This window comes from Chitinophaga caseinilytica, assembly GCF_038396765.1.
GTDB classification, from domain to species: Bacteria; Bacteroidota; Bacteroidia; order Chitinophagales; family Chitinophagaceae; genus Chitinophaga; species Chitinophaga caseinilytica.
Map to the genome: position 1 here is coordinate 1667060 of NZ_CP150096.1, position 115343 is coordinate 1782402.

General features: G+C 54.7%; 98 protein-coding genes, 1 tRNA gene and 1 pseudogene (2 of these 100 running past the window's edge). 55 read left to right on the forward strand and 45 right to left on the reverse strand.

The genetic code is table 11. The annotated features are described in order from the left end of the window. The 4 genes in view from WJU22_RS07150 to WJU22_RS07165 are tightly spaced (at most 5 nt apart) and all read left to right on the forward strand, a layout consistent with a single transcriptional unit that may run on beyond the window. Positions 1 to 2264, forward strand: partial view of a DUF1553 domain-containing protein gene (locus WJU22_RS07150; RefSeq protein WP_341842559.1) — the 3' portion only. Its footprint begins 436 nt before the window's first position; the window shows 2264 of its 2700 coding nt (coding positions 437-2700); the start codon falls outside the window, past its left edge; it ends in the stop codon at positions 2262 to 2264. 5 nt (positions 2265 to 2269) lie between these two features. Next, on the forward strand, positions 2270 to 3757 hold the full coding sequence (locus WJU22_RS07155; RefSeq protein WP_341842560.1) for a DUF1501 domain-containing protein: 1488 nt from the start codon (positions 2270 to 2272) through the stop codon (positions 3755 to 3757). Between the two features lie 5 nt (positions 3758 to 3762). Next, entirely contained in the window at positions 3763 to 4692 is a 930-nt protein-coding gene (locus tag WJU22_RS07160; RefSeq protein WP_341842561.1) for a sugar phosphate isomerase/epimerase family protein, read from the forward strand. Beyond that, on the forward strand, positions 4689 to 6098 hold the full coding sequence (locus WJU22_RS07165; RefSeq protein ID WP_341842562.1) for a c-type cytochrome domain-containing protein: 1410 nt from the start codon (positions 4689 to 4691) through the stop codon (positions 6096 to 6098). The genes WJU22_RS07160 and WJU22_RS07165 overlap by 4 nt, the downstream gene beginning before the upstream one ends. Here WJU22_RS07165 and WJU22_RS07170 read toward each other — a convergent pair whose 3' ends face one another. Further along, positions 6099 to 6998: a helix-turn-helix transcriptional regulator gene (locus tag WJU22_RS07170; protein WP_341842563.1), complete on the reverse strand. Its 900-nt coding sequence runs from the start codon at positions 6996 to 6998 to the stop codon at positions 6099 to 6101. Between the two features lie 36 nt (positions 6999 to 7034). Next, a complete protein-coding gene (locus WJU22_RS07175; RefSeq protein ID WP_341842564.1) occupies positions 7035 to 7994 on the reverse strand; it encodes a YheT family hydrolase in 960 nt (319 codons plus the stop codon). A 95-nt stretch (positions 7995 to 8089) separates the two neighbouring features. On the opposite strand from WJU22_RS07175, the gene WJU22_RS07180 reads away from it, so the two are divergent. Further along, positions 8090 to 8812: a DUF2490 domain-containing protein gene (locus WJU22_RS07180; RefSeq protein ID WP_341842565.1), complete on the forward strand. Its 723-nt coding sequence runs from the start codon at positions 8090 to 8092 to the stop codon at positions 8810 to 8812. An 84-nt stretch (positions 8813 to 8896) separates the two neighbouring features. Here the strand turns inward: WJU22_RS07180 and WJU22_RS07185 are convergent, their stop codons facing one another. Genes WJU22_RS07185 through WJU22_RS07195 form a run of 3 tightly spaced genes read right to left on the reverse strand, consistent with a single transcriptional unit; the run spans position 8897 to position 11380 of the window. Continuing rightward, a complete protein-coding gene (locus tag WJU22_RS07185) occupies positions 8897 to 10126 on the reverse strand; it encodes an MFS transporter (protein ID WP_341842566.1) in 1230 nt (409 codons plus the stop codon). A 42-nt stretch (positions 10127 to 10168) separates the two neighbouring features. Further along, entirely contained in the window at positions 10169 to 10840 is a 672-nt protein-coding gene (locus WJU22_RS07190; protein WP_341842567.1) for a FadR/GntR family transcriptional regulator, read from the reverse strand. 54 nt (positions 10841 to 10894) lie between these two features. Further along, positions 10895 to 11380 carry a hypothetical protein gene (locus WJU22_RS07195; RefSeq protein WP_341842568.1) on the reverse strand — a complete coding sequence of 162 codons (486 nt, stop codon included), beginning with the start codon at positions 11378 to 11380 and terminating at the stop codon, positions 10895 to 10897. A 110-nt stretch (positions 11381 to 11490) separates the two neighbouring features. Between WJU22_RS07195 and WJU22_RS07200 the strand changes: the two genes are divergently transcribed. The 9 genes from WJU22_RS07200 to WJU22_RS07240 all read left to right on the forward strand — a co-directional run bounded on the left by WJU22_RS07200 (position 11491) and on the right by WJU22_RS07240 (position 17736). Beyond that, complete coding sequence (locus tag WJU22_RS07200; RefSeq protein ID WP_126245653.1) at positions 11491 to 11760, forward strand: hypothetical protein; 270 nt, start codon at positions 11491 to 11493, stop codon at positions 11758 to 11760. Between the two features lie 238 nt (positions 11761 to 11998). Beyond that, on the forward strand, positions 11999 to 12586 hold the full coding sequence (locus WJU22_RS07205; protein ID WP_341843758.1) for an ion transporter: 588 nt from the start codon (positions 11999 to 12001) through the stop codon (positions 12584 to 12586). 213 nt (positions 12587 to 12799) lie between these two features. Beyond that, positions 12800 to 13240 carry a nuclear transport factor 2 family protein gene (locus tag WJU22_RS07210; RefSeq protein WP_341842569.1) on the forward strand — a complete coding sequence of 147 codons (441 nt, stop codon included), beginning with the start codon at positions 12800 to 12802 and terminating at the stop codon, positions 13238 to 13240. 97 nt (positions 13241 to 13337) lie between these two features. Further along, complete coding sequence (locus WJU22_RS07215; protein WP_341842570.1) at positions 13338 to 13508, forward strand: hypothetical protein; 171 nt, start codon at positions 13338 to 13340, stop codon at positions 13506 to 13508. 12 nt (positions 13509 to 13520) lie between these two features. Beyond that, positions 13521 to 13721 (forward strand): KTSC domain-containing protein, encoded by a 201-nt coding sequence (locus tag WJU22_RS07220; protein ID WP_341842571.1) that lies wholly within the window; start codon positions 13521 to 13523, stop codon positions 13719 to 13721. A 100-nt stretch (positions 13722 to 13821) separates the two neighbouring features. Beyond that, positions 13822 to 15120: an MFS transporter gene (locus tag WJU22_RS07225; protein ID WP_341842572.1), complete on the forward strand. Its 1299-nt coding sequence runs from the start codon at positions 13822 to 13824 to the stop codon at positions 15118 to 15120. Beyond that, entirely contained in the window at positions 15117 to 15626 is a 510-nt protein-coding gene (locus tag WJU22_RS07230; RefSeq protein ID WP_341842573.1) for a DinB family protein, read from the forward strand. The genes WJU22_RS07225 and WJU22_RS07230 overlap by 4 nt, the downstream gene beginning before the upstream one ends. A gap of 9 nt (positions 15627 to 15635) precedes the next feature. Further along, positions 15636 to 16184 carry a dihydrofolate reductase family protein gene (locus WJU22_RS07235; RefSeq protein WP_341842574.1) on the forward strand — a complete coding sequence of 183 codons (549 nt, stop codon included), beginning with the start codon at positions 15636 to 15638 and terminating at the stop codon, positions 16182 to 16184. Between the two features lie 577 nt (positions 16185 to 16761). Then, entirely contained in the window at positions 16762 to 17736 is a 975-nt protein-coding gene (locus tag WJU22_RS07240) for a terpene synthase family protein (protein WP_341842575.1), read from the forward strand. Positions 17737 to 17761: 25 nt separating this feature from the next. Here WJU22_RS07240 and WJU22_RS07245 read toward each other — a convergent pair whose 3' ends face one another. Both WJU22_RS07245 and WJU22_RS07250 read right to left on the reverse strand, forming a co-directional pair. Next, on the reverse strand, positions 17762 to 19354 hold the full coding sequence (locus WJU22_RS07245; protein ID WP_341842576.1) for a hybrid sensor histidine kinase/response regulator: 1593 nt from the start codon (positions 19352 to 19354) through the stop codon (positions 17762 to 17764). Between the two features lie 283 nt (positions 19355 to 19637). Continuing rightward, entirely contained in the window at positions 19638 to 20900 is a 1263-nt protein-coding gene (locus WJU22_RS07250) for an acetyl-CoA C-acetyltransferase (protein ID WP_341842577.1), read from the reverse strand. 318 nt (positions 20901 to 21218) lie between these two features. Here WJU22_RS07250 and WJU22_RS07255 point away from each other — a divergent pair, with 318 nt between their 5' ends. From WJU22_RS07255 to WJU22_RS07265, 3 genes are read left to right on the forward strand one after another with little or no spacing between them, the layout of a single operon-like run. Next, positions 21219 to 24407, forward strand: a complete 3189-nt coding sequence (locus WJU22_RS07255; protein ID WP_341842578.1) for a SusC/RagA family TonB-linked outer membrane protein — start codon at positions 21219 to 21221, stop codon at positions 24405 to 24407. 21 nt (positions 24408 to 24428) lie between these two features. Then, positions 24429 to 25889, forward strand: a complete 1461-nt coding sequence (locus WJU22_RS07260) for a SusD/RagB family nutrient-binding outer membrane lipoprotein (RefSeq protein WP_341842579.1) — start codon at positions 24429 to 24431, stop codon at positions 25887 to 25889. An 11-nt stretch (positions 25890 to 25900) separates the two neighbouring features. After that, positions 25901 to 27469 carry a calcineurin-like phosphoesterase family protein gene (locus tag WJU22_RS07265; protein ID WP_341842580.1) on the forward strand — a complete coding sequence of 523 codons (1569 nt, stop codon included), beginning with the start codon at positions 25901 to 25903 and terminating at the stop codon, positions 27467 to 27469. A gap of 58 nt (positions 27470 to 27527) precedes the next feature. On the opposite strand, the gene WJU22_RS07270 is transcribed toward WJU22_RS07265, so the two are convergent. After that, on the reverse strand, positions 27528 to 28241 hold the full coding sequence (locus tag WJU22_RS07270; RefSeq protein WP_341842581.1) for a DNA alkylation repair protein: 714 nt from the start codon (positions 28239 to 28241) through the stop codon (positions 27528 to 27530). Between the two features lie 136 nt (positions 28242 to 28377). On the opposite strand from WJU22_RS07270, the gene WJU22_RS07275 reads away from it, so the two are divergent. Together WJU22_RS07275 and WJU22_RS07280 are read left to right on the forward strand one after the other, a co-directional pair. Beyond that, positions 28378 to 29223, forward strand: a complete 846-nt coding sequence (locus WJU22_RS07275) for an SRPBCC domain-containing protein (protein ID WP_341842582.1) — start codon at positions 28378 to 28380, stop codon at positions 29221 to 29223. Positions 29224 to 29259: 36 nt separating this feature from the next. After that, the gene (locus WJU22_RS07280) at positions 29260 to 29754 is read left to right on the forward strand and encodes a thioredoxin family protein (RefSeq protein ID WP_341842583.1); all 495 of its coding nucleotides are present in this window, start codon (positions 29260 to 29262) and stop codon (positions 29752 to 29754) included. Here the strand turns inward: WJU22_RS07280 and WJU22_RS07285 are convergent. Together WJU22_RS07285 and WJU22_RS07290 are read right to left on the reverse strand one after the other, a co-directional pair. Next, a complete protein-coding gene (locus tag WJU22_RS07285; protein ID WP_341842584.1) occupies positions 29742 to 30227 on the reverse strand; it encodes a hypothetical protein in 486 nt (161 codons plus the stop codon). The genes WJU22_RS07280 and WJU22_RS07285 overlap by 13 nt on opposite strands. Positions 30228 to 30280: 53 nt before the next feature. After that, positions 30281 to 30859, reverse strand: a complete 579-nt coding sequence (locus WJU22_RS07290; RefSeq protein ID WP_341842585.1) for a Crp/Fnr family transcriptional regulator — start codon at positions 30857 to 30859, stop codon at positions 30281 to 30283. 135 nt (positions 30860 to 30994) lie between these two features. Between WJU22_RS07290 and WJU22_RS07295 the strand changes: the two genes are divergently transcribed. Both WJU22_RS07295 and WJU22_RS07300 read left to right on the forward strand, forming a co-directional pair. Continuing rightward, a complete protein-coding gene (locus WJU22_RS07295) occupies positions 30995 to 32182 on the forward strand; it encodes a multiheme c-type cytochrome (protein ID WP_341842586.1) in 1188 nt (395 codons plus the stop codon). A 107-nt stretch (positions 32183 to 32289) separates the two neighbouring features. Beyond that, positions 32290 to 33576 (forward strand): S41 family peptidase, encoded by a 1287-nt coding sequence (locus tag WJU22_RS07300; RefSeq protein ID WP_341842587.1) that lies wholly within the window; start codon positions 32290 to 32292, stop codon positions 33574 to 33576. 6 nt (positions 33577 to 33582) lie between these two features. On the opposite strand, the gene WJU22_RS07305 is transcribed toward WJU22_RS07300, so the two are convergent. Both WJU22_RS07305 and WJU22_RS07310 read right to left on the reverse strand, forming a co-directional pair. Further along, positions 33583 to 36990 carry a COR domain-containing protein gene (locus tag WJU22_RS07305; protein WP_341842588.1) on the reverse strand — a complete coding sequence of 1136 codons (3408 nt, stop codon included), beginning with the start codon at positions 36988 to 36990 and terminating at the stop codon, positions 33583 to 33585. Positions 36991 to 37106: 116 nt separating this feature from the next. Beyond that, the gene (locus WJU22_RS07310) at positions 37107 to 38399 is read right to left on the reverse strand and encodes a hypothetical protein (RefSeq protein WP_341842589.1); all 1293 of its coding nucleotides are present in this window, start codon (positions 38397 to 38399) and stop codon (positions 37107 to 37109) included. 258 nt (positions 38400 to 38657) lie between these two features. Between WJU22_RS07310 and WJU22_RS07315 the strand changes: the two genes are divergently transcribed. Continuing rightward, positions 38658 to 39860, forward strand: coding sequence for a TlpA disulfide reductase family protein (locus tag WJU22_RS07315; RefSeq protein WP_341842590.1), 1203 nt, complete (start codon positions 38658 to 38660; stop codon positions 39858 to 39860). A 78-nt stretch (positions 39861 to 39938) separates the two neighbouring features. Here WJU22_RS07315 and WJU22_RS07320 read toward each other — a convergent pair whose 3' ends face one another. The 11 genes from WJU22_RS07320 to WJU22_RS07370 form a co-directional block, all read right to left on the reverse strand. Next, the gene (locus tag WJU22_RS07320) at positions 39939 to 40544 is read right to left on the reverse strand and encodes a hypothetical protein (RefSeq protein WP_341842591.1); all 606 of its coding nucleotides are present in this window, start codon (positions 40542 to 40544) and stop codon (positions 39939 to 39941) included. Positions 40545 to 40840: 296 nt separating this feature from the next. After that, positions 40841 to 40912 (reverse strand) — tRNA-Arg (locus WJU22_RS07325). 63 nt (positions 40913 to 40975) lie between these two features. After that, positions 40976 to 42664: a long-chain fatty acid--CoA ligase gene (locus WJU22_RS07330; RefSeq protein ID WP_341843759.1), complete on the reverse strand. Its 1689-nt coding sequence runs from the start codon at positions 42662 to 42664 to the stop codon at positions 40976 to 40978. 106 nt (positions 42665 to 42770) lie between these two features. Further along, positions 42771 to 43058 (reverse strand): 2TM domain-containing protein, encoded by a 288-nt coding sequence (locus tag WJU22_RS07335; protein WP_341842592.1) that lies wholly within the window; start codon positions 43056 to 43058, stop codon positions 42771 to 42773. 78 nt (positions 43059 to 43136) lie between these two features. Beyond that, positions 43137 to 43799: a YceI family protein gene (locus tag WJU22_RS07340; RefSeq protein WP_341842593.1), complete on the reverse strand. Its 663-nt coding sequence runs from the start codon at positions 43797 to 43799 to the stop codon at positions 43137 to 43139. A gap of 18 nt (positions 43800 to 43817) precedes the next feature. Next, the gene (paaN, locus tag WJU22_RS07345) at positions 43818 to 45479 is read right to left on the reverse strand and encodes a phenylacetic acid degradation protein PaaN (protein ID WP_341842594.1); all 1662 of its coding nucleotides are present in this window, start codon (positions 45477 to 45479) and stop codon (positions 43818 to 43820) included. A 57-nt stretch (positions 45480 to 45536) separates the two neighbouring features. Then, the gene (locus WJU22_RS07350) at positions 45537 to 46610 is read right to left on the reverse strand and encodes a tetratricopeptide repeat protein (protein WP_341842595.1); all 1074 of its coding nucleotides are present in this window, start codon (positions 46608 to 46610) and stop codon (positions 45537 to 45539) included. 84 nt (positions 46611 to 46694) lie between these two features. After that, a complete protein-coding gene (locus WJU22_RS07355; protein ID WP_341842596.1) occupies positions 46695 to 47930 on the reverse strand; it encodes a DUF1015 domain-containing protein in 1236 nt (411 codons plus the stop codon). Positions 47931 to 48056: 126 nt separating this feature from the next. Further along, positions 48057 to 49163, reverse strand: a complete 1107-nt coding sequence (serC, locus tag WJU22_RS07360) for a 3-phosphoserine/phosphohydroxythreonine transaminase (protein ID WP_341842597.1) — start codon at positions 49161 to 49163, stop codon at positions 48057 to 48059. Positions 49164 to 49550: 387 nt separating this feature from the next. Further along, a complete protein-coding gene (locus tag WJU22_RS07365; RefSeq protein ID WP_341842598.1) occupies positions 49551 to 50531 on the reverse strand; it encodes a zinc dependent phospholipase C family protein in 981 nt (326 codons plus the stop codon). A gap of 120 nt (positions 50532 to 50651) precedes the next feature. Next, complete coding sequence (locus tag WJU22_RS07370; RefSeq protein WP_341842599.1) at positions 50652 to 51281, reverse strand: DUF502 domain-containing protein; 630 nt, start codon at positions 51279 to 51281, stop codon at positions 50652 to 50654. Between the two features lie 188 nt (positions 51282 to 51469). Between WJU22_RS07370 and WJU22_RS07375 the strand changes: the two genes are divergently transcribed. From WJU22_RS07375 to WJU22_RS07405, 7 genes and pseudogenes are all read left to right on the forward strand, one after another. Then, entirely contained in the window at positions 51470 to 52084 is a 615-nt protein-coding gene (locus tag WJU22_RS07375) for a TetR/AcrR family transcriptional regulator (protein WP_341842600.1), read from the forward strand. 14 nt (positions 52085 to 52098) lie between these two features. Beyond that, positions 52099 to 53463 carry a TolC family protein gene (locus WJU22_RS07380; RefSeq protein ID WP_341842601.1) on the forward strand — a complete coding sequence of 455 codons (1365 nt, stop codon included), beginning with the start codon at positions 52099 to 52101 and terminating at the stop codon, positions 53461 to 53463. A 33-nt stretch (positions 53464 to 53496) separates the two neighbouring features. After that, positions 53497 to 54606, forward strand: coding sequence for an efflux RND transporter periplasmic adaptor subunit (locus WJU22_RS07385; protein WP_341842602.1), 1110 nt, complete (start codon positions 53497 to 53499; stop codon positions 54604 to 54606). 25 nt (positions 54607 to 54631) lie between these two features. Continuing rightward, positions 54632 to 58180, forward strand: a complete 3549-nt coding sequence (locus WJU22_RS07390; protein WP_341842603.1) for an efflux RND transporter permease subunit — start codon at positions 54632 to 54634, stop codon at positions 58178 to 58180. 128 nt (positions 58181 to 58308) lie between these two features. Next, positions 58309 to 59406 (forward strand): SGNH/GDSL hydrolase family protein, encoded by a 1098-nt coding sequence (locus WJU22_RS07395; protein ID WP_341842604.1) that lies wholly within the window; start codon positions 58309 to 58311, stop codon positions 59404 to 59406. Between the two features lie 42 nt (positions 59407 to 59448). Next, entirely contained in the window at positions 59449 to 60234 is a 786-nt protein-coding gene (locus tag WJU22_RS07400; RefSeq protein ID WP_423736681.1) for a TIGR00266 family protein, read from the forward strand. 723 nt (positions 60235 to 60957) lie between these two features. Beyond that, positions 60958 to 62243, forward strand: a pseudogene (locus tag WJU22_RS07405) (2'-5' RNA ligase family protein). 411 nt (positions 62244 to 62654) lie between these two features. Here WJU22_RS07405 and WJU22_RS07410 read toward each other — a convergent pair. The 4 genes from WJU22_RS07410 to WJU22_RS07425 all read right to left on the reverse strand — a co-directional run bounded on the left by WJU22_RS07410 (position 62655) and on the right by WJU22_RS07425 (position 65566). Next, positions 62655 to 63635 carry a FecR family protein gene (locus WJU22_RS07410; RefSeq protein WP_341842605.1) on the reverse strand — a complete coding sequence of 327 codons (981 nt, stop codon included), beginning with the start codon at positions 63633 to 63635 and terminating at the stop codon, positions 62655 to 62657. Positions 63636 to 63698: 63 nt separating this feature from the next. Next, positions 63699 to 64214, reverse strand: coding sequence for an RNA polymerase sigma-70 factor (locus WJU22_RS07415; protein ID WP_341842606.1), 516 nt, complete (start codon positions 64212 to 64214; stop codon positions 63699 to 63701). A 120-nt stretch (positions 64215 to 64334) separates the two neighbouring features. Continuing rightward, the gene (locus tag WJU22_RS07420; protein WP_341842607.1) at positions 64335 to 65093 is read right to left on the reverse strand and encodes a head GIN domain-containing protein; all 759 of its coding nucleotides are present in this window, start codon (positions 65091 to 65093) and stop codon (positions 64335 to 64337) included. 155 nt (positions 65094 to 65248) lie between these two features. Continuing rightward, positions 65249 to 65566 carry a carboxypeptidase-like regulatory domain-containing protein gene (locus WJU22_RS07425; RefSeq protein ID WP_341842608.1) on the reverse strand — a complete coding sequence of 106 codons (318 nt, stop codon included), beginning with the start codon at positions 65564 to 65566 and terminating at the stop codon, positions 65249 to 65251. A gap of 539 nt (positions 65567 to 66105) precedes the next feature. On the opposite strand from WJU22_RS07425, the gene WJU22_RS07430 reads away from it, so the two are divergent. After that, a complete protein-coding gene (locus tag WJU22_RS07430) occupies positions 66106 to 67953 on the forward strand; it encodes a 2-oxoacid:acceptor oxidoreductase subunit alpha (protein WP_341842609.1) in 1848 nt (615 codons plus the stop codon). Positions 67954 to 68042: 89 nt separating this feature from the next. Next, complete coding sequence (locus tag WJU22_RS07435) at positions 68043 to 68636, forward strand: DUF6134 family protein (protein WP_341842610.1); 594 nt, start codon at positions 68043 to 68045, stop codon at positions 68634 to 68636. Positions 68637 to 68731: 95 nt separating this feature from the next. Here the strand turns inward: WJU22_RS07435 and WJU22_RS07440 are convergent, their stop codons facing one another. The 7 genes from WJU22_RS07440 to gldA form a co-directional block, all read right to left on the reverse strand. After that, positions 68732 to 69922 (reverse strand): Gfo/Idh/MocA family oxidoreductase, encoded by a 1191-nt coding sequence (locus tag WJU22_RS07440; RefSeq protein ID WP_341842611.1) that lies wholly within the window; start codon positions 69920 to 69922, stop codon positions 68732 to 68734. 26 nt (positions 69923 to 69948) lie between these two features. Beyond that, on the reverse strand, positions 69949 to 71136 hold the full coding sequence (locus tag WJU22_RS07445; RefSeq protein WP_341842612.1) for a nucleoside permease: 1188 nt from the start codon (positions 71134 to 71136) through the stop codon (positions 69949 to 69951). Between the two features lie 71 nt (positions 71137 to 71207). Then, on the reverse strand, positions 71208 to 71852 hold the full coding sequence (gene nth, locus WJU22_RS07450) for an endonuclease III (RefSeq protein ID WP_341842613.1): 645 nt from the start codon (positions 71850 to 71852) through the stop codon (positions 71208 to 71210). Between the two features lie 19 nt (positions 71853 to 71871). Continuing rightward, on the reverse strand, positions 71872 to 72015 hold the full coding sequence (locus tag WJU22_RS07455; RefSeq protein WP_341842614.1) for a hypothetical protein: 144 nt from the start codon (positions 72013 to 72015) through the stop codon (positions 71872 to 71874). 237 nt (positions 72016 to 72252) lie between these two features. Further along, positions 72253 to 72579, reverse strand: a complete 327-nt coding sequence (locus WJU22_RS07460; RefSeq protein ID WP_341842615.1) for an FtsB family cell division protein — start codon at positions 72577 to 72579, stop codon at positions 72253 to 72255. A 91-nt stretch (positions 72580 to 72670) separates the two neighbouring features. Then, positions 72671 to 73963 carry a phosphopyruvate hydratase gene (eno, locus tag WJU22_RS07465; RefSeq protein WP_126245602.1) on the reverse strand — a complete coding sequence of 431 codons (1293 nt, stop codon included), beginning with the start codon at positions 73961 to 73963 and terminating at the stop codon, positions 72671 to 72673. 52 nt (positions 73964 to 74015) lie between these two features. Beyond that, on the reverse strand, positions 74016 to 74918 hold the full coding sequence (gldA, locus tag WJU22_RS07470) for a gliding motility-associated ABC transporter ATP-binding subunit GldA (protein ID WP_341842616.1): 903 nt from the start codon (positions 74916 to 74918) through the stop codon (positions 74016 to 74018). Positions 74919 to 75248: 330 nt separating this feature from the next. On the opposite strand from gldA, the gene WJU22_RS07475 reads away from it, so the two are divergent. The 5 genes from WJU22_RS07475 to WJU22_RS07495 all read left to right on the forward strand — a co-directional run bounded on the left by WJU22_RS07475 (position 75249) and on the right by WJU22_RS07495 (position 80389). Next, positions 75249 to 75911, forward strand: a complete 663-nt coding sequence (locus WJU22_RS07475; RefSeq protein ID WP_341842617.1) for a hypothetical protein — start codon at positions 75249 to 75251, stop codon at positions 75909 to 75911. Positions 75912 to 75925: 14 nt separating this feature from the next. Further along, the gene (locus tag WJU22_RS07480; protein WP_341842618.1) at positions 75926 to 76912 is read left to right on the forward strand and encodes a hypothetical protein; all 987 of its coding nucleotides are present in this window, start codon (positions 75926 to 75928) and stop codon (positions 76910 to 76912) included. 62 nt (positions 76913 to 76974) lie between these two features. Beyond that, complete coding sequence (locus WJU22_RS07485; RefSeq protein WP_341842619.1) at positions 76975 to 78741, forward strand: OmpA family protein; 1767 nt, start codon at positions 76975 to 76977, stop codon at positions 78739 to 78741. 62 nt (positions 78742 to 78803) lie between these two features. Next, the gene (locus WJU22_RS07490) at positions 78804 to 79586 is read left to right on the forward strand and encodes an ABC transporter permease (protein ID WP_341842620.1); all 783 of its coding nucleotides are present in this window, start codon (positions 78804 to 78806) and stop codon (positions 79584 to 79586) included. Continuing rightward, positions 79586 to 80389, forward strand: a complete 804-nt coding sequence (locus WJU22_RS07495) for an ABC transporter ATP-binding protein (RefSeq protein ID WP_341842621.1) — start codon at positions 79586 to 79588, stop codon at positions 80387 to 80389. Before WJU22_RS07490 ends, WJU22_RS07495 begins: the two co-directional genes overlap by 1 nt. Before the next feature lie 70 nt (positions 80390 to 80459). Here WJU22_RS07495 and WJU22_RS07500 read toward each other — a convergent pair whose 3' ends face one another. Next, positions 80460 to 80867 carry a DUF4332 domain-containing protein gene (locus WJU22_RS07500; protein WP_341842622.1) on the reverse strand — a complete coding sequence of 136 codons (408 nt, stop codon included), beginning with the start codon at positions 80865 to 80867 and terminating at the stop codon, positions 80460 to 80462. A 127-nt stretch (positions 80868 to 80994) separates the two neighbouring features. Between WJU22_RS07500 and WJU22_RS07505 the strand changes: the two genes are divergently transcribed. Together WJU22_RS07505 and bcp are read left to right on the forward strand one after the other, a co-directional pair. Next, positions 80995 to 82692, forward strand: a complete 1698-nt coding sequence (locus WJU22_RS07505; protein WP_341842623.1) for a M23 family metallopeptidase — start codon at positions 80995 to 80997, stop codon at positions 82690 to 82692. Positions 82693 to 82699: 7 nt separating this feature from the next. Continuing rightward, positions 82700 to 84058 carry a thioredoxin-dependent thiol peroxidase gene (gene bcp, locus WJU22_RS07510; RefSeq protein WP_341842624.1) on the forward strand — a complete coding sequence of 453 codons (1359 nt, stop codon included), beginning with the start codon at positions 82700 to 82702 and terminating at the stop codon, positions 84056 to 84058. 285 nt (positions 84059 to 84343) lie between these two features. Here the strand turns inward: bcp and WJU22_RS07515 are convergent, their stop codons facing one another. Beyond that, positions 84344 to 85897, reverse strand: a complete 1554-nt coding sequence (locus tag WJU22_RS07515) for an SUMF1/EgtB/PvdO family nonheme iron enzyme (RefSeq protein WP_341842625.1) — start codon at positions 85895 to 85897, stop codon at positions 84344 to 84346. 148 nt (positions 85898 to 86045) lie between these two features. On the opposite strand from WJU22_RS07515, the gene porU reads away from it, so the two are divergent. From porU to WJU22_RS07550, 7 genes are all read left to right on the forward strand, one after another. After that, a complete protein-coding gene (gene porU, locus WJU22_RS07520; protein WP_341842626.1) occupies positions 86046 to 89192 on the forward strand; it encodes a type IX secretion system sortase PorU in 3147 nt (1048 codons plus the stop codon). Between the two features lie 473 nt (positions 89193 to 89665). After that, on the forward strand, positions 89666 to 90721 hold the full coding sequence (gene porV, locus WJU22_RS07525; RefSeq protein ID WP_341842627.1) for a type IX secretion system outer membrane channel protein PorV: 1056 nt from the start codon (positions 89666 to 89668) through the stop codon (positions 90719 to 90721). Between the two features lie 93 nt (positions 90722 to 90814). Next, entirely contained in the window at positions 90815 to 91297 is a 483-nt protein-coding gene (ispF, locus tag WJU22_RS07530) for a 2-C-methyl-D-erythritol 2,4-cyclodiphosphate synthase (protein ID WP_341842628.1), read from the forward strand. A gap of 31 nt (positions 91298 to 91328) precedes the next feature. Next, a complete protein-coding gene (dut, locus tag WJU22_RS07535) occupies positions 91329 to 91772 on the forward strand; it encodes a dUTP diphosphatase (protein ID WP_341842629.1) in 444 nt (147 codons plus the stop codon). A 2-nt stretch (positions 91773 to 91774) separates the two neighbouring features. Next, the gene (locus WJU22_RS07540) at positions 91775 to 93517 is read left to right on the forward strand and encodes a tetratricopeptide repeat protein (protein WP_341842630.1); all 1743 of its coding nucleotides are present in this window, start codon (positions 91775 to 91777) and stop codon (positions 93515 to 93517) included. A gap of 33 nt (positions 93518 to 93550) precedes the next feature. Next, complete coding sequence (locus tag WJU22_RS07545) at positions 93551 to 94384, forward strand: DUF4292 domain-containing protein (protein ID WP_341842631.1); 834 nt, start codon at positions 93551 to 93553, stop codon at positions 94382 to 94384. Between the two features lie 63 nt (positions 94385 to 94447). Beyond that, positions 94448 to 95878: a murein hydrolase activator EnvC family protein gene (locus WJU22_RS07550; RefSeq protein WP_341842632.1), complete on the forward strand. Its 1431-nt coding sequence runs from the start codon at positions 94448 to 94450 to the stop codon at positions 95876 to 95878. A gap of 72 nt (positions 95879 to 95950) precedes the next feature. On the opposite strand, the gene bshA is transcribed toward WJU22_RS07550, so the two are convergent. Further along, complete coding sequence (bshA, locus tag WJU22_RS07555; protein WP_341842633.1) at positions 95951 to 97090, reverse strand: N-acetyl-alpha-D-glucosaminyl L-malate synthase BshA; 1140 nt, start codon at positions 97088 to 97090, stop codon at positions 95951 to 95953. Positions 97091 to 97169: 79 nt separating this feature from the next. Between bshA and WJU22_RS07560 the strand changes: the two genes are divergently transcribed. From WJU22_RS07560 to WJU22_RS07575, 4 genes are all read left to right on the forward strand, one after another. Then, entirely contained in the window at positions 97170 to 98543 is a 1374-nt protein-coding gene (locus WJU22_RS07560) for a M20/M25/M40 family metallo-hydrolase (protein WP_341842634.1), read from the forward strand. A gap of 7 nt (positions 98544 to 98550) precedes the next feature. Continuing rightward, the gene (locus WJU22_RS07565; RefSeq protein ID WP_341842635.1) at positions 98551 to 98949 is read left to right on the forward strand and encodes a hypothetical protein; all 399 of its coding nucleotides are present in this window, start codon (positions 98551 to 98553) and stop codon (positions 98947 to 98949) included. 176 nt (positions 98950 to 99125) lie between these two features. Then, positions 99126 to 99656, forward strand: coding sequence for a hypothetical protein (locus tag WJU22_RS07570; RefSeq protein WP_341842636.1), 531 nt, complete (start codon positions 99126 to 99128; stop codon positions 99654 to 99656). Next, positions 99637 to 100032, forward strand: coding sequence for a hypothetical protein (locus WJU22_RS07575; protein ID WP_341842637.1), 396 nt, complete (start codon positions 99637 to 99639; stop codon positions 100030 to 100032). The genes WJU22_RS07570 and WJU22_RS07575 overlap by 20 nt, the downstream gene beginning before the upstream one ends. Positions 100033 to 100056: 24 nt before the next feature. Here WJU22_RS07575 and WJU22_RS07580 read toward each other — a convergent pair whose 3' ends face one another. Further along, entirely contained in the window at positions 100057 to 100767 is a 711-nt protein-coding gene (locus WJU22_RS07580; RefSeq protein ID WP_341842638.1) for an SAM-dependent methyltransferase, read from the reverse strand. A 379-nt stretch (positions 100768 to 101146) separates the two neighbouring features. Beyond that, positions 101147 to 101980 carry an EI24 domain-containing protein gene (locus WJU22_RS07585; protein ID WP_341842639.1) on the reverse strand — a complete coding sequence of 278 codons (834 nt, stop codon included), beginning with the start codon at positions 101978 to 101980 and terminating at the stop codon, positions 101147 to 101149. Positions 101981 to 102017: 37 nt separating this feature from the next. On the opposite strand from WJU22_RS07585, the gene WJU22_RS07590 reads away from it, so the two are divergent. Further along, positions 102018 to 102629: a DNA-3-methyladenine glycosylase gene (locus WJU22_RS07590; protein ID WP_341842640.1), complete on the forward strand. Its 612-nt coding sequence runs from the start codon at positions 102018 to 102020 to the stop codon at positions 102627 to 102629. 240 nt (positions 102630 to 102869) lie between these two features. On the opposite strand, the gene WJU22_RS07595 is transcribed toward WJU22_RS07590, so the two are convergent. From WJU22_RS07595 to WJU22_RS07605, 3 genes are all read right to left on the reverse strand, one after another. Continuing rightward, positions 102870 to 103886: a PorP/SprF family type IX secretion system membrane protein gene (locus WJU22_RS07595; RefSeq protein ID WP_126249370.1), complete on the reverse strand. Its 1017-nt coding sequence runs from the start codon at positions 103884 to 103886 to the stop codon at positions 102870 to 102872. 193 nt (positions 103887 to 104079) lie between these two features. Beyond that, complete coding sequence (upp, locus tag WJU22_RS07600) at positions 104080 to 104733, reverse strand: uracil phosphoribosyltransferase (RefSeq protein ID WP_341842641.1); 654 nt, start codon at positions 104731 to 104733, stop codon at positions 104080 to 104082. 75 nt (positions 104734 to 104808) lie between these two features. Beyond that, the gene (locus WJU22_RS07605) at positions 104809 to 106677 is read right to left on the reverse strand and encodes a YfbK domain-containing protein (protein WP_341842642.1); all 1869 of its coding nucleotides are present in this window, start codon (positions 106675 to 106677) and stop codon (positions 104809 to 104811) included. A gap of 116 nt (positions 106678 to 106793) precedes the next feature. On the opposite strand from WJU22_RS07605, the gene WJU22_RS07610 reads away from it, so the two are divergent. After that, positions 106794 to 107858, forward strand: coding sequence for an anhydro-N-acetylmuramic acid kinase (locus WJU22_RS07610; protein ID WP_341842643.1), 1065 nt, complete (start codon positions 106794 to 106796; stop codon positions 107856 to 107858). Here the strand turns inward: WJU22_RS07610 and ade are convergent. Then, entirely contained in the window at positions 107855 to 109495 is a 1641-nt protein-coding gene (gene ade, locus WJU22_RS07615; protein ID WP_341842644.1) for an adenine deaminase, read from the reverse strand. The genes WJU22_RS07610 and ade overlap by 4 nt on opposite strands. A 108-nt stretch (positions 109496 to 109603) precedes the next feature. On the opposite strand from ade, the gene WJU22_RS07620 reads away from it, so the two are divergent. Continuing rightward, positions 109604 to 110335 (forward strand): hypothetical protein, encoded by a 732-nt coding sequence (locus WJU22_RS07620; protein ID WP_341842645.1) that lies wholly within the window; start codon positions 109604 to 109606, stop codon positions 110333 to 110335. 54 nt (positions 110336 to 110389) lie between these two features. Here the strand turns inward: WJU22_RS07620 and WJU22_RS07625 are convergent, their stop codons facing one another. Continuing rightward, positions 110390 to 111394 (reverse strand): WYL domain-containing protein, encoded by a 1005-nt coding sequence (locus WJU22_RS07625; protein ID WP_341842646.1) that lies wholly within the window; start codon positions 111392 to 111394, stop codon positions 110390 to 110392. A gap of 98 nt (positions 111395 to 111492) precedes the next feature. On the opposite strand from WJU22_RS07625, the gene WJU22_RS07630 reads away from it, so the two are divergent. The 3 genes from WJU22_RS07630 (at position 111493) to WJU22_RS07640 (ending at position 113967) form a co-directional block, all read left to right on the forward strand. Continuing rightward, on the forward strand, positions 111493 to 111918 hold the full coding sequence (locus WJU22_RS07630; protein WP_341842647.1) for a hypothetical protein: 426 nt from the start codon (positions 111493 to 111495) through the stop codon (positions 111916 to 111918). A gap of 8 nt (positions 111919 to 111926) precedes the next feature. Further along, the gene (locus WJU22_RS07635) at positions 111927 to 112070 is read left to right on the forward strand and encodes a hypothetical protein (protein WP_341842648.1); all 144 of its coding nucleotides are present in this window, start codon (positions 111927 to 111929) and stop codon (positions 112068 to 112070) included. A gap of 1261 nt (positions 112071 to 113331) precedes the next feature. Continuing rightward, positions 113332 to 113967: a peroxiredoxin gene (locus WJU22_RS07640; RefSeq protein ID WP_126244807.1), complete on the forward strand. Its 636-nt coding sequence runs from the start codon at positions 113332 to 113334 to the stop codon at positions 113965 to 113967. Positions 113968 to 114226: 259 nt separating this feature from the next. Here the strand turns inward: WJU22_RS07640 and WJU22_RS07645 are convergent, their stop codons facing one another. After that, positions 114227 to 115343, reverse strand: partial view of a S41 family peptidase gene (locus WJU22_RS07645; RefSeq protein WP_341842649.1) — the 3' portion only. It continues 467 nt past the right edge of the window; only the last 1117 of its 1584 coding nucleotides appear in the window; its start codon lies beyond the right edge, outside the window; it ends in the stop codon at positions 114227 to 114229.

Below are 115343 nucleotides of genomic sequence, written 5' to 3' on the forward strand. Positions count from 1 at the left end.
TCGATCAGTTCATCAACGATAAACTCGACGACGAAAACCTCGATCCCGCCCCGCAGGCAGACCCGCAAACCCTCCTGCGAAGGCTCTCCCTCGATATCACCGGCATCCCACCGTCCGAAGCCCGCACTGCCGCTTTCAGCAAAAGTTTCAGCGAAGAAACCTACGCTAAAATGGTTGACTCCCTGCTCGCTTCCCCGCAGTTCGGGGAAAAATGGGCGTCCATGTGGCTCGACCTCGCCCGGTACGCCGACACCAAAGGCTACGAAAAAGACTCCCGCCGCGATTTCTGGCGGTACCGCGACTGGGTGATCCAGGCGTTCAATAAAGACATGCCGTTCAACGAATTCACCGTTGACCAGCTCGCCGGAGACCTCCTTCCGAACCCCACGCAGGAACAATACATCGCCACGGCCTTCCATCGCAACACCATGAATAACGATGAAGGGGGCACGCAGGATGAAGAATTCCGCACCGCGGCCATCATCGACCGCGTCAACACCACCATGGAGGTTTGGCAGGGCACCACCATCGCCTGCGTGCAATGTCATGCCCACCCCTACGATCCGTTCCATTTCGAAGACTATTATAAATTAATGGCCTTCCTCAATAATACCCGCGACGAAGACACCCCGGGCGAATATCCCCGCCTCCGGTTCTACGACAGCCTGCAACGCACGGAAGTAGACGCCGTGTCCAAATGGGTGGCGCAATACGGGAACGCTTCGCAGGTGAAAGACACGGAAGATTTCCTCCGCGCGCTCGAACCGAAAGTGCACGCCCACGACGCCGACCAATTCATCAACGGCGAGCTCGCCGATACCAAATACATCAGTATCCGCAACGGCGGCAGCTGCCGGATGAAAAACGTTCCGCTCAACGAAGCCACCACGCTGCTGTTGCGCTACTGGTCGGGCGGAGGTCGCCTGGAGATCCGTTCCGACAGTCTGAAAGGCCCTGTGGTAGCCAATATCGAACTTCCGAAAGGGAATAGCGTGTTGCCGGTGGCGTTGAAGCCGCTCGCAGGCCGCCACGATCTCTTCTTCATCTTCCGCAACCCGGCGATAGACCCCATGCATTCTGTGGCCGGTGTGGAATGGATGGCTTTCCGCCACGATCTGCCCGGTAAAGGCCAGCCCGGATATAAGGAAATGGAAACGAAGTTCATGCAGCTCGTGAACGCATATCCCGACGGCCTGCCGATCATGGTCGAAAACACGCCCGAACTGTTCCGGCCGACTTACGTATTCGAGCGCGGCAACTGGCTCGTGCACGGCCCGCAGGTGCAGCCCGCCACGCCGGGATCGCTCAACCCCTTCCCCGAAGGCGCGCCGCGCAACCGGCTGGGCCTCGCGCAATGGATCACCGATCCGAAGAACCCCCTCACGAGCCGCGTGATGGTCAACCGCCTGTGGGAACAGCTTTTCGGCATCGGGCTCGTGGAAACGCTGGAAGATTTCGGGACGCAGGGCTTTGCCCCATCACACCCCGAGCTCCTCGATTACCTCGCTTATCAATTCGTTCATAAACATAAATGGAGCGTGAAATCCATGCTCCGCGAAATCGTGCTTTCCTCCGCTTACCGCCGCGATTCGAAAAGCAGTCCGGAACTCCAGGAGAAAGATCCCGCCAATCGCCTCCTCGCCCGCGGCCCCCGCTTCCGCCTTTCGGCAGAGCAGGTGCGCGACCAGGCACTGGCCGTGAGCGGATTGCTCAACCTCACCATGAGCGGCCCCGCGGTTATGCCCTTGCAGCCCGAAGGTGTGTGGATGACGGTTTACAGCGGCGACAGCTGGAAGACTTCCGAAAACGGGAACCAGCACCGCCGCGGCGTGTACACCTTCCTGCGGCGCACCAGCCCTTATCCTTCCGCTATTACGTTCGACGGCAGCAGCCGCGAGGTTTGCCTCCAGCGCCGCATCCGTACCAATACACCCCTGCAGGCGTTAACGACGCTCAACGATCCCGTGTTCCTGGAGGCGGCGCGCACGCTGGCGGAACGGATGGGGAAAGACGGCGGCAGCGATGCCAAAGCCTGCATCAAACGGGGATATCAACTGGCGATGAACAAAGACATCACCGACGCCAAAACGGCCGTGCTGGAAAAACTCTACCGCCAGGCGCTGGAGCAATACCAGAAAGATCCCGCCGCCGCGGACTCCCTGAACATGCGCCAATTCCCCGAAAAAGAAAAAGCACACCTGGCCGCCCTCACCATCGTGGCCAACGCATTATTGAACCTGGACGAGTTCCTGACCAAATCCTGATGATCATGGCAGAAAAAATCATACAAGAAGCCAACGACCGTGCCGCCCGGTTTTTCTCCCGCAGGCACTTCCTGCAAGACTGCGTGACCGGCCTCGGCGGCACCGCCCTCGCTTCGATGCTGGGCGGCTGCAACCTGTTCTCGGGCTCGTCTTCCGCTCCCACGCAAAGCCTCAACCCGCTGGAGCCCCGCGCGCCGCATTTCCCCGCACGCGCCAAAAGCGTGATTTACCTGCACATGGCCGGCGCGCCTTCGCAGCTGGAAATGTTCGATTACAAACCGGAGCTCGAGAAACTGCATAATCAATTATGTCCGCAATCCATCCTCGAAGGCAAAAAGTTCGCGTTCATCCGCGGCGTGCCGCGCATGCTGGGGCCGCAGGCGGTCTTCAAACAACACGGCGAAAGCCGCGCATGGGTGTCTGACTTCATGCCGCACCTCGCGGAGCGGGTAGACGATATGAGCTTTCTGAAAGCCGTGCAGACAGACCAGTTCAACCACGGGCCTGCCCAGCTGTTCATGCACACCGGCAGCGCGCGCCTCGGCAGGCCGAGCACCGGCGCCTGGGTAACCTGGGGGCTGGGTTCGGAAAACAGCAACCTCCCGGGATTCGTGGTACTGACGTCGGGCGGCAAAACGCCGGATGCAGGCAAAAGCGTCTGGGGAAGCGGGTTCCTGCCTTCCGTGTACCAGGGCGTGCAATGCCGTTCCAAAGGCGAACCTGTCCTGTATCTGTCCGACCCGGAAGGGATGAACCGTGACCTGCGGTACCAGGGCATCCAGGCCATCAACGAAGTAAACAGGCTGGAATATGAAACCTTCCAGGACCCGGAGATCCTGTCGCGCATTTCGCAATACGAACTGGCGTACAAAATGCAGATTTCCGTGCCGGGTGTAATGGACATCAAATCCGAACCGGAATATATACATGAACTGTACGGCACCGAACCGGGCAAGGAATCGTTCGCGAACAATTGCCTGCTGGCCCGGAAGCTCGTGGAAAAAGGCGTCCGTTTCGTACAGTTGTTCGACTGGGGATGGGATGCCCACGGTACCGACGAAAGCACGGCCGTGAATTTCGGCATGCGCAATAAATGCCGGGAGATCGACAAGCCCATCAGCGCGCTCCTGCTCGATCTGAAGCAGCGCGGCCTCCTCGATGAAACCCTCGTGGTTTGGGGCGGCGAATTCGGCCGCACGCCCATGCAGGAAAACCGCGAAGGCAAAGAAATGCCCTACATGGGCCGCGATCATCACGTGGAAGCGTTCACGATGTGGATGGCCGGCGCCGGCATCAAGCGCGGCGGCAGCTGGGGAGAAACCGACGAGATCGGGTTCAGCGCCGTGAAAGGACAGGTGTCCGTTCACGACATCCACGCCACCATATTGCAACAGCTCGGTTTCGATCACGAAAAAATGACATACCAGTTCCAGGGCAGGCCGTTCCGCCTCACAGACGTATTCGGTAACCCCATCAACGAAATTTTAGGATAATTCAAATGAAACAGAATATCAACCGGAGGAATTTTCTCCAGCGCACCGCAGCCCTGGGTGGCGGCGCCTTATTGTCGCAACTGCCGGCCGTGGCGGCCATGCCCGCCGCCAAAGCAGGTTTCAAACTGGTAGTGCTGGCTACGGACTGGGGTTTCCCCGGCAACCGCGACGCACTTTGTAAAAAAGCCAAGGAAGCAGGGTACGACGGGATCGAAGTCTGGTGGCCGGGATCGGTAGAAGCGCAGAACGAAATTTTTGACGCGGTGGAAAAGTACGGACTGGAAGTAGGGTTCCTGGCATCGGGCGGGAGCAATGAGTTCAACGCCCACGCCAAATCGTTCGAAGCCACGCTGCTGGCGGCTACCGGCAACAAACGGAAAAAACCGCTGTACGTGAACTGCCATTCCGGTAGGGATTATTATACGGAAGAACAGAACGGGAAACTGATCGACATCACGACGAAAGTCTCCAAATCCTCCGGCATCCCGATCTACCACGAAACGCACCGCGCCCGCATGATGTTTGCCGCGCACATCTGCCGCCGTTTCATCGAAACCAAACCCGACCTCCGCCTCACCCTCGATATTTCTCACTGGTGCAACGTGCACGAATCGTTCCTGGGCGACCAGGCCGAAACCGTGGCCCTCGCGCTGCAGCGCGTCGGGCATATCCACGCGCGCATCGGTCATCCGGAAGGCCCGCAGGTCAACGATCCCCGCGCGCCGGAATGGGAACACGCCGTGAAAGCGCATTTTGCCTGGTGGGATGAAGTGGCGAAAATGAAACGCGCCAAAGGCGAAGTGATGACCGTGCTCACGGAATTCGGCCCGGCAGATTACATGCCCACGCTTCCCTACACTCGCCAACCCCTGGCCGACCAATGGGGCATCAATGTTCACATGAAAGATCTTTTAAAAGCACGTTACGGCGCATGACGATTTTCCTGCAGGCCGGATGGGGACTGTTTATCGGCCGGTTCCATCCCTTACTTGTCCATTTGCCGATCGGTATTTTGATCGTGGCCTTCCTCCTCGAATGGCTGAGCCGTTTCCGGCAGCTGGCCGTGCTCGGCGCGGCGGTTTTGCCGACGATGGTATTTGGCGCCATATCCGCGGTGGCAGCTTGCGTGGCGGGTTATCTGCTGTCGCTGTCGGGCGGGTACGACGAAGCCGCGCTGAACCTCCATATGTGGATGGGCATCGCCGTGGCGGTGATTTCCATCCTGCTGTGCGTGTTCCGTAAATACAACCTGTTCCGCAAATCCTGGCTGCCGGTTTCCGCCGCCATGATCGTGGCGCTGTCTGTAGCCGGGCATTACGGCGGCAACCTCACCCATGGCGAAGACTATCTCACCGCAGCATGGCCCTTCGGAGGCAAGAAAGCCCCCGCTGCCGCGGCTTTCAAGAATATCGACGACGCCAAGGTATACGAACAGCTCGTTCAGCCCATCCTCGAAACCAAATGCTATTCCTGCCATAACGAACAAAAACTGAAAGGCGGCCTGCGGCTCGATGGCATGGTGAATATCCGCAAGGGCGGCGAAAACGGGCCGGTACTGAAAGACAGTATCCCCGAAATGAGCGAGCTCTACAAGCGCCTCGTCCTGCCCGAGTCTGACGATCACCGGATGCCGCCCAAAGGCAAACCGCAACTCACGCCGCAGGATCTTGAAATCCTTTACTGGTGGATATTACAGGGCGCGCCCGATTCCATCACCGTGAAAGATCTGCACAAAACCCCGCGCATCCAGCTCGTATTCGAAGGCATGAAACCCTCCGGCGACGGCCTCCATCCCTACATACCGCTTTCCCAAACCAGCAAACCCGGCGACCAGGCCGTGCAAGCCCTCGTGCAGACAGGCATGAAAGTGATGCCCGTAGCGGCGGATAACGGGTACGTAATGGTAACCGCCATCAACGCGGAAAAATTCGGTAACGCCGACGCGAAACTGCTGGAAGCGATCGGCAAGCAACTCGTCTGGCTGAACCTCGGCGGCACCGCCACGGGCGACAGCGCCCTGCAGATCATCGCCGGGCTGCCCGCGCTCACGCGGCTCCAGCTGGAGAATACGGGCGTTACGGACCAGGGGCTGCAATATCTTTCCACCGCCAAACAACTCAAATACCTCAATCTCAACAATACCAAGATTACCGACAAAGGCCTGGAGTTCCTGCAAAAACAGGCGAACCTCCGCGAGCTGTTCCTGTACGGAACGGGCGTTTCGGCGGCAGGCATCGAAAAGCTGCGCAAAGCCTTGCCAGACCTCGATGTAGATACCGGCGGCTACCGCATGCCAGTATTGGCGACGGATACCACGATCTGGAGAAAGAACCCCGCCTGATCAGGCGGTGCGGAAAGAGCGGGGCGTAACCTGCGTCTTTTTCTTGAAGAAATTATTGAAATGGGCCGGCTCCTGGAACCCAAGACTGTAGCCGATCTCAGACACATTCCAATCGGTGTGCCGCAGGAGCGCCTTCGCTTCCTGGAGCACCCGGTCGGCGATGTGGTCGGAGGTGGATTTGCCCGTGGCGTCTTTCAACGCCTTATTGAGATGGTTCACATGAATGCTCAGTTGCGTGGCGAAATCGAACGCCGTGCGCAGGTTCACCTGTTGCCGGGGAGACTCGATGGGAAACTGGCGCTCCAGTAAATCCGAGAATAAAGACGATATCCGCGACGCGGCGTTGGTTTGCGAAGCAGCTACCTGCGCAGGCTGTAGTTTCATGCCCATATGGATGAGCTCCATGGTGTAGTTGCGCAGGAGATCGTGCTTGAAAGCGTAGTCGGAATGCAGCTCTTCGATCATTTTTCGGAACAGGTCGATGACGGGCTGCACCTGCGCGTCGGGCAAGCAGATGAGCGGGTTGCCACCAGGGCGGAAGAGCGGGAAATCGGTCAGTTTCATGGAGGAATGGCCGTGGAAAAAGGCATCGTTGAAAATGCAGAAAAAGCCCGCCTGCGCTTCGCTGAGGTGCTCGCATTGGTAAGGCACCTGCGGATTGGCGAAAAACAGGCCGAACTGCTCCATGTCCAGGATCTTATCGGCGAAGAAATAGCGGTTGCGGCCGCTGACGAACGCCACTTTATAGAAATCTTTCCGGCTGTAAGGCAAAGTCGTTTCCGGCCCGATGTAGTCGGCGGAATTGAATACGTTGAAGTGTCCCAATTCCCGGTTCATCCCTTCCGGAACGGGAATTTGCTTGGCGCGGTAGAATTCTTCGAGCGACTGCAATCTTTCCATACCATAAAACTACTGAATACTTCGGTTCTGCGCGTGTTAACGATGCTGGTCGATGAATTGCCAGGCCCGTTTCTCCGACCAGTAATATTTTTCGGAAAACGTCACAAATCCAACGTGGCCGCCGGACTCAGGGGTTTCCAGGTGGAAGTTCCGGTTAGAGGATGCGGCACTGAACGGATAGGAGCCTTGCCCGAGGAAGGGATCGTCGAGGGCGTTGATGAGCAATGTGGGAATGGTGATGCCGGACAGGTAAAAAATGGAGCTGGACAGGCGCCAGTAATGCTCCGCGTTTTTGAAACCATGCAGCGGCGCGGTATAGCGGTCGTCGAACTCGCGGAAGTTGCGGATGGCGGAGAAGCCTTCCAGGGAAATATCGTGGGGATACGCTTTCGCTTTTTCGGTGAGTTTTTCGCCGAGGGAGCGGATGAAGCGCATGCGGTAAATACTGTTCTGGCGCTTTTCCAGCTCGGTGGAACTGTCCAGCAGATCTACCGGAACGGAAATGGCCACGGCCGAGCGGATTTGCGGGTGGATGGCGGAGCCGCGCTCGCCGAGGTACTTCAGCGTTACGTTCCCGCCCAGGGAAAACCCGATGAGGTGGATGTGGTCGTACTGCGGGGCGATGTGATCGATCACGGTCTGGAGATCGCCGGTTTCGCCGCTGTGGTAGAATCGGAGGGCTTTGTTGGATTCGCCGCTGCACCCGCGGAAGTTCATCGACACCGTATCGAACCCGCTTTCGTTGAAAATATGTACCATCCCCGTTACGTATTGCCGGCGGGAATCGCCCTCCAGGCCGTGGAGAATTAGCACCGCGCTGCGGCTGCCTTTCCGGCTGAAATCGAGATCGAGGAAATCGTTATCGGGCGTTGTGATGCGTTCCCGCACATAGTCGGCGGGCGGAATGCGGCGGAAAAGCGTAGGGAATACGGTGAGCACATGCCGGTTGCTCAGCAGGAATGGGGCAGTGTAATCTGTAGAGGTCAGTACCGGCATATGCAGGAAAATTTAATACGGTAAAGGTAGGATTTACTGGACAAACGGCCGTTGCAGGGTTGGTGGCCGGGCGATCATGTGCTATTTTTGAATATATGATCAGATCACTTTTATTATGTGCGCTCCTCATCCAAAGCGCCTCCGTCATGGCACAAAGCCAATTCAGCGGCTGGTTCGCCAATTTCTCGACCTTCCGCATCCCCGACTCGAAGTTCAGCATCCATTTCGACGGGCAGCTCCGCAGCTCCGACGAATGGGAAACGCTGCAAACCTTCATCCTGCGGCCGGGTATCAACTATCATGTCCGAAAGAACATGGTCCTCACCGCCGGCTATGCCCTCATCGAAAACCGGACGCTGGGCGATTTTTTTGCCGAGCACCGCATCTGGGAACAGTTCATCGTTAACCACAACGTGGGCGGGTTCATGCCGCTGCAACACCGTTTCCGGGTGGAGCAACGCTTCATCCCTACGGTGCGGGCGTTTACCGGGGAGCCCGAAAAGGTGGAAACCAACGTATCCCACCGGGTGCGGTATTTCGTGCGCGGGTTGCTGCCTTTCAGCGGTCAGGCCGGGTTTAAAAAAGGGATGTTCGGCGCCCTGCAGAACGAGATTTTCATCAACTTCGCCAACACCCGGTACGCCAACAGTCACGCGTTCGACCAGAACCGGGCCTACGGCGCCATCGGGTACCGCTTCAGCCCGAAATTCGACCTGGAAGCGGGGTACCTGCATCATTACACGATGCGTTTCAACGGACAGAACACCAGTTTTGTCAATAACAACGTGATCCAGGTGGCAACGTACGTACGGTTATAGTTTACGAACCGATCTATATTTCCGTGCAAAGAAAAAGGATGACCCATGCGGTCATCCTTTTTTGGTTAACGAACGGTGGATGCGTTATTTCTTGCGGCTGCCTTCGATATTGGGCAGGAAGCCCGTGAGCAGGCCGATGAGCGGCAGGTAAGCACACACTTCGTACACGTAATAAATGCTGGTACGGTCTGCCAGTTCGCCAAGGAGCGCGGAGCCGACGCCGGCCATGCCGAACGCGAACCCAAAGAACAGTCCGGCGATCATGCCCACTTTCCCCGGCACCAGTTCCTGCGCATATACGAGGATGGCGGAGAAGGCGGAAGACAGGATCACGCCGATGAACACGCTGAGGATCACCGTCCAGAACAGGTTGGCGTGGGGCATCAGCAGTGCGAAGGGCGCTACGCCGAGGATGGATATCCAGATCACGTATTTGCGGCCGATGCGGTCGCCGATGGGGCCGCCGATGAATGTGCCGGCTGCGATGGCGAAGAGGAACACGAACAGGTAAATCTGCGAATGCTGTACCGATACGTTGAATTTCCCGATGAGGTAGAACGTGTAATAGCTGGTGAGGCTCGCCATGTAGAAGTATTTCGAAAAAATAAGCAGCAGCAGGATGAACAGCGCGAACGCCACTTTTCCTTTCGACAGCTGAATGGCCGCGTGGTGCCCGGATTTCTTTTTCGGCTTGATGCGGTCCGTATTGCTGAGGTACCATTTGCTGATGCGGAGCATCACGAAAATGGCCAGCAGTGCGATGAGGGAGAACCACGCCACGCTCGGTTGCCCGAACGGCACGATGATGGCCGCGGCGAGCAGGGGGCCGAGGGAGCTGCCGGTGTTGCCGCCTACCTGGAACAGCGATTGCGCCATGCCGTGGCGCCCGCCCGATGCCATGTACGCCAGCCTCGATGCTTCGGGGTGGAATACGGCGGAGCCAACGCCTACCAGGGCCACCGATACGAGCACGATGGGGAAGGAATGCGCCATGGCCAGGCACAGCAGCCCGATCAAGGTGAAGCCCATGCCGATAGCGAGGGAATAGGGCTGGGGGCGCTTGTCGGTATATAAACCAACGAGCGGCTGCAGGATGGAGGCGGAAAGCTGGAAGGTCAGCGTAATCAAACCTACCTGTGAAAAACTGAGGGTAAGCGAATCCTTCACCAGCGGGTAGATCGCGGGGATGAGGGACTGAATGGTGTCGTTCAGCAGATGCGTGAAGCTCAGGGCGATGAGGACGGAGAATGTGGTTTTCTCCGCCAGTTGCCGGGCCTGTGCCTGCCGGTCTTCCGTTTCAAGCGTAGTTTCCATTGATTGTCAGATCATCTGATGTTTATAGTGTAAAGAATGGTTTCAACGGCTGTGTGTGCTGATACGCGTGGCCCAAACCAGCGCCTGTTCTGCATCCTGGTCGGCGATAGCGTCGAGCAGGGCTTTGTGCATGTATTGGGTCAGCGCGAAATCGCTCGTGTCTTTATGCCGGTCTTTGAAAGACTGCAGCATGTGCGTGGCGATGGTCTGGTACAATTCGAGCATGATGCTGTTCTTGGACGCCACGGCGATGCTCGTATGGAAATGTACGTCGGCCTGCATGGTAGCGTCTACGTTGCCGGCTTTGGCGAATTTTTCGCGGGCGCGGAGGAAGGTTTTCATCCGGGCGAGGTCTTCGCGGGTGCGGTGGAGCGCTGCTTTCTCGGCGATTTTCACTTCGAGGAGGAGGCGTACTTCGTTCAGTTCCTGGTAGTCTGCCGTGTGGAGCTTCCGGCCGAGGGGGCCGGTCAGCGGCTGGCTGGACGTCACGAAGGTGCCCTGGCCCTGCTGCACCCGCAGCATGCCCGCGTTCACGAGGAGCCGTACCGCTTCGCGGACGGAACTGCGGCCCACGCCGAACAGCAGCATGAGCTCCGGCTCCGAGGGCAGGCGGTCGCCCACGGCGTAGGTGCCGCCGGTGATCATGTCCTGCAACCCGGCGGCTACATCGTCTGCCAGACTGTTCCGTTTGAGTATGGTAACCTGTTTCGTCATATCATCTGATGTTTGCAAAGGTAAAAAACCTTCCCGGAAATGGAAGGGTATTTTTTACCGGTCGCCATTTGGGGCGAGGGTCCACAGGAAAATGGCGAGCAGGAGTGCGATATTGGTTCCGTCCAGACATTCGAATTCCAGGGTTTCTCTGCTATTGCCTATCAGCGATTTGATAAGTGTGGTGGGTTTGATGGGTGATAGCCGGGCCACCAGTTCCCCGTTCCGGAAAAAGCAGAACACGCCGTCGGGGTACCAGAAGGTTTCGATGATTTCGTCTGGGCGCCGCAATTCCAGGTATTGGAATTCCCAGTTCCGGCATAACAGCGGATAAGTACGGTTGCTGTTTTTTGCATCGGTTACAACCGGCATCATGGAGCCGGGACGATTGCAAATCGTAACGCGTGCCGTACCGGTGGTGTTTTCGAGGATAACAGGCATGTCGTTGAATTGATAATCCAATGTTGCGGTGAAAGGAGCGCCGGGCAGATCGGGCCCTTTTATACTGACGGAATGTAGTTGGCGGCGGAACTCGAGTATCAAGGTATAAGGTTTTCTTTCCCCCGCAAACGACATACCGGATTTAGGTGTTTTTCATACGGGTTAAAATCCTATTTTTGTAGTCACTGGTTTGTAACTAAAATGATTATCCAATGGCACTACCGAAGTTCATGATTGCAGATGATCCCGTAACGGACCCGGACAACGAGTATATTTTTCATACCGAGAAGCCCAGGTTCTTTGCGAAACGCGTGGAAGAAGACGAAGAAGTAGCGTATATCGATATCGTGGAAGAAATCGATAACGTGGAGGAATATTTCCATGGCGAGCCGGAAAAGAAACAACAACTGCTCGATGAGCTGGAAGACTGGTATTATGCTTACCTCGAGTGGCTGGAAGATGAGGAAGACGAAGAAGACTAAGAAGACTAAGCATGCAACCCATCCCTCCTGCCTGGCAACAACGCCTGCATAAGGTCATTTACGAATCGGACACGCCGGCCGGCAAAGCGTTCGACATTGCCCTGCTGGCCTGTATCCTGACGAGTATCCTCGTTGTCATGCTCGATAGTGTGGACAGCCTCCATAGCCGCTATGGCGGCCTTTTTTTGCACTGGAATGGGCGTTCACCATTCTTTTCACCATCGAATACATCCTTCGACTGGTCTGTATCCGCAAGCCCGTCCGCTTCGTGTTCAGCCTCCTCGGCGTCATTGATCTCCTGGCGCTCATCCCTTCCTACCTCAGTTTCCTGTTCGCCGGAGCGCAATCGCTGCTTGTACTGCGCGCCCTTCGCCTGCTGCGCATCTTCCGGATCTTCCGCCTCGTTCATTTCATTTCCGAAATGCGCTTCCTCACCGTCGCCATCGGCCGCAGCCTGCGGAAGATCAGCATCTTCATCCTGTTCGTGCTCACCTGCGTCATTATACTCGGTTCCGTCATTTACCTTGTTGAAGACCATAACGCCGGGTTCACCAGCATCCCGCAATCGGTCTACTGGGCGATCGTGACAATCACCACCGTGGGTTATGGAGACGTGGCGCCTGCCACGCCGCTCGGGAAATTCATCGCCAGCTTCATCATGCTCCTCGGCTACGGCATCATCGCCGTTCCCACCGGCATCGTTACCACCGAAATGGCGCACGCCTACCGCGAGAAAGGGCATTCCACCAATGTATGCCCCGGTTGCGGCCGCGAAGGGCACGACACCGACGCGAAATTCTGCAAGTTCTGCGGAACGAAGCTCTGATCGCTAGTTGCAATGGCCCAGGGCCCAGTAAATGATAATGAAAATGAGGATCGTGCTGAGGCAGCCGCCGCCCAGTTTCTTGGCGCCGTATCCTGCAATGAGGGCTCTCCAGAATTTATTCATAAAGCGAAGATTTAGTTGCTGCCGGCCAACAACCATGCCGGTAACCTAATTTACGTTATTTCGTTCACCCGCCATCCAAACCATTTTCATATGCAGACACAACGGATGATTGAAGCCCTGCAGGAAGTGTTCATCGCCGCCGACGAACGCGACTGGGAACGCTGTCGCGCCGCACTGGCCGACAAAGTTTTCCTCGATTATTCTTCCCTCAGCGGCATCCCCGCGCAGGAGCTCTCCGCGGCAGACATCGTGACGTCGTGGATGGGGTTTCTGCCCCGCTTCAAAGCCACCCATCACCAACTCGGTAATTTCTCCGTGCAGGACGATGGGGAATCCGCCATCGTCAAATGCTACGGCACCGCCACCCATTTCTTTCCCACCGCTTCCGGGCAGAACGTCTGGGCCGTGGTTGGCACCTACGAAGCGAAACTGGCGCGGTGGAAAGACGGCTGGAAAGTGACGGCGCTGCGCTTCAACCTCCGGTACCAGGACGGGAACCTGGCGCTGGCGGAGATCGCTGCCGTGGAATAAAATCCACAGCGCGGGGAAAATCCCTTTCCCCCTACGCAGTTCCCGCCCGAAGAACGCAGTCTGGCATCATTCTTCCGCTACTGGAAAGAAAAAGACCATGTCATCAGGACTGCTTGCATTCATCGTACTCGTAGCCGCCATCCTGTTGTATGTATTCATCCAGCAGAACCGGAAAACGCGCGACAAAGGACAGGGTAAACTTATCAACCGGAACGTACCGCCCTACGACCCCGATAAAACCGGGGCGGGTGGCGGGCACGACGAATAAAAATCCCGTTCCATGCCGTCTACCGTTATCAGGCATATGCGATACAACCCGGAAACGGAGGTACTCGTCATCACTTTCGTGTCGGGGAAAGTATATGCTTACCGGCCCGTGCCGCCAGACGTGTACGCCCGCATGTTGCAGTCCGGCTCCAAAGGACAGTTCTTCAACCGTTTCATCCGCGACCGGTTCGACTATCGCCAACTTTACAACTAAACTGGCCTGAAATCCCCTGAAAATTGGCGCTTCCTGCCATCTTACAATCCCCGGAATGGCCGTACCATTGTGTTACCGGAATACCATTTAACCACTTTCCATGAAATCGTTCTACGCTATACTCGTCAATTCCATCGTTGCCGGGATCACCAATACGTTCGTCTGGTTCGCCGTCACGTTTTGGGTGTATCTCGAAACCCGTTCTGTGCTCACCACTTCCTGGATGGCCGGTATTTACATCGGCACCGTGGCGGTTTCGGGGTTTTACCTTGGATCGCTGGTAGACCATTACCGGAAGAAAAACGTCATGATGCTGTCGAGCATCGCATCACTGGTCTTTTTCGGGTTGGCGGGGATGGTGTATGCGCTGTCGCCCGCGGAAGCGTTCAGGCATGCGGGGAGCCCTTTGCTGTGGGTGTTCATCGTGCTGTCGCTCATGGGCGCGCTGGCGGGCAATCTCCGGTATATCACGCTTCCTACGGTGGTGACGATCCTGGTGCCGGAAGACATGCGCGACCGGGCGAACGGGATGGTGGGAACGGCCAACGGCACTGCGTTCCTGGTGGCGTCGGTCTTTAGCGGACTGGCGATCGGGCTGTTGGGGATTTTCTGGACGATGGCGCTGGCGGTGATCGGCACATTGCTTTGCATTCTGCACCTCATGTTCGTGCATATGGACGAAACCCTCCATCACGAGGCCCACAACGAAAAGCCGCGGCTCGATGTGAAAGGGACCATCCGGATCGTTCAACAAATCCCCGGGCTGTTCGGGCTCATTTTCTTCAATACGTTCAACAACTTCCTGGGCGGGGTTTTCATGGCTTTGATGGACCCGTACGGACTGTCGCTCGTATCCGTTGAAGTCTGGGGCGTGCTCTGGGGCGTGCTGAGCCTGGGGTTCATCGTTGGCGGGATTGCGGTTTCCAGGATGGGATTGGGGAAGCAGCCCATCCGCACGCTGTTTACCTGCAATATCATTATGTGGACGATCTGCATATTTTTCGCGCTGCAGGCTTCCATCGTGTTGCTGGCGGTGGGAATGTTTGTTTATCTCAGCCTCATTCCCGTGGTGGAAGCAGCGGAGCAGACCATCATCCAGAAAGTGATACCGCTGGAACGGCAGGGGCGCGTGTTCGGGTTTGCGCAAAGCATCGAGCAGGCCGCGTCTCCGCTGACGGCCATCATGATCGGGCCCATCGCGCATTTCGTTTTCATCCCGTTCATGACCACCGGCGAAGGCGCCCGGATCCTCGGGCCGTGGTTCGGTACGGGGCTGGACAGGGGGATCGCGCTGCTGTTTACCATGACGGGGCTGCTGGGGCTGGCCGTCACGCTTTTCGCGAAGCGGACGCGGGCATATTCCCATCTGCTGAACATCGCATCAAATCTGAAACCATGAATACACAAGACGTTGCACAGGCAGGAAAGGTAGCCGCATGGCTCCTCCTTTACGACGGGCATACGCCCATGTTCAACAATGTGCTGGAAGGCATTTCGGAAGCGGATGCCCGCAAGCGGCTGGATACGCCGGCCAATCACCCCATCTGGCTCGCGGGGAGCCTGGTGCAGGAACGGTTCGAAATGGCGAATGCATTGGGGTTGAAAGAGCAGCAGCAGGCACATTTGTTGTTCGACAATCATAAAGGCATCCAGGCGGATGCGGAATATCCATCGCTGGATACGCTGCGCGCAGATTGGGCGCGCATCACGCCCATACTGCGGGACGCGTTCAGTAAAGCATCTGCTGAAAAGCTCCATGGGCCTAATCCCTGGCCGATGCCGGAAATGGAACAGATCAGTTTGCTGGATATGTTGCTATATTGCATAGACCGCGAATCCTATTGCATCGGCCAACTGGGCCTGTGGCGGCGGTTGCTCAACTATCCGCCCATGCGTTACTCATAAAAACAGAACATGCGTAAACTTTTCGTTTCCAATCTCGTATCGCTCGACGGCTATATCGCCGGGCCCAACCGCGAGATCGACTGGCACAATGTAGACGGCGAATACGAAGCCTATGGGGTACAGATGATGAATGCCTGCGGCGCCATCCTTTTCGGGCGCATCACTTACGACCTGATGGCTGGTTACTGGCCCACGGCTACCGACAATAACCCGGAGGTGACGCGGCAGATGAACGTGCTGGAGAAATACGTGTTCTCGAACACGCTGCGATCGGCAGACTGGCAAAACGCGCAGGTGGTGAAGGAGCCGATGGGGCCGTTCGTGCAGCGGCTGAAGGAGGAAGAAGGGGCAGACATCGTCATTTTGGGGAGTGGAACGATCGTGTCGCAGCTGACGGAGCTCCGGTTGATCGACGAATACCGGATTTTTACGGTGCCGGTGCTCCTGGGCGGGGGGGTCCCTGCTTTTCCGCCGTCGTTCAAGCGGGCGGGTCTGGAGCTGGTGTCGTCCCGGGAATTCAGTGAAGGGAACGTGTTGAATACGTATTGGGTGAAGTAGCGATTTTATGGAAAAAAGTATCATATGACCGGTGGTTCCTTGTGGGGGCCGCCGGTTTTTTTATGTATTTCGGGTGTTTTTGGGAGATGATCCGATGGATGGGAAAGGATGGATTTCCGGGGAATGAACAAACAGCTTAACTTGCCAATTATCAGCTGGTAAATAATTAATTATCAAGATGTTGAAAGTGCGTTGTCGTGAAAAGACAATGCCAAAATGATGTTTAAACATATACTGGCGGAAAGCGCCCATTTTTAACAAAAGAAGACAATCGGCTTACTGAGGCCTTTTCGCGGGGGAACACATTAACTGATTGACACATAAAACATCCGAGTAATTCGTGTAACTTTTGTCATAGTTACCCGGCGGGAATGCAAGTCGGGTGATAGTAACCATAGGGCACAGAAAAGGATGCACACTCCATCGTGACACTTTTTCTTCACTATTCAGACAGCGAAATAATGAGGGGATAGCATGAGACGGACAGGCGAAAGGCCTGTGACCGCTGCGTCCCCTTTATGCATAGCAAGACAAGCGTTTACACATTTATATTTCTTTATCTAAAAAGCACTTTACCATGAAAGAGATCCTTAATGCCAATGCACTGCAGTATTCCTTCACTCATCGCCTGAACCCTAATGCCGAAGCCATGGAGGCCTTGCTCCGCACCTGGATCGAGACGGATTACAACTGGCTGCCGGACAAGATGAAGTTCAAGTACGGAAAAACGGGTATGGGACACTGCGGGGGCTGTATTTTTCCTCACGCGTCTATGGCGCAACTGACTGCTGTCTGCCGGTTTTTCATCTGGGCGTTTACGGTGGATGATATTCATGAGTTATCTGATCCTGCTGAAATCGACCGCATCCGCAAAATTTCGCTGGATGCCTTGCGCTACGGGCGTTTTACCAGCGATGAAGAAATTTTCAATTCGTTGCCGAAGATGCGGGAAGAACTGTTATCGATGACATCTCCGCAATGGATGGACCGCTTTTGTGATAGCCTCGACCGTTATTTCGACGGATTGAAGGAAGAGGTGTTTTATCGTGTGCCGCAAATTTTCCCCGACTTCGAAACTTTTGTGAAAATCCGCATGAAAGCCGTAAATGTATATTCGATGATCCATTTATGCGAAGCGATAACGGGTACCACACTTCCCGACCATGTTGTCAAACATCCTGTGATAGATCGCCTGGAACAGCTTTCCTGCAGCATCCAAGCCTGGTCCAACGATTATTTTTCGGCGCACCTGGAAAAGGGCAACGATGTTATGAACCTCGTATTGATCATCGAGAACGAAAGAGGTTGCTCATTGGGCGAGGCCTATCTCGAGGCGTTAGCCATTCATGACGCGGATGCCGACGAATTCGTATCGCTTACGAACCAATTGCCGGACTTCGGCATCTGGAATAAAGCCGTTGGTCTTTATGTTGAAAATCTCCAGCTTATGATCGCCGGAAACCTATATTGGACGTTGAACCTTACCGAGCGTTACAAAAAAGGTGGACATCCTTCCGAGGATCTGGCAAAGGCCAAGGAAATGGCAGCATAGCAGCCAGTTTAGCTTTGTGAACTCATTAAGCCAGTGCTTGCGAATGCAGGTGCTGGCTTAGTTGTTGAAGGAGGGTTGCCCGGTCATATGGTTTGCGGATCACGCCCTGTGCGCCTTGATTCAACCATTGCTCAACAGGCCCGCTTTTGCCGGTGATCATGATTACCGTAATATGCCGGAAACGCTCGTCTGCCTTGAGGAACTGCAACGTAGCGCTACCGTTCATGGTTTGCATACTATCGTCCAGGATGATGCAATCCGGCAAAGTAGCGTTAGCCTCGAGTTTATCGATCAGCTGCCGGCCGTCGATGCTGGAAGTGATGGCACAGCCGAAAGATTGCAGCAGCGAACCGAGCAGTTTGTTTTGCATGAGATCGTCTTCCGCGAAACTTAGATTCAGGCCGGCCAGCTGGTGGGAAGTCTGTTCCGGAGCCGATTCCTCCGGCATTTGGCCGGCCACCAGCGGGAAGGAAATGGTGAAAGTGGTCAGCCCGTTTTCACTGGTAACATGATAAGAGCCTTCGCATTGGTCCATGATATTGCGAACGATATATAAACCAAGGCCGGAACCTTCGATCTTTTTATTGTGCTTCGCAGTCATGAATTTATTAAACAGCAGTTTGATTTTTTCCTGTGGGATATCGGGGCATTGATTGGCAACCGATATTTCTATGAAGTTATTGCTGTTATTGTAGATGCTGTGCAGTCTTATCTGGATGGGCGTGCCTTCCCTGCCGTATTTTATGGCATTCGAGATGAGATTGGTGATCGCGATATTCATCTGGAGCGGATCGCTTTCGATATACCGGGGCAGAGAATTATCGTAAGTCAGCTGAATGGGCAGGTTGCGGGATTCGGCTTTGATTTGCTGAATCTTGATGATGTTTTGAATGAAGCTTTGCAGTTCGAATGTTTCCGGATGAATTTCGGCTGGGCCGCCATTTTCGATCTCGCCCATGTTCAACACGTTATTGACGATGTTGCGCATGCTGTGGTTGATGGTTGACAACTGTTCTACGTAAGGCTTCAGCTTTTCAAACTCCGGATTGTCCTTCATCTCGGTGTTCAACAGGTCGATCAGGATGGTATTGGATGCCAGGTTGTTCCTCATTTCATGCGATGTCTTGAAAATCAGCATGGACACCTGGTTCAGCAGGATCTTGTTTTCCCGGATGTCTTGCACGAAATAACCTAATACCAAAGCATCAAAAAGCAGGAAGCAAGGCAAAGCCACCCATCGAAGAAGATATTGGAATTCTTCCGCCAGTTGCAGCGGAGGAACGATGTTGTAATAATAGTTTACTTCCAGTGCGATCAATGTGAAGATCGCAGCGGCGATACCCGTTATTCTTTGCCAGCGTTTCCTGTAAACGAGAAAGCTGATCCCGAAAATAAAGACGAGGATGAGGGAAATATTAATGATCTTCCCGAGAATGGCCGCAAAATACAACGCACAAAGGCAATGCGCGAGCAGCACGCCGAGGCTGGCCGCTTCATATTTTTTCTGCCTGTTCAGAAAAATAATGAACAGAAAAAGTGCGCCCTCAAAAACTGCAGGAATTAATATCCCGTTTTCCCCCGAATACAGGTAGAAAAAGAATCCGATGGAAACTGCCAATAGTGCCGTGATAAAACAAATACTATTGACCGTCCGTATTTTATGCGCCTTTTCTTCTGGTAAACCTTTTGAGCCTGCGGCAATGATCAGGTTAACCCATCCGAAAACAGTTGTCAGTATGTAGGCGGGGTATCGCATGTTTGGGTTTTTAGAAACGTTTCCTAGCGTGGTTTTTCCAATTGACTTAGATCGGGTTTCTCGTACCAAGATACCGAATAAATCCGCTGAATTTGTTAATTGATTGTAAATAGTAGATGGGTTGTCATAAACTCTCCGTAGTGCCTTATTTTTCCAGAATAGCGGTTACGCCCATGCCTCCGGCCGTACATATGCTCACCAGCGCCCGCCCGCCACCACGCGCATGCAGCAGCTTTGCGGTCTGCCCCAGAATCCGCGCGCCGGTTGCCGCAAAAGGATGCCCCAGCGCCACGCTCCCTCCCTTCACATTCAGCTTCTCCCGGTCGATGGCGCCCAAAGCCCCGCTGAACCCCATTTTCCTGCAATAGGCATCATCTTCCCAGGCCTTCAGGTTACACAACACTTGACCCGCAAAAGCTTCGTGGATCTCGTATACGTCGAAGTCCTGCAGTTTCAATCCGTTGCGCCGCAGCATGCGCCCCACCGCCCAGGTAGGCGCCATGAGCAGCCCTTCGCCATGCACGTAATCCACCGCCGCGGATTCCGCGTCCGCGAGATACGCCAGCACTTCCCAGCCGCGGCGGGCGGCATAGTCTTCCGAAGCAAGCAGCACTGCAGAAGCGCCGTCGGTATAGATCGTGCTGTTGCCGGCCGTGAGCGTGCCGGCGGGAGATTTGTCGAACGCGGGCTTCAGGAGGCCGAGCTTTTCCAGGCTCGTATCCCCGCGAACGATCGTATCCTTTTTCGCCCCCATGAACGGGAAAACAAGATCGTCGTAAAACCCTTCCTGCCAGGCCTTTTCAGCATTCCGGTGGCTCGCCAGCGCCAGCTCATCCTGCGCCTGGCGCCCGATTCCCCATTCCTTGACCATCAGTTCCGTATGCTCGCCCATCGAAAGACCCGTCCGCGGTTCCACGATGCCGGGGTACACCGGTTTCAACTCGGAAGGCCGGATGGAAAAGAGGATTTTCATTCTGTCCCCGAACGTTTTGGCGGCCCGCAGGGAAGTCAGTTTCCAGGAGAGTTTTTGCTGCAATTGCAAGGGCAGATCGCTGTTGGTATCGCTGCCGCCGGCGATGCCGGCTTCGATTTGTCCGGCCGCGATGCGGAGCCCCAATTGCACGGCTGCGTCGAGGCTCGTGCTGCAGGCCCGCTGCAGGTTGTAGGCCGGCGTGTGCGGGTCGAGCCCGCTGTCTTGCACGCATTCCCGCGCGAAGTTCCATTCTGTGGACCGGTTCAGCAGCGCGCCCAGCGCCACGTCTCCCAACCGCTCGCCTTCCAGCCCGAATTTCTTCACGAGGGCCTGCAGGCAGGGCGTGAGCAACTGCTGGTTGGAAAGGCGGTTGTATTCCCGGAACGACCGTACGAACGGGATGCGCTGTGCACCGATGATGGCGGCTTTTCTCATGGCAAACGGGTTTTACAGGCTGGATTTGTTATTGATATGTGAACGGTTTTTCTACGGGATGTAAGTTACGAATTGCCGGGGCTCGCTGTACCCCTTAAATAGATGTGGCAACACAAAATAGAACTTATACTACAACGGAATTTTTTATACATTTTTAAACCCGCTTTTATTTAAAAAGTGTTTGCAAACCCTTTCACTTTATTTCAGCGCATTTCAATTTGTTAACATTATCATAAAGTCGATTTCGTGTTTATGTAACACGAAGACAGTTCCTTTGCGCCTTCGAACTAAAACATTAGACACCTAATCGACCACTATATGAAGCCAAAATTACTACAGTTACTCGCATGCCTCCTGTGTGCGGTATTGTTTATCCCGAACCCGTCGAAAGCACAGGAAATGCCCGTGAAAGGCACGGTGCGCACGGCAGACAACGGCACCCTCATGCCGGGCGTCACCATCCTGGCCAACGGCAAGCTCGTTGGGATGACCGACGAGAACGGCTCCTTCTCCATCAAGATCGCTGAAAAAGGCACGCTGCTCCAGCTCTCCATGATCGGTTACGAGAAACTGACCTTCGTGGTGGGAGAAGCCAACCAGGGCCTGAAGTTCATCATGAAATCCGCCGCCAGCAACCTGAACGAGCACGTAGTCACCACCGCACTCGGTATCAAGCGCGCCGAAAAAGCATTGGGCTACGCGCAGCAGACCATCGGCGCGGAATCCCTCACAGACGCGCGCCCCAATAACTGGTCAGACGCCCTGAGAGGCAAAGTGGCCGGCCTCAACATCGCCGGGCTCGGCGGCCCGCTCAATTCCCAGGAAATCCGCCTCCGCGGCGAAAGCTCCCTCACCACCAACGGCAACGCCGCCCTCGTGGTGGTAGACGGCATCCCCGTGAACGGAAGCCTCACCACCTCCGGTGCTTCCAACATGTACATGGGCGGCGACGCGTCTATCGACGTGCCCGTGGATTTCGGCAACGGCATCGCAGACATCAACCCAGACGATATCGAAAGCATCTCCGTCCTCAAAGGCCCCGGCGCCACCGCGCTCTACGGCAGCCGCGCTGCCAACGGCGCCGTGCTCATCACCACCAAATCCGGTAAAACCCGCAAGGGACTGGGCATCTCGCTCAATTCCAACACCAGCTGGGACGTGATCACCCGCTGGCCCGACTGGCAATATGAATACGGCCAGGGCGACGGGAAAACCAACTACAACGCCAACGGCGACATGTATTATTCCTACGGCGCAACGGCAGACGGTCGCAGCACGGGCGGCAGCTCCAGCGCTTTCGGCCCGAAGTTCAACGGACAAATGTATTACCAGTACGATCCCACCACGTTCACGACCGGAAAGGAAAGGACCCCCTGGGTTGCGTACGACAATAACCGCAAAGATTACTGGCAAACGGGCCGCACCACCACCAATGGCATCACCCTCGACAATTCCGGCGATGCAGGCACGGTACGCGCTTCCCTCACGCGTACAGACAACAAGTGGATCATGCCTTCCATGGGCTTCGAGCGCACCACGGCTTCCGTGAACGCGGGATACAAGATTTCCAGCAAGATCAAGGTGAGCTCCGTGGTGAATTACACCAATAAAACGAGCGACAACCTGCCGGGCCTGGGTTACAACAACCACTCCATCGCCTACTTCATGATCTTCCAGAACCCGAACGTAGACCTGAACTGGTACCGTCCGCTCTGGCGCCCCGGCTTCGAAGGTATCGACATGATCCGCCCCTACAGCTCGTTCATCGACAATCCCTTTGCCATGACCGACGAGATCAAGAACGGCCTCCGCAGCAACCAGCTCACCGGTAACCTGAAAGTAGACGCGCAGATCCTGCCGAAACTCAGTTTGATGGTGCGTTCCGGTATCAACATGAACCAGCAGGCACGCGATCAGCGCCGCCCGTGGGACATTAACCGCTACGGCCAGGGCTTCTACCAGACGCAGGCGGTGTACAGCCAGGAAATCAACAGCGACTTCCTCCTCACTTACCGCGACGCTTTCGCCGGAGGCAAATTCTCCCTCAGCGCATCTGCCGGCGGCAACACCATGACCAGCCAGTACAAGCGCAACGACAATACCCTCATCGGTCTTGTTGTGCCCGGCGTGTATAAAATGACGAACGGCATCGGCAACCCGCTGGTCGCTACTTATGATGCAGACAAGAAAGTGAACAGCCTGTACGGGCTCATCAACCTGTCTTACCGCGACAGGATTTTCCTCGACCTGACAGGCCGTAATGATTGGTCGAGCACGCTGCCGCAGGAGAACTGGTCGTTCTTCTATCCTTCCGCCAACCTGAGCATGATCCTGAGCGATATGGTCCGGATGCCGAAAGCGATCAGCTTCGCGAAATACCGTTTGTCGCTGGCGCAGGTGGGTAACGACACCGATCCTTACAGAACGAACAAATATTACAACCGCAGCGATTTTCCCAGTTCTGCCGAAGCGCCCACGCAGTTGTACAACCTCCACTTCAAGCCCGAGATCGCCACGAGCATCGAAACCGGCCTGGATGTAGGCTTCTTCAAGAACAGGCTCCGCATCGACGCGGCAGTTTACCAGACCAATACCAAGAACCAGATCCTGTCCGTTCCCCTGGAACATTCTTCCGGCTTCAGTTCCGCCATCCTCAACTCCGGCGAGATCCGCAACCGCGGGTTGGAACTGGTGGTGACCGGCACGCCCGTGAAAACGAAGAACGTAACCTGGAACGTGACCGCAACCTGGGCTACCACCCGCAGCAAAGTAATGAGCCTCGACCCGAGACTGGGTGGGAAACTTTCCATCATGGGCTCTTCCAGCGCCACGCTCACCGCGGTGGAAGGTCAGATCGCGTCTGCATTGTACGGTCTGAAATTCGAGCGGGCACCGGATGGACAGATCATCTACAGCAACGGCCTGCCCGTTGTAACGCAGACCACAGAATATATCGGCGATACGAACCCCGACTGGAGAGCCGGGCTCATCAACAACGTGTCTTACAAGAACTTCAGGCTCAGCGCCACGTTCGACGGCCAGTACGGCGGCATCCTCTATTCGCACTCCCATCACAAAATGACCGAGCAAGGCAAGCTGAAACATACGCTGAAAGGGCGTGAAGAAGGCTGGATCGTAGGGGAAGGCGTGGAAAAGAAAGCAGACGGTTCTTTCGTTCCCAATACCACCAAAGTAAGGCCGGCGGATTATTACGCACAGTATTACCGCCTCAACAATACCGAGGCCAACACCTTCAACGCATCGTTCCTGAAGTTCCGCGAAGTATCGCTGGAGTATTCGCTGCCGTCGAAACTGATCGGCAACACCTTCCTGAAAGGCGCCAGCATCGCGGTATATGGCCGTAACCTGAAAGTGTGGTCGGATTTCCCGATCTACGATCCTGAAGTGGCCACCCAGGCCGGTGGTACCGGTATCCTGACCGGCGTGGAAGTAGGGCAGATGCCGAACCCCGCCACCTTCGGCTTCAACCTGAAAGTAAAACTGTAATCACCCGAAAATCTGCAGACAATGACATTCTCCCGCATAGGTAAAAATATCCGTTCCATCAGCCTCATTTCCGCTGCGGCCGCAACGTTGGCGATGGGCGGCTGTACCAAAGACTTTTTGGAGACCAACTCCGACCCGAACCGCCTGGAAAGCATTACGCCGGGCACGTTGCTGAACCCCACCATCTACGGGGTCGCTTCCTTCAACATCAACCGCAGCCGCGCATTTACTTTCGAGCTGATGCAGGTTGCCGGCAACTATCCCAACGAAAACGTGGACGATCAGATCTTCCTGTACGACTTCCGCGAAGACGTGGGCAACAACACCTGGACCACCAACTACAAATGGCTGGCCAACGCCCGTGAAATGCAACTGAACGCGGAGAAGCTGAACAACGGCAACTACCTCGCCATTTCGCTGACCCTGAAGGCGCTGATGTATTCCCAACTGACCGACTGCTTCGGCGATATTCCCATGAGCGACGCGCTCAGCGGCGAAGACGGAAAATTCTTCCCCACGTTCGACCGGCAGGAAGATGTGTACAAAACCATGCTGGCCGACCTCGAAAGGGCCGACACCATTTACGGGAAAGGATCTACCGCCACCTATGCGGCAGACCTGCTGTACGCCAATGACTTCACCAAATGGAGGAAGTTCACCAACTCCCTGCGCCTGCGCCTCCTGCTGCGCTCCGCCGGCCGCATGCCAGCCAATTACACGAAAATGGCGGAAATGATCAACGATCCCGCGAAGTACCCCATTTTCACCGCGAACGCCGATGCCGCCGTGCTCAACATCACCGGCACCGTTCCCAACATCTCGCCCTGGAGCCGCCCGCAAGACTATAGCACCGGTCGTTCCTGGAACGAATTCTTCATCAAGGGCCTGAACGACATCGCCGATCCGCGCCTGAAACTCTTCGCCAGCGTGGCCCGCGGGAAAGATAACGCCAACCTCGGGTTCAAAGGGCTGCCCATCAATTACATGGAATCTCCCGCCAGCGTAGACTTCACTCCGTCCGGCCTGTTGCAGCGCCTGGTAATTGCACCGATGATCGTACCGGTGATGAGCTTCGCGGAAGTGGAATTCATCAAGGCCGAACTGGCGCAGAAAGGGAAGATCGCCTCATCCGCCGAAACCCATTACCAGAGCGGGGTGAAAGCTGCCATCGAAATGTGGGGCGGCGTATTCCCCACCAATTATTTCGACGCGCCCGCCGCGAAATACGATGGCACCCTCGAGCGCATCATGCTCCAGAAATATTACGCGCTCTTCTTCACGGATTACCAGCAGTGGTTCGAACATCGCCGTACCGGATTCCCCGTACTGCCGAAAACGAAGTTCATGTTCAACAACGGCGTCATGCCCGCCCGGATGTTCTATCCCACTACCGTGAAAATCTACAACACGGAGAATTACAAGAAAGCCGCAGAACGTATCGGCGGCGATAAACTCGATGTAAAAGTTTGGTGGCAACAATAAAATCAATCTACATGAAAAGGAAGTTTTTAACAGCATGCGCCGCGCTGACACTGATCAGCGCCCTGGCCAACGCCCAGGTGAAAGGCCGGGTTTTTGAAGATGTGAATGGAAATGGGAAGATCGACAGGAAAGAAAAAGGCATCGCCGGCGTGAACGTCAGCAACGGCATCGAAGTCGTGACCACCGACGCGCAGGGCGCTTACGAACTGCCGGAGCGCGCCAGCCAGGTGATCTTCGCCATTAAGCCCGCAGGCTACCAATTTGCGCTGGATTCCAATAACCTCGCGAAAAGCTACTATATCCACAAACCCGCCGGCTCGCCCGCGGATTTCAAATACAAAGGCTCCGCGCCCACCGGCGATCTGCCCGCCCAACTGAACTTCGCGCTGCGCCGCCAGGCGGAAAACGATAACTTCCGCGTACTGGTGTTCGGCGATCCGCAACCCTACACCCTCGAAGAAATCGAACATTTCAGCAATGGTGTCGTGTCGGAAGTGACGGGAGTGAAAAACGTGGCCTTCGGCCTGAGCCTCGGCGATCTCGTCGGCGATAACCTCAGCCTTCACGGCCCGTACATCCAGGCGGTGAAGAAAGTGGGCCTGCCCTGGTACAACGTCATCGGTAACCACGATATGAACTACGACGCGAAGGAAGATCCCGAATCCGACGAAACGTTCGAAGCCAACTTCGGTCCCGCCAACTACGCCTTCAACTACGGCAATGCCCACTTCATCGTGCTCGACGATATCATCTATCCCGACCCGCGCGATGGAAAAGGCTACTGGGGCGGCCTTCGCGAAGACCAGCTGCAGTTCATCGAAAACGACCTGAAAACCGTTCCGAAAACCAAGCTGATCGTGCTTTCCTTCCATATTCCGCTGCTCAACGAGAACGATATCGCTTTCCGCACGGAAGACCGTAACCGCCTGTTCCAGCTGCTGAAAGATTACCCGAACACCCTGTCGCTTTCCGCGCATACGCACCTGCAACGCCAGAATTTTTACGGGAAGGAAGACGGATGGCTGCAGGAAAAACCGCATCACGAGTACAACGCAGGCACCACTTCGGGCGACTGGTATTCCGGCGAACTGAACGAGCAGGGCGTGCCCGCCTCTACCATGCGCGACGGTACCCCGAAAGGTTACGCTTTCCTGAACATCAACGGGAATCAGTATTCTATCGATTATAAAGTGGCAGGAAAGGCAGACAATTATCAAATTCAATTGTCGATCCCGAAAGTGATCGAAAAAGACAGAAACAGTTCGTCTGGTATATACGCCAACTTCTTCATGGGCGCGAAAGGCGACAAGGTGGAATATTCCATCGACGGCGGCGCCTGGAAGCCGATGGAGTACATGGAAGCCGCAGACCCCGCGTACCTGGACGTTCTCCATAAATTCGACCACACCGAAAAGCTGCTGGGCGGCAAACGGCCTTCGCACGCGGCCCAAAGCACGCACCTCTGGTGGGTGAAGGCGCCGTTCAAATTGCCGGCCGGCCGGCACGAAGTGAAGGTGCGCGCCACCGACCGTTACGGTAAAACCTACGAGCAGCAAGGTTTTTACACCATCCTCGACTAGACTGGAAAACAATAGATCAAACGAAACCGTACGCATTTTTTGCGTGCGGTTTTTTCGTTTATGCCATTTCCATGTAATGTTTGCGTTCTGCGGGACTGAGTTTTTCGATGGCCTGGCGGAGCATGGTGCGCGGAAGCGTGGCGGCGTATTTGTCGAGAAAGGCGTAGAGCTGATCGGGGTTTTGCTTCCCGGCTTCGCGGATCCAGCCGCCGGCTGCTTTCTGGACGATTTCTTCGGGATCTTCCCGGAGGATTTCGGCGATGAGAAAAGTGTCTTCGGTTTGACCTTTCCGGAGGAAATAAGCCGAGCTGACGATGGCGGTCCGCCGTTCCCAGGGGTTTTGGGAACGCGCCAGTGTGTACAGGATTTTGCGGGGTTTGTCGAACAGCCATGCGCCGACGACAAACTGGGCGGACCGGTCTACCAGGTCCCAATTGTTGATCCGGTCGTGGCGGCGGAGGTACAGTTCGAAGAGCGCCTTGCGCTGATCGGGCGGTGTTTTTTTGTCGCGCGCCTGAAAGTCCATGATACTGACGGCGCCTGCGCGGATTTCGTGGACCGGGCTTTCCAGGAGTTTTTCCACTTCTTCCAGCGGCATTTTCATATAAGCTTTCGCCAGTTTGAACACTTCGCCCATCCTGACGCCCATGAATTTATCGCCCTCGCCGTATTGTCCTTCCCCCGATTTGAAATATCGCTGGATTTTACGGAGTTCGTCGGGCGACTGCAAATCTTTCATGGCGGCGGTAAACGCGCGGGCGGTGAGCTGCATGGGGAACGATTGTTTTTCCCAATTTCGGTTATTTATGGGTAAAAATATGGGTCATTCGGGACAGGTTATTGTCTAAAAAGCCCCCGGTGGATCGGTGTATTTGTCGTAATTTTCAATGGATTAAACCACAGATGCCATGTATACACAAGGTGCTATGATTTTTGCCGACCTCACGGTGGCCAACGCAACGGAGCTGCGTGATTTTTACCAGGCGGTGATCGGCTGGGGATCGGATGGCGTGCCCATGAAAGATGGCGATACGGCTTACGAGGATTATATGATCAAAGACGCGAACGGGGAGCCCGTGGGCGGCGTTTGTCATGCCCGCGGAGGCAACACCGGGATTCCGCAGGTCTGGATGCTGTATATGCACGTCGACGATCCGGAGAAGAGCATCGAGGCCTGTGAGAAGGGCGGCGGCAGTGTGGTGAAAGTTGCGAAAACGAAGGAAGGGCGCGTCCATTACGCCATGCTCCGCGACCCGCTGGGCACGGCTTTCGGTATCGGTAATTTCGCCGGTTCGGGCGGCCCCGGGCCAGCGGCCAAAGCGGCGATGCAGATCGGGAAAACACCGAAGGAAGTGTTCGAAGCGATCGTAGACCCTGTGATCATGTCCAACTATTTCATTTCCCAATCTTCCGGCAGGATGACGCCCGGTGCCTCCCTCACCTGGCGTTTCCCGGAGTTCGATATGGACGTTCCCGTGCGGGTGAAGGAAGTGGTGGAGCCATCGCTCGTATCTTTCGGATGGGACGTAAACGGCCATGAGTTGGTGTGCACCCTGCGCCTGGAGCCTTTCGCCGACGGCAAAGCGACCGTCGTGAAAATAGAGGAAGCGTCCGTTGAGGGGTACGATCCGGGGAAGGAATGGCTGATCGGCAATACCGAAGGGTGGGCCAATTTCCTCGCCTGCATGAAAGCCTGGCTGGAATATGGGGTGCACCTGCGCAAGGGGGCTTTCGATTTCCGGTTCGTGAAATAATCGAAAATCCCTACATTAGCCGTAACAGACCAAACCATGAAAAGACTCCTCCTCATGATGGCCGCCATGATCGCCATGGGCACGGCACAGGCACAGCACAAAAGCCTCGACAGTATTTACAATCCGGCCGCAGACGCCCGGGCCGATCTGAAAGCCGCGCTGCAAAAGGCTTCCGTCGAAAAGAAACACGTTTTGCTGCAAATCGGCGGCAACTGGTGTATCTGGTGCCGGCGGTTGTACAAGTTCGTGGAAGACCATCCCAAACTGACGGAAGAGCAGAATAAAAACTTCGTGGTATACCATCTCAACTACAGCAAGGAAAATAAAAACCTTGATATCCTCAAAGAGCTGGGCTATCCGCAACGCTTCGGATTCCCCGTGCTCGTGATCCTCGACGCCAAAGGCAACCGCCTCCACACCCAGAACACCGGGCTGCTGGAATCCGCCGACTCGTACGACGAGAAGAAGATCCTCGAAATGATCCGCCAGTGGGGCCCCGCCGCCTTCGATCCCGTTCTTTACGCGAACTGACCGTGGGCCCGCGGCACCGCGCCCGGCCGGATCGCCGAGAAATACACCCAGCCGATAAATACCAGCTGAAGGGGTAGCCGGAACCAGAGATATTCCGGTCCTGCCCCGTCGAAACTCGCTTTTTGCAGATTTACGTGATGTAAAGCCGCGTAAATATTGGCCGGCGTGATGCAAACGAAGAACGCGATCAGCCACCAGCCCGTTCGCCGGGCCATGGCAGGGATCAATAATCCGATGCCCGCCGCGATCTCCAGCACGCCGGTGAAGTAAACGATTCCCAGGCGGAAGGGTATTGCTTCCGGCAGCATCATCGCCATTCCTTTCGCGAAGCCGAAATGCGCGCCGCCCGTTACGAACAGCATAGCTGCCATCCCGATCCGCATCGCCTGCGCGAAGCGGTTCTCCCGGAATTTCAGTTTCAGGATAATGAGCGCGATGAGGGAAACGGCCAGCAGTGTTATTTCGGGTACCATATCTTTTTTATGCAAATTTCACCCCATCCGGCGGATAAGTCAATGAACCCGGGTTAAGAAATCCCCGCCACCCGTTTCCGGATCCGGCTGAGCGCCTGGGGCGTAATCCCGATCCACGAAGCGATGTATTTGAGGGGGATTTCGCGGACGAGCCGGGGCTGATCGGCCAGTAGCTTGCGGTAACGTTCCTCCGCCGATTCGCTGAGCAGCGAAATTTCGCGGCGGAGCAGCGTGAGGTAAAGGTCTTCGCCGGCATGCCGCCCGATGATATTGCCTGCGGCGGTATTTTGATAGATATCCTGCAGATCGCTGTGCGAAACGCGGAGCAGCACGGTGTCTGTCAGGGCTTCCACGTTGTAGATGGACGGCTGGCGGGTGAGGAAAGAGTCGTAGGCGGAAACGAAATCGTTCGAAAAGGAAAAGCTGAAGGTAAGATCGTTCTCCTCGTCTTTCGGGATGTAGAACCGGACGAGCCCTTCCGCGATGAAGGAAAGGTGATTTTCTGTTTGTCCGGCGCGGAGGAGGAGGGATTTCTTCGGAAAGGATTCCCGCGTCAACCGCGACGAAAAGTAATGCCAGTCGTCGTCAGACAGTGGTGTGAACTTTTCGAAGTATTGCCGGATTTGTTGCATCGTGAAAATTTGAAACCAATCCCCAAGTTAAACAATTGCCCGCGCATCCTCAAAGATGGCTCATCTTCCCCGGGCTTTACGGCGAAAAACAATTATATTTATTCAGTTTCTGCCGTTATGAAAAAACGACCTTATTTGCTTGTGGGAGCCGTAACCGTTCTCGTTGGTTTTTTGTCCAGATGTTCCGACCGGAAGGCCGACCCGGCCGATCCCCGCGGCAGCGCCTTCGCTGAAGCTGCTTCCTGCGCGCGATGTCACAAGTCGATTTATGATGCCTATGCCACCACCGCCCACGCACATTCGTCGGCCGTTGCATCGGCGGGCACCGTGAAAGGCCGCTTCTCCGCACCGGATAATATTTTCCATTTCGCGGGCCGTGCGGATGTGGTGATGGAGCAGCAGGGGGAGGAATTGTTCCAGGTGTTGAAATCGGACGGTAAAGAACAGGGCCGCTTTCCGTTCGATGTGGTGTTCGGTTCCGGCAGAAAGGCGCAGACCTTCCTGTACTGGAAGGGCGGGCAGTATTTCCAGTTGCCGGTTTCCTGGTTCGTGCCGGCGGATAATTGGGCCAACAGCCCGGGGTTTCCGGCAGATCATCCCAAGTTCGACCGCCTGATCCCCAGTACCTGCTTCGGTTGTCATAGCTCGATGGTGAAGGTGCGGGAAGAAACGAAAGGGATCACGGTCACGGAGCAATTCGCCCGGCGGGAAATGATCGGCGGTATCGATTGTCAGCGATGCCACGGTCCGGCCGCGGAGCATGTGGCCTTTCATACCGAAAATCCGGCGGAGAAAGCAGCGCGCTTCATCACCCGCATCGATACCCTGAACCGCGTGCAGCGCCTCGATATGTGCGCGCTTTGCCATTCCGGTCTCAAACCGATGTACAAGCCCGCTTTCGCCTTCAAGCCCGGCGACGCATTGTCGGATTTCGTTATCCCTACTGTCCCCTTCCGCAAAAAGCCCGATCAGCTCGACGTGCATGGCAACCAGCTGCAGTTGCTGGCCGCCAGCCAGTGTTTCCTGCAAAGCCAGACGATGAACTGTTCCACCTGCCATAACCCCCACGTCACGGAACGTACCAGCATGCAGACGTTCTCGCAACGCTGTATGACCTGCCATCAACCCGGATCTCCCCAATTCTGCAAACATACCGGCAAACCGAAGGGAGTCCTGCAACAGAACTGTATCGATTGCCATATGCCCGCCCTGCCGTCTGGCGCCATCACACTGCTGACCAACGGGGAGCAAAGTCCCACACCGGATTCCGTGCGCACGCACCTCATCGATGTGTATGCGGATGTGGTGAAGAAGTTGCCCTGAGTATGGATCGCCTGTTATTGGTCACTATAATTTTAACTATCTGCTTGTATACATTTATCTGTATGAAGGAGTCCAATCAAAGAGCATGCTTAATGCTATACATGTGTATGCTCATGCTTTTTAATACATCTTGCGTCACGGATGGAGGTTCGCCAAACGGCAAAATTGCGCCGGGCGATTTACAGCACGATTTTGCCACCATGACCGAACTGGTCGAAACAAGTTCGCCTTATCCTTTTTATATGACCAGCCGCGCATCGTACGACGATTTAAAGGCAAGTATTAAAGATCGACTTAAAGATTCAATGAGCAGTCTGGAGTTTTTTCAAATTGTATATCCATTGGTAAAGTCGCTGAAGAACCCGCATTACAATCTTGCTGCTGCAATGGCGCCTGCAGACGCGTCAATTCCGGTATATTTCCCTTTTTCTGTATTTATAACGGGCGATAGTATCGTTATTGATGAGCATCTTGCTGCACCGGCAGACCAGTCCCTTCGGGGAAAATATGTTTCTGCTATTAACGGCCGGAAACCGGGCGACATTCTTTCACAGCTGCGTCAGGGCGTGGAATATTCGGCTGCCGAAATTCCATATATTAATTACACCATGGAGTCCTCCTTTGGTAAGCTGCTGCATTCGTTGTCGGGAATAAGCGGAAAATTCAATATCGAAGTAGATGGGCGATCGTACGCTTTTGACGGGGTTCCGTTGGGTCTGCTGAAAGGAAAAGAGACGCAGGGGAGCATTCATGACAGCATTATTCAGGCTGAACAGGAACAGATCGGGTATTTGAAGATCCGGGATCTAAATCCCGGAAATGCGGAAGAGTGGGATGAGAAGTTGCCGGTATTTTTCAGGAAGCTCCGTCAATTAAAAGTCCGCAAGCTCATCATCGATATGCGCGACAATTATGGAGGAAGTACAGCGCTCACCCGGAAGCTGATAGCTTACATTTCTTCGAAGGAATATTCATTTGGTGACGAAGTCAGCTATTCAAAAGACGCTGAAATTATACATGATTCGGCGCCGCCGGTTGCTCCCAAAAGCGTTTCGGACAAGTTTGACGGAGCATGCATTCTGCTGGTGAACGCTGGCACATTTTCAAGTGCGCATATGTTTTTTGCCGCGTTTAAGCATTATGGGATGGGTATTACGGTCGGTGAGCCCGGAATAGAACGTTACCTGATTTCCGGAGAGCTTAAAGAAAAGGAGCTGGAGCGGACTAAATGTATGTTCTATTACCCGACAAGCAACTTTATGCTCCCCGGGTTCTCTGAGACCGTCAATGCACCTGTTATACCGGATGTTGTCATTTCCGGATCAATGCAAGACCGGATTGCGCGAAAAGACAATGTATTGGATAGTATCGTTTCACCTGGCCATGTAAAATAGCCGGCATCAGAGTATCTTCTTCAAATCGCGCACCGCATCTGTAAACGCTTCGTCGATGTTTTTGGCCAGATCGAGAACCATCGCTTTTTTTGGGGCGGTGTTGTAGACGGACAATGGCGTGTCTTCCCAGGCGCAGCTGCGGATGATGATGGGCACCACCTTTACGTCGGGGTTTTCGTTCTCCCGTTCGATGGCGCGTTTGATCTCGATGTCCCAGATATAGTCGGTGGCCATGAAATCGGCGCTAACGAGGAAGATGATGATATCTGCCTCTTCCAGTTCGTTTTTGATTTTGCCATCCCATTTATCGCCGGGAACGAGTTGGCGGCAGTTCCAGGTGCTGATGCTGCCGTTGCGCTTGAGGGCGCTGAGATGGTTTTCCAGTTGCTGGAGGTAATGGGCGTCTGTTTTCGAATAAGAAATAAATATCTTTTTCATTTTGAGCTCGTTTTTGAGATGGGCGCGGAAAAGTTTCAGGTCGAAGTAAATGCCGTTGTGCTGGAAAACCCACTGATTGGCGGTTTCTGCGGCATGCAGCACGTCTATCGGCACAAAATTCTCCCCATCCGCCGTTACCGCTTTTTTAACGTTCATGTCGGCGGAAAGGCGCTCCAGCTCGTCGGTGATTTTTTTGAGGAAAGATTTGTCGGCGCTTTTGCTCAACGAAAATACATCGATGTATGCCTTCGAAGTGGCGGTGGCGTTGCTGAACCGCACCATCACGATCCCCTGCGACGGCTCATCCCGGATCACGATCCCGTTTTTCCAGTAATAGTACAGCGGCCCGTGCTCGTCTTTGAGCGCCTGCTGGCCATAGAGGTGGAAGAATTCGAGGATGATGTGCTTGTGGATGAACCCCTGGAACAGGAACCTGTAAGAAGGCCGGTGACCATCGTCGAGGAAGATGCTGATGCTTTTCGACGGCCGCGCGGGCAGGTAAAGCGGCGCAATGTAAATGCCGGGCTGCGATGGGTGGGGGAATACGATCTTGAAATGCTTCATCAGTTCGATGATGGTTTCGCATTCCTTGTCGAATTTCGGTTTACCCAGTGCTTCGATGATGTGCGCTTCATCGAATTTCCCGTTGAGGCCGTGGAGCCCTTCGAGAATGTTATATATTTTCTTCAGGACGTAGTCCTGTTTTACGAAGACTTTATCTTTCAGGTAATCGTTGTCGGGGAAATAAAGGACGAGCCCGATATCGTTGAGGTAGCGGGCATAGCTTTGTGTGTCTGCCAGGCTGAACCAGAGCGCGTCGGTGCTTTTGAGGCCGGCGTTTTTCACTTCGGGCATGAGGGAGATGATGTGGTTGCAGAATTTCCGGAAATCCCCCAGCGACATTTCCCGGTCTTTATCTTTTACGCCGTTTTCGATTTCCTGTTTGATGGCGCCCCAGGTCCCGAGGCATTCCCTTTCCGAGATCGGCAATGAATCGATCATTTCGAAAAGGAGGTCTTTGAAGTGCTCCATTCCACGACCTGTTTTGGCGGAAATGTTGGCGAATTCATAGATGGCGGGGTACTGTATTTTCAACTGCGCCTGGTCGAGGAAATGAGTATAGTAGGAAAACTCCACCTTGTTTTGTGTGATAAGAATATTGGGAGGTGACTTCACATCCAATACAACGTTGTTGGAAGTGATGATATATTCAATACCATTTGATACATCCGATCCGACAAGCCTGATTTCATTTCCGGAATTAATCGGGAATGTGGTATATGTTCTTTCGGTTTTGGCCGACTTTTTTTGCGTGTGGTATGCGATGGATTCTAACCAGTAAGGGATGGGGAATCCTTGGACGGATACATTCGTTTTGGAATGGTCTTTTTGCATTTGCTGGATTTCGCACTCGTCGTAGTTGTTCGACCAAAGATCCCAAAGCAATACATATGCGGTATTGTTGCTGAAGAAAAGATAATGCGTATCGTGATAATATTCCTGTCCGCCGAAATCGAAAATCCGGATATTGTATTTTCTGCCATTTCTCACAGGCTGCCAGCGTTTGATTTCCATCCAATGTGTTGTTGGCAGTTGCTCGTTCCATCCATCTGACATCAGTCTTTCTGCGAGAGACGATTTTCCGGCATTGCTATTTCCTGCGAATACAATTTTAATGTCATCGTTTTTATATAATGAAATGTGGACGGAGCGTTCAGCTTCGTATTGGTCGAAAAATCTCTTAACAGCATTCATGCCCTGGACTATAACCTGGATATTTGGGACATCGAGCGGGTTATTGGCGATGTTTATAGTGTTGCTTTGCCATTTCGAGTCTTTTATCGTCTTATCAAGAACGATATCCCGAATCTCAAATACGTTGCTTATGTCGTTGGAATGGAGATCTACCGTAGAAGCATTAGGCATCTTCTTCAGGAAATCTGCGTTTTTCAGCAAATTATTGCTGAGATTAATATTCTCAACGGTTCTTAGTATATAGTAAGATGAGACATCGGAAATGAAATTATTGTTAGCTATCAGTTCAGTTAAATTAGGAAAAGACGTCAGATTAACCGTTCCACTAATCATGTTGTTGCTGACGTTTAAGTATTTCAGCTTTTTAATTTTTTGAAATGGGATAATGGATTTTATACGCCATCTCCGAAAATAACCATTCGAAGCAGCCCAATCACCGCCCGCAATTACGGTTTCTAAATTATTTAATTTGCGGATTTCCGGAGGTACATAAAAGATGTTATTGGGTAATATGCTGTTGCTACTGGTAAGCATTTTTACACCTTTATTCATTTGGGATACACCCCATTCATTACTTAAAATAAGTGTTTTTAAATGTGAAAGGTTAAATAGCTCTGGTAATAAGGATAAATCGGTCAATCCAAGATTTCCAAGGTCGAGTGTAGTATGCTTGTGTTGCTGACAGGATGCTATTTTTTTCTGGGCAACGTCAAGCCTTCGATCGATCCAGTTCGTGATAGCTTTAGGGCCTTGATTGGCAATCTTGGACTCGGGATAAAATAGCGGGTTGTCTCCAGCTTCCAGATAAGCGAAAGCACTTTCTTTCAATTGTGTATATAATGGACTAAGGTCGAATACAGCGTTACTTCTTACATCGACATAAATTAAGAAACTAAGGTGGCGTAAAGGCGAAATATCAACAATTTGGTTATAGGAAATGTCGAGTATGAAAAGTTGTTTGAAATTCGCCAGATATGTGATGTCAGATTGGTGGCAATCCCTCAAGCCCAAATGCGTTACATGCTTGAATGGGATTAACCAATCCGGGTTTAGCTGTAATCCGGTCAGGCTTAATACGGTGACGATATTGCTGGAATCGTCGAGCGAAAAAGCATTCGGTGCCAATTGCCCATCTACAATAAATTCGTTTCGAGGGAGGTTGACCAAAGTCCTTCCCAATTGCTTCTCCAATTTGACGATTGATGCAGGCTTAATGCTCATAACATTCCGGGGATTTTCAGGTATTTCGTTGGCTAACCGGGGAAGGTACAATATATAAAAAAACCTTGTAATAATCACATTACAAGGTTATTGGGGTTAAGAACGCTGGGTTCAATTTAAATCGTTCGCAGCACGCGGAATTTGCCGGACAGTTGTTTCTTGGGAGGATTGTATTGCCCTATTTTCCAGACTTCCGCAGTAAACTCACCTTCCACATATTCGCCGATCTTTCCGTTTTTAGAGATTTTAACCTGACCGCCCGAGAATACCGGATCACAATCTTCACAGTTCAGTTTGTGTGTGACCCATGAGTTAAGTATATCGGTGGCATTCGTCGAAAAGTCGATATAAGCTTTTTTATCATCTTCGCCGTAGGGAAAACTGCCGGTGCCCATTACTCCGCCGGGGATGAGGATATAGATAGCATGTCCGTCTTGCAGTTGGGCCGAAACGTAAAATTTATCTACTTCCATCCTGATGGAGCTTTCTCCATTTTCCGGTGGGTTATTGATGAAAGGGATCCTGTCCACCGAAACCATGAGATATTCGTCGGGCATCGTGAAAATGGGCGTGGTAAGCATCGCAAGGCCGGTCCGTTTGCTGTCGTACAGCGTGATGGGAACGGAAACGCTCACGAACGCGGGGTTTTCGTCCGGTACTTCGCCTGGCGCCTGATATTCGCATTTGGCGCCGTTTGCCGTTATTTTTCCTTTGCCGGACGCCATGCTCCATTTTACTTTGGAAACCTGCCCGTCGTACGGGATGAGGTCGCCGATGGGCTGATCGGTGGTGTCTACGGTCAGCAGGGAGCCCAGGTGCCACATGAGTTGCAGTTGGGCTTTTCCGCCGGGGAGCACCTGCGTGGTATCCGCCTCCAGTTCGAAGAGCTCCACGATGCTCCAGTCGCTGAAGTGCTTTGTCTGAACGGAAAGTTGATGGGTGGCGGGGTCGATGGAGGTGTTGGCAGCGAGGTAATGATATCCGTCCTTGTTCTGATAGGCGAGGAAAAGCACATCCGGGTTGATGCCTGCCAGTTCTTCCGCGCCTGGGGTGTAGCGGATGGTGACGGGCCGGGTGAACGCAACCCCTTCGGGAAGGAGGCGGAATGCTTTGCCAGGACTACCTTCCAGCGTGTTCTCCACCGGTTGGATGCTGAATTGGACGTTGGTTTGCACGGCACCGGGCGGCACTTCCAGCAAGATGCGGTTATCGGCTGAAGCCAGCGTTCCTCCCGCCGGACCGATGGCTTTCGCGATGGCGGGGCCGGTTACCAGGCCGAGGGGGCGCTTTACGGGTTTGGCGGGCTGGCCGTTGCCGTCTTTGATGCCCGGTGTAGTTTCGTTTTTCCTGCATGCGCCTGTCAGCACGGCGATGATGGCAAAGCAGGCGATGATTTTCCAGTTTATCATGTTGTTTAGTTTGATGGGGTTATCCAGAATGCTGCGCGAAAGTAGCCCCGTTGCCATTGCAAAAAATTGGCGTTCACCAACATTTCGTAGGGGCAGACTGGCTATATTGCCGCTTTTTGATCGTTTCACCGGAGCGGTGCGCAAAACTGCAGAAAAGCGGTGGCCCGGCATGTGCAGATCTTGTGGTGTATGGCCGTCTTTGAAGTTTTACCGCATTTTCATTACATTCGGAGTAAACCCGTCTAAAGCATTGTAACCATGAAACCTTACCGCTACTCTTTGGTCCTGGCGCTGTTGGTCTGCTCATTCGCAACCATGGCGCAGGAACGGAACTTCACGGTCGCGTTGCATTCGCCTGCAAATTACAGTGGCACCAAAGGGCGGGATATCTACGATCTAAAGGAGCTGCAGATTTGGTGTGTGAATAACCGGCCCGACAGCATTCTCCGTGAAGTGAACTATGGCGGTAACAAGGGTGGGGCCTGCGACAGCACGTTTCGCCTGAAGGTGTTGTCCCGGAGATTGGGTGACCAATTGCAGGTTTGCATCCTCAAGCGCTACAATCCTTTCCTGGAAAATGAAAAGGTGCTGACATATTCATATGATTCATTAAAGAAATGGAACAGGAAAAATTGCCCCGCAGATGCGCTGCCCCGTCTAATGTTCCGGCTGCCCTATTGCGTAGGGGGCGCTGTCGAAGTGAAGCCTGTCGAGATGTACTTGTTCCCTTTTTCCGTTGGGTTTAGCAGCAACGATCCCTGTGTGAACGATATGCCGCTTGCGGTGTCGCTGGGCCGGAGCGCTGTTGCGAAATTCGGGAAAACCGTCATGTATTTCTACAAGTCCGACAATTTGCTGCCCGACAATAAAATAAGGGTGAAGGTGATGGAAGACGGCATTTTGCAGGACGACCGGATCGGTGACGGGCTGGTGTACAAAGCGAGCTACGCGATGGCGGACACAATTGTCATCGGTGGTAAATTGTTCAGGATAGACAGCATCGGTGGAAAATGGGACAAGGTGTATCTGCACCGCCTGACGCAATCAGGCCTGATCGCGAAAGTACCGGAAAACCACATGCGCACGCTGGCGCCGTATTTCGATAAAGCGAAAGAATATGTGCTGCTTGATTTCTGGGGAACGTGGTGCAAGCCCTGCATCGCCGGGATGCCGAAGCTGCGGGCGTTGCACGAGAAAGTTAAAAGTGAGGTGCTCTTTGTAAGTGTTTGCTTCGACGACCCGAAAAACTATACGAAGGCGAAGGAGATTTTTGAAGAGAACAAGCTCTCCTGGCCGCAGGTGTTCAATAGTATGGCAGAAAGGGAATTTACCCTTACAAAGGATCTGTCGGTTACAACCTTTCCCACTTACATGCTGGTGAAAAAGAACGGGGATATCTTCTTTAGCACCAGCGGAGACGGGTTCGACGAGCTGTCCAGAAAATTGCTGGAAGGGAAGTAAAGACGTTAAATAGGATTATCATCCAAAATAGCAAACCCGCAAACATGAAGCAATGATCGCGTTTGCGGGTTTTGTCTGTTAATACCGACGTACGACTTGGAACATATATCTTTCGGGCATACCTATTACGCCTGCGGCCTTCATTCTGCTTTTCAACATGTCCGATTTCCAGTAAGCATTGGCTTTGGCGGTATCCATCAATGCGGTGACCACTACTACTTTGTGATTATCGTCTGCATCGTGGCCATACGCTCTTACGATGATGCCGTTATCCAGCCTGTCCTGTTTGCCTTCTTCGAACGCTTTTTGCCAGGTATCCCAGTCTTTCACCTGGAAAACGGATCTCGATCGGATACCCGTATGGACGATCGCCGTGTCCTGGAAGGTCATCGTCACGAAGCTGAATACGGGCGTACTGGTTACGCCGCTTTGTTGCATGGCTTTTTTCAGGCCGGGATCTTTGGAAAATGCTTTTGCCTTTGCGATGTCGTCTACTTTCACGGCAACCATTACCAGGTTGGAATCCATTAATCCGCGGCCGATAACATAACTATGGACCTGACTGGCCAGGCGTATGGAATCGTGCCCTTCGTAGGATATTATCCATTTTTCAAAGTTAGCCACCTTGTGGATGGCGATCATCATGTTTTGTGGTGTGGTGATGGTGGTGTTGGCGGCCGGCATGCTGTTAACGATAACGCTGTCCGGATTGTCGATGGAGTCCGTTTCCGCTTTTTTTGACTACCTCCTCCGCAGGCGGTGATGAAAACTATTACAATTGCAAAAACGAACAAATGGGAAAATCTTGACTGTCTCATTGATCTTGGTTTTAACAATTAAAAGAATAGTTGGATATCTGATGGGGTTTCAGGAGGATAACGGCTATTCAAAGGTAGACCTAATTTGTACGTCCGCCGAATTCTTTTTGGGAGCAGGTCTTAATGCAAAAAAGCCAGCTAATTGCTGACTTTTTGTGGTTGTAGCCCGGACAAGAATCGAACTTGTATCTAAAGTTTAGGAAACTTCTATTCTATCCATTGAACTACCGGGCCAGGGCTGCCTCGGGGCAGCGGGACGGCAAAAATAAACGATTTTGGCAAATTTCCTTAAAAAAATCAGGCGTAGAGGCGTTCTATGGAATCGCGGTACTTTTCCTGGATGACGCGGCGCTTCAGTTTCAGGGTGGGCGTCATTTCGCCGCCGTCGATCGTCCATTCGCGGGGCATCAGCTCGAATTTCTTGATCTGCTCGATGTGGTTGAAATACTGGTTGTAACGGTTGACCGCATCCCGGTACATCGATTTCACCTTCGGGTCTTTCAGCGCAGCTTCGTTCGAAGGGAACTCCAGGCCCTGGCCTTTCGTCCAGGCGCGGAGGTTCTCGAAATTCGGGACGATCAGTGCGCCGGTAAACTTCCTGTCCGCTCCCACCACCATGATCTGCTCAATAAAGGGCGATTCCCTGAACTTGTTCTCGATGGGCTGCGGGGCCACGAATTTACCGCCCGAAGTCTTGAACAACTCCTTCTTGCGGTCGGTGATCTTCAGGAATTTCTGCAACAGCATCACCCCGATGTCGCCGGTATGGAACCACCCGTCGTGGAACGCTTCCGCCGTGAGATCGGGCCTTTTGTAATAGCCGGTGGTGACGCTGGGGCCCTTCACGAGGATTTCCCCGTCGTCCGCCAGTTTCACTTCCACGTTGGAAATCACGGGCCCAACGGTACCGAACATCCTGTCTTTCGGCAATTTCCCGTTTACGCTGATCACGGGCGACGTTTCCGTGAGCCCATACCCTTCCAGCACCGGGAGCCCCGCGGCGGTAAAGAGTTTCAATAACCTGATCTGGCAGGCGGCCGCGCCGGTCACGATACAACGGATGTTCCCGCCGAGCGCCTCCCGCCATTTGCGGAACACCAACCGGTTGGCCAACGCCAATTCCAGCTTGTACCACGGGGTTTGCCTTTTATTGATCTCGAACTGTTGCCCCACCCGGAGCGCCCAGAAAAAGATCGTCCGCTGAAAACCGGTGAGCGCATGCCCTTTCGACATGATCTTCTCGAAAAGCTTCTCCAGCACCCGTGGCACCGTGGTGAAAATTCCCGGTTGCACCTCGCGGAGGTTGTCTGCAATGGTTTCCAGGCTTTCGGCGTAGTAAACGGATACGCCGGCCGTGAAATACACGTACGTCACCATCCGCTCGAAGATGTGGTTGAGCGGCAGGAAACTGAGCGCCCGCGCATGCTCGTCTACCGGCAATATCGGCAAACAGCCTTCCACATTGCTCATGATGTTGCCATGGGTGAGCATCACGCCCTTGGGCGTTCCCGTGGTGCCGGAAGTATAAATGATGGTGGCCAGGGTGTCGGGCGAAACAGCATTGCGGACTTCCGGGAGGCGCGCTTCCGATTCCGGGGTGGCGGCGGCGGGAACGTCCATCCAGTGGCGGACGCCGGGGATGCGGTCGAACGAGAAGATATCGGTGATGTGGGGGATTTGGTCGCGGAGGATTTTCACCTTGTCGTACATCTCGGCATCGTCCACGAACAGCAGCTTGGCGCCGGAATCGTTGAGGATGAAAACGAGCTCGGCGGCGCTGATGGTGGGGTAGATGGGAACGAGCACGGCGCCGGCCTGCTGGCAGGCCAGGTCGGTGAGGATCCATTCGGGCCTGTTGGCGCTGATGATCGCGATTTTATGCTGGTCTTCCGGGCCGGGGGCTTTCCGCCGACGCCCAATTGCAGGAACCCTGCGGCGAAGCGGGCGGTGAGCGTGGCTACATCGGCCGTGGCGTAGGTTTTCCAGGCGCCTTCTTCCTTGGCGGCCAGCATATCCGGTTTGGGAAAATGTTCCAGCTGATGTGCGAGCACATCAAACAGGCGGTTGGGGTGGTGCATGATGGATTTTTGGGTCAAAGACCGCGGAGTTCCTTTTCCTGCTGCAATTTTTCGTATTCGCGCAGGGTATCGCGGAAGGGATCCACTTCAAACGCGAAATAATAGTTGAATGCCAGGAGCAGCCCCCAGGTGGCCATGGGCCAGGCCGGCCAGGGCGTACCGTTCGTATCGGGCGAGGTAAGGAACCAGATCAGCCAGAGAAAACCGTTGATGAAAAGGTACACGGTGCCATGCACGCGGAAGGCGGCGCGGGCTTTCGCGATACGCCAGAGGCGCTTATCCTGTTTTTGTTGATAGTCCATGTTCAAAAGCTTTGTGCATATTCAATTTACCGAAAAATCCCCGTAAAAGAAAGGCCCGGCGTAAACCGGGCCTCTTTATCAACGGGTAATCAATTCGAATTGAATGTTGACGACGGAGTTGATCAACTTATCCTGCAGCGATTTGTCCGCCCGGTAAGTCATCCCCCATTGCGTACGGTCGATGTTGAAATTCGCCGCAGCCCTTACTTTCCCTTTCTCGAAAACGATCTTGGCGGGGAAGGTGATGTTTTTGGTGGCGTTTTTCATCGTCAGATTGCCGCGGATCATATGGGTGGCATCTTTCAGCAGCACGGAATTGTCTTTGGCGGCGGGATGGTAAGGCGTCACTTCGGTCACTTCGAACTTCGCTGTCGGGAATTGCGCCGCATCGAAAAAATTGGCGCCTTTCAGCTCGTCTTCCAACTGCTGTTTCATATCGGGCTGGGTGTTAAGGTCCAGGTTCCGGAGACTGGCGATGTTGATGGTGAAATTGCCGCCGGTGACGGTGCTGTCTTTCACGAATATTTCCCCGTCCTGGAACTGGAATGAGCCTCTATGTTCCCCGGTGGGCTTGGTGCCGATCCAGAGGAGGGTGCAGGCTGCGGTGTCCAGCCGCAGGGTATGGCCGTCTGTTGGCGTGGAAACGGCCTGCGGCTCCGAAACGGCGGCTTTGTCGGCCTTCGGTGCCTGCTGGCAGGCCGCGGCGCCGAGGAGCAGGAAGGGGATTATCCGTGATGTCATCCGCATATGTTTGCTGTTTTAGGATACATAAGTTCTGTTCCCCACCCACACGAAGCGTTTGTCGATGAACTCGGGCGTCGTGAAGCTGGCGTTGCCTGCGGGATTGCCGCCGGTAACGTGGAAGTCGGAGAACGCGGCGTGCTGGTTCACCCAGATGAATCCCGTAAAGTTGAAGGAAACGGGGGTGAAAACGCTGTTCATGGCGTCGGCGATCTTGTCCATCACCGCCTCGTCTGTCGCATAAGCGCCGCAGGTGATCGCGCCGTGGCTGGAAGCCATCTGGCGGGCCAGGCGGATGGAGTCGTCGGTATTTTTGGTTTTGACGAGCAGTACCACCGGCCCGAAAAGTTCCTGCTGGAAAATGGCGGAATCGTCTGCCGAAACTTCCACTACCACAGGGCTCCAGGTACGCGCACCGGCAAATTCTTCGCTGTTGACGGGCGCTCCTTCCAGCAACACTTTTCCGCCCAGTTTGGCGGCTTCGCGCGCGCGCTGCAAGGTGGTTTCGTTCTGGACGGCGCCCAATGTCCCGGCGCCCATTTTCGGATTATTCACCAGGGCGGTGATGGCATCGGTAAATTTCTTCGCCACTTCGTCGAACGAAAGCGTGCCGTTCGGCGTTTTGACGCCGGTCTCGGGGATGAAGAAATTCTGCGGTGCGGTGCACATCTGGCCACTGTAAAGACTTACGGAGAAAGCGAGGTTCTGCATCACGGCGTCGATGTCCTGCACGCTGTCGATGATCACGGAATTGACGCCGGCTTTTTCGGTGAAAACGGTTTTCCCCTGCGAAACGAGCGATTCCACATAATTACCGAAAGCACTGCCGCCGGTATAATCGATGAGGTGAACGTCGGGATGTTCGCACAGCGCCTTGGTGATGGGATGCCCGGTGGAATCGGCGGCCAGCTGGCAGGTGTACGGGTCTTGCCCGTTTTCTTCCAGTACCTGTTGGATGGCGGCTACCACGATGGCGATGGGCAGCACGGCTTTGGCGTGGGGCTTCACGATCACGGGATTGCCGGTGATGAGGTCCGCATAAATGCCCGGGAGCGAGTTCCAGACGGGGAAAGTGGAGCACCCGATCACCAGGCCCAGGCCTTTGGGCACGGGGCGGAAGGTTTTCTGGAGCTTCACGCTGATCTTGCCCATGGGTTTTTCCCAGGTTTGCTCGCCGGGGAAATGCTGGAGTTGCTGGTAACCCATGGCAATGGCTTCGAGGGCACGGTCGTTCGCATGCGGCCCGCTGGCCTGGAAGCTCATCATGAAGCTCTGGCCGGTGGTGTGCATGGTGGCATGTGCGATCTCGAAGAAATGGTGCTGGATTTTTTCCAGGGTTTCGGTGAGGATGCCGGCGCGGTCGGCGACCGACAGCTGGGCCCAGCGTGCACCGGCTCTTTTGCCGGCTTTAACGAGTTCTTCCGTGGAAATGATGGGGTACGAAATGCCGAGGGGCTCCAGGGTGTAGGGAGATACTTCCTCCCCATACCAGTTTTCCACCACCTTCTGTTTCAAACGGGAAAAGGGCTGGTTCAGCAGGCTCTTGTAGGCAGTTTCTCCCTGTGTGGGAGCGGCTTCGCCGTATGCCTTGGGGTGTTCGGGATACTGCGAATAAAAGGTTCTTTCGTGGTTGGCCTTTACCGCATTGTCGATGATGTTTTGGTGTTTTGCGATCAGCATAGCGCTATGGTTTAGATATGAGTTGTACACAAAGGTTGCTGACGGCACCGGAGCGCGCTACTTGATGGTAGCGATCTTGCCGGTGTTGTAAAACTCGTCGTCCCGGAGTTTCAGCGGGTGGTTGCGTTGCCAGGCCGTAAAATTGTCGTAATCCGACTTGTGCAGCGCCGTCCAGGATTTGTACTCCGCCTGGTTGGCGGCGGGGCCGAACAGCCAGTAATTATAAGACTCGAACATGCCGTCGCGCAGCAGCTTCCGCTGGAAATCGAAGAGCGCATACGGGTATTTCACGCCGTAGAATTTATACCAGTCGAGCAAAAAGCGCGTGCGCAGCATAATGAGCGACTGTGGTTCGATGCCGGTGGCGATCACGCTCACGTTTTTGGCCATCACGCCTTTGAACGCATCCATGAAAGCGTTGGTGGCTTCGCCTTTTTTGCCTTTGGCCGATTCTCCGGGCACGCTGTTGAAGATAGCCGGATCGTCGAACAGTTTTTTATAACATTCCAGCACCACATCGCGGATTTCGGCGGTGCGGGTGGTGTAGCTTTCGAGATTGATGAAGGTTTCGCCGTAGAGGATGGCCCAGATGGGTTCCTTGGTCCACATGTAGCTGCGGGCGGCGTGATAGTAGTTCCCCGGGAAGTTGGGGTCTACCTCGATGCCTTTCACCCAATAGCGGAGGGCGGCGTCGAAATTCTTCATGTTTTGCAGGAGGTCGCCATAGTCACAATGAAGCTCGCCGCTTTGGGGGAACTTGCGCAACCCGCGCTGGTATACTTTTTCAGCACCTTTCCAGTCCTGTTTGCCCTGGTAAATGTTACCGGCGATCTGGAAAAGGTGGATATCTGCGTCTTTTTTGTCAACGAGGGGAGAAACCACGGTGTAGGCGCGCTGGTAGTCGCCCCGGAGATAATAGGCGAAAGCCAGGTCTTTTTTCAGCTGGATGTCGTCCGGAGACGTGGTGATCGCCTGGTTGAGCACCAGGATGGCGTTCGCGTAATCCCCCGTCCGCAGGAAGTTCCGTGCGGTCTGTTGCAACTCGGCATTATCCTGAGCAAGCGCCCATTGGAAGGAAAGTACGCCCGTCAGCACAAGTGTCCATTTTTTAGCAGCCTTTTGCCATTCCATTGTTCTCTTCGTTTTCTGTAAATGTAAGAAAAAACCGTTGACCCCGGCTCAAAGCGGGGCCAACGGCGGATTTTGCTAAAAATATCAGATCGTATGGGTCAGCAGCCCGTCGCGCAGCTTGGGCTCGAACCAGGTGGATTTGGGGGGCATTACGTTCCCGCTGTCGGCAATGTCGAACAATTGCTGGATGGTAACGGGGTACAGGGCAAAGGCCACGGCCATTTCCCCGCTGTCTACCCGTTTCACCAGTTCCCCGAGACCGCGGATGCCGCCTACGAAGTCGATACGCTTGTCTGTCCGGGGATCTTTGATACCAAGATGTTTGTCGAGCACATTATCCTGCAGGATGGTCACGTCCAGCACGCCGATGGGGTCGGTGGTGTAGGTGCCTTCGCGGGCCACGAGGCGGTACCAGGTGTGGTCGAGGTACATGGAGAATTCATGCAGCATCGAGGGTTTTTGCACGTGGTGGCCGATGGGCTCCACGATAAAATCGTATTCCAGCCGGGAAATGAAATCTTCCTTGCTGTGGCCGTTCAGGTCTTTCACGACGCGGTTATAGTCGAGAATGGCGAGTTGGCTGGCGGGGAAGATGGTGGTGAGGAAGAAGTTGATGGGCTCATCGGCCGTTACGGCTGTGCCGCTGGCTTTCTGGACGAGGGCGGCGGAAGCGGCGCGATGGTGGCCGTCTGCAATATAGGTGGCGGGCACCTGGGTGGCGAAGCGATGGGTGATCTCTTCCACGGCGGCGGGCTCGGCCACCACCCAGATGGTGTGGGAGATGCCGTCTTCGGCCACGAAGTCGTACACCGGCGCGTTATGTTCCTGCCAGTGGGAAATGAGGGCGTTCAGCTCGGGCACGTCGTTATAGGCGAGGAACACATTGCCGCTCTGGGCCTTGGTGGCGGTGATGTGGTTGATGCGGTCCTGCTCCTTTTCCGGGCGGGTGAACTCGTGTTTTTTGATGATGCCTTTATTATAGTCGTCGATGGAGGAGGCGCAAACGAGCCCTGTCTGGGCGCGACCGTCCATGACGAGTTTGTAGATGTAGTAGGCGGGGGTGTTTTCGGCGAAGAGGGTGCCCTCGGCTTGCATTTTCTGCAGGTTTTCGGCGGCTTTGGCATACACGGGGGCGGAATGGATGTCCGTTCCCTCGGGCAGATCGATTTCCGATTTGCTGACGTGATAGAAAGAATGCGGGTTACCGGCGGCTTCTTCGGCGGCTTCTTTGGAATTGAGCACATCGTAGGGCCTGGCGGCTACTTCTTTGGCCAGCGCGGGTTGCGGGCGCAGCGCACGGAACGGTTTGATAATTGCCATGGATTGTGTGTTTACTGTTAGAGGGGGTAAAAGTAAGAAAAGGAGGGCGGGAATAAAAAAGACCGCCGCGGTAATTCGCGGCGGCCTTCGTATTTAAATATTTTCAATACTTCGGTATGGGAAGGGTTATGCTTTCTTCATGGAGAAGAATTTCATGGCTTCTACCATTACTTCCACGCTTTCGAGCGGGAGGGCGTTGTACAGGGAGGCGCGGAAACCACCGGACAGGCGGTGCCCTTTGATGCCTACGATATCTTCTTTCTTGCAGAATTTGAGGAATTCCTCTTCCAGTTCGGGCTTGTCGATCGTGAAGGTCACGTTCATTTTGCTGCGGTCTTCTTTTACGACGTTGCCGCGGAACAGCGGGTTATGATCGATTTCGTCGTAGAGGAGGGCGGCTTTCTTGTCGTTGATCTGCTCGATGGCTGCTACGCCGCCCTGGCCTTTGAGCCAGCGGAGGGTGAGCATGGAGATGTATACGGCGAAAACGGGCGGTGTATTGAGCATCGAACCGTTTTCGATGTGGTTCTTGTAATTGAGGATGGAGGGTATCTGGCGGCTCACCTTGCCCAGCATGCTTTTGCGGATGGCGACCATGGTTGCGCCGGCTGCGCCCATGTTCTTCTGAACGCCGGCGTAGATGAGGGCAAAGCGGTTGAAATCCATCTGGCGGCTCAGGATGTCGGAGCTCATATCGGCCACGATGGGAACTTCCGTTTCGGGAATGGAATGCCATTGTGTCCCGTAAATGGTGTTGTTGGTGGTGATATGGAGATATTTGGACTGGGGAGCTACCGTGTATTGTTTGGGAATATGATTGTAGTTCGCCTCTTTCGAGCTGGCGGCCACGTCTACATAACCGAAAAGTTTCGCTTCCTTGATGGCCTTGTTGGACCATACGCCGGTATCGATATAGGAGGCGGTTTCGCCGCTGTCCAACAGGTTCATGGGCACCTGCATAAACTGCATGGTGGCCCCGCCCTGGAGGAAAAGCACTTCGAAATCGTCGTCGAGCCCCATGAGCTCGCGGGTAAGGTTGCGGGCCTCTTCCATTACTGCCATAAAAGGTTCCGTTCTGTGCCCGATCTCCAGGATGGACATACCTGATCCCTCAAAATCGATCAGCGCCTTGCTGGCTTTGTACAGCACCTCGTTGGGCAATACAGAAGGACCTGCATTAAAGTTGTGCACCTTCATGTTGCGGTCTAAATTGTATACGTTTTCTTGTTCCACTTTAAATGGTTTTTCGAAGGAAAAGGTAAAAAATCACGGTAAATCAACCGGAAGATTGGTCAGTGTAGGAGTAGGTTAAAAATATCAGATGGAGAACCAAAGATAATCTTTCTTTTCAGAAAACGTATTAAGGACTCTTAAATATTTTATTTAATCCTACATTGATCCGACCTTCCGGCTGGAGCGGTTTTCGGGCGGCAGCGAAGCTGCGGCGGCGTGGCGCTGAATGCCCAACACCTATGCCTGCAGGGGCTGCCGGCAAATCATGGCGGCATTGGCCCCCTGGCGTTTCTACGCCTGCTGATGCGCCTTGCTGCCTGGTCTGCCTTGCATGTTGCGCGCGGTAACGGGATCGGGAGTATTGATGGCGCGCTTCCGGCGGATGCATCAATGTTCCCGGCCAATGATACTCCCGGCGGCGGCTATACTATCCACCCGCCGGTCTTCCATCACTTCGAGCTCCGGGAACGTGAGCGCCGCCAGGTGCGCCAGTGGCGGCTGTCCCGCATCGGCCCAGGCCGTGTACCAGCACGCTGCCACCGCCGCGATGGCCCCCCGCATCCTGCGCTCCACCATATCTCCCAAACGTTCCTGGTACGCAGTTGCATATGCCGTACTGTACTGCCGCACCAGCTTGCCGTTCCGCAGCTCCCAGGCGTACCGCCTGTCTGCCGGGAACTCCCGCGCCAGTTGCTTTTCTATCGACAGCACCTGCCACGAAGCCTCCGCACTTTCCAGCACCGCTTTCCAGAAGAAAGACCTGCAGTCCGGGATGAACACCGCCGCGCCTGTCCAGTAATCGAACCGCGCATCGGCGAACAGCTCGGGAATGCGCGACTCCCACAGCCCGTGAATGCCGTGCTGGCCGGACTTTTGCCCGTTGTGGTTGGAGCTGGCGTGCAGCGGCACATAGGCGTCCCCGATATAATGCCCCAGTTCCGCGGCCGTGCGCAGCACCTGCAACCCGTTCCCCTGCCGGAACGCTTCGGTAAGCCGGTATTGCATCCGCTCCAGGTGCCAGGGCAGCACACCATGCCGGGCCAGCGAATCCGCCCCGTACCGCGCTACCGCCTCCCGCCAGCCGCGGGGCAATGCAGGGAATGGAGGCTCGCCGTACCGGTCGATGTCGATGTAATGCCTGGGGCCCTCATCCGCCACGAGGTAGCGCCGCTTATCGGGCGTGGTGGCGTGTTTCACGAGATAGGAAAGATGGGGCTTGAAAAAGACGAGCAGCTGCGGCGGCAACGAAAACACCGCCAGCCGGTTGATCCGCTCATGCCCGAAGAACCCCCAGCCCCGCGCACCCTCCGGCAGCAGGCAACCCATCCCCGCAAGGAAGACCGAACATAAAACTTTGGCGTACATCATCGGATATTTTCCGGCAATGTAGACCGCTCCAGATTATAAAGAACTTGAATTAACGATACGGATATCAGTTTGGGAAGAGAATTTCTCCGAATTAGCGGGATTCGGGCTTTTCGGGGTTGGTCACCGGGGCAGACGGCAGCTCCGCGATATGCGTAACACCCCCGAAACCGCGAATTTCATCGCCTCGCCCGCCGAAACATTCGTCAACGGCCGCACCTTCTCCTTCCGGACCATGAACACCTTGCCGGTGATCGCATAGGCATGCGGCACGTACACCGCCATATACCCCTCGAGGCCCAGCGCCCGCACATCTTCCTGCGTGATGAAGCCCATCTCCCACACATCTTCCCCATACACATTCACCAGCACCGGATGGTCGAACTTCTTCTTTTCACCCACAAACGCGTCGAAAACGTCCTTCACGGACGAATAGATATATTTAATAAAAGGCGTCCGCTCCAGGATATGATCGAACATGTCGATCAGCCGCCCGATGATGAACGATGAACTTAAATATCCCACGAAAACGATGACGATCAATACGATAGCAAATCCAACCCCCTTGTATTTGAGGAAATTCATCGGATGGTCTTCCGGGATCAGGTCGCGCGGCAACAGGTTATCGATGGTCATGAAACCCCAATACAACATGAACGCCGTGATCCCGATCGGCGCAAGGATCAGCAGCCCCTGGAAAAAATAGCGCAGTAAACGCGACAGCAATACCCGGAATTTCAACTTTGGAGACATGTGCTTGGTTTGAAAGGGCGAAGTTACGGCATAAAACCCGCTTCCAGCCCCTCATAAACCCGCTAAATCCTTTGATGAACCCCGTTCGTCATATTATAGGGAAATTGTTTGATGGAAACTTTGGCAGTTTAAATAGTTTCCATAGTTTTGTCCGTGTAATCAATTTCGCCCCTTTTTATCGAAAACCAATGGAAGAAGTTCAAGAACGGATCCTGGACACGGCGTTCAACATGTTCCGGCAATACGGCACGCGTTCCATCACCATGGACGATATCGCCAACCGCATGGGCATTTCCAAAAAAACGCTGTATGCCCACTTCGCAGACAAGAGCGACCTGGTACTCAACGTCATGAGCCGCCACCTCGCCCTGATCGAGGAGCAGTGCATCGCGAGCCGGAACAATAGTGCTGATGCGGTCGGGGAGCTGTTCGGGGTCATCAAGATGCTGGAAGAGAAATTCCGGAACATGAACCCGGTAGTGATGATGGACCTGCAGAAATTCCATTCCAAGGCGTTCCAGTTATTTGAGCAGCATAAGAACGTGTTCATGGTGCGGACGATCCGGGAAAACCTGGAAAGAGGGATCGAAGAGGGATTGTACCGGCCCGACCTGGACCTGGACATTCTCAGCGCCTTCCGCGCGGCATCTTCCCTTTTCTGTTTCCAGCCGGAACTGTTCCCGATGAACGGGTACGATATGACGAAGGTGCAGCGCGTGCTGCTGGAACATTTCCTGTATGGCGTGGCCTCCCTCAAAGGCTATCAGTTGATCGATCAGTACAGAAAGAAAGATAACCAGTAATAAATCAATGATCTATGCACTTTAAATGGAAACTCGTTGCCCTGGCGGGCACGATGTTGCATGCCTTCACCTGCGCCCAGGCGCAACAGCAGCCGGCAATTACGCCGGAAACGCTGCGGTTCTCGGTGCAGGACGCCATATCTTATGCGCTCTCCCATCAGTACGACGTACGTAATGCAAAGCTGGACGAGCTCAACCAGCTCGCCGTTAACCGCGAAGTGAGCGGCCTCGCCCTGCCGCAGGTAAGCGGCACGGGGCTGTTCCAGCACAACCCGGTCATTCAGAAACAATTGGTCGACATCAGCAACTTCGACCCCAACGCGCCCAAAGGCACCACGGTGCCCATCGCGTTCGGACTGGCCTACAACGTATTGGGCCAGGTAGACGTGAACCAGACCCTCTTCGACCCCAGCGTGCTCGTTGCCCTGCAGGCGCGCAAAACCCTGGAACAGCTCGCCCGTAAGGGCGTGCAGTATTCCGAAGTGGAAGTGAAAGCAGCCGTTTACAAGGCTTATTTCAACGTGGTAGCGGCGGATAAGGCCCTCACCATCCTCGACTCCAACCAGGTGCGCCTCCGCAATATCCTCGCCGAAACGCGCGAGATATATAAGGAAGGCCTGGTGGAAAAACTGGATGTGGACAGGCTCGTAGTACAGGTCAACAACCTCGAATCGCAACAGACCCGCCTCCGCGAAATCCGGGAAGTAGGCATCGCCGCCCTGAAATTCCAGATCGGCATGCCCATCAAACAACCGCTTGCCCTCACCGATACGCTGGGGAACAACGCGCTCAAGGCCGACATCCAGGAACAAACGAATTTTACCTATCAGGACCGGATCGAGTACCAGCTCCTCGAAACCCAGCGCCAGGCCAACGAATATAACCTGAAGCGTTACCGGCTTTCCGCATGGCCTTCGCTGTACCTTTTCGGACAGGGCGGCGCTTCCCGCGCCAGCGGCAAGTTCGATTACTTCTCGTCCCAAAGCTGGTATGGCTACGTTTCCTACGGCCTCAACCTGAAAGTGCCCATTTTTACCGGCTTCCAGCGCCTCCGTAAAGTTGATCAGGCCCTGATCGCCGTGAAAAAGAACGAAATGGACCTCGAAAAGCTCCGCGGCTCCATCGATCTGCAACAGGCCAATTCCGCCACCAGCCTTCGCAACAATATTTCCACCCTCGATAATGAGGAAGAAAATATGCAACTGGCCAAAGAAGTCTTCGAAACCACGATGATCAAATACAGGGAAGGCGTAGGCTCCAGCGTGGAACTGCTGAACGCCGAATCCGCCCTGCTCGTGGCGCAGAACAACTATTTCACCGCGCTCTTCAACGTGATCGTTGCCCGCGTGGATTACCTTAAAGCGTACGGAAAACTGTAACCTTCAACCCTTTCAGCTATAAATCAACTTCCAATGAATAAAAGATATTTCGTTCTCCCTCTAGTAGCCCTCATGGCAGCCTGCGGCGGCGGAGAAGAAAAGAAAGCCGATAAACTCGTGCGTCTCAAAACGGAGAAAGCCAAACTGGACGCCGAGATCAAAACCCTCGAAAAAGAACTCAAAGCCGGAGATTCCACCACCGTGAAAACGAAAACGGTCACCATCGCCCAGGTGGAAACCTCCACTTTCGAACACTTCATCGATATCCAGGGAGACGTGGACGCCCGTGAGAACGTAGCGGTGTCGGCACAGTCGCCCGGCATTATCAAAGCGATCCTCGTCCGCGAAGGTCAGGCCGTAATCAAAGGCCAGACGCTGGCGCAGGTAGACGACCAGGTGATGCGTGCAAGCCTCGCGGAACTGCAAACCCAGTTAGACCTGGCTACCACCCTTTACAACAAGCAGGCGAACCTCTGGCGCCAGAAGATCGGCTCCGAAGTACAATACCTGACCGCCAAATCGCAGAAAGAAGCCCTGGAAAAAAGCATGGCCACCATGAAAGACCAGATCAATCTCACCCGGATCATTTCCCCCATCAACGGTACGGTAGATCAGGTGATCGCCAAGATTGGCGATGCAGCAGCGCCCGGTAACCCTGCCTTCCGCGTGGTAAACGCATCCAACCTGCGCGTTTTAGCAAATGTAGCCGAAGCTTTCGCCGGAAAAGTGAAAACTGGCGATGAAGTGGAAGTGACCTTCCCCGATATCAACTATTCTTTCCGCACCAAAATCGGTTTTGCTTCACGCACCATCGACCCGCTCAGCCGTACGATCCGTGTGGAGATCCCGGTTTCAGGAAACAAAGACCTGCATCCCAACATGCTCGCACAGATCCGCATCGTGGACTATCGCGCCAAAGACGCCGTGGTAGTACCTGTGAACGTGATCCAATATTCGCTCGGCAAACCTTACGTACTGACCGTGAAAGGCTCGGGCGATAAGTTGCAGGCCGTTCGGAACTATATCGAAATGGGACGGACCTATGACGATAAGGCGGAAATCAAATCTGGGCTCGAAGCCGGGAACAAGATTATCACCACTGGTTTCCAGGGGCTGAACGACAACGACTTTATCAAGCTGTAACCGGCCAACTTTAAAAAATTAACCGATGAAGGACTTAGAAAAAGAATTCCGGCCGACCAGCTGGGCGATCGATAACAAGGTGAGCATTTACGTGGTCACCCTCATCATCGCCATCGCCGGTATAATCGCATACAGGGCACTGCCGAAGGAACAGTTTCCGGAAGTGGTGTTCCCCCAATATTATATTTCCACCATCAACGCGGGTACTTCCCCTGAGGATATGGAAACCCTCGTGACCAAGCCTATCGAGAAAAAATTGAAATCCATCTCGGGCGTGCGCAAAATCACGAGCACCTCCATCCAGGACTTCTCCGCCATCATCATCGAATTCAAACCCGGCGAGAACCTCCTCGAAGCCGGCATCCAGGTAAGGGAAAAAGTGGACGCAGCGAAAAAAGACCTGCCTACCAACCTCACCGAAGAACCGATGATCACCAAAATGGAAATCTCGGAAGTACCGATCATGAACGTAAACATGTCGGGCGATTTCGACTTGCAGACGCTGAAGAAATATGCAGACGAAATGCAGGACCGCATCGAAGGTCTGACGGAAATTACCCGGGTAGACATTATCGGTGCCCTCGAGCGCGAAATCCAGATCAACCTCGACAAATATAAAATGGACGCGGCCAGGATCAGTTTCGAGGATGTGATGATGGCCGTGGCGAACGAGAACCGCACCATCTCCGGCGGCCTCGTCCGCGTAGACGGTATGAAGCGCTCGCTGTCGGTGAAAGGGGAATACAAAGACCCCAACCTCATCCGCGACATCATCGTGCGCGGTTCCTCGGGCGCCGTGGTATACCTGCGGGATATCGCCGAAGTGGTGGATTCCCATAAGGAACAGGAAAGCTACGCCCGCCTCGACGGAAAATCCGTTATCACCCTCAACGTGATCAAACGCAGTGGCGAAAACCTCATCAATGCGTCCGATAAAATCTTCCAACTGGTAGACGAGGCAAAAAAAGACCTCCTGCCTCCAGGCCTCGACGTAACCATCACGGCCGACCAGAGCGAGTCTACCCGCATCACCCTCCACGATCTTATCAATACCATCATCATCGGTTTTATCCTGGTGACGGTAGTACTGATGTTCTTCATGGGCGCAGTGAACTCGCTGTTCGTAGCCGCTTCCGTGCCCATCTCCATGTTCATCGCCTTCCTTTTCATGCCGGCGTTCGGGTTCACCCTCAATATGATGGTACTGTTCTCCTTCCTGCTGGCACTGGGGATCGTGGTAGACGATGCCATCGTGGTCATCGAGAACGTACACCGTATCTTCTATGAGCGGCGGGACCTGGGGATCGTAAAAGCCGCGAAGATCGCGGCCGGCGAAGTGTTCCTGCCGGTATTTTCCGGTACCATGACCGTACTAGCGCCGTTCTTCCCCCTGTTGTTCTGGCCGGGCATCATCGGTAAGTTCATGTTCTTCCTGCCGGCAACGCTGATCGTAACCCTGCTCGCGTCCCTTTTCGTGGCATATATCATCAACCCCGTGTTCGCGGTGGATTTCATGGACCGCCATGAAGGCGATGCGCATCCGAAGCCCACGTTTAACCGCAAATTCACCATCCTGACCATCGTGTTCGCCGTGGCGGCGCTGATCGGTTATATGGGAAGCATGGGCGCAGGGAACCTCGTGATCTTCATCTGGCTCCTGATCGCGATCGAAAGGTTCTGGCTGGGAGGCGTGGCCAGGAAATTCCAGTCCAACATCTGGCCCCGCGTACAAAACCGCTACCGCCGGATCCTGGAATGGTGCATCATCGGCTGGAGGCCGGTCAAGATACTCCTCGCCACCTTTGGCCTGCTCGTGTTCAGCATTGTGCTCACCATGATACGCAGCCCCAAAGTGGTCTTCTTCCCCACCGCCGACCCGAACTTCATCTTCGCTTACCTTGAATTGCCGAACGGTACAGATGAACTGACAACGGATTCGGTGACCAATATCGTGGAGCAACGCATCACCAAAGTAGTGGGCAAAGACAATCCGCTCGTAAAATCCATCATCTCCAACGTGGCCGTGGGCGCTACAGACCCGGCTTCCATGGACCAGGGCACCTATCCCAACAAAGGCAAGGTGACCGTCGCCTTCGTGGAATTTTCGAAACGTAACGGTCAATCGACCCTCGAATACCTCGATAAAATCAGGAATGCCGTGAAAGGCATCCCCGGTGCGGATATCACCGTAGAACAGGAACAGGGCGGCCCGCCGACGGGAAAACCCATCAACATCGAGATCTCCGGCGATGAATTCGAGCAACTGGCCATGACTTCCGAAAAACTGAAACGCTATCTCGATAGCCTGCAGATTGGCGGGGTGGAAGAGCTGAAGAGCGATTTCCAGGCCAACAAGCCCGAGATTATCGTGAACATCGACCGTGAGCGCGCCAACCGCGAAGGTATTTCCACCGGCCAGATCGGCCAGGCGCTGCGCATCGCGCTCGCCGGCGTGGAAGCCTCCAAATTCCGCGACCCCGACGATGAGTATGATATTACCGTTCGCCTGAAAGAAGACCAGCGGAACAATATCAACACCCTCATGAACCTGAACCTCACGTACCGCGACATGAACATGGGCGGCGTGATCCGCCAGGTGCCCCTGAGCGCCGTGGCCGATATCCGCTACAGCAACACGTACGCAGGCATCAAACATAAAGACGAGAAACGCGTGGTAACGCTGTATTCCAACGTGCTGACAGGTTTCAACCCGAACGAAGTGGTAGCCGAGATCACCGCGGCCGTGCAGGAATTCGCACCGCCGGATGGCATCACCGTAAAAATGACCGGTGAGCAGGAAGACCAGGCAGAAACCATGAACTTCCTCGGGCTGGCGCTGGCACTCGCTATCGGCCTCATTTTCCTGATCATGGTGACCCAGTTCAACTCCGTGGGCCGCGCCTTCGTGATCTTCCTGGAAATCCTCTTCTCCATCATCGGCGTGTTCCTGGGCTTCGCCATCTTCAAAATGGATATTTCCATCGTGATGACCGGCGTAGGTATCATGGCCCTCGCAGGGATCGTGGCCAGGAACGGGATCGTGCTCGTGGAATTCACCGACCTCCTCGTGATGCAGGGCGTGCCCTTCAACGAAGCGGTGGTAGAAGGCGGCCGTACCCGTATGACGCCGGTAATCCTCACCGCCATCGCCGCCGTGCTCGGCCTCATCCCCCTGGCGGTAGGCCTCAATATCGACTTCTGGAAACTGTTCGACGAATTCAACCCGCACCTGTTCTTCGGCGGCGACAACGTAGCCTTCTGGGGCCCGCTCGCCTGGACCATGGTGTTCGGCCTGATCTTCGCCACCTTCCTGACGCTGATCCTCGTACCCGTAATGTACGCCATGAACAAGCGCTGCATCGACGTGCTCGACATTTACCATCTGCCCCGCGGCCTCAAATACGTTCCGTTCCTCGTACTGTTCCTCAAACTGTTCTCGAAAAGGGAAACCGTTAGGAAACTGCACGACCCGAACTATATGTCGCCGCGCCCATATCATTTCTTCAATCACCCGGAAGACGCCGCGCACGACAATGGCCATGCGCACCACGCCGAAAAGGTGAAAATGAATTAAGAGACTGTTTTTAATCAAAGCAAACAGTGTAACAGTTGTAGGTTAACTAGTACCGTCCCGATTCTTCGGGACGGTTTTTTTTATGGCCGGTCTTTCATGCCTGCCGCCTTCTTCTTATTTTTCGCATTATGAAAAACTGGATACTTACCCTGCTGATGGCAGGCAGCAGCCTTACCTGGGCCTACGGCCAGGACAATGCCCGTTATACCGACGCGCGCCAATTCCAGATCGTAGGCAAAGGCCTCCCCACCGAGCCCGTGTACCAGCGGCTGGATACCGTGCTCGACCGGGCCCTGACGCCGGCGGTGAAAAACCTGTCGAAGCACAGCTCCGGCATCGCCGTGATCTTCGAAACGAACAGTCCGTACATCAAAGCCAAATGGGGCCTTCGCAGCGGGCTCTTCCACACCAACATCACGCCCATCTGTCACAGCGGCCTCGACCTGTACGCCTGGAACAACGGTAAATGGCAATGGGCGGGGATCGGCCGGCCGGGCGACAAAACAACCGCCAACGAATATACGCTCGTCAGCAATATGGACGGCACCATGCGGCAGTTCATGCTCTATCTGCCTACCTATAACGAACTGACTTCGCTGGAGATCGGCGTAGCGCCGGAAGCCACGCTGCAACGGTCTGCCAGCCCTAAAATCGATACCACGCACCGCATCGTGATCTACGGTTCCAGCATTCTGCAGGGCGCGTCGGCCAGCAGGGCGGGCATGGTGTATTCCTCCATCCTTCAGCGGAAAACGGGCTGGGATGTGGTGAACCTGGGCTTCAGCGGTAACGGCAAGATGGAATTCCCCGTGGCGGAACTGCTGGCCAAAATGCCCGCGTCCGTGTTCGTGCTGGATTGCATCCCCAACCCTTCGCCGGCAGAAATCAGGGAAAGGGCCTATCCCTTCATCAAGCACCTGCTCGACAAACGGCCGGAAGTGCCGATCCTGCTCGTGGAATCAGTGATCCGGGAGAACGGGTATTTCGACCAGAAGATCGGTAAGATTTCGAAAGAGAAAACCGATGCTATCAGAAACGCCTATACGAAATTGAAATCGGAAGGCTATAAACAGCTGTATTATTTACCGGCCGATAACCTGATCGGGAAAGACCATGAAGGCACGATCGACGGGGTGCACCTGACGGATCTGGGGTTTGTGCGCCAGCTGGAGGCGATGTGGCCGCAGCTGCAACGATTGATGAAAAAAAGCAAAGCGATCCGCTAGAAAGCATGTAATTTTGAGCAAGACAAAAAACGCCAACAACCTATGCTGAACAATCACGACATCGATTACAAGATACACGGGGAGGAAATGCAGATCGTAGAGATCGAGCTGGACCCCAACGAGAGCGCAGTGGCCGAATCCGGCAGTTTCATGATGATGGACCAGGAGATCAAGATGGAAACCCTTTTCGGGGACGGCTCCGGGGCCAAACAGGGGATTTTCGGCAAACTGATGTCGGCCGGCAAGCGCCTGATCACAGGGGAAAGCCTGTTCATCACCTGTTTCACGAACGTAGGGAACGGCAAGAAGCGCGTGAGCTTCGCGTCGCCTTACCCGGGAAAGATCATCCCGATGGACCTGCGCCTGCTGGGTGGCAAAGTCATTTGTCAGAAAGACGCATTCCTTTGCGCGGCGCGCGGGGTGAATGTGGGGATCGAGTTTCAGCGCAAGCTGGGGACGGGGATCTTCGGCGGAGAGGGTTTCATTATGCAGAAGCTCGAGGGCGACGGCCTGGCGTTCGTACACGCCGGCGGTTACGTGATCGAGAAGGAACTGGCGCCGGGCGAGGTGCTGAAGGTGGACACGGGCTGCGTGGTGGCTTATACCCAGCAGGTGGACTTCGACATTGAGTTCGTTCGCGGGGTGAAGAACATGGTTTTCGGTGGAGAAGGGCTCTTCTTCGCGGTGCTGCGCGGGCCGGGCAAGGTATGGCTGCAAAGCCTGCCGATCAGTCGCCTGGCGAGCCGGGTGCTGGCGTATGGAACGGGTGCCCGGAAGGAAGAGGGCAGCATCCTGGGTGGACTGGGCAACCTGCTTGATGGGGATTGATAATCAACGGATTGAAATAAGCGCCTGCTGGCCGGCGGGAAACCCGGGGCTGGCGGGCGCTCCAACAGGAATGTGCATTTCGATGCAGAAATCCTTCCGTTTATACCATTTTTGCAAAAAATTAACGATTGGATTGGTAGTATTGTGCTAATATTGCCCGGAGGCTTGACCGGATACGCCGGATTTTTTGTATATTACATGGGAACAGCGTTTGGCACTGTGTGGGTGCCAATTCAGTGAATAGTCACTGGCGCAGTGAAGACAATTTATCCTGGTGCTATGAATAAGAATTGAAAAACTTACTCATGAATTTGATGCAGGTGTATCTCAAGGCAAAAATGAATTTACCAGGTCTTATATCGGTAGCCCTATAAGCGCGGTTTGGATGAGATGTCCAGTTAACCATTTGCCAGAACTACCTTTTAGAATTCCTGTCGAGCTGGATGTGAGGATTAATTAGAAAATTTCCGCGAAAAAGTTGTTACGCTATGCGGCACTAAATTATCTTTGCGATTCCATTAAAAAAAGTTGAGAAAATTAATTAATAGGTTTAAACGGAAGCCGGTATAAATTGAACATTATCAATCATCCTGACGTTATGCAGGTTACGCGCCGGCGGATGAATAATAAAATTTTAATCATTTTTAGTTTTAACAAGTAGGTGAATTTCATTTTCATGAAATCATTGAAAAATTTGCTTCAAACACGCTTTAATCAAGTAAGATGAATTTTGAGAGAAACGAACGCCCCCGAAAGTATTCTCCTGGCTACAGCAGAGATCCGCAAGAACCCAACCAAGACCAGGAGGGCGGTTATTCCAAGAAACCCGAATTTGGCAAAGACGAGGAACGTCCTTTTAACAACACACGTTCTGAAGGCGGCTATCGCCCGCGCAGCGAAGGTGGCTACACCCCCCGCAGCAACGACGGCGGTAATTTCAACCGCGAAGGTGCCTATAACCGCGAAGGTGGTGGTTACACCCCACGCAACGAAGGCGGTGGCGGATACCGCGACCGTGATTTCAACCGAGGAGACCGCGATTTCAACCGCGACCGGCCTGAAGGCGGCGGCGGATACGGCGGCGGCAACCGTGGCGGAGGCTATGGCGGCGGCAGCGGCGGCGGTGGATACGACCGTGGCGGTGGCGGCTATGGCGGCAACCGTGGCGGCGGCGGATATGACCGTGGCGGCGGTGGCGGTGGCTACGACCGTGGCGGTGGATATGACCGCGGCGGCGGAGGCGGCGGCTACGATCGCGGCGGTGGAGGCGGTGGCTTCAACCGTGGCGGCGGAGGCGGAGGCTTCAACCGCGGAGGCGGTGGTGGATACGATCGCGGCGGTGGCGGCGGTGGTTTCAACCGCGGCGGTGGCGGCGGATATGGCGGCGGTCGCCCGCAAGGCGGCGGAGGCAGGCCCCAGGGCGGCTTCAGAGGCGGTCAGCGTCCCCCCAAGCCCGACAACAAAATTTACTTCATCGCGCTCCTCCCTACTGCTGAAGTAGGTAAGGAGATCATCAAGATAAAACAGGAATTCGCCGAGCAATACGGCCCGATGTACGCACTGAAAGTGCTCCCGCACATTACCCTGCAGGTACCTTTCACCGCCGACCCGAGCCTCGAAAGAGCCTTCTGCGAAGAACTCACCGAGTTCGCCAAAACGCAGGCGCCCTTCGAAGTAGGCCTCAACGGCTTCGGCACATTCCCCAACAAACAGAACCGCGTCCTCTTCATCAACGTGGAGAAATCTGAAACCATGAGCGCCATGCACCGCCAGCTGATCAACTTCCTCCGGAAGGAATTCGGCTTCAGCACCATGCTCGCCCGCACCGGTTTCACCCCCACGTAACCGTGGCCTTCAAAGACCTCGACGACGCTACTTTCGAAAAAGCCTGGCCCGAGTACGAAAACAAGGAATACACGGCTTCCTTCAAAGTAAATAACCTGTACTTCCTCCGCCACAACGGCAAATCCTGGGAAGTACTCCAGAAATGCAAACTCGGCGGCGCCTGATCTTTCAGCGCCCCCCGTCAATAAAAAGAATCCGGATCCTCACAGGTCCGGATTTTTTTGCGCCGGGATCAACATGCAATTCCCTCGCTTTCTTCGGTGAAATCACCCGTCCTGTGGGCCTTGACGATCGTTCGTGCGCTGAAATCATCATGCAACTCCCTCGCTTCCTTCGATGAACCCACCCGTCCTGTGGACCTTAACGATCGTTCGTGCGCTGAAATCATCATGCAATTCCCCCGCTTCCTTCGATGAAACCACCCATCCTGCGGACTTTAACGATCGTTCGTGCGCCGCAATCGAGTAATGGCCGTTACCAGAGGGCTTTGTTGGTGCAGCGCATAAAAAAATCCGGGCCCCACGGGCCCGGATGTCGTTGTTTTTTAAGTGGTGCTTATTTGAACTATGGCAAGGTTATTTACGAACGGAATAAACGCCTTTGCTTTCCTCCACGATCTTTACGTTGGTAGATGCCGCGATCACTTTGAACATACTGTCTACGTCCGGCTGATCGAACGTTCCCATATAATCCAGGTTTGCCAGCGAAGGGTCGTCTACCTTGATCGTGATCCCGAAATAGTCTTCCATGGCTTCGAACGTGGCCGACAGCGGAACGTGCTGGAACACGAGGCGGTCGTCTTTCCAGGAAGTGAAATTAGGATCGGTACCTGTTTCCGCTTTGGGATCGTTGTCTGCCTGAACGGTAGCGGCATGGCCTGCCGTGAGCACGAGGGCGTCTGATTTGCGGTGGGCGTTCGAGAAAGCGACTTTCCCCGTTACCACATTGAGGCGTACCGGCTCTTCTCCATATGCTTTGATGCCGAACGAAGTACCGAGCACTTCCGTCTGCGAGGCGCCGGCGTGCACGATGAACGGGTGCGTTTCGTTGGGCGCTACGTCGAAGAAGGCTTCGCCCTGGAGCGTGATGTCGCGGTTGTTTTGCGCGAAGCGTTCGTTGTATTGCAGGGTGGAATTGCGGTTGAGGTATACCTTACTGCCGTCGGGCAGGGTGAAAAGCTGTTTTTCGGTGGTGGCCGCGAGGGTCACGTTTTTATCGGAACGGTTGAAGAAGATCGTGATCCCCGTGGCGATGATAGCGGCCACGCCGGCGGCGGCGAGCCATTTGCTGCGGCCGCGGTGAGCTACTTTCAACGGTGCGGGCGCTGCGGTTTCGATCTTCTGGGAAAATCGTTCCCAGTTGGCGGCGGTATCGGGCTCGGGCATTTCGTTCCAGGCGTCGGCCGCCAGGTGCCAGGTATCTTTCAGTGCGTCGTAATAGGCCTGGTTGGAGGGGTCTTCCTGCAGCCAGCCTGCCAGCTCCTGCTTTTCGGCCCCGGAGATCGTACCCTCGATATCTCGGGCGATCAGTGTATCCATATGTTCGTTGCTCAACATGCTAGTTTTTTTCTGATTGGAAATACTTCATGACAATGGTGTGGTCGGTGTAGGGAAGCATCGTCATTCCAAATATTCCCTGAGCGAATGGCGCAATTTTTTTAGCGCCGTGATCATTTGGTTTTCAACCGTTTTGATGGAAATCTGCATGGCGCTCGCGATTTCCTTGTAACTCATTTCCTCGTACCGGCTCAGGACAAAAACCTCCCGGCACTTTTCCGGCAAGGCGTCTACCGCCTGCCGGATGCGGGTCTGCGTTTCAGCGAGGTGGACCACCGGCGCGGTAGCCTGCTGTTCTTCCGCCGCCGGCCCGATTTCCTGGGGAGGGCCGCCCCGTCGCTTGTGCTTGTCTATATGGTCCAGCGCCATGTTCACCGCCGCGCGATGCAGGTAAGCCTTGAAGAAGACCTCCCCCAGCTGCCCGCGCCGGTTCCAGACCTTGATGAAAACTTCCTGCGCCAGGTCTTCCGCGGTGGCCATATCGGGCACAAGGCGGTAAATCGACTTGCACACGAGCGCAAAGTAGGTCTGGAAGAGGGCTTTCATGAACTGTTGTTCATCTTCCCGTAGTAGTTGCAATAACCGGTCGTTTTCTGACATATTGCAAAAATAACCGGTTTGAGCTTTCGTGAATCGCCGGTCTGGACGAATGGCGGATGACAGTACAGCGCTTGTATTCATTGTGTCCTTTCGGTGGTGCTATTGTTTGATGACTTTTCCGGACCCGGTGATGTTGACGTTTACGGCCGGGTTGCCCCAGTAGCGGATGTTCCCGCTCCCGGCGATTTTGGCTTTCAGGTTGTCTGTCACGGAAATGGACTGGTTGCCGGAACCGCTGATGCGCACGTCGGCATTGACGGATTTCACTTCCTGCGCCTGGATGTTGCCGCTGCCGCTGATGTCTGCGAAATAATCGCGGGCTTTGCCGGTGGCCCGGATGTTGCCGGAACCGTTGAGGTAGAAGCGCACTTCGTTGGCGTCCACTTTGAGCTGGCCGTCGCCACTGCCGTTCAGCTCGGCGGTAAACTGGGTGGTATGAATGGTATCTGGTGCGGTGATACTGCCCGATCCGGAGAAAACGACCCGGCGGTAATCTTCGCTTTGTACCTGCACCCTGATCTGTTTATGTTTCCTGAGATTGAGGCCGTTGCGCATTTTGATGCGAAGCGTGGTGCCGCTTACATAGGTTTCTACGTAGCGCATCACGTTGTCTTCCGCTTCCACGATGAGGGGAACGTTGGGCCCCTGCTCGATGACGATGTCCATAGAACCATCGATGGTGACCTCATTGAAGGGGCCTACCGCCCGTTCTTCGGTGATCATGCGGCCGGAGCCGAAGACGTTTTCGCGGCTGCAGCCGGTGAGGATGAGCCCGAAGATAGCCAGGAGGCAGAGGAGGAGCCCGGCGCCGAGGCCGCCAAGGGCGATAACTGATTCTTTTTTAGCCGTCATTTTCATTACTGTCTTTTTTTAAAGGGGTATTCCGCAATGGAGGCGGATGTAATAATGACGGCGAAAGGGGCTGCTACCCCCAGAAGTGCGGGAAAAAATAAGCCGGCCGCCTCTGCAAGGCGGACCGGCTTGATTAACCCCTATGAAAACCAACTATTTACTTATTGTGCCAGTTTGATTTCGCCAAGGTCGGTAGCTTTACCGTCCTCTACTTTCACGTCGGTGATGGTAGCGTCTTTAAAGGGTTCCTTGGCGTCAACAATCACGGTGTAAGTGCCGGCTGCTGCTTCTGCGAAAGAGAAGGCTCCGTCGGCAATGGCTGCTTTCAGGGTATCGGTCCCGGAAACTGCCCAGGCTTCGGTAGCACCGTCTGCGGGAACTACTTTACCGGAAATGGTACCGCCTGCGATTCCTTTGAAGGCGAATGCGCCGAAAGCAACGACCGCAACTGCTAACAAACTCATTTTTGCTCTTTTCATAGCATACAATTTTTAAGGTTTAATAATAAAGAATGGTTCAAGTAAACGTTTTCAATAAACAAACTTATTAGTGCTGAAATATTGATCACTACTGGGTTTTTTGCAATTACCATGCCACTCGATCAAAATTCGCCGCTTTAACAAATCTTTATAAATCCTTTAACACACTGGGTTTGCGGCGATCCTAAATACTACTTATTTACGTAGTGTCGTTGACGTTAGTTTGGCAATTTCCTTTCCTGTGAAGGGTTTCAAACGAAACGGAACTGCTGTTTCACATCATTTTCTCACGGGTCAGAAAATAACAAATACCTTGCCGGAAAAACAACAGTAAGCACATATGGAATGGGGCATTCCATTTAGTTATGGGAAAAGTCTACTGGTTTTGTATACTTTTGAGGCGGGAAAAGGTCGCCGGAAATGCGGCTGATTCAGTAATTTTACGGGATTTTTGTAGCAGCCTGTGAAACCGACCCCCAGGTCCGGCCGCAGGCCAACATATTTGTCCATTATATATATCATCATAAAGCAAACATCAAATGTCCGATAGAACGATTCAACAGATAGAGGATGTAGTGATAAAATTTGCGGGCGACAGTGGCGACGGTATGCAGCTGACGGGTACGCAATTCTCGAATAACACGGCGCTCATCGGCAACGACCTGAGCACTTTCCCCGATTTCCCCGCGGAGATCCGCGCGCCCCAGGGCACGCTTCCCGGCGTGAGCGGCTTCCAGCTGCATTTCTCGTCTAACCGCATCTTCACCCCCGGCGATGCCTGCGACGTACTCGTAGCCATGAACGCCGCGGCCCTCAAAGCCAACCTGAAAGGCCTCAAAAAAGGCGGCATCATCATCGCCAACACCGACGGCTTCGATGCCAAAAACCTCCGCCTGGCCAATTACCCCGACGGCGTAAATCCCCTCGAAGACGGCTCCCTCGCCAACTACCAGCTCCATACCATGGACGTGACCAAGATGACCCGGGAAGCCCTCAAGGAAAGCCCCCTCGGCATGAAGGAAAAAGACCGCGCCAAAAATATGTTCGTGCTCGGGTTCCTTTACTGGCTCTACGACCGCGATATGGACAGCACGGTAAACTTCCTGACCGACAAATTCGGCAAGAAACCCGATATCCTCGACAGTAACCTGAAAGTGCTCCAGGCCGGCTACAACTTCGCCGAAACCGTGGAAGCCTTCGCCTCGCGGTTCAAGGTGGAAAAAGCCCGCATGGAGCCCGGCACTTACCGCAGCATCACCGGGAATACGGCGCTGTCTTACGGCCTCGTAGCGGCAGGACAGCAATCCGGCCTCCCCATTTTCCTCGGCACCTACCCGATCACGCCCGCGTCAGACATCCTGCACGAGCTGAGCAAGTATAAAAACTTCGGCATCCGCACCTTCCAGGCGGAAGACGAGATCGCCGGCATCGCCTCCGCCATCGGCGCGTCTTATGGCGGGCACATGGGCATCACCACCACTTCCGGCCCCGGCGTGGCGCTCAAGGGCGAAGCCATGGGCCTGGCGGTAATGCTGGAAATCCCCCTGCTGATCATCGACATCCAGCGCGGTGGCCCGTCTACCGGTTTGCCCACCAAAACGGAACAGTCGGACCTCCTGCAGGCATACTACGGCCGTAACGGCGAATGCCCCATGCCCGTGGTAGCCGCCGCAACGCCTTCGGACTGCTTCAATATGGCGTTCGAAGCGTTCAAACTGTCTGTTCAGCACATGACACCGGTGATCCTCCTCAGCGACGGTTATATCGCCAACGGCGCGGAGCCGTGGCGCTTCCCGAAACAGGCCGATCTGCCGAAAATCGAAGTGAAATTCAAGAAAGGCCTCGCGGAAGATGAAGAAACCTTCCTGCCTTATCAGCGCGACGAGAACCTGGTGCGCCCCTGGGCCGTGCCCGGTACCCCCGGCCTCGAGCACCGCATCGGCGGCCTGGAGAAACAGAACATTACGGGCAACGTGAGCTACGATCCGGAAAACCACCAGCTGATGGTGAAAATCCGCCAGGAGAAGGTAGATAAGATCGCAGATCATATTCCGTTACAGGATATCGAAGTAGGGCCTGAGAAAGGTAAAGTGCTCGTACTGGGCTGGGGTTCCACTTTCGGCGCCATCAAGAGCGCGGTGATCGAACTGCTGGCCGAAGGGCACGAAGTAGCGCATGCCCACATCCGCTACCTGCGCCCCTTCCCCCGCAACCTGGAAGAAATCCTGCACAGCTACGACCACGTGCTGATCCCCGAGATCAACAACGGTCAGCTCATCAAGATCATCCGCGAACAATTCCTCATCCCCGCCAAAGGGTACAACAAGATCATGGGCGTTCCCATCACCAAAGGCGAGCTGGTGGAAAAAATCCGCGAATTGCTGTAAAACGATCGAACGAACAATAAAAAAGGGCGGTTGCTGCGAAATGCGGTAACCGCCTTTTTCGTATATTGTTTTACGTAACCCTTTCCGCCATGAACCTGAGCTGCCCATTTAACCGAATCGCAACGATCGTGCTGGCGCCGGTCTTTTTCCTGACCACCGCGTTCCAGAACCCTCATTCCTATGTGTACGACATCTACTTCGGCAACAATCCCATCGGTACTGTAACCGTCAGGCAGCAGCAAACGCCCGAAGGGCGCACGATCACCATGCAAAGCCGGGTACAATCCAAGCTCATGGCGCGGATGGAAGTGGATATCACTACAGCCTACCACCAGAATGTGCTGCACGAATCGATCGCCGTGCGGAAGGGCGGTGAGCCCCTCACGTCTGTCAAAAGGAACGGGAAAACCTATGTGATCGTGCATAAGGGCGAAACACGGCACCTGGCTTCCGATGGAATTCTCTATTGCGTGGGCGACCTCTACTTTTCCGAGCCGGAGGCCATACATGCGGTTTTCAGCGAAACCCTGGGCAAGGAGCTCATCCTCCGCCACCTCGGCAACCATAATTACGAATTACAACTTCCCGAAGGCAAACGCAACGTTTACCATTACGATAAAGGAAAATGCACCGAAGTGGAAGTGAACCATGCGCTGGGGAAAGCGCGGTTCGTACTGCGCTGATCGGATGCCGGCAAGCTGCAATGAACTGACCATTTTATAAACAAAAAGCCGCCCCGGCATTCCGGGACGGCTTTTTTTATCTCGAGTCAGCCGGATCAGAGCACCTTTTCGATGATCTCGCCGGTTTTTTTGTCTTTCAGGATGAGTTTCTGGCTGCCGAAGTGCGTCATTTCTTCCTTGATGAGGTAGAATTGCTCATTGTAGCTGGTGAGCGCCTTTTCCTTCTTCACGCCTTCCTGTCCGCGCCAAACGGGCAGTTGCACCGGCTCCCACTGCTTGGATGCGGCGGAGCGATAGGCGGCGTCGAGGATGGCGTTTACCACGTACCCGTCGTAGAACGTTTCCTGCGGGGCTTTCCCGGCTTCCACGGCGTTGAACATATCGGCAAACATGTGGTTGTAGCCCAGTTCGTTCAGCTCGTCGCCCACGGGGAAGAGCCAACCGGAGTTGCTTTCGGCTTTTTCGGCTACGTAATCGGCGCCTTTACCGGTGGTGAACATGTCGAACCCGGTGCGGAGGAAGCTGTTGAGCCAGATGGTGCCCTCGGAGCCCATTACCTCGTCGCGGAGATCGAGGCCGCCGCGGAAGGTCCAGCTCACTTCGAACTGACCGATGGCGCCGTTTTCGTATTTCACGAGGCCGATGGCATGGTCTTCGGCGTCGATGGGTTTCACCTGGGTGTCTGCCCAGCACATTACTTCCACGGGCTTGATGTCTTTGCCGATGAAGCTCCGCGCGATTTCCACGCAATGGCAACCGAGGTCGAGCATACATCCGCCGCCGGCCTGTTCCTTATCCCAGAACCAATCGGAGTGGGGGCCAGGGTGCGTCTCGCGGGATTTGGCCCAGAGGATTTTACCGAGCGCGCCGGCTTTAACGGACTGGAGCGCTTTGAGGAATTTGGGCGTATACACGAGGTCTTCCAGGTAACCGTTGAAGATGCCGGCTTTTTCCACGGCTTCCATCATGCGTTGTGCTTCTTCGGCATTGCGGCCCAGGGGCTTGGTACACATCACGGCCTTTTTGGCCTTGCAGCAGGCCAGTACAGCGGCTTCGTGGAGGTTGTTGGGAAGCGAGATGCAGACCATGTCCACATCCGGGTGGTTGATCGCTTCTTCCATGTTGGTAGTCCAGTGATCGCAATTATAGTCTTCCGCGAACTTCTTCGCGCTTTCTTCCCTGCGGGAATAGATGCTCACGATCTTGTCGCGGCTCCGTTGTCCCTGTAAAGAATCTGCATAGAACCGTCCGATGAACCCGGACCCCAGCATTGCAATTTTCGCCATAGTTTTCTTGGATTTATACGTTTATATCAGTTTGTTTTTCTGTCGCGGAACGCCAATATGAAGTACAGCAGTACCACTGCGGCGATGTATACGGGCACCATCCAGATGCTGGACCAGTTGCGCACGCCGTTGACGGCATAATAGTCGGCCACCATGCCCGAAAAGAGCGTCCCGATCACCATGCCGAGGCCGTAAGTGGCGAAAGTGAAGAGCCCCTGTGCGGCGGACTTGATTTTCTCCCCTGCTTTCTTTTCGGTATAAAGATACCCGGTCACGAAGAAGAAATCGTAACAAATGCCGTGCAGGATGATGCCGGTGTACAGCATCCAGAGGTTGGCGCCGCTGTCGCCATAGGCGAAGAAAATATACCGGATGATCCATGCGCCCATCCCCAGGATCAGCATTTTCTTCACGCCGATACGGTTCAGGAGAAAGGGAATGGCGAGGATGAAAAGCCCTTCGGAAATCTGTCCGTAAATCATTTTCCCGGCCGCATTTTCCATGCCGGCTTCATTGAGGAAGAGATTGGCGAAGCCGTAATAGAAGCTCAGCGGGATGCAGATGAGCACCGCGGCGATGAAGAACACGGCGTACGACCGGTCTTTGAACAGTACGAGCGCATCGGCCCCCAATGCCTGCGATGCCGTCATGGCGGTATCTTTCGCAGGCGGCGGCGTATTGGGTAGCGTGAAGCTATACAGCCCCAGCAGCGTGGATGCGGCGGCGGCGATGATGAAAATGAAATGCGTTTTCTCCACTTCCAGGTTGCTGATAAGGATTCCGGAAAGGATCCAGCCTACGGTGCCGAACATACGGATGAAGGGGAACTGCTTCGTAGGGTCCTGCATCTGCGTGAACGCCACCGAGTTGCTCAGTGCAATGGTCGGCATATATAATAAGGAGTAAAACAGCACGATGCCGATGAAAACGGTGTTATTCGTGGTGGTAGTGGCCAGGAGCAACGTGCCGGCACCTACGAGGTGCAGCACGCCCATGATCTTTTGTGCGGAAAAATACTTGTCGGCCACCATCCCCACGAACACGGGAGAGATCATGGTGGCGATGGCCAGCGCCATATAGGCGTAACTGATCTGCTGGCCGGTAGACTGAAGGTGGGTAGCCATGTAACTGTTCATGGATACGTACCATGCTCCCCAGATAAAGTACTGGAGGAACATCATGAATGATAGTTGGAGGGACTTGCTGGATTTCACCGTGTGGAATTTTTAAATTTTTTTAATTTCTCCAATATAGTGAAAAACAGAACTCCTGGTATTCCTATTTTTTAGGATTTCATCAGTTGTTGATAATATTTGCACACTTTCCGCAACCCGCACTCCCCGCATTTGGGGTTTCGGGCGATGCAGATGTACCGGCCGTGGAGGATGAGCCAGTGGTGGGCGATGTGCACTTTATCTTCCGGGATGTATTTGAGGAGCTGTTGTTCGGTCTGGAGCGGGGTTTTGGCGTTGGTGGTGAGGCCCAGGCGGGCAGACACGCGGAAAACGTGGGTGTCTACCGCCATGTTCGGCTGCTGGTAGATGACGCTGGTGATCACGTTGGCGGTTTTGCGGCCTACTCCGGGGAGTTTCACCAGCTCGGGCACGGTAGACGGGATTTCGCCGTTGAAATCGTCCATCACCATATTGGCCATGCCGATGAGGTGTTTCGTCTTGTTATTGGGATAGCTGATGCTCCGGATGAGGGGGAAAAGATCGTCGAACGTAGCCTGGGCGAGATGCGGAATGTCCGGGTACTGCTGGAAGATGGCGGGCGTGGTCATGTTGACCCGCTTGTCTGTACATTGGGCAGACAGGATAACGGCAACGAGTAGTTGATACGGGTTGTCGTACAACAGTTCGGTTTCAGCGTCGGGCGCGTGATGTTCAAAATAATCGATTACGTATTGGAATCGTTCTTTCTTCGTCATGCCCGCAAAATACTAAAAACTAACGCTCTTTGGCAGCTTCGTGGGCGTAATCGAAGATGGCTACCATCGTGGAGGGGCGGGGACTGTATTGAATACTGTCCAATGCCTGGATGGTTTGCAGATGCAGTTGTTGTTCCTCACGCTTCATTTCTTGCTCTTGCATGTGCAGGGTTTTTTGAGAAGGATCGGTTAATTCGCCTTGACGGGCGGAAAAAGGTAGGGTAGAATTACTCATGCGTTTGATGGTTTGCTAGTTGTTAAATGGATTAAACAATCATCAGGTCACGAAAATCAGACGACAGATTTATAACGGAGAATGGCTAGACGGTATTGTTAAACTATGGCTTTTTTTTGAATTTAGCAAGTTTTTAACAAACGAAGGGGTGTGATAGTCAGGCGGTTAACGTTTGGCGTTGGGAGGGGTGGGTACAATGAATACGTCTTCATCGTCTTTTTTCATCAGGTATTGCTCACGCGCGAACTTTTCAAGTTTAGAAGGGCTGGAAAAGAGGTCCTGGTGGTTCTGACGGTCTTGTTCGATCTCTTTGAGGTAGAAGTCTTTCTGATTTTCCAGCTGGTTGACTTCGCGGTAGAGCTGGAACTGGTATAGGATGTTATTACGGTCGAGGAAGAGGAGCCAGGCGCCGAACAGGATACAGCTGATGATGTATTTGTTGCGGGCCCATGCGGGGATCCTGAATTTTGATTTCTGCTTCGTCTCTTCCATAATCACACTGTTTTATAAAATCCGGGCACTGACGTGCAGTGCCCGGAATGATTTGTATTTGACCACTAATTAAACGCAGTGGGAAGAAAATTTATTTCTTACCAAATTTAATGGAATTTTTCGGATAAATGGCGCTGCTGTCCAGCAGTTCCTCGATGCGGAGGAGCTGGTTGTATTTGGCCATACGGTCTGTGCGGGAAGCGGAACCGGTTTTGATCTGACCGCAGTTCAGGGCCACGGCGAGGTCGGCGATGGTGGTGTCTTCGGTTTCGCCGGAACGGTGGCTCATGATGGAGGTGTAACCAGCTTTCTGCGCCATGGATACGGCGTTGATGGTTTCGGTGATGGTACCGATCTGGTTCACTTTGATCAGGATGGAGTTGGCGATATCCTGGTCGATACCCTGTTTCAGGCGTTTAACGTTGGTCACGAACAGATCGTCGCCCACCAGCTGTACGTTGGCACCGATAGCCTGGGTTTGTTTTTTCCAGCCGTTCCAGTCGTCTTCGGCCATGCCGTCTTCGATGGAAACGATGGGGTATTTTTTGCACCATTCTGCCCAGAAGGCTACCATTTCGTCGGAGGAGATGATTTTCTGGGAGGATTTGTAGAATTTGTAGGTGTTGTCTGCCTCGTTGTACATTTCGCTGGAAGCGGCGTCGAGGGCGATGGCGATCTGGGAGCCGGGTTTGTAGCCAGCGGCTTCGATGGCCTGGAGCACGGTTTCGATGGCTTCTTCGTTCGACTGGATTTCGGGGGCGAAACCGCCTTCGTCGCCAACGTTGGTGCTGTATCCTTTCTTTTTCAGTACGGATTTGAGGTGGTGGAACACTTCCACGCCCCAACGGAGGCCGTCGGAGAAGGTGTCTGCGCCAACGGGGATGATCATGAACTCCTGGAAGTCGATCTTGTTATCGGCGTGAACGCCGCCGTTGATGATATTCATGAGGGGCAGCGGCAGGGTGGTGCCGTTTACGCCGCCGAGGTAGCGGAAGAGGGGGAGGCCGTAAGCTTCTGCAGCGGCTTTTGCCACGGCCATGGAAACGGCCAGGGTGGCGTTGGCGCCCAGTTTGGCTTTGTTTTCGGTACCGTCGAGCTCGATGAGGAGCTTGTCGATGCCGGCCTGGTCGGAGATATCCCAGCCGATCAGTTCGTCAGCGATCACTTCATTGACGTTTTTTACCGCTTTGAGTACACCTTTGCCCATGTACGCTCCTTTGTCGCCATCCCGCAGTTCAACGGCTTCGTGTTTCCCGGTAGATGCGCCGGAGGGCACGGCGGCGCGGCCGAGGTGACCGTCTTCCGTGGTTACGTCTACTTCCACCGTGGGGTTACCGCGGCTGTCTAAAATCTGTCTGGCATGGATCTCTGAAATGATACTCATGGGTAAAATTTTTATTGTTTAAATGCTGGAAAAAGTGACCTTTTCTTTACCACTAGTTTGTCAGTTCCCTGAACACGTCTTCGAGCGACAGCGAATTGCTCTGCAAAGAAAGGATGTTCCGGTTATTTATCAAAGCGAATTGCAGCAGGTTTTTCCGTACGGTTTCGGGGTCTGCGGTGTATAGCCGCCAGGCGTTCCCTTCGGCCGGGGTTACCTTTTGGACGCCCGGGAGGGCTTCCAGATCTGCGGGGGCGGTTTCCTCGGCGAAGGCCACCTGGATGAATCCGGAGGCGCCCTGGCGGAGGGAGCTGATAGCCCCGTCTGCGATGATATGACCTTTATTAATGATGATGGCGCGGCTGCACAGGGCTTCCACTTCCTGCATGATGTGGGTGGAAAGCATGACGGTCTTGTTCTCCCCCAGTTCCCGGATGAGCTGGCGGATGTCTGCCAGCTGGTTGGGGTCGAGGCCGGAAGTGGGCTCGTCCAGGATGAGGACTTCCGGGTCGTGCAGCAGGGCCTGCGCCAGGCCTACACGCTGTTTATAACCTTTTGATAACATGCCGATCTTCTTATGGCGCTCCGGCGTGAGGCCCGTGCGGCCGATCATTTCGTCGATCCGCGCGGAAGCGCCCTTTCCCAGCCCGTGCATGCCCGCCGCGAATTCCAGGAACTCGCGGATGTACATGTCCGGGTACAGGGGATTGGCTTCGGGGAGGTAGCCCACGCGACGGCGGACTTCCAGCGGCGCCCTGGCCACGTCGAACCCGCATACCGATGCCGAGCCGCCGGTGGGCGGCAGGTAACCGGTGATGATCTTCATGGTGGTGGATTTACCGGCCCCGTTGGGCCCGAGGAACCCGACGATCTCGCCCTTCTGCAGGCTGAACGATATACCGTCCACCGCTTTTTGCTCCCCATACTGCTTCAGCAGCGCCGTTACGTTGATTGACATGCGTCGTTTTTGCGGTGACTAAATTAGCGTAAAAAAAATAGTTAACCACTAATCCCGCCCGCCACGGCTTATAAATTTTCAAATCCACCCGCCCCCGGGGTTCCGGATTTTCGTTAAGAAGCCTCCCAAATTGCTGTTTATCAAACCCAGAAAGATTTTTAAGCAGGTCTAAAATTTTGCATATGACAGAATTGGTGTACCTTTACGTCTACAATTCAAACCGATGTAGAATATAATTTCTGCGACATACCTTCTCAATTAAATATATAAATTTACACTCATTCGTGTAGATTGGTATTCAGCCGACTTTCTTAAACCCATCACCTGTCAATGTCGAACTTTCTCAAGAAGGCATTGGGTCTTTTCGTGGAATTTGAACCCAATGAACCTTTGCAGCCGGGCGGCGCTCCCGTTAGGGACTCCCTTGCCCAAAAATTCCCCCTGTCCAGCCCCAAACAGGCTGTAGCCGGTATTTCCGCCGAGGAACTGGACAAATTCGACCAGCACTTCACCCGGCTGTTCGAATCCTCCAACCTGCCCGGGCCCGATTACTTCGAGTTCTGGCGCATGATGGAAACCCTGGAAGCTCACGTGCCCGACGAAAAAGCGCGCATCGCCGCCGTATTCGCCACACTGAGCATTCAGGGCCTCTCGCGCGACAAACTCCTCGAAACCGCCGGGCAATACCAGGCCCTCGTGGAAAAAGACCGCGCGGAATTCCTTAAAGCCGCCGAAGACAAAGCCTCCCGCGAAGTCGAAGGCCGTAAGCAGGAAATCGCCGATCTCGAAAAACAGATCGCCGAACACTCCGCCCAAATCCAACGGCTCACGGAAGACATCACCAAAGCACAGACCGGCATGAAGACGCTCCAGGCACAAGTCGCCGAACAGGAACAGAAAATCTCCGCCAACAGGCAGGGGTACGACGTCGCCTGCCAGGCCATGATCACGAAAATCCAGTCAGACATCCAAAAAATCCAAACCTCCCTTTAACCAGCTAACCAAACATGGAAACAAACTACTTCCCGCAACAGGGAAACGACAAACTGAAATCGTACTGGAACCGGCCAGGCGGCAAGTTCGGTGTCATCATCGGCATCGGCATCCTGATCGCAGCAGCGTATTTCATCATGCCCATCCTGCTCGCCGTAGTCTGGAGCACCCTCAACTTCGGCATCGCCCTCGTGTGCCTCGGCGTGTTCCTGTATTGCGTCACCCACCGCAAACTCCGGCTCGCCTTCTTCTACTTCTATGAGTGGCTCATGAAGAAACTCGTAGGGATCGTCATCGAGCTGGACCCCTTCCTCATCGCGGAAGATTATATCGGCGACATGGAAGAGCAACGCGAGAAACTCTACAAACAATCGGTAGATGTAGACGCGCAGAAAGAACGCATCGACCTCAAGATCGACGAAAAGGAAAAAGACATGGCCCAGCTGATGAGCCGCGCCAAAGCCGCGCAGAGCAATAACATGCTGCCGGAACTGGGCAACGCCACCCGGCACATCGCACGGATCAAGGAATATATCCAGCAACTCACGCCCATCCGCGACAACCTCGCCAAAATCGGCGATTACCTCACCAAAGTTCACAAGAACTCGGGGTATATGATCGAAGATGCGCGCAATGAGCTCGAGCTGAAAAAGGACCTCTACAAATCAGTGTCGTCCGGCAACAAAGCCCTCACGTCTGCCCTCAAGATCTTTAACGGCGACCCGGAAAAGAAACTGCTGGTGGAACAGTCGATGGAATATCTGAAGGAAGACATCGCCACCAAACTGTCCAGCATGAAAAAAGCGATCAACTACTCGACAGATTTCATGCGCTCGATCGACCTGGACAACGCTACCTACGAGCTGCAGGGCCTGCAAATGCTGGAGTCTTTCGACCCGGACAAGGAATTCCGCCTCGACGTGCAGCGCTGGGAGCCTTCCAACGCGCCGCGCACGCCCGGCACCGTTCCCAACGACAACTACAATAATCTGCTGAGTTAACCCTTGGCAAGTAACCATTCATATTTCCGTACAAACATCAAACAACTTAAAACATCCCTACAATGGCAATTAAAGTAAAACCTGGTGGTAAAGTATTAGGTATCCTTATTCTCCTCGGCGGTCTGTACGCCGGTAAAGTATTCTGGTGGGACAAGCGCCCCCAGGAAGCGAAAGCCGCTACCGAAATCGGTAAAGTGAACCTCCCCGATGCACCCGAAGCATCGCTCAGCGGCAACGCGGCCAAGCTGGAGCTGCCTTCGACCGAAGTGTCCGGCAACGGCGGTACCCGCATCCAGTGGAAGATCATGGCGTGGAACTCGCAGTTTGCGCTCATGTATGCCAACGGCGGCCCCAAAACGACGAAAAATTCCCTGATCGATAAAGCGAAACTGGAAGTGGACGTCATCCGGCAAGACGATTGTAACAAATCCATCGCCGATATGGTGAAGTTTGCGCAGGATTACAAGTCCGACCCCAACACTCCCGGCGTTTTCGCGTCGTTCATGGGTGATGGTATGCCGATGTTCTTTGCCGCGCTGGCAAAGGAGCTCGAGCCCCTCGGTCCCGAATATCAGCCCATCGCCTTTTACTCCATGGGTAAAAGCTACGGTGAAGACAAACTGATGGGCCCCGCCGAATGGAAACTCAATCCCAAAGCGGCTATCGGTAAAACCGTGGCCTGCGTGCTCCGCGACGGCGACATGAACATCCTCGTGAAATGGGCGGGCGACAACGGCATCCGCGTGAACCCCGACGAAACTTCGTTCGACCGGAACGCCATCAACCTCATCGCTGCCAACGACTTCCTCGACGCGGCCAACAAATACATCGCCGGGTACAGCGAAACGCGCAAGTTCGTGGAGAACGGCAAGAAAGTAGCCAAAGACACGACGGTGGGCGTAGACGGTGTTGCCACCTGGACGCCGGGTGACGTGAACATCGCGCAGAAAAAAGGTGGCTTGATCAACATCGCCACCACCCGTGAGTATGCCGCACAGATGCCGAACATCACCATCACCATCAAGAAATTCGCGAACGACCACCGTACAGACATCGAGAACCTCATCATGGCGCTGGCGCAGGCCGGCGATCAGGTGCGCTCCTTCAACGATGCCAAGGCTTTCGCTGCCGACGTATCCGCCAAGGTGTACAACGAGCAGGACGGTGCTTACTGGCTGAAGTATTATAACGGCACCGAAGAGAACGACGCGCAGGGCACGAAGCTGCACCTCGGCGGGTCTATGGCCTATAACCTCGCAGACGCCGCCAACATGTTCGGCCTGGGAGACGATAAGCTCGACCGTTACAAGATCGTGTACGGCACATTCGGCGACATCCTCGTGAAAATGTACCCCGAGCTGGTGCCTGCGTACCCGGTGTACAACAAGGTGGTCGACAAATCGTTCCTCGCCAGCGTGGTGAGCAACCATCCCGAACTGCTGACCGGCGCGGCGATCAAAGTAGAATATGCGGACGCGATCACGAAGGAAGTGTCGTCCAAATCGGTACAAGTGCAGTTCGAGACCGGTAGCGCCGTGATCCGCCCGGAATCTTACGCCGTGCTCGACGATATCCTGAAAAGCGCCGTAGTGGCGGAGGGGCTGAAGCTGGGCGTGTATGGCCATACCGACAATGTGGGCAACGACGAAGCCAACCTGAAGCTGTCTAACGAGCGCGCCGCTTCCGTAGTGGCATACCTCCAGGCCAAGGGGCTCGCGGCCAACAGGCTGGAATCCAAAGGCTTCGGTGCGTCCAAACCGGAAACCACCAACGCTACCGCCGAAGGCCGCGCGAAGAACCGCCGCGTGCAGATCGTGCTGGGTAACTAACGGACCATTTCCCCGGGCGGGCTTGCCGGCCCGGGGATTTTCATCCTCCAAAACATTTCGTATTGAACAAGCTTAAAAACATATTCGAACCACTTCGCAGCATCAACCCGCGGACCATGGTGATCCTCATCGTAGCCGAAGCGGTGGTGGCGCTGGCAGCGTGGCAACTGTCGGGCGGAGGGCTCATCCCCACGCCGGATAAGGTGGTTTCCGCTATCGGCCGGATTTTCGTCATGCCCGATTTCATCGACAACCTGTTCGCCAGCCTGGTGCTGACGGTCAAGGGTATGACGATTTCGATCCTCATCGCCCTGGTGATCAGTTATTTATCGATCGTCCCGTTTTTCCAGCCGCTGGCCAGGTTCGTCATCAAATGCCGGTACCTCACGCTCACGGGGCTCATCTTCCTGTTCACGCTCCTCACGCAGAACGGGCATCAGTTGAAGATCAGCCTGCTGATTTTCGGGATCGTACCGTTTTTCGTGACCTCGCTGCTGTCTGTCATCGATGGGATCAACAAACAGGAATACGAGTTGTGCACAACGCTGCGGATGAACAGTTGGCAAACGCTCTGGGAAGTGATCATCGTGGGGCGGCTGGACCAGGTATTTGAAGTGATGCGGCAGAACTTCGCCATCGCCTGGCTGATGATCACGTCTGTAGAAGGTTTGAGTATGAGCGAAGGGGGGCTGGGCGTGATGCTGATCAAAGCGAATAAATACGTTCAGCTGGATGTGGTGTTCGGGCTGCTGGTGATCATCTTCCTGATCGGGATGGCATTCGATTACATACTGGGGCTTTTCCGCCACTGGTTATTCCCTTACACCAAACTGCAAACACGCTGATGAACGCATATTCGAAAAGCCATTTACTGCTGAGCGCGGAGAATATTCATTTGCAGTATGGCGAAAAAGTGATCCTCCGCGACATTAACTTCAAGATCCACAACGTTCACCGCGAAGGCGTGGAACAGGGCCAGGTAGTGGCGCTCATCGGGCGGAGCGGCCTGGGCAAGACGCAGCTGTTCAAGGTACTTTCCGGGCTGGTGCCCCCCACGCAGGGGACCGTCCGCATCGGGGCAGACCAGCATCCCGTACAGGCCGGCCAGGTGGGTATCGTGCCGCAGAACTACATCCTGTTCCAGCACCGTACCATCTACCAGAACCTCCGCATCGGCCTCGACCATTCCGGCGTTGCGCTCAGCGATGCCGAGAAAAAGCGGATCATCGAAGATTACGCCACCACTTTCGAGCTGATGGACCATCTCAAAAAGTACCCCGCGCAATTGAGCGGGGGCCAGCGGCAGCGGGTGTCCATCATCCAGCAGGTACTTACCGGCAACCGGTTCATTTTGCTCGACGAGCCTTTCTCCGGCCTGGACATTCTGATGATCGACCGGGTGATAGCACTGTTATTGAAAGTTTCGACGCTGCACGAAGAAAACACCCTCATCGTGGTGAGCCACGACATCGAGAATGCCGCGGCCGTGTCTGACACGGTGTGGCTCATGGGAACGGAAGACGGCAAGCCCGGCGCCACCATCCGCAAGGAATACGACCTCTGCGAAATGGGGCTCGCCTGGAACCCGGAGATCCGTACGGACCGGAGGTTCGTGGAACTGATCGATGAGATACGTAAAGGGTTGTAGTTTGACGTTCGTAAAATAAAACAAGGGCGGGGAATGATCTCCGCCCTTGTTGTTTTTGCGAGTCGCTGAATTAATAAGATATAGCCGGCTCCAGGTCGCGCGCCTGGTCGATCATCGACTGTATCTCCGACAGTGAGGGCGCCCGGCCGCTGAGGTTCTTCAGCTGGTTCAGTTCGGTCACCTTGGCGTGGAGGTTTTCGGCGTTGCGGTTCCGCAGTTCCTTCACCGTATCTACACCGGCGGCTTCGAGCAGCTCGGCGAACTGGTCGCCCACGCCGTTCAACCGCATCAGGTCTGCATGGTTCACCCATGTGAGGATCAAAGTTTCCGGAATGCCTGTAGATTCCGCGATGCGGGAACGGCCGCTTTTGGCCTGCCCGTCTTCCAGCAGCTTCGCCACGGTGTCAATACCGATGCCTTTCAGTTTTCCTGCGAAGTTGGGCCCTATGCCCTGGATCTCTTGTATCGGATAGCTCATAAAACAGATTGGTTTTGGTAAATGGAAATTAAGGAAAAGGGCACAGTTGTTGGCAAAAAAAATGTTAATTCGCTGTCAATCATGGATTGCCGTTTTCAGGCTCTCCTTTAACCCTTACATTTGCAGGATGAAAAGATCGATCGCCCTCTTGCTCATGCTCCCGCAATTCGTGCAGGCGCAGTCGATGCCGGAGAAACATTACCCGAAAGGTTATTTCAGGAACCCGTTGAACGTACCCATGGAACTCGCCGGCAACTTCGGCGAACTGCGTCCCAATCACTTCCATTCCGGGCTGGACCTCAAGACCCAACAGCGCGAAAACCTCCCCGTTCACGCCGCGGCCGACGGCTATGTGAGCCGCGTCGGCGTGTCGCACACCGGCTTCGGGAACGTGCTCTACATCACGCATCCCAACGGCTACACAACGGTATACGCCCACCTCAATAAATTCTTTCCGCAGCTCGACGAATACGTGGAGCGCAAACAATATGAGCTCGAAAGCTGGGCGGCAGACCTCACCATCCCGCCAGACCTTTTCCCCGTTAGAAAAGGGGAATTCGTTGCCTGGAGCGGAAATACGGGCGGCTCCGCAGGCCCGCACCTCCATTTCGAGATCCGCGATTCCCACACCGAAAAGCCCCTCAACGGCATGCTCTTCGGTTTCAATATCCCCGACACCCGCGACCCGGAAATCTCCCGCATCGTGGTGTACGACCGCAACCGGAGCATCTTCGAGCAAACGCCCCTGGTAGTGCCGGTCCATAAGGGGAAAGACGGGAAATACGCCGCCAGCCGGCCGCTCGTACAGGTGCCCACCAGCAAGGTGAGCCTGGGCGTGAGCGCGCTCGACCGGCAGTCCAATTCCCCCAATCCCAACGGCATCTACGAAGCCATGCTGCTCCGCGATGGGGCGCTGGACCTGGGTTTCCAGCTGGATAATATCGGGTACGACGAAACGCGCTACCTCAACGCGCACATCGATTATAAAATGAAGAAAGGCGGCGGGCCGTACGTGCAACTGCTGTTCGCGCTCCCCGGCAACCAGCTCGATATTTACCACGACAAAGCAGGAGAAGATGGGGTGATCGACCTGTCTGACGGGCAGGCGCACCCGGTGACCGTCCGCGTAACGGACGCTTACGGCAACGCTTCCGACGTGAAGATTTCGCTGCAGCAGAGCGGCGGTAAAACGGCCGAAGCGGCCTGTGCCAACCGGATGTTCCCCGAATCGATGAACATTTTCGAGAACAACCAGGTGGAGTTCAGTCTGGACGAAGGCTCGCTGTACGACGAGGTTTGTTTCCGGTATTCGGAGATCGCGGCGGGTGGCGGATATTCGAATATTTACCGTTTGCATTCCGCGCTCGTGCCGCTGCATGCAGGGTTCAGTCTGCGGATAAAACCCACGCGCGCGGTGCCGGCGCATTTGAAGGATAAGATGGTGCTGGAGCGGAAAGGGTTAGGGGAAAGTGTGACGGCGGCCACGGCGGAGGAAGATGGCTGGTATCGCGGAAGCTCGCGGGACCTGGGGGATTTTCAACTGGTGGTCGATACCATTCCCCCGAAAATCACGCCGCTGGGCGGTATCAGGCAAAACGCCAACCTGGGCGGAGCGGGGCGCATCACGTTCAGTATGAGTGACGACAGCGGGGTGAAATCCTACCGCGCGGAACTCGACGGAAAATGGTTGCGCTTTTCGCGAAAAAGTAACGTAGTTTCTTATATTTTTGATAAGCATTGCCCTCCGGGTACGCATACCCTTACGCTCACCGTGACGGACATTGCCAATAACTCATCCACATATACTTTGACGTTTAAACGCTAGTAAAACCATGACGCATCTGCAACCTGGGGTAAGCGCCCCCGACTTTTCCGCCGTGGACCAGCATGGTAACACCATATCGCTGGCCGATTTCAGAGGAAAGAAAGTCATCCTCTATTTTTACCCGCACGACATGACGCCAGGCTGTACAACCCAGGCCTGCAATCTCCGTGATCACCATTCCCAGCTGTTGAACAGAGGGTATGCCGTGATCGGCGTTAGTGAGGATGACGAGGCGAGCCACAAGAAATTTAGCGACAAGTACGACCTGCCCTTTCCCATTCTCGTGGATACCAGCCACGACATCCTGAATGCCTACGGCGTTTGGGGCGAAAAGACATTCATGGGCCGTACTTACGACGGTACCCATCGTACCACTTTCCTCATCGATGAAGAAGGCAACATCGCCCACATCATCGCAAAACCAGACAACGGAGACCACGCCCGCGAGATCATCGAGCTCTGGGAAGGCCACACCGATGGTTGGGTAGACGTGAAGCCGGAAGAAGAGAAAGCCGCTGAGCCCGTAGCCGCCGCAACCACGGAAACAACCGTTGAAGCTGCCGCGCCCACTGCTGCACCTGCTCCGGCCGCGCCTACTAAAAAAGCGCCCGCCAAAAAGAAGGCCGCCGCTCCCGCTGAAAAGAAAGCGGAACCTGCAGCTCCCGCCAAAAAGCCTGCTGCCAAAGCAAAACCGGCTCCGAAAGCGAAAGCCGCTACCAAAGTGAAGCCCGCCGCCAAGAAAGCCGCTGCTAAAGCTGCACCTGCCAAACCCGCTGCGAAAAAGGCTGCCGCTAAACCCGCCGCCAAAAAAGCTGCTGCTAAGGCAAAACCCGTAGCGAAGAAAGCCGTCGTTAAAGCGAAACCCGCTCCGAAAGGCAAAGCCAAAGCGGCCGTAAAGGCCAAACCGGTAGCGAAGAAAGCGGCAGCCAAGAAGGCTGTTGTTAAAACAAAACCGGTAGCGAAAAAAGCAGTAGTGAAAGCGAAGCCCGCTCCGAAAGGCAAAGCCAAAGCGGCCGTAAAGGCCAAACCGGTAGCGAAGAAAGCGGCAGCTAAGAAGGCCGCCGTGAAAGCAAAACCGGTAGCGAAGAAAGCCGTAGTGAAAGCGAAACCCGCTCCGAAGGGCAAAGCGAAAGCCGCTGTAAAAGCCAAACCGGTAGCCAAAAAAGCCGCCATTAAAACGAAACCTGCCCCCAAAGCGAAAGCTAAGGCAGCCGTAAAGGCGAAACCCGCTCCCAAGGCCAAAGCGAAACCCGTAGCCAAAAAAGCCGCGGCGAAAGCAAAGCCGGTAGCCAAGAAGGCGGCTTCCAAAACCAAGCCGAAACCCGCAGGCTGGGGCACGCCCAAAGCGAAAGCTAAAAAACGATAACGAATAGCGGTAACGATATCCGCGCCGTAAAGCGCAAATGAAAGGCTGGCCATGATGGTCAGCCTTTCATGTTTCGGAAAATACCTGTCCCGGGCCGTACACTGCTATTGCTGCCAGTAAATGTTGTCAACAAAGCATCTGTCGATAAAAGTAGGGAACAGCGTTCCGGGCATAAAAAGTCCGGCTTCGAAATGACAGGGCATTCGGTACAAAAATTCGCCTACCAGGTACAAAAGAAAAAGGCTGACCATGCGGTCAGCCTTTCCTGTATGCTAAAAGAGCGGATTAGCGTTTCTGGCGCTGGGCGCGGAAAACCTGACCCGTTTTAAACTTGTTGCCTTCGGGGCTGCCTACACGGTCCATCGCACAACGGAAGCCTACGGTGTTGGTCGCCATTTCTTCCTGCATGTAGCGGCGGGTACCGGGAGAAAGCCAGTAGGCACGGTCGTTCCAGCTACCACCTTTGATCACGCGGGATTTGTCGTTGATCAGGGTAGTGACGCCGTAACCGTATTCCACGAGCGAAAGGGAGTCACCATCGAGGTAGTTGATCACGTCGCCTTTCTGGTAGTTCAGCCGGCTGGCGGATTCTTCATCCGTTACGTCGCGCATTTTCAGCACGCCGAGGCTGTCTTTTTCGAACTCCTTGTTCTCGTTTTGATATACCGTCTGGAATTTGTTACCACGGAAGTAGTTGAAGTCGTCACCATCGATGGTGGTCAACGGCCTGTACACGTCGTTCACCCACTCGCTCACGTTACCCGACATGTTATACACGCCGAAGTTGTTGGGAAAGAAGGAACGAACGGGAGCGGGGATGGAAGCCCGGTCGTTCAGACCGCCGGCCATACCCATGTTGTCGCCCGAGCCGCGTTTGAAGTTCGCCAGGAACTGACCTTGCCAGTTACCGCGGCGGATATCGCGCAGGCCGGCGTTGTTGGTGCCCCAGGAGTAGATCTGTTTGTTGAGGATCAGCTCTTCCCCGCGTTTGCCTTCTTTCTTGGAAGGACTGGGGTTCTGACCGATATATCCCAGCGCGGCGTATTCCCATTCAGCTTCCGTGGGCAGGCGGTAGTTCGGCAGCATGATACCGTCTTCGAACTGCGCGCCACGGGGAGAACCGTCGGCATTGGCGAATTGTTTCTTCGCGGTTTTGGACATTTTGCCGGGGGTACCTTCGTACAGGCCGGCCATGTAGGCTTTGGAATCGAACGTGTTATCGTCTGCCTGGTTCATGATGTCTGCCTTGGAAAGAAGGCCGGCGTCCATGAGGAGTTTTTCGTTCACACGGTTGGAGCGCCATTTGGCGTAATCGGTCGCCTGTTTCCAGGAAACGCCTACCACCGGGTAATCGTTATAGGCAGGGTGACGGAAGTAGTATTCCACGAGCGGCTCGTTGTAAGCCAGTTCGCTACGCCAAACGAGGGAGTCGGGCAATGCGCCGCGGTAAACGTCGGGGAAAGATTCTCCGTACACGCGGTTCAGCCAGAACAGGTACTCGCGGTAGTTCACGTTGGATACTTCATTCTCGTCGATGTAAAACGACGAAACCGTAATACGGCGGGGGATATTGTTCCAGTCGCCCATCACATCCTGCTCCGTGGCGCCCATGGCGAACGTACCGCCCTGAACGAACACAAGTCCCGGACCAGTGAACTGGTCTTTGCTCTTGGCAACGGAGAAACCACCCATCTTGGGGTCGTTATAATTCCAGCCTGTAGCGGAAGAAGCGTCCTTCTTCTTCCCGAACAGCCCGCCGCCGCCGTTCTTGCTGCAGGCAGACATGGACATTACCACGCTGGTGCCCACAATCAAGGATAAGGAGGTTAATCTGTGCATGCGATAACAGCTTTTGATCGATACAATTTAGGTATTCAAATAGGTAAACGCAAATGTAATTCTTTTTATTTTATAGCAAAAATAAATAATCTGTAAACAGATGCGTGTAACGGGCGTTGTGAAACTCCCTGATATATATTAGGTTTGTGTGATACAAGCTTTCCGACCTTATGCGCATCGCCCCCGGAGAACCCGCTTCCTGGCCCTGGCCATTTGCCTGCTGCCCGCCCTCGATTCGGCGGCGCAACGGCAATATGCATCCCGGTCGGTACTGGCAGCCGGTCAATGGCGGAAAGTGTCTGTTTCCCAGCCCGGCGTCTACCGCATTCCCCTGCAGGCCCTGCAGCGCTGGGGGCTCCCGGCCGAAGGGAAACCCGCTTCCTCCGTCCGCATCTTCAGCCACGGCGGCGATATCATCCCGGAAGATAACGCCATCCCCCGGCCCGATGACCTCCCCGAAATCGCCGTGACCGTCGTTGACGGGGGCGACGGTATTCTAAACGGCAACGATTACATTTTATTTTATGCGCCCGGCCCCCTCCGCCGGCAATTTTCCGCCGGGGAATGGGAACTCCGCTCCAACTTGTATGCGGATTCGGTCTGTTATTTTATTACCCTCGGCGCCGGAGGGCTCCGGATCCCTACAGACGGCAGCGCCCCGCCGGTAACGGGATATATCAAGGAGTACGATTACCTCAGCGTGTTCGAGCAGGACAGACACAATATCCTTTCCGGCGGGAAGGAGTGGCTGGGCGACCGCTTTTCCGCGCTGCCGGAAGACGCCCTCGCGCGCACGTACCCCACGAATGCACCCGCGAACCTTACCGACGTGGTGTTACGGATCCGCTTCGCCGCGCGATCCACGTCTGGCGCGAAGTTCGTGATCACAGCAGGCGGCCAGGCGCTGGGGACACTCTTCCCGCCGCCCGTGCCCGGTAATATCTTTGATACCTACGCAACTACGGTAAACGGTTCCTTCCCTGCCGCCAACCCCGGCAATCTGACCGTTACCTTCTCCGGAAACGCAAGCGCACAGGGTTGGTTGGACTATTTTACCATCGAAGGCCGTGCTCCGCTTGCGCTTTCAGGACAAGGCCCCCTGCTTTTCCGCGACTCGCGCAGCTTTGGCGCGGGGAAAACCGCTGGTTTCGAGATCGCCGGAGCGGATGCCGGCACCCGGGTCTGGGACATCACCGATCCGCAGCGGCCCATCCAGCTAACAACGGAATCATCCAATAATACCCTGCGTTTCTCGCGCGATGCGGGCGTACTGCGCGAGTATGCCGCCTTCCGGCCGGATGGATTGCCAGAACCCACGTACATTGGGCCGGTTGCGAACCAGGACCTTCACGGCCAGGCGCCCGCGCAAATGCTCATCATCACGCCGAAACAATTCCTGCCCCAGGCCGAAAAACTCGCCGCCTGGCGCCGGGAACATTCTGGCCTGAGCGTCAGTTGCGTAACTACCGACCTGATCTGGAACGAGTTCGGCAGCGGATTGGCGGACCCCTCGGCGCTGCGGGATTTCCTCAAGATGCATTACGACCGCAAAGCCCTGCGGTTCGTGCTGCTCATGGGGCGCGCCGGTTACAACTATAAAAAATCATCCGTGGAAAGTGTGCCGGTTTGGCAAAGCCCGGCGTCGCTGCACGGCCTCAACACCCATCCCAGCGACGATTTCTACGCTTTCCTCGACGATAACGATGATATTTCGAAACACGGTCCCCTCCTCGATGTAGCCGTTGGCCGCCTGCCGGTTTCGACGGTGGAAGAGGCGGCTTCGGTGGTGGATAAGATCATCCGGTACGAATCGCCCGCGTCATTCGGGGAGTGGCGCCAGGAGCTGACTTTCGTGGCAGACGATGAAGATGCCAATCTCCATTTCGACGACGCGGAATCCGTCGCCAACATGATGGCCGGAGAATCCCCGGACTTCCACATCAACAAGATTTACCTCGACGCCTATCCCCAGGTGGCGGGCTCTTCGGGCAGCCGCTATCCCGCGGTGAACGATGCCGTCCGCCACCGGATGAACGCCGGCAACCTGGTCTGGAATTACAGTGGCCATGGCAGCGCCACCCGCCTGGCAGAAGAGGCCATTCTCAGCGAAACGTCTGCCGCGCAATGGGAAAATACCGATCGGTTGCCCCTGCTGATCACCGCTACCTGTGACTTTGCGCCGTTCGATCAGCCGGAGGTCCATCCGCTGGGCGCGCAGTTGCTGTTACGGAAAAATGGCGGAGCGATCGCGTTGCTGACCACTACCCGCGCCGTGCTCGCCGCTTCCAATAAAGTGATGAATGCCAATTACTTCCGTGAGGCCTTCCGCACAGGCGCTTCCGGGAAAATGCCGCTCCTCGGCGAAGGTGCGATGCGTGCCAAAAACGCTACGTATGCGCAATCGGCCGACGCGGTCAATAACCGTAAATTCCAGCTGCTCGGCGATCCGGCGATGGCCATCGCTTTTCCGAAGCAGCGGATTTTCCTGGATTCCGTGAACGGAAAAGCCGCCAATGCCGCGGATTCCCTGAAGGCGCTGGGCTTTTACCGGCTTTCGGGCAGTGTGCGGGATGGGAACGGGAATGTGCGGACGGATTTTCATGGCCGGGTGCGTATTTCCGTTCATGACGCGCCGGGGCAACAGTTCACCCGCGCCAACGACCCCGGCAGCCAACGGGCGACGTTCGCAGCCGATGACCGGTTGCTGTTCCGCGGGAGCGATACCGTGATCGCCGGGCGCTTTTCAGCAGGGTTCGTGGTGCCGAAAGACATGTCGCAATCCGGTGCAGTGGCCGTGATGCGGTTCTATGCGGAAGGGAAATCCGAAGACGCGGGCGGCGCCTGGCGGGGCATGCGGCTGCGTGGGACGGCCGAAGCCGGGCAACCCGACGGGGAAGGCCCGGAGATCGGGGCCTGGATGGACAATACGAGGTTTACGGACGGTGGCCGCACATCGGCTTCGCCCACGCTACTGCTGCGTTTGAAGGATATTTCCGGGATCAACGCAGCGGGCAACGGCACGGGGCACGACATCACCGCTGTGCTCGACGATAATGCCCAGTTTTTCGTCCTGAATGAATTTTATGCCGCCACGCCGGGCACCTGGCAGGAAGGGACCCTACAATTCCCCATGGCGGGCCTTTCCCCCGGGCCGCATACCCTGACCATCCGCGCCTGGGATGCCTGGAACAATTCCTCGACCCGGACGATCCGGTTCGTGGTGGCGGGGGAGAAGAGGGTGGCCCTGCGGTGTGGACGTACCCGAACCCGGCCCGGGGTTTCGTGCGGTTCATGATCGAATGTCCGTGGCAGGATGTGGATGTTGACGTGGTTATCACTATCTTTGCATCTTCAGGACAGGCCGTAAAGCAGATCAAAGGCACAATAAATACAGCAAACGGCCGTTATGGGGATGTACCATGGAATACTGGCGCCGCCGGTTCGGGAGCAAGACTGACCCCTGGGATTTACTTCTATCAAATCAGCTTGAGCAATAGAGAGCGCGGCCAACGTATTTTGGGCGGGAAGATGATATTATATTAATTTGTACATTATAAAATGAGTATATTTAAGCACATAATATTATACGTTACATCCCCGTTTATTGCTTTTAATAAATTAGAACTTATTTTTACATTTAAGCTAACTAAATAGTATTGCATGTTTTCAAGGATATCGACAGCTGTTATTTGCATTTCTTTCCTATGCCTATCCAACAATGCAAATGCGCAACTTGACCCTTCCAATCCTGTAGATGGGAGGACAAATGTGATCAGCACGGCTGTGCCTTTCCTGCGTATTTCGCCGGACGCCCGCAGCGGCGCGATGGGTGACGCAGGTGTTGCCATTTCCCCAGACGCCAATTCCGTTTACTGGAACCTTTCCAAACTTCCTTTTGCCAAAAAGAAATCCGCAGTAGCGGTAACATATACGCCCTGGCTGAAAGAGCTCGTGAACGACGTATTCCTTGCCCAACTGGCGGGTTATACCCAGCTCGATGAGAACCAGGCCATCGGCGGATCGCTCCGTTATTTTTCCCTCGGCGATATCGAGTTCAGGAATAACAATGGCCAGTTCGACGGGAACTTCCGGCCGCGGGAGTTCGCTTTCGACGCGGGTTATGCCCGTAAGCTGAGCGAAAACTGGTCGATGGGCGTAACGCTTCGCTACATCCACTCCAGCCTCGCCAGCGGTACGATCAACGATCAGACGATCCGCCCCGGGCGCGCCGTGGCAGCCGACCTTTCCGCTTACTATACCAAAGATTTCGAGAATAAGAACGGCGGCACCAACAATTTCAGCGCTGGCCTCGCCATCTCCAACATCGGTAACCGCATCTCCTACACCCAATCGGCGCAGAAAGACTTTCTGCCGACCAACCTGGGCCTGGGCGCGGCGTATACCATCGGCATCGACGAATACAATAAAGTAACCTTTACGGCAGACATCAATAAGCTGATGGTGCCGTCTGTCCAATACCAGGGCGATTCTGCCTATCTCCCCAACAAAAGCATGCTGGAAGGGATGTTCAGCTCTTTCGGCGATGCGCCGGGCGGGTTTAAGGAAGAGATGCAGGAGCTGATGTATTCCGTAGGTGCGGAATACTGGTATAACGAGCTGTTCGCCGTTCGTGCGGGTTATTACAACGAGCACGCATCCAAAGGGAACCGCAAATTTTTTACGGCCGGTGTTGGCGTTAAATACAATATCTTCGGCCTGAACTTTTCGTACCTCGTGCCTTCGGGAACGGGTATCCAGCGCAACCCACTGTCCAACACGCTCCGCTTCTCGCTGACGTTCGACCTGGGCGCAAATGAGGAATAGATAGTATATTTGCCATAATACTTTTTAAGATGCAATAAATCCTCCGGTCTTTTGGAGGATTTATTATTTTACGGAATAGCAAAAAACTGGATCATGACTAAGTTAAGGATTGGATTGGGTGTGGATTTTCATCAGCTGGTAACCGGCCGCGATTTCTGGCTGGGCGGGGTGTTGGTACCCCACAGCAAAGGGGCGCTCGGCCACAGCGACGCAGACGTGCTCCTGCATGCCATTTGCGACGCCATGCTCGGCGCCGCGGCCCTGGGCGACATCGGGACGCATTTCCCCGATACCGACAATACCTATAAAGACATCGACAGCAAAATATTGCTTTCCCGTTGCAGCGAGCTGATCAAAGCCAAAGGCTACAGCGTGGTGAACGTGGATGCCACCCTTTGCCTGCAGGCGCCCAAGATCAAACCGTACGTTCCGCAGATGCAGGAAGTGATCGCGCAGCGGCTGGGGCTGACGGTGGAAGACGTTTCCATCAAGGCTACCACTACCGAAACGCTCGGGTTCGTGGGGCGTGAGGAAGGCGTGGTGGCCTATGCCAACGTGCTCCTCGAAAAGCAATAACCTTTTTAACGATAACTGTTACCTTTGTTCAATGGCTGATATTCAAGTAAAAATCATCAACCGTTCCGGCAATCCGCTTCCCACATACGCAACTGCGGATGCGGCCGGTATGGACCTTCGTGCCAACCTGGAAACTGCCGTTACGCTGCAGCCCATGGAGCGCAGCCTCATCCCCACGGGCCTTTTCATGGAACTGCCTTCGGGCTTCGAAGCGCAGGTGCGCCCCCGCAGCGGCCTCGCCATCAAACAGGGGCTTACCCTCCTCAATACGCCCGGCACGATTGATGCAGACTACCGGGGAGAGATCAAGATCATCATCATCAATTTATCCACCGAACCGCAAACCATCCAGCACGGCGACCGTATAGCGCAGATGGTGATCGCTCCTTTCGTGCAGGCTACGCTTGCCGAAGTCGTGGAACTGAGCGATACCGTTCGCGGTGAAGGCGGATTCGGTCATACCGGCAAATCCTGAGCATGCGCATTACCGGCATACTGATCCTGGCATTATCGGGGATGATCGCCGCTTCCTGCGGCAGCCAGCGCAAAAGCGCCACCCTGATCCCTGCTCCGTTGCAACAGGAAATCCTGGCGCAGCGGGCGGACAGTCTTTTCTTTGCTGCGCAGCGTTCCAAAATGCTCGGCGATTACAAGACGGCCATCACGCAGTATTCCGACTATCTGCGCCTCAACCGCGATAATGCGGCCGTTTATTACGAACTGAGCCGCCTGTTCATGGAAGCGCGCAACCCGCAATATTCGCTCGGTTTCGCAAGGCGCGCCGCCGCCATGGACTCCACCAACAAATGGTACCAGATGGCGCTGGCCGAAGCGTTCTCCGTCAACGAAATGTTCGACAGCGCTGCCGTGGTGTACGACCGGCTCATGAAAGCGAGCCCGCAGGACGATGATCTCCTTTTCAACAAAGGGCTTTCCCTCTCGAAGGCGCGCAAGTTCGCCGAAGCCATCGCTATTTTCGATACTCTCGAAGCGCGCGTGGGCCTGAACGACGAGATCGTTTTCCAGAAACAGCGGATTTTCATGCGGCTCGATCTGCCCGATCATGCGGCTGCGGAAGTGCGGCGCCTCATTGCCCAGGAGCCCGAAGAGCTCCGGTACTGGGGCCTCCTGGCGGAAATATATGAAGCGGTAGACCGGCCCGCCCAGGCCAAAGGCGTGTACGACACCATCCTCATGATCGATCCGCAACATCCCCGCGCCCTCATCGCCATCGCCAACATGGAAAAGAAGAATGGCAACGAGGCCCGGTACCGCGCATTCCTCCTGAAAGCTTTCCATAACCCGGAATTCAATATCGACGAAAAGGTATCTTTCGTATATCCTTATCTGCAGATGCTCGAAACCGATACCACCAAAAAGGCGGAAGGCATCATGCTGGCCAACCTCATCGTGGAGTCGCACCCGGATGATGCGAAAGCCTATGCGCTGAGGGCCGATATGTACTCGCAGGCCAATGTGCCCGACAGCGCGCTGATCAATTATAAACTCGCGCTGGACCTGGATTCCACGCGCTTCAGCGTATGGTACCAGCTCATGTACCTTTATTCCAGGACCGAACAGCCCGATTCCCTCCTCCGTGTGAGCAGCCACGTTATGCAGCAGTTCCCGCGGGAATTCATGGGATATTATTTCAACGGGCTGGCCAATTATTTCAAACAACGATATGATGCCGCAGCCTTCGCGCTCAACGGCGCCCTCGGGATCGGCGGCGAAAAACGCTTCGTAGCGGATGTGTACGCCCTACTGGGAGACACCTATCATGCCAGCGGCCTCCATAGCCGGAGCGACAGCTGTTACGAGATCGTGCTGGGCATGCGGCCGAAAGACCATATCGTCATGAATAACTACAGCTATTACCTGTCTATGCGCGGCGAAAAACTCGAAAAGGCCGAATCCCTCGCCCGGACGGCCATCGAGCTGAAGCCGGACAGTCCCACCTACATGGACACCTACGCATGGATACTTTTCCGCCTCGGCCGCTACCGCGATGCAAAGCTGTGGATCGAAAAGGCGCTCGAATTTTCCGACGCGCAACAGGATCCCGACGTGCTGGAGCATTATGGGGACATTCTTTTCAACCTGAACGAAAAGGAAAAAGCCATGCAATTCTGGCAGCTGGCCAAGGCCAAAGGGGCCAATTCCCATGGCCTCGCCCGCAAGATCGCGGAGAAGCGTTACATCAAAAACATCGACCGTTGAATGGCGGGCGCAAAAAAATCGTCGAATTGAATCATGAATCGTAAAATAGAACTTCCAATTGTTGCATCGCTGATCAGTCTGGCACTATTTTCCTGCCGTTCCACGCGCATCACCCGCGCCACCTTTCCGTCAGACACTACCGCTCCCGCTGCCCGCCCCGATTCGGTGGACACGGAAAAAGCCTTCGCCGAAGCCCGCGAAATCCGCGAAAAGGTGATGGGCAACCGCGTGTCTTACGAAACGTTCACGGCCGATGTGAAAATGGATTTCGAAGACGACCGGGGGAAGAAGGGCAATAACCTCGGGGTGAACATCCGGATGCAGTACGACAGCGCCATCTGGGTCCGCATCGGCGGCCCGCTGAACGTGGAAGGCGCCCGGATCCTCATCACGCGGGACAGCATTAAAGTGACCAACCGGCTGGAAGGTACGGTGATGCTGCGCAGCACGGCGGAAGGGAAAGAACTGATGAAACTGGAAATGGGCCTCACCGAACTGCAGGACCTCCTGGTAGGGAACCCCGTTTTCCTCGGCGATTCCGTAGGGCAGGTAGTGCGCACCCAGTCGATCGTTTCGTTTATGTCGAAGATGAAAGACCTCGTGAGCCAGTTCAACGTGTTTGCCGACGATTACGCGATCCAGCAGGTAAAACTTACCGATGCCGACGGCTCGCGGCCAACACCGAGGGTGGTGGAGCTGACCTACGGCGATTTCAGGACGGTGGAAGGCCGGAAACTGGCTTTCCAGCGGAAGATTTACGTGGAGGAAAAGCAGGTCATGAAAGTGGCGCTCGACTTCCGGAAGATGGAATTCAACAAGCCCGTGAGCTTCCCGTTCCCCATTCCGTCGTCTTACACCCGCCAATAGAACACAATTTCGTTGTATATTTAACGTTATAAACATCATTTCGGAACTATAAATATGGTGCAATTGAAAAAGTTCATCCCGTTACTTATCCTGGTGCTGGCACTGGCGCCGGGTATGCTGCATGCGCAGAACCAGAGCCGGGAGGAACTGGAGCGGAGGAAGCGTGAGCTCCAGAAGGAAATGGAGGACGCGCAGAATATGTTGAAGGAAACGAAAAAATCCAGCCGGGAAAACCTCGGTCAGCTGCGCGCCCTGCGCAACAAGATCGACGTGCGCACCCGGATGATCCGCAATATCAACGAAGAGATCACCTTCATCAACGGGGATATCAACACCGCCCTGCGCGATGTGAAAACCCTGCAGCGCGACCTCGATACGCTGAAGGAACAATACGCGCAGCTGGTAGTGGCGGCGTACAAGAACAGGAGCTCTTACGCTTTCCTGAACTTCATTTTCTCCGCCAAAAGTTTCAATGACGCCGTTAAACGGTATAAATACCTCCAGCAATACCGCGATTTCCGTCGCCGGCAGGCCGATAATATCATCGAAACGCAGGAACAGCTGCGGGTGAAGGTGAAAAACCTCCAGGACCAGCGCGAAAAACGTTCCACAGCGCTTACCACAGAGCAGGCAGAACGCGAGACCCTCGAGAAAGACCGGAAGGAAAAAGACGAAGTGATCAGCAAGCTGAAAGGACGTGAAAAGGAACTGGCGCAAGACATTGCCCAGAAACAGCGCGACCAGAAGAAAGTGCAGGACCTCATCCGCGCGGTGATCCGCAAGGAGATCGAAGCGGCGCGAAAGAAAGCCGAAGCGGAAGAACTGGCCCGGAAGAAAGCGATCGAAGCGGAAAAGAAACGGAAGGAAGAAGAGCGCCAGCGCGCCCTGGCCGCAGCCCGCGAAGCTGCGAAAGCCGCGGCGGCGCAGAATGCGGCGAACAATAATAACAACACGGCGGCCAACAATAAACCGGAAACGCCGCCCCCGCCTCCGGAAACCAAGCCCGAGCCCCCGGCTCCGGCGCCTGAAAAGCCGACACGCGTGTACAACGTACTGGAAGCCACGCCGGAAGCTGCCGCCCTTTCTGAAAACTTCGAAAGCAATAGGGGAAAACTCCCCTGGCCCGTGGAAACCGGTTCCATCATCGGTTACTTCGGCATCCAGAAAAACCCGGATATCAAGATCACCGAAGAAAACGACGGCATGATCTTCGCCACCCGCAAAGGCGGCAACGTGAAAGCCGTGTTCAGCGGGCAGGTGCGCTCCGTGTTCGCCATCCCCGGCGGCGGTTACGCCATCACCATCAAACACGGCCAGTATTTCACCAACTACGTGGGCCTTTCCGGTTTCAGCGTGAAATCCGGTCAGTCGGTAACCACCGGCCAGGTGATCGGTACCGCCCGTACCAACGATGAAGAAAGCGCCGGTGTGGTGGAAGTGCAGATTTATAAAGTAGATAAACTGCAGAACGCCAATACCTGGTTCAGAAAATAACAGTCACCTGGTTTCCAGGAATAAAAAAAGAGCGACGGAATGCCGTCGCTCTTTTTTTATTTCTTGCCGCGTTTAGTTGCGAACTACGGATTGCTGGAGCACGGTATCGTACAACGCTTCGTATTGCGGGATGATATTGTCGATGTGGAAGCGGAGCGCCTGTTCGAGGGCGCCTGCGCGCAGGGAGGCGAGGAGTTTCTCGTCTTGCAGGATGGCGATCGCATGAGCGGCCATCTGGTCTACATCGCCCACGGGGCTGGAGTAGCCGGTGACGCCGTCGATGTTGATCTCGGGAAGGCCGCCGGCGTTGGACGACAGCACGGGCACCTGGCTGGCCATGGCTTCCAGGGCGGCGAGGCCGAAAGATTCGTATTCGGACGGGAGGAGGAAAAGGTCGGAGATCGACATTACATCTTCCAGCTGCTCCTGTTTCCCTACGAACCGGATATCGTCGCACAGGCCCATTTCGCGGCACATGCATTCGATCATGGGGCGGTCTGGCCCGTCGCCCACAAGGAGGAGCTTGGCGGGCATGACGTCGCGCACCTGGCGGAAGACCTTCACCACATCCGGAACGCGTTTCACTTTGCGGAAGTTGGATACGTGGAGGAGGATCTTTTCGCCGTTCGGGGCGATGGCCTGACGGAAATGGGGGAGCTCGCGGCGTTTGAAGCGCGCGGTATCCACGAAATTGTAAATCACCGAGATGTCCTTTTCGATGGGGAACGATTTGTAGGTTTCGTCCCGCAGGTTGTTGGACACGGCCGTGATGGCGTCAGACTCGTTGATGGAAAAGGTGACTACGGGCGCGTAGGTCTTGTCTTTCCCCACCAGCGTAATATCTGTGCCGTGCAGCGTGGTGATGAAAGGGATATGCCGGCCCTGCTTGGCAACGATCTGCTGCGCCATATATGCCGTGGAGGCGTGGGGGATGGCGTAGTGAACATGGAGCAGGTCGAGTTTCTGATTGAGGATCACGTCCACCATCGTACTGCTGAGTGCGCTTTCATAAGGCGGGAAATCGAACAGCGGATATGTGGGGACCTGAACTTCGTGATAATAAATATTGGCGTGGAAAGCATTCAGTCTGACGGGTTGCTGGTAGGTGATAAAGTGCACCAGGTGCCCCTTGTCGGCCAGGGCCTTGCCCAGTTCCGTCGCCAATACGCCGCTACCGCCGTAGGTAGGGTAGCATACAATTCCAATGCGCATCCGGGAATGGATTTAATGAGTTGCTAAGGTAAGTATTTTAAAATTAGTTAGCTTTAAACCCGTAAATCCGGATCTAAACATGATGAAGCCAATTTTAGCTGTGCTGGCCTGCATTTCGGTGCAATCCGCCAGTGCGCAGGCGTCAGACTCCCTCGCCATCCGCCGCCTGGCAGACGAGGTGTTGACCCGCAGTACCGCGTATGAGAACCTGCGGGTGCTGACCAAACAGATCGGTGGCCGCCTGGCCGGTTCGCCGCAAATGGTAAAGGCCGAAAAATGGGGCGCCGAAGCGTTGAAGACCGCGGGGGCCGACAAAGTATTTACCCAGGAATGTATGGTGCCGCATTGGGTGCGGGGCGAAAAGGAACAGGCCCGCATCGTGAGCCGCCGGCGCGATTTCGTGCCGCCGCTGAACATCCTCGCCCTGGGGAATTCCGTGGGAACGGGAAAGAAAGGTGTAACGGCGCCGGTGATCGAGATAAAATCTTTCGACGAACTGGAAGCGCGGAAAAGTGAATTGAAAGGGAAGATCGTGTTTTATAACTATCCCTTCAACCCCACGTTCGTCAAAACATTCCATAGTTACGGCGATGCCGTGAAATTCCGTGCCCAGGGGCCCAGCCGCGCGTCGAAATACGGTGCGGTGGCGGTGATTGTGCGGTCGATGAGCCATAGTATGGACAATCACCCGCATACCGGCAGCACGCGGTACAACGATTCCTTCCCGAAGATCGCCGCGGTGGCCATCGGGTTGAAAGACGCCGACCGGCTGAGCCAGCGGATCGTGAACGACCCGACGATGCAGGTTTTCCTTCGAACCACCTGCGAAATGCTGCCGGATACGATCGGTCATAACGTGATCGGAGAATTGCGCGGCAGTGAGTTCCCCGATCAATATATAACGGTTGGCGGTCACCTCGATTCGTGGGACAACTGCGAGGGTGCGCACGACGATGGTGCCGGCGTGGTGCAGTCGATCGAGATATTGAGGGCTTACAAGGCGCTGGGGGTCCGGCCCAGGCATACGATCCGGGTGGTGTTGTTCGCCAATGAGGAGAACGGGACGCGCGGGGGTGTGAAGTATGCGGCGCTTGCGAAGGAAAACAATGAAAAGCATGTGTTTGCGCTCGAAAGTGATGCGGGGGGATTTACGCCCAGGGGTTTCATCATGGAAATGACGGATGCCCAGCGGGCCAGGGTGAAGAGCTGGACGCCGTTGCTGCAGCCTTACGGGTTGTATGATTTCGATGAAGTGGGCGCCGGGGTGGATATTACGCCGTTGGGCCGGGCGTTCGGCATTCCGATGGCTGAACTTTCTCCCGATTCGCAACGTTATTTTGATATTCATCATGCGGCATCGGATACATTTGAGGCGGTGAACAAGCGGGAGTTGGAAATGGGAGCCGTGGGCATGGGGGCGTTGATCTATTTGGTTGATAAATACGGTTTATAATCCTGATATGAAAAAATTCGTACTCATTATTGTGTTGATCATCCTGGTGGTGCTGGGAGGATTCTTTTATTACCGGTATTACTTTGTGTTTGGCCGGGGTACCAAGGCGGGGGAGCTGAACTTCTTCGTGGAGAAGGGGTATATCTGGAAAACGTATGAAGGGCGGCTGATCCAGTCTGGGTTTAAGCCGCAGACGTTGGGTGGGGTGCAGTCGAACGAGTTCCAGTTTTCGGTGACAGACGAGAAGGTGGCGCAGTTGCTGATGGGCAGTAGCGGGAAGTTGTTGGAGTTGCATTACCGGGAGCATTTGGGGGCATTGCCCTGGCGCGGGTATAGTAATTTCATTGTGGACAGTGTGATATCTGTGACCGACCCGAAAACGGGTGAGCGAAAAACATCTTTTTAACAGAGAAAGCCGGGCGAAAAGGTCCGGCTTTTTTTATCCCTCCGTTTTTCGGAGATATCCTCTTCCCATTCGGAGATATTCTCGCCTTTTAATTCCTTACCCGATCGCAATACGACTTAATTTTACTCTACCGTCATAATTGGCGTTGAATGATTGTTTGTTAAAAATCCATTTACGTGAAGTCCTTGTTTGAGATCGGGGAGCTGATTGCGATCCATGAGCGCCGGTTGGAGCAGTATGTGGGTGCATATCAGCGGTATACGGATAAGTTGACCCATTTGCTTTTTATTTATTCTGCGGTAGCGATTTTTTTGATGCCGATAACGCTGGATTTGTTCAAATCCGGGAGGGAGGTGCATTGGGTGTACTTCGCCTGTTATTGGCTGTTGCTGGGTATGTTGGTGGTGTCGATGATTTATGCGGGGAGGTTGATCATGCCGCGGGAGTCGGTGTTGCCGGAGCCGTTGGGTACTTATACAGATTTGCAAAAAAAGCTGGCGGCGGCGGGAATGGATGAGGGAGATATAGAACGGATGTTGATGAAAGATTACCTCCGAGATATGATGAATCTGTTGACGGTAATAGCAGGTATGACTAAGCGGAAGGAGAAATATTATCGTTGGATGTTTTATTGGGGACTGGCGGCAATTGTTCCCTACATTATTTGTTTAATATTTCATTTGATATATGAATTTACTGCTACGTAAAATTTACCAGGAGACGCTGAGGGATTTTGTTGATTTTTATCGCATGTGCTGGATCATGGACAAGTGGGAACGGCGTTCGCGTTCGTTGCCGAGGTTGGATACGACAGACTATTTCATCGCTTTTTTTGCCGACGACTGGCCAGAGGATTTTAAGCACAGGCGGCGGCTCGAAGCATTCGAGAAGCGGATGACTGAATACAAAAAGGGGCGTTGGCTGCCTAACTGGTTGAGAAGGCTTACGGGGTTGGAATTGCTGGAGAAGCCGGTCTTCAAGCCTTTTAACAGGGCGGAAGTTGAAGATGCGCTGAGAAAACATTGTGAAGCGCGCCGATTGGAGAAGAAAGAATTAAGCTTTCTGCATGAGCCTTATCTGTAGCGGGTTTCAGTAGTCCGCCGGGAATTACTGCCCGGCATACAGTAAAAAGATCGCCGGTCTTTTGTGGAAATCGGAAGTATCCTTTTTCCATTGGGCGATCGTTTGTGTGCGGATGTATTCTGTTGGCGCGGTGAGGTCTGCGGCTACGCAAAGGAGGGTGCGGTCGCTGGTGTTTTGAAGTATGTCTTTCAGCAATTGATTGTTGCGATAGGGTGCTTCGATAAAGAGTTGGGTTTGTTGTTTTTTCGCGGAAGTGGATTCCAGGTCTTTGATGGCTTTGGCTCTGTCGAGGGGTTTTACGGGCAGGTAGCCGACGAACTGGAAGTTCTGGCCGTTCATGCCGGAAGCCATCAGCGCGAGGAGCATGGAGTTGGGGCCAACCAGGGGTATTACGGTGGCCAGCACCTGGTGGGCGGCTTGCACCACGAGATTGCCGGGGTCGGCGACAGCGGGGCATCCTGCTTCGCTGATGACACCGATGGAATGGCCTTCCTGGAGGAGTTTTTTTGCCCTGGCGGTGTCGGGGGGATTATGCTCGTTCATGAGCAGGAGCTGGAGGCTATCTATATCGATGGAGCGGTCGAGGGCTTTGAGGAACCTGCGGGCGGTACGTTCATTTTCCACGAAGAAAATGCGCAGTTGCCGTACTGTGTCCGTGATGTACGGAGGGAGGCTGAAAAGTGCATCAGCACTGAGGACCGTCGGAATGAGATATAGTTTCCCGCTTTGAGACATAATCGATGTTTTAGGGTTCGGGGCTGGAGAGTGTGCGAACGCAGCCGTTGGTTAAGCAATGTGTTGTGCTTCGACATGCTTCGACATCCTTCGACATGCTCAGTTGCATACAAAAGGGACGCGATGATTTCGTTGAATGCGGCTTTTGTCCTTCCATTGCTTGTCTGTCGCTCCTGATCCCGAATTCCGGCAAAGATAGGAATTCAGGGAGGATTCGGTGGGCTGAAGTGAAGGGGGCTTCGTTTTTTCAGGGGTGTGGGATTGTTGCTGCGGGTGATTTTAAGATAGTCCGCGCTGTGATCCGCAAACTATGATCGGACTTGGTAAGTATAGCCTCCTCGCAAAACAGTCGCAAGGAGGGAATTCATCTCCATCAAAATTACTCGGCCGTCCCCATGGGCAGCCGTTGCTGCTGCAAATGTATGGTAGCCGCAATCACCGCGTAGCAGGGCGCCAGCAACCATCCCAATACCGGGATGAACAGGAACAGGTAGAAAACCACCCCGTTCCCCATCGCCATGCCCTTATGCTGACGGATATATGCGATGCTCTGCCGCATCGTCCAGCGGCGGCGCTCGAAACTATAATCCATCATCGAAAATCCGAAATAGTAGCATTCCACCAGCATCGCTATCAACGGCGTCAACCACCCCAAAATCGGTACAAACGCCAATATCGCCAATATCAGCATCAACGCCGTCTGGTACAATAAATTCCGTAAAGACAACCGGATCCCCCGCCACAAATCCTTTAACAGCTGCGCCATGCTAAAAGGAAAATCCTTCCCTTGCATAATGCTCTCCGTCTTCTCCGACAAATACGCGAAAAGCGGAGACCCCACTATCAAAAACAGGTATTTGAAAAAGGAAAAATACATGATCAGGAACACCATCCTCACTGCGAACCCCACCAGCAAAAAAAGAAAATTCACCAGTCCGTTCTGCAATTCCTCGATCCACGTTTTCAACGTCAACAGGTTCAGCACGTAATCGATGAACACGCCGGAATAATCCCACACATATATAATCCCCGCCACAAACATCAGGCAGTAAACGATCCCCGGGATCAAAATCCACTTCCACAGCCGATGTTCAGTGATGAAACGATGGGCAACACCATAAGACTGTATGGCGCCTAGTACTTCTCTTAATGAAAACAACGTTCGCTTTTTTATAATGGTAGCAAAAAATGTACTGGAGTTTTGCTCAAGCAACGGATGGGTCGAACGTAAATTAGTATTATTTTTCAGTATGCCTAAACTCGATCAAGCATTTTATCTCGAAAAAAATGTACTGAAAGTAGCGAAAGCGCTGCTGGGAAAGGTTTTGGTAACGGAAATCGATGGCATCCGGACATCCGGGCGCATCGTGGAAACGGAAGCCTACAACGGAGCGGTAGACAGGGCCTCCCACGCCTGGAATAACCGCCGCACCCAACGCACCGAAATCATGTTCGGCGAAGGCGGCGTAGCCTACGTATACCTCTGCTACGGCATCCACCACCTCTTTAACGTTGTCACCAACCTCCAGGAAGTGCCCCACGCCGTGCTCGTCCGCGGGCTCGAACCCCTCGACGGTATCCCCGAAATGCTCCGGAGAACCGCCAAACCCAAACTCGACTACACCCTCACCGCAGGCCCCGGCAGCCTCTCCCGCGCCCTCGGGATCAACACCGCCCTCACCGGACAAAGCCTCCTCGGCAATAAAATCTGGATAGAAGACGCTCCCGCCATTGCAGCGAAAGACATCGTGGCCGGCACCCGCGTCGGTGTGGCCTATGCCATGGAAGACGCGTACCTGCCCTATCGCTTCTCCATCCGCGGCAGCAAATGGGTCAGCAAAGGGAAAGGGCTTACAAGATAACCAGGCAGAAAAACGGCTCCACATTCATCCTTTCAAATAATGATTTTCTCAACTGCATACAGTTCTCCGTCGGTCGGCTGGTTACGAACGATATCCTTGGTTTTGAATTCGTCCAACCTTACATGGAGTAAGCAAGCAACGATTTCATTCGTGCCGCCAGGCAAGCATGCTGCGGTCGGGGAAAAGAAAGCGCCCACGCCTGAAACCGGGCGTGGGCGCTGCTTATGTAAAAATATTAACTTAGAATTTCGGGCAAAGCGTACCGTTCTTATTGCTATCTCCGCGCTTACCGATGTAAATCACGGACAGTTCCATACCACCGCGATAATTGGAAGCGGGCTTCAGTGTAGATACGTTCAGGTCATAGCTCAAACCCACTTTGAAACTGCTGAATTCCAGGCCTACATATGGGTTGACGGCATCTTTCAACCTAAACCAGGAACCTACATAAAAGATGGTCGGCGCATCGGGCATATCATTCAGCAGGAAGCCGTAAGCCGCGCCCATCGTGGTTTCTACCGCCTGGTTCTGCCGCATGTAGTGCGCGCTGAAGTGGATGCGGTTGCCGCCGTTTACCGGGAAAGAACCGCCACCATGCACCGTATAGCGGTAGCTGAGGCGGTTGTTGTTGTTATCAAGGAAAGTTTCGGTAGGCTGTGTGAAGTGATAGTAGGAAGCGCCCAGGTAAATGTTGGAAGATTCTCCCACCAGCCCGCTATACAGCAAGCCCACATTATAATCGAGATAACCGATGTTCGGGTTCATGATCGTTTCGCCGCTGGGCAGGGAAGGATCGTACCCGTTATCGCCGATCTGTTGTTCGAAAATCAGTTTGGTCTGGTCTACCCGCTTCTGCGCATACGCCATCTGCACGCCCAGCCCCAACGTATGGTTCCCCTCCACATCAAGTCCTTTATGGTAAGCCGTGCTCAACGCCACGAAGTTGGACGTCAGCGCGCCCGCGCCGGTTTTATCGTACAACGCCAAAATACCCACGCCCCAGGTATCCGTATAGGGAATACTGTTCTTCAGGATGCCGAAATCAGCCGCCAGCGTGCCCGTCACGTACGGAGACGCAATACTGCGCCATTGGCTGCGGTAATTGCCGGATAAACGAAGATCGCCGGAGAAGTACCCCGTAAACGCCGGGTTCAGCGTAAGCGGAGACGCGAAGAACTGCGTGAAGTGCGGATCCTGCGCCTTTGCAGGGCTGAATGCATAAAGGGCTATGGTTAATAGGAGTAGTAGTTTTTTCATTTCAATACTTCATCGGTTAAAGGCTGATAGGGACACTATACAATGCTAAGGTAGAAAATCAATTTTATATTTCAAATTAAATCTATATAACAATGCAGCGCATTGAAACAGACCCATTTGCAAAGCCTTGCGGAATCGCCCGATATACTGTTAGCTAGTGTCTTTTTTGTTAAACGCGGATAATTACCTTTTGTTACTGCTGCACCTTCTCCCCGAACGCCAGATCGCCGGCGTCGCCCAGGCCAGGAACGATGTACCCCTTGGCCGTCAGCTCATCGTCGATATCACCCGCCCAAATGCTGATATTCGCATCCGCAGTCCGCTGCACATACTCAATCCCGATCGTACAGGCAATCGCCGTAACGATATGAATATGAGCGGGTTTGCCGAATTCTGCCAAATGCTCGATCGTTTTTACCAGGGAAGCCCCGGTAGCCAGCATTGGGTCGCTCAGGATCAGCACCTTCCCGTCCAGCGGTGGACAGGACACATATTCCAAACTGATCTCGAATGAACCGTCGCGGTTATGCTTTCTGTAGGCGGAAATGAACGCATGGTCGGCCTTGTCGAAATAATTGACGAGCCCCTGGTGCATGGCCAGTCCCGCTCTCAGGATGGTCCCGATCACTGGCTGGTATTTCAACACCTGCACATGCGCGCTTCCCAGCGGAGTTTCAACCTCTTTGTCTACATACATCAGCGTTTTGCTGATCTCGTAGGCTGCTACTTCACCCAGTCTTTCCAGGTTTCGGCGGAACCGCATCCTGTCTGACTGGATCACTTCGTCCCTGATCTCGCTCATCCACTCGCCCACAAGTGAGTTGGTGTCACTCAGATTGATAATCATAACCCTGCTGTTTTGCGTTTCACGCCAAAATAGCACTTTTTTCGCTACCGGGGACGCTTTTTCCCTTTGATAACATTATTCCTTCCGCGCCATGTCCGCCAACGCCATTGCCTGTTTCACCATGCTGATGAACTGGCTCCGGTACCCCTCTTCGTCGGCCCCCTTCAACCCGCCGGCAAGCTCCAGCGCCGAGGCGTAGCTCGACGTCCCCGCGAACCGGCTCTTCCGCAATACCATCCCGAACTGCGCCACGGATGCGGCTAAACGGAAGCTTTCCGGGCTGGCGGCGATCGGTACGGCTGTTCCCTTCAGCACCTGCGAGATCAGTTTGCTCCGGCCGCCGCCGGGGTTTTTGTAGCGGACCTTCACCGTCAGCACTTCCCCGCTGGAAATGGTGCCCGCAGTTTCCGGCAGTTGATATTTCAACGCGTCCACGGTAGCGTCTGTCAGCTTCACGCCGGGGGGCACCAGCTCGTACAGCGCCGTCACGCTATGGCCGGAACCCATCTCGCCGGCGTCTTTTTTATCGTCGTTGAAATCTTCATCCGCCAGCAGCCGGTTTTCGTAACCAATCAGCCGGTAAGCCTGCACCCTGGCGGGGTTGAATTCCACCTGCAGCTTCACGTCTTTGGCAATGGTAAACAGCGTGCCGCCGAATTCCGTGGTGAAAGTGCGGCGCGCTTCCTCGAAATTATCGATATAGGCATAGTTCCCGTTCCCTTTGTCAGCCAGCGTTTCGAGCCGGTTGTCCTTGTAATTGCCCATCCCGAAACCCAGCACCGAAAGGTATACATTCCCTTCCCGTTCCTGTTGGATGAGGCTTTCCAGATCGCCTACACTTGAGATGCCCACATTGAAATCGCCGTCCGTAGCGAGGATCACGCGGTTGTTGCCGTTTTTGGCGAAGTTTTCCCTGGCGGTAGCATACGCCAGTTTGATGCCCGCTCCGCCAGCTGTACTGCCGCCTGCCTGCAACTGATCGATGGCAGTGAGGATCGTCGCTTTCTGGTTGCCCGGCGTAGATGGCAAAACAACGCCCGCTGCGCCTGCGTACACCACGATGGCCACACGGTCCTGCGGCCGCAGCTGCTTCACCAGCAGGCGGAAAGCCTGTTGCACCAGCGGAAGCTTGTTTTGCGCATTCATGGAGCCAGACACGTCGATGAGGAACACGAGGTTCGAGGGCGGGAGATTTTCCACCGGGATTTTCTTTCCCTGGATGCCGATCCGCACCAGCTGGTGCGCCGGGGCCCAGGGGCACTGCGCCAGATCGGCATGCACCGCCACCGGCGCGCCATCGGCCGGTTGCGCATATCCATAGTCGAAATAATTGATCAGTTCCTCCACCCGAACGGCGTCCTTGTCCGGGAACCGCCCCATATCCAGCGCACTGCGGACGAGCGAGAACGAAGCCCTGTCTACATCAGAGGAAAATGTGCTCAGCGGCTGCTGCTTCACATACTGGAAACGGTTGTCCCTGACAGGAGAAAACTCGTCACGAGAATCGATCGTCACATTCCCCCGGATGCGGATGTCCGCGCTCCTGCTGCCATAGATTTGTGTCGATGAGTAAGTTGTGCTGGAGGCAGTATACGATACTTTCCGCTGCGGCGCATATCCCGTCACCACTACTTCCTGCAATGCCTGCTTTTGCGGCTTCAATTCGAAAAGATACAAAGTATCGGAGGAGGAATACTTTCTCACACAGGTTTCATATCCCACAGCTTTCACTTCCATCGAAAAGTTTTTTTGCGGTACCTGGATCGAAAAAATGCCTTTTTCATTGGTGGCCGTGCCGGATTTTGCGGGTATGACCAGGATGGTAGCACCCGGAATGGGATCTTTGGTATCTGCATCGATCACTTTACCGGAGATGCGTACGTTTTGGGCAATAAGTTGCCCGCACGCCAATAAGATGGCGCATAGCAGGAGAATGCGTTTCATGGTCGGGAGGTTTGTTTCCCTACGGATGCGCTCCACCGCCCCGATTCCATAAAATGATCCGGCCTTCCATTATCTTTGTTAAAATTTTTGAAATGGTTTATCACGTAATCGGCTTAATGTCAGGTAGTTCGCTGGATGGTTTGGATGTAGTTTATGCGGAATTGACGGAAGTGAGCGGGCAATGGTCTTACCAGATCCACGCCGCGGAATGCATCCCTTACACCGATCAGCTGAAAGCCTCCCTGGCCGAAGCCACCCGGCTCAACGCCCGTGATTACCAGCTCCTGCACACCGCCTACGGCCGTTTCACCGGCGAACAGGTGAACGATTTCATCGACCGCAATGGCCTGCATCATAAAATCCATTTCGTAGCCTCGCACGGGCACACCACCTTCCACATCCCCGAACAAAACACCACAGCCCAACTGGGGGACGGCGCCACCATCGCCGCGGTGACCGGCCTCCCCGTCATCAGCGACCTCCGCGCCGTAGACGTGGCCCTCGGCGGACAAGGCGCCCCCATCGTCCCCATCGGCGAAAAACTCTTCTTTTCCGACTTCAGCTACCTGCTCAACCTGGGCGGTATCGCCAATATCTCCGCTAAAAACGGTGAAACCTACCGCGCTTTCGACATCTGTCCCGCCAACCGCGTGCTCGACGCGCTGGCGCAGCAGCTCGGCAAAGCGTACGACGAAAACGGCGCCCTGGCGGCCGGAGGCGTTACCGACAACGCGCTCCTCAACCAGCTCAACGCGCTGCCGTATTACGCGCAACCTTTCCCGAAATCGCTCGCAAACGACTTCGGTACGGAAACCGTATTGCCCATCATCGCAGGGCATACGCTGTCTGTCCAGGGTAAACTGCGGACCTACGTGGAACATATCGCCACGCAGATCGAAGCTGCCGTAAAAAGCCTGGAATTGCCCACACAAGGCGCAAGTATGCTCGTAACGGGCGGCGGCGCTTTCAACCGTTTCCTCATCGAATCCATCGACGCGCGCCTCGATCCGCTGGGCATCACCATCGTAGTGCCCGACGAGCAAACGGCCGCCTACAAGGAAGCCCTCGTGATGGCGCTGATCGGCGCGCTCCGCTGGCGCCAGCAGCCCAACATCCTTTCGTCGGTTACCGGCGCCCCGCGCGACAGTGTAAACGGTGCGCTCTGGGTGTCTGAAGCCTAAGCCGTCGCTACCTCCGTAAATGCAAATTGATCTCCGTCGAAAAGCCCCCTGTCACTGAGTTTCAGGTGGGGGATGACGAGCAGCGCCATGAACGACAAGGTCATGAAAGGCGCGTCCAGCTTGCTGCCCAGGGCTTTTGCGGCCTTGTCGAGCTGGCTGTACCTGCGCGCCGTGTCGTAGCCGTCGCCGGCGCTCATCAGTCCTGCCACGGGAAGCGGCAGGATGAATTCGTTGTTCCCGTCGATCACACAAATGCCGCCTTCCGCGCCGATGAGCGCGTTCACCGCGCGGCGCATGCTTTCATCGTCTGCCCCTACGGCAATGATATTATGACTGTCATGCGCAACGGTGGAAGCGATGGCGCCGGAGCGCAGCCCGAAATTACGGATGAACGCCAATGCCGGCGGCGCGTCCTGGTAGCGGTTCACGACGGCGATCTTCAGCACGTCCTGCGAAACATCGCTGTGGAGGAAGCCGTTTTCGGCGGTGAGCTGGAAAGTGAGGGGATGGGTGATCAGCTGGCCATCCAGCGCTTCGATCACTTTTACCGTGGAAACGGCCGCCGGAGCGGGGACCCGGAAATCCGCTTCTGTTTTCGCGGTGCAGTGGAAACGGTTGATGGGTTCCACGGGTACCGGCTGGATGAGGGTTTTGCCTGCAGCGGCCACCTGTTCGCCGCCGATCCAGGTTTCGAGGATATTGAAATCGGTGAGGTTGTCGGCCAGGATGAAATCTGCCGGGTCCCCCTTCCGGAGGAGCCCCGCGGGAATGCCGTAATGCAGCACGGGATTGATACAGGCGGCGAGGAGGATATCGTAGATATCGTGCCCCTTCGCCAGGGCCCGCTTCACGAGCAGGTTGATATGGCCTTCTTCGAGATTGTCGGGATGTTTGTCGTCGCTGCAGAACATTACTTTTCCCGGATGGGTGGAAATGAGCGGTTTCAGGGCTTCGAAGTTCCGTGCGGCGCTGCCTTCGCGGATGAGGATGTGCATACCGGCGGCGAGTTTGTCGGTCGCTTCTTCCAGCGTAAAACATTCATGATCGGTGCTGATGCCGGCGGATGCGTATCGTGCGGCGGCATCTCCGCGGAGGCCGGGCGCATGTCCGTCTACCGGTTTGCCATATTTTTTGGCGGCGGCTATCTTGGCCATCACTTCGGCATCGTGCTGCAACACACCGGGGAAATTCATCATTTCGGACAGGTAGTAGATATCGGTGCGCTGCAGGAGCCGGTCCACACCTTCCACCCCGATGGCGTCTCCCGCCGTTTCGAAAATGGTGGCGGGCACGCAGGACGGGGCGCCGAAGCAGAAGCGGAAGGGTACCTGGCTGCCGTTTTCCAGCATGAATTCCACGCCTTTTTCGCCACAGACATTGGCGATCTCGTGCGGGTCAGACACACTGCCTATTGTGCCATGCACAACGGCCATCCGCGCAAATTCCGAGGGTATGAGCATGGAACTTTCCACATGAACGTGGGCATCCACGAAACCGGGGAGGATGTAGCGGGGAGGGACGGGCCCATCCGCCGGAACAATGTCCGCGATCCGGCCATCGGCGATGGTAATGACCGCGGGATATGTTTTTCTGCCGGGAATATCGACCAGGTTCCCTGCGAGCTGCCATGTTTTCATGGGGTTAAAACTCGGTAAAAACTGTTAAATCGAAGTGAAATGATTTTGCCAGTTTCGGGGAAAAGATACATTTGTGGTCATAATATCCATCATCAAAATCCTCTACAAATGAAAAGAATTCTCGGGTTAACCATTGCCATAGCCCTTTCGGGAGCAGCCCTGAACGTTCAGGCACAAACAGCTGATGAAGTGATCAGCAAACACCAGGCTGCCATGGGCGGCGAAGCCAAACTGAAAAGCATTAAGTCAATGATTTCCGAAGGCCAGCTGCAGGTGCAGGGCATGGAATTTCCCTTCAAGGTGTCTGTGATCAGCAATACCGGCATGCGCGTGGAATTCGAAGCCATGGGCACCAAAAACATCCAGGTGGCAACGCCCACGGGTGGTTGGTTCCTCCTTCCCGTTCAGCAGCAGACGGAGCCGGTAGACGCTTCCGCGGAAGATATGAAAGACGTGGGCTCCGAGCTCGACCTCGAAGGTGAACTGGTGAACGCCAAAGCGAAAGGCCATACGGTAGAACTGGTAGGGAAAGACAATACCGATGGAAAGGAAACCTTTAAACTGAAACTCACCCGTAAAAACGGTTCCGTAGCTTATTACTTCATCGATCCGGCCACTTACTACATCACGAAACGCCAAAGCACGGCCAGCATGCAGGGCCAGCAGATGGAGCTCGTGACCAAAATGAGCGAGTTCAAGAAAACCGACGATGGCTACGTGTATGCGTCGGTGATCGAACAGGCGCCGATGGAAACGAAGGTGGTGATCAGCAAAGTGGAGCTGAACCCGGAAATTACCGCGAGCATCCTCGAAAAGCCCGCGAAAACTCCCGCGAAATAAGCACAGCACATACAAAATGAAACCGCCCGGCAGCGAAAGCCCCGGGCGGTTTTTTTATGGGTACCGGCCGAGCATGGCGGCCGCTTCCTGTTTGATCTTGTCTGCCAGATGCTGCGGCTGCAACACTTTCACGCGGGCCCCGCTGCTGAGGAGCAGCATCACCAGCTCGTGGTTCACGACGATGCGGAGCTTCACGCGGCATTCTTCTTCATTGTCGATAAGGATTTCCTGGGATGGGTGCATGGGCTGCGTTTTCACGTATTTGCCCTGCAGCGGTGTGTAGGAAAGCACGATCTCTTCCGGGTCTCCCTCTGCCACGGTGATGCCGATGGCATTCTGGAACCAGGCGGCATCGTCGAAATTCTTGGCGTCGAATTTATCGTTGGTGGGCCAGTGGTTGACGATGCGGTCGAGCGCAAAGGTGAGCACCGTTCCCCCGCGCGATTTCTGGCTTTTGCCGATGAGGTAGAAGCGGTGGTTGTATTCGCGGAGGTGATAGGGCTCCACCCAATGTTCCTTGGGCTCGGTGCGGTCGAAGGTCTGGTACGCGATGCGGATGACTTCGAGGTTTTTGATGGCGTCTACGATGTCGGGAATGAGCTCGGCGCCCTTGTACTGGGAGCCGCGGCTGAATTTGATGAGGCCCCGGTTCTCGAGGTCTTGCCGGTTCATCTTCACGCTGGCGGCAATTTTCAGGATGGCGTCTTCGAACCGCTGGATGACGGGCAGGCTGCGGAACTGCTCGAGGATGCCGATGGCTACTTCCAGGCCCTGGAGGTCGGCTTCGTCTATCGGAACATTACCGATGGAGTAGTTTTCATCTTCATATTGATACTTGCGCGTGCTGCGGTTGTACACGATGGGCGCAAAATAATTCAGATCGGGATCGTTGCGCATGTCCTCGATGTCTTTCTGGATCGTGCGAACGGCGATGGTTTTGTCCATTTTCTCCGACACGAATTCCACCAGGTCGTCCAGGCTGGGATGGGGAACGCGCTTGTTGCGGAGGCGCTCGTCCAGCCAGCGGTAACGGGAAAGGGCGTCTTTGTTTTTGGGCATGGTACGGTTGTTTTTCGGGTTAAAAGTAAAACATTTTCACTACGCATATCCTGTGCGTAGGCCACTTCTACTTTTGTATTGTCATCAATCAACAAATTATGAGAAAGGTATCCGTAACAACCGCAGCCCATCTGGAAGCCACCGCCATCAAGGTTGGGCAGATCATTCTGGACGACTCGCATTACCTCACCTGCTGGGGTTATATGCAAACGGCCGAGGGCTGGCGGAAATGCGACTTCGTGACCAATTACGACGTGCTCAATACCATGCTCCGCGCGATCGAAGACAAGAGCGAAGCCGTGCAAATGGCCATCGTTCAGAAGCTGGAACACATGGAGCAGATTCCCGAAATCATTGATTTTGAAGCCCAACTGGGCGAAGCCGTATTGTTCGACAATATCGCCTTCACCCTGGAGCGGCCGCAGTTCAGCGGCGGCGATTGGGCAGATTACACGAACGACGACTGTTATTACATCCGTGCAGCCGAGCGGGTTAGCCGTACCGAGGCCCTGGCCCGGGGGTAGACCAATGCATGCAGGCGCTGGGCAAAAGCTACGAACTGTACCTGGGTTACCTGGAGCTGGAGTTCGATGAAGAATATGCCCGGGAACAGGCCGACCTGGCGGATGACATGAAATTTACGCTGGCATTTTACGCCTACCGTCAGGCGGCGTAAGCGAGTAAAATATCTGGGGAAGACAGGGGCGCTGCATTCTCCGTCATTCTCGGCGATCCCTGGTTTTCCCCGCTATCCGTTCGTTTGAAAACCCTTGAAGCAGGCGGTTCTCCGGCAAAAGGCCGGCCCGTCGAGACGATCATCCCTTGTTACCCGGCCCGGCGCTGTGTTAAAACCCATCAAAAGGATGGGGCCAGCGGCCGACATCCGTTGTGAGGAACCCCGGCGGCGGCCGGTCCCGGCCATCCGCCGCTTTTTTTCGATCTGTTGTTGTTACCCGCAGATCATCCGTTGTCTTGCTTGCTGCGAAAAAGCCGCAGGTACCGTTAACCCGAAAGATGCCGCCGAAAGGGCGGACGATCATCCAACGTAACGCCAGGCCCGGTTTGGCCATGTTAGCCCTGAAAATCCGCAGAAAGCGCGGGATTTCATCCAGTCAAATGCCCGCCCGGTTGGGCATTATTAACCCTGAAAGCTCGCGGAAAGCGCGGTATTTCATCCATCGAAAAGGCTGTAATGCAAGTTGTGGCCCATGTTAACCCGAAAATCCGCGGAAAGCGCGGAATGCATCCATTAGACGAGAGATAAGTCGCGGAAAGCGCGGCTATTCATTGAAAAACGGTGAAAAAATACGGGCTCCCCGGTCTTTCACCCATTTGTTAACCCGAAAACGGGCCCTGTTGCCCGAGTTAACCCACAGATGCGGACCGTTGAAAGAACGGACCCTCATCCATTGTTGTCTCCCGGCGGCGCTGCATATGGCAACCGCCGCAGTTTTGCCTGATGTGAGCACCGGAGGCAGGCCGTTCCAGCCGGAACCGCCATAAGCCAACCTTCCGGGCAGTTAAACCCAGCGGCGGCCCCCGCACTTTCGCGTGCGGGGCCGTCCGCGAGGCAAAATGAAACTTCGCCGTTTCCCGCAGTACACCTTACTGCCGTTAACCCAGGAAACAACTTTTCAAGCCCAAACTATTTTTTTTGACAGACATCCCCCTTGTTCCCGGCGCCCCCGGATCCCCGGAGCGGCGCCCTGCACGCAGGTCTCGTCCTGTTTTGTGCCCTATACCTATCATGCCCCGTGCATTTTCCCGGGGCGGCGGCCGGCCCTGATCCGCCGGATAGCCCGGACCAGGCATCCTCCTTTCACCCTGGTCCGGCCCGCCGCCTCCTTAAATTATCATTAAACCCCAAAAAAAAATCTATAAAGTCTATTAAAATTGTAGGAAAATGGTATTTTTGAATTCCTTAAACAGGAAATGATATGAGTTTAAGACTTGGGGACGCTGCTCCCAATTTCACGGCAAAGACCACCATTGGAGAAATCAATTTTTACGACTACCTCGGCGACAGCTGGGGCATTCTCTTCTCCCACCCCGCAGATTATACCCCGGTTTGCACCACCGAACTCGGTAAAACTGCCCTCCTCAATGGCGAATTCACCAAGCGCAACGTAAAAGTGCTCGCACTCAGCGTTGACCCGCTCGATAAACACAAAGGCTGGATCAACGATATCAACGAAACGCAAAACTGCAACGTCGATTTCCCGATCATCGCCGACGAAGACAAAACGGTGGCCAACCTCTACGGTATGATCCACCCCAACGCTTCCGAAACTTTCACCGTGCGCTCCCTCTTCGTGATCGGGCCCGACAAGAAAGTGAAACTCACCATCACCTATCCCGCATCCACCGGCCGCAACTTCCATGAAGTGCTCCGCGTGATCGATTCCCTGCAACTGACGGCCAACTACAGCGTAGCTACGCCGGCAGACTGGAAAGACGGTGAAGACGTGATCGTAGTTCCGGCAGTGAAAACTGAAGATATTCCCGCGAAGTTTCCCAAGGGCCACAAAATTATCAAGCCCTATTTGAGAACAACTCCGCAACCGAATAAATAATCTACCTATCTTTGCCCGCGAAACGGAGCTTCCGTCTCAACCTGCGAAAGCGATTCCCTTCCGGCAAGGAAGTACAAAATATTGGAGCGAAAACCTTGTAAGACAAATAATTGCAAGGTTTTACTCCTGATCCTTTTTTTAATGGTTGGTTTTTGATTTTACGAAACGGGGATTTTTCCCCGTTTTTTTTATGCCCTGCCGACAAAAAAAGAGGCTGCCGATCCGGCAACCTCCCGTTTATCAATAAAATAACTGTTAGTTACTGCACACGTATTTTGCGGCGGTCTTCCACCATGCCGTTGAATTTCTCTTCCCCGGCGGCCTGTGACCGTATTTCGTTGGCGTTTACGGACCGTCCGTTGATCATGACGGTAGCTGCGGCAGCCCTTCCGCCGGTAGTAGTTCCGTAGTAAATGTAGTCCAGCGCGGCTTTGAGGCTTTTTTCTTCCGGGTCGCCGAAATCCATCGGGATGTAATCCTGCGCGGCGATGTCGGGCGTCATGCCGGAATAATAGTCGCCTTCTCCCAGGGCGTTCTTGCTGGAAAACTGCGCCATATACACGGTAAACTTATCGATCCCGATACCGAAAAACCCAACGGGCTTGCCGTAGGTTTTCGCGCCCACGGTACGCACGGTCACATTCGCCGGCCAGGCTTTATAGGAATTAATGACCAGTTCGCTGGCGGATGCGGTAGCACCGGAAACGATGAACACGATTTTTTTGGCGGTCGTCAGCGGCCCGGCTTTTTCGAAGAAATAGGTATTCCCGTTCTCCGTGAAATCAAGGTCGGCGTAGGTCAGCGCCCTGGAGCCCTGGTACACCTGCTGGTAATTGGCGTCGAGGTACGGGATGGACTTGAGGATGGGCGCTTTGCTGGTGCGGACCAGCTCGTTGTACACCTGTTTGTACATCACTTTCGTCTGCATGCCGGAGGGGGCGAGCAGGTTGGTGAGGTATTCCGCCGTGGCCACGTAACCGCCGCCGTTGTACCGGAGGTCTACCACCACCGAGTTCGCACCTTTTGCTGCAAATTCCGCGAAAGCTTTATCCAGCGAAGGTTTTGCTACGGTTTGACGGGAGAAGTGCCCCAGCACGAGGTACCCCGTCACGTTGCCGTTTACCGGGGCGAACGTTTTCCAGGTCACGACAGGGTCGTTTTTATAGGCGGCCTTGTTGATCGTGACGGTAACGGACGTGCTGGTTTTCGGTTTGGTAAAGGTCAGTTTTGCCGTAGCGCTGTTCATGAGCGTGGTGGCCGCCGATTGAGAACCGGGCGGGGGGCCGTCGTTCACCTTGGTGATGAGGCATCCGCGGGTAATCCCGGCTTTGTCTGCCGGGGAGCCCTTTTCCACATTGCGGACATATAAATAAGTG

What these genes read in the sequence shown, in the direction of transcription:
- WJU22_RS07475 (WP_341842617.1), top strand. Translation starts at nt 75,249, where the DNA reads ATGTCGAACTTTCTCAAGAAGGCATTGGGTCTTTTCGTGGAATTTGAA.
- WJU22_RS07350 (WP_341842595.1), bottom strand. Translation starts at nt 46,610, where the DNA reads ATGGAATGGCAAAAGGCTGCTAAAAAATGGACACTTGTGCTGACGGGC.
- WJU22_RS07160 (WP_341842561.1), top strand. Translation starts at nt 3,763, where the DNA reads ATGAAACAGAATATCAACCGGAGGAATTTTCTCCAGCGCACCGCAGCC.
- WJU22_RS07170 (WP_341842563.1), bottom strand. Translation starts at nt 6,998, where the DNA reads ATGGAAAGATTGCAGTCGCTCGAAGAATTCTACCGCGCCAAGCAAATT.
- WJU22_RS07605 (WP_341842642.1), bottom strand. Translation starts at nt 106,677, where the DNA reads ATGAAACGCATTCTCCTGCTATGCGCCATCTTATTGGCGTGCGGGCAA.
- WJU22_RS07425 (WP_341842608.1), bottom strand. Translation starts at nt 65,566, where the DNA reads ATGAAAAGAGCAAAAATGAGTTTGTTAGCAGTTGCGGTCGTTGCTTTC.
- WJU22_RS07420 (WP_341842607.1), bottom strand. Translation starts at nt 65,093, where the DNA reads ATGAAAATGACGGCTAAAAAAGAATCAGTTATCGCCCTTGGCGGCCTC.
- WJU22_RS07155 (WP_341842560.1), top strand. Translation starts at nt 2,270, where the DNA reads ATGGCAGAAAAAATCATACAAGAAGCCAACGACCGTGCCGCCCGGTTT.
- WJU22_RS07390 (WP_341842603.1), top strand. Translation starts at nt 54,632, where the DNA reads ATGAAGGACTTAGAAAAAGAATTCCGGCCGACCAGCTGGGCGATCGAT.
- WJU22_RS07285 (WP_341842584.1), bottom strand. Translation starts at nt 30,227, where the DNA reads ATGGTACCCGAAATAACACTGCTGGCCGTTTCCCTCATCGCGCTCATT.
- WJU22_RS07620 (WP_341842645.1), top strand. Translation starts at nt 109,604, where the DNA reads ATGAAAAGAATTCTCGGGTTAACCATTGCCATAGCCCTTTCGGGAGCA.
- WJU22_RS07545 (WP_341842631.1), top strand. Translation starts at nt 93,551, where the DNA reads ATGAATCGTAAAATAGAACTTCCAATTGTTGCATCGCTGATCAGTCTG.
- WJU22_RS07220 (WP_341842571.1), top strand. Translation starts at nt 13,521, where the DNA reads ATGCCGTCTACCGTTATCAGGCATATGCGATACAACCCGGAAACGGAG.
- WJU22_RS07270 (WP_341842581.1), bottom strand. Translation starts at nt 28,241, where the DNA reads ATGCAGCTCACCGCCCGCGCGTTTACCGCCGCCATGAAAGATTTGCAG.
- WJU22_RS07290 (WP_341842585.1), bottom strand. Translation starts at nt 30,859, where the DNA reads ATGCAACAAATCCGGCAATACTTCGAAAAGTTCACACCACTGTCTGAC.
- WJU22_RS07230 (WP_341842573.1), top strand. Translation starts at nt 15,117, where the DNA reads ATGAATACACAAGACGTTGCACAGGCAGGAAAGGTAGCCGCATGGCTC.
- ade (WP_341842644.1), bottom strand. Translation starts at nt 109,495, where the DNA reads ATGAAAACATGGCAGCTCGCAGGGAACCTGGTCGATATTCCCGGCAGA.
- dut (WP_341842629.1), top strand. Translation starts at nt 91,329, where the DNA reads ATGGCTGATATTCAAGTAAAAATCATCAACCGTTCCGGCAATCCGCTT.
- WJU22_RS07410 (WP_341842605.1), bottom strand. Translation starts at nt 63,635, where the DNA reads ATGTTGAGCAACGAACATATGGATACACTGATCGCCCGAGATATCGAG.
- WJU22_RS07175 (WP_341842564.1), bottom strand. Translation starts at nt 7,994, where the DNA reads ATGCCGGTACTGACCTCTACAGATTACACTGCCCCATTCCTGCTGAGC.
- WJU22_RS07320 (WP_341842591.1), bottom strand. Translation starts at nt 40,544, where the DNA reads ATGCCGGCCGCCAACACCACCATCACCACACCACAAAACATGATGATC.
- paaN (WP_341842594.1), bottom strand. Translation starts at nt 45,479, where the DNA reads ATGCTGATCGCAAAACACCAAAACATCATCGACAATGCGGTAAAGGCC.
- WJU22_RS07400 (WP_423736681.1), top strand. Translation starts at nt 59,449, where the DNA reads ATGCTGAACAATCACGACATCGATTACAAGATACACGGGGAGGAAATG.
- WJU22_RS07335 (WP_341842592.1), bottom strand. Translation starts at nt 43,058, where the DNA reads ATGGACTATCAACAAAAACAGGATAAGCGCCTCTGGCGTATCGCGAAA.
- WJU22_RS07435 (WP_341842610.1), top strand. Translation starts at nt 68,043, where the DNA reads ATGAACCTGAGCTGCCCATTTAACCGAATCGCAACGATCGTGCTGGCG.
- WJU22_RS07235 (WP_341842574.1), top strand. Translation starts at nt 15,636, where the DNA reads ATGCGTAAACTTTTCGTTTCCAATCTCGTATCGCTCGACGGCTATATC.
- WJU22_RS07395 (WP_341842604.1), top strand. Translation starts at nt 58,309, where the DNA reads ATGAAAAACTGGATACTTACCCTGCTGATGGCAGGCAGCAGCCTTACC.
- WJU22_RS07590 (WP_341842640.1), top strand. Translation starts at nt 102,018, where the DNA reads ATGCCTAAACTCGATCAAGCATTTTATCTCGAAAAAAATGTACTGAAA.
- WJU22_RS07640 (WP_126244807.1), top strand. Translation starts at nt 113,332, where the DNA reads ATGAGTTTAAGACTTGGGGACGCTGCTCCCAATTTCACGGCAAAGACC.
- WJU22_RS07630 (WP_341842647.1), top strand. Translation starts at nt 111,493, where the DNA reads ATGAGAAAGGTATCCGTAACAACCGCAGCCCATCTGGAAGCCACCGCC.
- WJU22_RS07485 (WP_341842619.1), top strand. Translation starts at nt 76,975, where the DNA reads ATGGCAATTAAAGTAAAACCTGGTGGTAAAGTATTAGGTATCCTTATT.
- WJU22_RS07260 (WP_341842579.1), top strand. Translation starts at nt 24,429, where the DNA reads ATGACATTCTCCCGCATAGGTAAAAATATCCGTTCCATCAGCCTCATT.
- eno (WP_126245602.1), bottom strand. Translation starts at nt 73,963, where the DNA reads ATGAGTATCATTTCAGAGATCCATGCCAGACAGATTTTAGACAGCCGC.
- WJU22_RS07375 (WP_341842600.1), top strand. Translation starts at nt 51,470, where the DNA reads ATGGAAGAAGTTCAAGAACGGATCCTGGACACGGCGTTCAACATGTTC.
- WJU22_RS07315 (WP_341842590.1), top strand. Translation starts at nt 38,658, where the DNA reads ATGAAACCTTACCGCTACTCTTTGGTCCTGGCGCTGTTGGTCTGCTCA.
- WJU22_RS07380 (WP_341842601.1), top strand. Translation starts at nt 52,099, where the DNA reads ATGCACTTTAAATGGAAACTCGTTGCCCTGGCGGGCACGATGTTGCAT.
- WJU22_RS07635 (WP_341842648.1), top strand. Translation starts at nt 111,927, where the DNA reads ATGCAGGCGCTGGGCAAAAGCTACGAACTGTACCTGGGTTACCTGGAG.
- WJU22_RS07575 (WP_341842637.1), top strand. Translation starts at nt 99,637, where the DNA reads ATGAATTTACTGCTACGTAAAATTTACCAGGAGACGCTGAGGGATTTT.
- WJU22_RS07250 (WP_341842577.1), bottom strand. Translation starts at nt 20,900, where the DNA reads ATGAGAAAAGCCGCCATCATCGGTGCACAGCGCATCCCGTTCGTACGG.
- ispF (WP_341842628.1), top strand. Translation starts at nt 90,815, where the DNA reads ATGACTAAGTTAAGGATTGGATTGGGTGTGGATTTTCATCAGCTGGTA.
- WJU22_RS07185 (WP_341842566.1), bottom strand. Translation starts at nt 10,126, where the DNA reads ATGGAAACTACGCTTGAAACGGAAGACCGGCAGGCACAGGCCCGGCAA.
- WJU22_RS07305 (WP_341842588.1), bottom strand. Translation starts at nt 36,990, where the DNA reads ATGAGCATTAAGCCTGCATCAATCGTCAAATTGGAGAAGCAATTGGGA.
- WJU22_RS07280 (WP_341842583.1), top strand. Translation starts at nt 29,260, where the DNA reads ATGAAAAGACTCCTCCTCATGATGGCCGCCATGATCGCCATGGGCACG.
- WJU22_RS07240 (WP_341842575.1), top strand. Translation starts at nt 16,762, where the DNA reads ATGAAAGAGATCCTTAATGCCAATGCACTGCAGTATTCCTTCACTCAT.
- WJU22_RS07515 (WP_341842625.1), bottom strand. Translation starts at nt 85,897, where the DNA reads ATGCACAGATTAACCTCCTTATCCTTGATTGTGGGCACCAGCGTGGTA.
- WJU22_RS07340 (WP_341842593.1), bottom strand. Translation starts at nt 43,799, where the DNA reads ATGACATCACGGATAATCCCCTTCCTGCTCCTCGGCGCCGCGGCCTGC.
- WJU22_RS07370 (WP_341842599.1), bottom strand. Translation starts at nt 51,281, where the DNA reads ATGTCTCCAAAGTTGAAATTCCGGGTATTGCTGTCGCGTTTACTGCGC.
- WJU22_RS07200 (WP_126245653.1), top strand. Translation starts at nt 11,491, where the DNA reads ATGGCACTACCGAAGTTCATGATTGCAGATGATCCCGTAACGGACCCG.
- WJU22_RS07190 (WP_341842567.1), bottom strand. Translation starts at nt 10,840, where the DNA reads ATGACGAAACAGGTTACCATACTCAAACGGAACAGTCTGGCAGACGAT.
- WJU22_RS07625 (WP_341842646.1), bottom strand. Translation starts at nt 111,394, where the DNA reads ATGCCCAAAAACAAAGACGCCCTTTCCCGTTACCGCTGGCTGGACGAG.
- WJU22_RS07595 (WP_126249370.1), bottom strand. Translation starts at nt 103,886, where the DNA reads ATGAAAAAACTACTACTCCTATTAACCATAGCCCTTTATGCATTCAGC.
- bshA (WP_341842633.1), bottom strand. Translation starts at nt 97,090, where the DNA reads ATGCGCATTGGAATTGTATGCTACCCTACCTACGGCGGTAGCGGCGTA.
- WJU22_RS07255 (WP_341842578.1), top strand. Translation starts at nt 21,219, where the DNA reads ATGAAGCCAAAATTACTACAGTTACTCGCATGCCTCCTGTGTGCGGTA.
- upp (WP_341842641.1), bottom strand. Translation starts at nt 104,733, where the DNA reads ATGATTATCAATCTGAGTGACACCAACTCACTTGTGGGCGAGTGGATG.
- WJU22_RS07275 (WP_341842582.1), top strand. Translation starts at nt 28,378, where the DNA reads ATGTATACACAAGGTGCTATGATTTTTGCCGACCTCACGGTGGCCAAC.
- bcp (WP_341842624.1), top strand. Translation starts at nt 82,700, where the DNA reads ATGACGCATCTGCAACCTGGGGTAAGCGCCCCCGACTTTTCCGCCGTG.
- WJU22_RS07365 (WP_341842598.1), bottom strand. Translation starts at nt 50,531, where the DNA reads ATGATGTACGCCAAAGTTTTATGTTCGGTCTTCCTTGCGGGGATGGGT.
- WJU22_RS07355 (WP_341842596.1), bottom strand. Translation starts at nt 47,930, where the DNA reads ATGGCAATTATCAAACCGTTCCGTGCGCTGCGCCCGCAACCCGCGCTG.
- WJU22_RS07565 (WP_341842635.1), top strand. Translation starts at nt 98,551, where the DNA reads ATGAAAAAATTCGTACTCATTATTGTGTTGATCATCCTGGTGGTGCTG.
- WJU22_RS07180 (WP_341842565.1), top strand. Translation starts at nt 8,090, where the DNA reads ATGATCAGATCACTTTTATTATGTGCGCTCCTCATCCAAAGCGCCTCC.
- WJU22_RS07265 (WP_341842580.1), top strand. Translation starts at nt 25,901, where the DNA reads ATGAAAAGGAAGTTTTTAACAGCATGCGCCGCGCTGACACTGATCAGC.
- WJU22_RS07495 (WP_341842621.1), top strand. Translation starts at nt 79,586, where the DNA reads ATGAACGCATATTCGAAAAGCCATTTACTGCTGAGCGCGGAGAATATT.
- WJU22_RS07540 (WP_341842630.1), top strand. Translation starts at nt 91,775, where the DNA reads ATGCGCATTACCGGCATACTGATCCTGGCATTATCGGGGATGATCGCC.
- WJU22_RS07430 (WP_341842609.1), top strand. Translation starts at nt 66,106, where the DNA reads ATGTCCGATAGAACGATTCAACAGATAGAGGATGTAGTGATAAAATTT.
- WJU22_RS07455 (WP_341842614.1), bottom strand. Translation starts at nt 72,015, where the DNA reads ATGCAAGAGCAAGAAATGAAGCGTGAGGAACAACAACTGCATCTGCAA.
- WJU22_RS07310 (WP_341842589.1), bottom strand. Translation starts at nt 38,399, where the DNA reads ATGATAAACTGGAAAATCATCGCCTGCTTTGCCATCATCGCCGTGCTG.
- WJU22_RS07580 (WP_341842638.1), bottom strand. Translation starts at nt 100,767, where the DNA reads ATGTCTCAAAGCGGGAAACTATATCTCATTCCGACGGTCCTCAGTGCT.
- WJU22_RS07215 (WP_341842570.1), top strand. Translation starts at nt 13,338, where the DNA reads ATGTCATCAGGACTGCTTGCATTCATCGTACTCGTAGCCGCCATCCTG.
- WJU22_RS07210 (WP_341842569.1), top strand. Translation starts at nt 12,800, where the DNA reads ATGCAGACACAACGGATGATTGAAGCCCTGCAGGAAGTGTTCATCGCC.
- WJU22_RS07385 (WP_341842602.1), top strand. Translation starts at nt 53,497, where the DNA reads ATGAATAAAAGATATTTCGTTCTCCCTCTAGTAGCCCTCATGGCAGCC.
- WJU22_RS07440 (WP_341842611.1), bottom strand. Translation starts at nt 69,922, where the DNA reads ATGGCGAAAATTGCAATGCTGGGGTCCGGGTTCATCGGACGGTTCTAT.
- WJU22_RS07460 (WP_341842615.1), bottom strand. Translation starts at nt 72,579, where the DNA reads ATGGAAGAGACGAAGCAGAAATCAAAATTCAGGATCCCCGCATGGGCC.
- WJU22_RS07610 (WP_341842643.1), top strand. Translation starts at nt 106,794, where the DNA reads ATGTCAGGTAGTTCGCTGGATGGTTTGGATGTAGTTTATGCGGAATTG.
- WJU22_RS07165 (WP_341842562.1), top strand. Translation starts at nt 4,689, where the DNA reads ATGACGATTTTCCTGCAGGCCGGATGGGGACTGTTTATCGGCCGGTTC.
- WJU22_RS07560 (WP_341842634.1), top strand. Translation starts at nt 97,170, where the DNA reads ATGATGAAGCCAATTTTAGCTGTGCTGGCCTGCATTTCGGTGCAATCC.
- gldA (WP_341842616.1), bottom strand. Translation starts at nt 74,918, where the DNA reads ATGTCAATCAACGTAACGGCGCTGCTGAAGCAGTATGGGGAGCAAAAA.
- WJU22_RS07480 (WP_341842618.1), top strand. Translation starts at nt 75,926, where the DNA reads ATGGAAACAAACTACTTCCCGCAACAGGGAAACGACAAACTGAAATCG.
- WJU22_RS07505 (WP_341842623.1), top strand. Translation starts at nt 80,995, where the DNA reads ATGAAAAGATCGATCGCCCTCTTGCTCATGCTCCCGCAATTCGTGCAG.
- WJU22_RS07225 (WP_341842572.1), top strand. Translation starts at nt 13,822, where the DNA reads ATGAAATCGTTCTACGCTATACTCGTCAATTCCATCGTTGCCGGGATC.
- WJU22_RS07300 (WP_341842587.1), top strand. Translation starts at nt 32,290, where the DNA reads ATGCTCATGCTTTTTAATACATCTTGCGTCACGGATGGAGGTTCGCCA.
- WJU22_RS07500 (WP_341842622.1), bottom strand. Translation starts at nt 80,867, where the DNA reads ATGAGCTATCCGATACAAGAGATCCAGGGCATAGGGCCCAACTTCGCA.
- nth (WP_341842613.1), bottom strand. Translation starts at nt 71,852, where the DNA reads ATGACGAAGAAAGAACGATTCCAATACGTAATCGATTATTTTGAACAT.